Raw genomic sequence first — 115,343 nt, forward strand, 5'->3', positions numbered from 1 at the left:
TTTACGCAAATGCATTTGATTTGCATGGCTGTAACGCTGCAGCATAGACAGCTCTCTATGGCCAGATATTGATTGGATTTCAGGCAAAGTCAGACCCATTTCATGGAAACGTGAAATAGCTTCATGCCTTAGATCATGGAAGTGAAGATATGGAAGGCCAGCAAGCAGCCTTATCTTTTCAAAACAGCTCCTCAATGCATAAACACTAATCGGAAAAACACGCTCATTTGGCGGTGCAATGAGCTTCAAATCTTCAAGGATCAAGGCTATATCACTGTTAAAAGGTATATATCGACCGTAACCAGATTTCGTATTTTTTGCTTTAACTTCAATAAACATATTATTGATATTTATATCTTGCCAATGAAGATACAGCATCTCCCCTCGCCTCATTCCTGTTGCGAGAGCCAATTTGATCAATGGCAGGATATAAATATTCTGACTGCTGATCTTTTGAGCTGCCTCAAGAAGCCGGCTTTCATCTGATGGCAGCAATCTCTCAATTTCACGGTGAAATATCTTTGGCAAAATTAAGCTTTTAAAAAGCTTTACTGGCACATCAAAACCAAGTGCTTCTGCTGCATTTGCTGCAGCTTTTACGATTGCCCATTCACGCTTAAAGGTTGACGATTTAACAGATATCAGGCGCTGATCTCTAAAACCAGATAGCAGTTCTAAGTTTAGATTAGAAACCGGTATATCGACCCAAGCTTCTCGCAAAAGGCGATTTATAATAATTGCCTCATTTTCTGCGCCGCGCTTTGTTGGCGTTATAATGGCCTTATATTTCTTAAGGACGTCTGCAAAGCATGCATTGCTCGTCTCTGACGCATGCGAATCGCCTCTGATCATGGCTAATTCTTGCTGAGCTGCCCATATTTGCGCTTCTTGTTTGATGTTGAAGGTAGCAGATTTAAATTTTCCGGCGATTTTAACCTGAGCTACCCAACGTTGATTCCTCTGTTTAAAACTTGCCAAAACACCCTCCCTTTATGACAAATCGTATGACTTTTGACATAAAGCAGTTGTTTTTTGGTTAAGCTAAATCATCTTAAATAACTGTTATTTATAAGGAAAAATGGTCGGAGCGGCGGGATTCGAACCCACGACCCCTACACCCCCAGTATAGTGCGCTACCAGGCTGCGCTACGCTCCGGCCAAGGCTGGTTATAGCCGCGCCTACATATCTAGGCAATCAGCTTTTCACCAAAATAATATAAGCTTATGCGTTAAGCTGTTGTTTGAGGGTCATGAGGCGAGTTTTTACGTCGTCAAGCATCGCAATCGCGTCTTGCAGGGTTGGCGGCGCCGCACCTTCAGTGCTGGCAACGCTGACACTGGCAACGCTGACAGGAATGCTTGCTGATGCTTTGCTGCGCACCAGCTTTTGCGCGCCCTTGATGGTGAATCCGTCAACATAGAGAAGCTGCCTTATACGGCGCAAGACAGCGATATCATCGGGGCGGTAATAGCGCCGGCCGCCGCTCCGTTTTAACGGGCGAAGGCTGCTGAATTTACTCTCCCAAAACCGCAAAACATGCTGTGGCACATCAAGCAACGCAGAAACTTCTGAAATTGTTTTGAAAGCGTCGTTGGCTTTATCGTTCATTTCGCGCCGTCTACACGGTCCTTAAGGATATGTGAAGGGCGGAACGACAGCACGCGTCGCGGTGTGATAACCGCTTCGATCCCAGTTTTGGGATTACGGCCAACACGCTCGCTCTTAGATTGAACTGAAAATGTGCCGAATGAAGACAGTTTAACTTCTTCGCCAGCCTCTAAACAGGAACATATTTCCTCGAGTACCGCCTCGACCAGATCGGACGATTCGTTACGTGAGAGGCCTATGTTGCGATAGACTGATTCGGTTAAATCTGCGCGTGTAAGTGTTCCCATGGTCAAAACGCTAACCATTTTTTTGCGAATGGTCAATTCAGAAAACCCGCGGACACTATGCTTTACACCGATAAATAGGAAAAAAATGGGTTTTAGGATCAAAAAACCATGGTATCTCGCGCAATCCTTGGGTCAGCGACCTAAGGGCGGCCAAATTTTACCAATGCAGCACCCCAAACAAGGCCGCCACCAATCGCTTCCATCGCGACCACATCACCGTTCTTGATTCGTCCATCGCCAACCGCCGTAGCCAGCGCAAGTGGAATTGATGCGGCGGATGTGTTGGCGTGCTGTTCAACTGTCCGCACGACGCGATCCGAAGGCAGGCCCATTTTTTTCTGCATCGCATCAATGATCCGGATATTCGCCTGATGCGGCACCAGCCAGTCAATCTCATGCGCCTCCATATTGGCGGCGCCTAGCGCCTCGTCCATTACCGATGCCAATTTTTCAACAGCATGACGGAAAACTTCTTTGCCCTCCATCCGCACATGACCAACCGCGGCATTCACGGACGGCCCGCCATCAACATACAGAATATCGCGGTAGGCACCGTCGGAATGCAGAACCGACGAGCGGATGCCCCAATCATCGGCATTATCGGCCAGTTCAAGCACAACCGCCCCCGCACCATCACCGAACAAAACGCAAGTTGTCCGGTCTTTCCAATCTAGCAATTTTGAAAAGCTTTCCGCCCCAACGACAAGCGCGCGTCGGCCGCGCCCCGATTGCAGCATCGCATCGGCAATATCAAGCGCATAAACGAATCCGGCGCAAACCGCCTGAACATCAAACGCGATTGCCACCTTTGCCCCGATCATATTCTGTAATTTAGTCGCCGTTGACGGAAACGTATTATCGGGCGTTGTTGTGGCCACGATAATCAGATCAATATCAGCGCCCGTCAGGCCAGCATTTGCCAACGCTTTTGATGCGGCATTATTGGCAAGATCGGCCGTGGTTTCACCATCAGCAACAAGATGGCGCTGGGCAATACCGGTGCGACGCCGTATCCAAGCATCATCCGTGTCGACAAAGCTTGAGAGCGCCTCATTCGTCACTACATTTGCCGGCAGATAGGATCCGACAGCGGTCATCAAAACCCTTTGACTACTCATTGACAATCTTTCTTTGTTCACGAATTGACCCCGCCTTTTCGATGGCAGCGCTTACATCAGGAATAAACCCATGATCAACAAGGTTGGCCGCAACATCAATAGCGTTCGAAAAGCCTAGCGCGTCGGTACCGCCGTGTGATTTCACTGCAATCCCGTTCAAACCAAGGAAGACCGCCCCATTATAGCGTCGCGGATCCATCTTTGCGCGGAAAATCTTGAGCGCGCTCCGTGCAAATAGATACCCGATCCGTGAAAAGACCGACGCCCGAAAGCTCCGACGCAGCATTAGCGCGAACAGGCCCGCAACGCCCTCAGCGGTTTTCAGCGCGATATTCCCGGAAAATCCATCGGTGACAACAATGTCAACCGTCCCTTTTACCAAGTCAGAGCCTTCGACAAAGCCGTGGTAATTGACCGCCAGATCAGGGTTGGATAGTTCTTGTGCTGCGAGGCGCAAATATTCATGGCCCTTCTGTTCTTCTTCGCCGACATTCAACAACCCCACTGTTGGGTTGTCCTTGCCCATCAACGACAGATAGAACGCCTGCCCCATCAGCGCGAACTGAACAAGATTTTCCTCGTCACATTCAAGGTTTGCACCAAGGTCAAGCATGCACATCGGGCTGTGTTCGGTCGGAAAAAAGCCAGCAATAGCCGGGCGGGTAATGCCGGGCATTGTACGAAGCTGTAATTTTGCCATCGCCATCAGCGCACCGGTATTTCCAGCCGACACCACAGCATCAGCACGCTTTGCCGCAACCTCGGCAATCGCCAGCCACATTGAGCTATCACGCCCACGGCGCACCGCTTGCGATGCTGTATCAACGGATGAGACAGCATGTTCGGTATGCAGAACCTCAGCTTTCTTAACATGCTTTGATTTTGCCAGCATCGGACGGATCACCGTCTCGTCACCGACAAACAATATCTCAATATGGGGCGATTTTGCCTTGGCAATATCAGCCCCATGAATCACTGACGCCGGCGCGTTATCCCCGCCCATTGCATCAAGCGCAATCTTAATTACTCCAGACAGGGTAAGTCCTCCCAACCTGCTCTAACATTATTTGGGGGGCTGGCGTTTTAACGCGGCAAGCCCAGCAAATGGATGATCGGGCAATTCCTCGCCACTGGTGAACATGTCCGGCGCTTCGGGCGCACGCGGCCATGAGGTTACGGCAACCGCAAGCGATTGCGCCAACATTTCGCCAATTCTGATTGCACCATTTTCAAGAGGCTCTGCCTCATCTAAATGGACCTCAACTTCGTCAGGTTTGCCGGCGATGCGAACATAACGTTCTTCGACCAGAAAATCTACAGTCTCGCGCAGCGGGACACCGGTTGCACCGCAGGCCTGCACAACATCACCCTTCAGCGTGCCAGAAACATCCCAGCAATCACGTGCCGCCTTGCGAACACGCAGTTCGGCCGACAATGATGTGACCTCGATGAAATCAAACCGCGCAGCCAAAGACTGGCATTCCTCGGCACTGGCAACAAATTTGTAAAAATTACCCGTATCCGGCCGGATACGCTCAACATCGATTTCGGAGTCTAATGTTATCAGAGGCATAATATAACCATCACGAAACTTGGTTGTAGGCGGCAAAATCAGGTCTAATCCGAACGGGCTAAAGTCTATTGAACGTCACAACATACTCGAAAAAACGACAGCGCGCAGATTGTTTCATCAGATCTATTCAATCAGATCTATTTGATATCCAGCCGTCCTGAAAGAATTTCCTTTGGGGGGAGGTTATCTATTTTCTGAACCAGCGCAAACAGATAATCGACCAGGCCGTTTGCCAACGGATCAGCCGCTTCCTGACCGCGAAACAGGTTACGTTTCAATGCTGATGCAAGGTCATTTTTATCATTATTATCAATTGCGTGAACATAGGACTCAAGGCGCCCCATAAAGGCCTCGGCCATCACTCGAACGCGTTTAGAAACACCGATATCGCCGGCGCCCATTTCACGAAGTGACAAATCCATGTCGGCAAACATCGAATCAAACAATTGCTGGCTTAACGCTTTGCCCTCATCATCGAGCGATTTGAGCCGGCGCATCACCAAAATCACCACCAGACTCAGCGCGTCAAAACGGCCATCGACATCATCGGAAACGCCATATTGATCGAAAAACACAGGGTTACGCGCCAAACGCACGGCCTCAGCATACAGCGTTTCCGCATCACCAGCCTGACGCCGCTGCCCCCAACCAAGTAAATTACCCAGCCATGCTTGTGCTTTTCCGCTCATTGTTGCAACATCCCGCATTGTTGACCAAACTCGTTGACGCGACCAAAATGGCCGCGTGGCCCTTTCTATATCGCAGGAACCCAGTAATGACCAGTGTCTCATTAACCACGAACGTTATCATAAGCCTATTAAGGCACAGCTTTTGCGTGATTAGCATCAGCCTTCTTTCAATCGGGCTTTTGGCGGGATGCGGCGAGCGGATCAGCGAGCATGGCCAGTTCATTAATCAATCCGAGATGGATGTGATTAAAATTGGCCAGACCAATCGTAGCGATATCGTTGCTTTGCTGGGACGGCCAAGCTTTGAGGCAGCATTTGACAGCCGAAAAATCTACTATTCAAGCCAGATCATGGAACAACCCGTAGCCGGCATCAATGCAACCAAATCCCGCATGATTTACGTCTTTACTTTTGACTCAAGCAATACGCTTCAAGAAATTGATTTAATTGATGAAAAAACTGGATTTAACGTTGCTCATATTGATGAAAAAACACCAACACCCGGCGATACATTTGGGGTTGTTGAACAGATTTTTTCTAATTTAAAGCGCCGTCAGGCAACTGAATAGTCTCGCGACCCGCAGTGACTGTATGACCCACAGTGACTATGTGACCCGAAGTGACTGTATGACCTAAAAGCTGGTTTATTTACCCATTTCGGCAACACGTGCGCTGTGGGCAAGGCGGTCAAGAACTGCATTTACAAATCCAACATCACAGCCACATGCATCACTCAGCGCGGCATATTCACTCACCGCCGCGCGTGCCGGTATGTGCGGCATCGCCCGCAATTCATAGGCACCACATCGCAATACCGACAATTCAATACGTGCCAACCGGTCGAGCGACCAGCCATCAGCGAGCTGCGCCGCGATCGCCGCATCGATATCATTGGCGTCACGCTCAGCCCCGGCATAAAGAGCATTTAAATGCCCTTCATCCAGATCCTTCACCTTAAAGGATTTGGCGGCATCACCAGCGTAATGCGCCAGAAATTGCGGGGCAAAATTGATTGCAGACTGGCCGGTAATCAATGATTGATAGATAATCTGCACCGCCGCCAGACGCGCCGCTGATCTGCGGCGAACCGGAACCGCTTTTAATGTCTGTTTTTCATCACTCATCAGATCAACCACAAAAATCTTGTTTTAGCGCGGCCATTGCCATCGCGGCACGCGCCGCATCACCGCCCTTATCCTTGCGCGCCGCATCCGCACGCGCCCAAGCCTGATCCTCATTTTCAACCGTCAGGATGCCATTACCGATGGCCAAGCCATCAGCAAGCGACAAATCCATCAACCCACGCGCCGACTCATTGCAAACCGTGTCATAATGACTGGTCTCACCGCGGATAACACAGCCAAGCGCAACATAGCCATCAAAATGCCGTTTACCGATAGATGCCATCGCGATGGCCGCCGGTATTTCCAGTGCTCCGGGTACCGCAACACGCTCATAGCTGGCGCCAGCGGCCTCTAGGGCGGCGATTGCCCCTGCTGCCTGCGCATCGGCGATCTCGCCATAGAACCGCGCCTCAACGATCAAAAAATGCCCGGCCATTATGCTTGCTCCTGATGAATACGCTGCCAATCCGTAATTTCAAGGTCATATCCCTCAAGACTGACCACGTTTGGACGAGTGTCCGATAATAGGATCATCTTGCGAATACCAAGATCGGTGAGGATTTGCGCACCAACACCATAGTCCCGCAATTCACGATTATTGCTGGCCTCATTTGACAGATTTAGTTTCTGCGAAACCATCGACGACAGGCTTGCCGCGATTGATTCGCGCAGAACCACCACAACGCCGCATCCCGCCTCGGCAATTGCTGCCATTGCAGATGCCAGTTCATCGCCTGCCCGCTTTTCCGAGACCGCCCCAAGAAGGTCGGCCATCAGGTCAAGCGCGTGCATGCGCACCATTACCGGCTCACCCGCACTGATATCACCTTTAACCAGCGCAATATGCTCAATGTTGGAGACTGTATTTGCATAGATAATCATCCGCCAGTCACCGCCAATGCGGGTTGTTATCGCGCTTTCGACGGTGCGCTGCACAAGCGACTCGTTGCGCCGACGCCACGCAATCAAATCGGCAATAGAGGCAATTTTCAATCCATGCTCTTTGGCAAATCCTATCAAATCGGGAAGACGCGCCATCTCGCCATCGTCTTTCATAATCTCACAGATGACGCCAGATGGATTTTCCGAACCGCAGGCCCGCGCGATATCAACCACCGCCTCGGTATGGCCTGCACGGACCAATGTGCCACCGTCACGCGCGATTAGCGGGAAAATATGGCCCGGTGTGGTGATATCACGCTCACCGCAATTAGGATCAATCGCTGTTTTGATGGTAAGCGCACGATCCGCCGCCGAAATGCCGGTTGTCACCCCTTCGCGCGCCTCGATTGAGATGGTAAATGCAGTTTCATGGCGCGATTCATTGCGCCGTTCCATCATCGTCAAGCCCAGCTGTTCAGTACGCAAGCGCGTTAAGGCAAGACAAATCAGCCCGCGACCATATTTCGCCATGAAATTGATCGCATCAGCTTCGGCATATTCGCCGATAACACATAAATCGCCTTCATTTTCACGATCTTCATCATCAACAAGGATGAACAGCTTGCCGGCTTTTGCATCGGCGATCACCTCTTCAATTGTCGACAAACCATTGCGGCTTGGTGGCGTCATCGTTCTAATCCTTGTTAACTTCTATGGGCTCAAACCCTGTAAGACGGGCAACATAGCGCGCCAACATATCAATTTCCATATTCATCTTTTGCCCAACTGCAACACTGCCCCACGTGGTAACATCCCAGCTATGCTGAATAATATTCACGCTAAAGCTGGTGCCCTTTACCGCATTTACCGTTAACGACACGCCATCCAGCGCAACCGAGCCTTTCGCCGCAACAAAGCGCGCAAGAGATTGCGGCGCATCCAGCCAGATTACATGGCTGTCACCATGCGGCGTCATTGACGTAATAACAGCCAAACCGTCAACATGACCCGAAACAATGTGACCACCCAATTCATCGCCAACACAAAGCGCCCGTTCCAAATTAATTCTGTCACCGACCTGCCAGTCACCAAGCGTCGTCACAGCCATAGTTTCGGCCGATGCGGCGACTTTAAACCAGGCATCCTGACGGTCGATAACGGTTAGGCAAATCCCCGAACAAGCAATCGACGCACCAATATCAATGGCCGCACAATCCCACGCAGCACCGATCCGCAAAACGCGGTCTCCCTTGTCGGCAATCGCCTCAATGCGGCCAATCGCTGTAATGATACCAGTAAACATGATTTAAGCCTGTGCCTTGCCTCGATCGGCGGGTTGTTTTTGTAAAATGATCAGCCGGTCGCCACCGATCATCTGATGATGCGACTGGATATACTTGTTTTCGACAGAGATTGCCACCGTGTTGATCGCCGCTGTATCGGTCGTTGTGCGGTGAAGGGCGGGTGAGCAATGTGACAAGGTACCAGCAGGCGGCGTTAATCCGCCAATCGCGGGCAATGCGTCCGCGCCTAAAATATCGTCTGATTGCGTCCAGTAAATTTGATCGACTGCATCTGCTGATAAAAAACTGGTCACAAGACCGGTGCCAGCCTCAACAAACGCGTTGTTAACCCCTGTCTCGCCCAGATAGCGCAAGGCCGCCTCGACATCGGGCTTGCCATTTGCATCATTTGGCAACACCACAATCACACAACCGGCAGCGCCAAGCTCCTCACGGCGATGGGCCGGCGCGCCCTCACCGCAAAAAAGCGTCAACGGATGCTGACTTTGCAACAATGCCGCATCAGACGGTATTCGCAAAAGCCGATCAAAGACAAAGACTGGCGGACTCAAATCCTCTAGCCCCGCATTGCGGCAATTCATCTGCGGGTTATCGGCAAGAACCGTCCCAATGCCGGTAATGATTGCATCGGCCTGACTGCGCAAAAGATGCACATAACGGCGGATTCTTGGCCCCGTTAACCATCGTTTTTCACCATCAGCAAGCGCAATTTTGCCATCAATAGATGCTGCTATCTTTAGTGAACATAGAGGTTTATTATATTGAATTCTATTGATAAAGCCACGCATGACATCATGCGCTTCTTTTGCCTTAACCCCTAAACAGACCTCAATCCCAGCTGCCGCGATCCGTTGCATCCCAGCGCCGTTAACCCGCGTGTCAGGATCCTTTATGGCCACCACCAGACGCGCAATGCCAGTCGCAATCAAAGCGTCAGCACAAGGCGGGGTTTTACCATGATGCGCACAAGGTTCCAGCGTAACATAAGCAGTTCCGCCCCGAATGGCCGAACGGCCCATATCATCAAGAGTGGCAAGCACCGCGGCCTCGGCGTGCGGTACGCCGGCAACACCGGTATGGCCGCTTGCCAGTAGATGACCACCTGCCGTCACCAGAACACAGCCAACCGGCGGGTTAACCCCGCTATTGCCAACAGCGCGCCGCGACTCTGCAATCGCGGCACCCATCCACCTTGCATCATTCGGGAAAACCGGATTTGCCATAAAATCCTGCGTCTTGACCGCTTTACTCACCAAGCTCTTTTTCGACAAAGGCTTCAAAATCCTTAGCCTCTCGGAAATTGCGATATACCGACGCATAACGGACATAAGCGACCTGATCTAGCTTATGCAGCGCGGCCATCACCAGCTCGCCAACCCGCGCACTTGGCACATCACCATCCGCATGACTTTCAAGTTGGCGCACGATCTCGTTAATTGCCATGGCAATCTGTTCGGCATCAACATCGCGTTTGCGAAGGGCAATATCAAATGACCGTTCCAGCTTTTCACGGTCAAATAATGACTTGCGACCATCGCGTTTGACGAGGGTAATTTCACGGATCTGCACACGCTCAAACGTGGTAAATCGCGCATCGCAATTACCGCACAACCGGCGGCGCCTAATCGCTGCGCCATCTTCGGCCGGACGCGAATCCTTTACTTGCGTATCTTCATTCCCGCAAAACGGACAAATCATCGTATCACGCTAACCCAATCTGAAACCGGCTGGCTGGCCCTGACAAGCTAGCCCCGCCTTTTACGACCTATATCTTGTACCCGCCCCGAGTGTACACACTATTGATAGATTGGGAAAGCCCGACATAATTTGCGGACTTCTTCACGGACCCGCGCCTCGACCGCCTTATTATCCTCAGGATTCTGCGCAAGGCCATCAAGAACATCGCCGATCAAATGACCGATTTTGACAAATTCTTCATGACCAAAGCCCCGGGTTGTTCCAGCCGGCGTTCCCAAACGGACACCTGACGTGACTGTTGGCGGCTGCGGATCAAACGGAATGCCATTTTTGTTACAGGTGATGCCAGCCTCTTCAAGCGACAGTTCGGTAACATTACCGGTCAGCCCTTTTGGCCGCAAATCAACCAGCACAACATGGGTGTCAGTACCGCCCGAAACGATCGCAACACCACGTGAAATCAAGGTTTCTGCCAAAATTCTGGCGTTACTAACCACCATGTTTGTGTAGGCCTTGAATTCGGGGCGAAGCGCCTCGCCAAAGGCCACGGCTTTGCCCGCGATCGCATGCATTAATGGCCCACCCTGTAACCCAGGGAAAACAGCCGAATTAAACTTTTTCGCAAGCCCCTCATGGTTGGTCAGGATTAAGCCGCCACGCGAGGCACGCAAGGTCTTGTGCGTGGTGGATGTAACCACATGGGCGTGCTCAATCGGGCTTGGGTGCGCACCGGCAGCAACCAGACCTGAAATATGCGCCATATCCACCATGAAATAGGCCCCAACCGAATCTGCAATCTTGCGGAAAGCAGCAAAATCAAGCGTCCGCGGATAGGCCGATCCACCGGCCAGCAGCAGCTTGGGCTTATGTTCCAGTGCTAACCTCTGCAATTCGTCAAAATCAACCTCCGCCGTGGCTTCATCGACGCCGTACTGAACCGCATCAAACCATTTGCCCGATAGGTTTGGCGCCGCCCCATGGGTGAGGTGACCGCCAGCGGCAAGCGACATACCAAGGATGGTGTCGCCCGGCTTTAGCAGGCTGAGGAAAACCGCCTGATTGGCCTGTGCGCCCGAATGTGGCTGCACATTGACAAAGTTACAATTAAACAGTTTTTTGGCGCGCTCGATTGCCAATGTCTCGATGACGTCAACATGCTCGCAGCCCCCGTAATAACGACGCCCCGAATATCCTTCGGCATATTTATTTGTCAGGATTGATCCCTGCGCTTCCATGACTGCAGTGCTGACGATATTTTCCGAGGCGATCATCTCGATCTGGTCTTGCTGGCGCACCAGCTCATTCTTAATCGCGGCAGCAACTTCGGGGTCGCTCTGTGCCAATGGATTACTGAAAAACCCGTCAATCTTCATACCCGCTTTCGCGTTACCGAACTCATCCATCTTTTATCTCCTCACCTAATATGCCGCACCAAATAAGAAACGCGCGACACAAGCACTCTTCATCCTGTTAAAAATATTACCAAACCGGACACAACCGTGATTGGCTTATACCATTCAAGCGAGACCAATATTGATCGCGGTCAATTTATCCACCCGGCGCTGATGCCGGCCACCTTCAAATTCTGTCGCAAGAAACATATCCACACATGTAAGTGCTGTTGCTGGCTCAATCAACCGTTCACCCAATGCAAGAACATTAGCGTCATTATGCTGGCGGCAAAGGCTGGCCGCCTCGGCGCTCGTTACGAGTGCCGCACGCACCCATGAAAACCGATTCACCGCAATCGAAATACCGATACCGCTGCCACAAATAGCAATGCCCCGTGCGTCCGCGTTATCTTTTAGCGCCATTGCCAGCTTGGCACCAAAATCAGGATAATCAACGGCGTCACCATCTGCCGGACCAAGGTCTATAACATCATGGCCGGTAGCCTGCAAATGCGCGCGAATCGTCGCCCGCAGCACACAGCCCGCATGATCGGACGCTAGATATATCGTATTTGGATGCATTATCCTATTGTTCCTCGTGCCAAAAGGCCAGACAGCGGTCAGAATGTTACGGCTATACCCGTCTGATACCATGATTTTTTGACAGAATACAAAGATAAAGGCACAAAATGCACGCCTTCGGACAATCCTGAGCTTCAGTTATTGAATTTTTAACGAACACCAGACGATTTTGACAATTTTTTGACTATTTTTTCGTTTTTTTGTGACTTTACTGTCGACAAAGCCAGCGATCTTTCCTAACGTTTTTGACAACAGGTTGCGAAAACCGGGTTTAGGGAGAGCAAACGTCGGCGAAAAGATCGACGCTTGAAAAAGGCAAGGCGGAAGCCTTGCTTTTCTTTTGAGCGATATTTGCCCTTATTCTCTTAGCCGGTGTTATCCGATACCGCCCTCAGCAAACCATCCCAGCGCCATTCTGGCCTTACCGACTGGCGAATCGCACGCCAACGCTGTTTGTTTGCAAAAAAGGGGGGAGATGAAGTTATCTTTATAGCTGGTCTAGCGAGATCAGTTTCGAGTCAATAATCCAATAGACAATGCCGAACAAGATCGCGGCAATCCCTGTGGCAATCATCGCCTTTCGCCGCAACATCGGCTTTTCGGGTGCCGAGGTGGCATGGCCAACCTCGACCTGATCCGGTGTTTTCACACCAAATGGCAATGTCATAAAGAATACCCACCACCACAACAGGATAAACACTACAATTCCGGAAACAAGATCCATCTAATTCGCCCCGCCTGCGGCAATCTGTTCGAGTTCAATAAGCGTTCCGTTAAAGTCCTTGGGGTGCAAAAACAGAACTGGATTACCGTGGGCTCCGGTTTTCACCGTTCCATCACCAAGCACACGCGCCCCTTTTGCCTCAAGTTGCGCCCGCGCATCATTGATATTGGTGACTTCATAACAGATATGGTGCATCCCGCCATCCGGATTGCGCTTTAAAAAGCCAGCAACCGGCGACATCTCACCGTAAGGCTCCATCAATTCAACCTGACCATTGGCCGAACGCACAAAGACGATGCGAACCCCATGTTCGGGCAATGTCTGTGAGGCGCTGACCTCAGCCCCCAGCATGTCGCGCCAATGCGCGGCCGCCTCATCAAGATTGGGGACAACAATTGCAATATGATTAATTCTGCCGATCATGCGCGTAAATCCTCTTCACCTACACGCATGATATGAACCTGAGCAATCGGCCGCAAGCCAAACTTAGAGCGCGCAACCCGGCGAACTGCCTGCGATACGACTTCTTCAACCGAGGCGTCATTTCGCCGCGCCGTTTTACCTAAAACTTCGACCGCATCTTCAACCGCGATTGCAGCGGCGGCCACATAATCACTTGCCGCCTCACCATCACCAAGACCACTTTGGGCGATGCTTGGTACGGTACAAAGCGCGCCAGATTTATTCAGAATTACCGATGCGGTTACAACGCCGTTCCACAGCATCCGGCGACGCGCCCGCATCATATCGGCCTGCAATTCGATGATATTGCCCTTTTCCGCCGTCAACGCACCGGTATGGACATTATCAATGATTGCCGCCGTCTCGCCGTTTAAGCGGATCACCACACCATTATCAGGCAGAATTGTTTGCGGCACCTGACATGAGTCCGCTAGTGCCGCATGGGCCAGCAAATGGCGTGCAGTTCCATGCACGGGAACAGCAATTTTAGGCCGGATCAACCCATACATTTCAATCATTTCATCACGTGAGGGATGACCTGAAACATGAACCGGCGCATCCTGATCGGTGATCAGATTAATTTTACGGCGGATCAGCATATCCTGCACACGCGCAATCGCATTCTCATTACCCGGGATTTGCCGCGACGAATAAATCACAGTGTCGCCTGCCTCAAGGCTAATTGTTTCATGGTCTGCCGCCGCAATACGCGCCATCGCGGCGCGCGGTTCGCCTTGGGTGCCAGTACAAACAATCACAATTGCATTGCGGGGCAATAAATCAACATCCCCCTCGGGCACCAGATCGGGCAAATCGGCAAGATAACCAACCTCACGCGCTGCCGAAATAGCCCGGTTCAATGCGCGGCCCACAATCGCCACTGACCGGCCGTTGGCCTTGGCCGCTTTGCAGATTGAGTCAATCCGCGCAACATTGCTGGCAAAACAGGTAATGGCGACCCGCCCGCTTGCCGCGGCAATTGCGGCGGTTAGCCCGTCTTTGGCGTCACTCTCAGATCCGCTACGTCCCTCCACCATCGCATTTGTTGAATCGCCAACAAGCGCCAAAACCCCCTCATCACCAATGGCGGCAAGTCGCGTTACGTCAGTGTCAGTGCCAAGAACCGGTGTTTTATCGAACTTCCAGTCACCGGTATGAAGGATCGTGCCAGCACCGGTACGAATTGCAAGCGCCGCCGGATCAGGGATCGAATGGTTCAACGCAACCATTTCAATTTCAAAGCCACCCAGCTTAAAGGGAGCATTCATCCCAATTTCATGCAGCGGGATATCGAAATCACCGCGTGACTCGGCAAGTTTGCGCCGCAACAGCGCAAGGGTAAACGCGCTGCCATAAATCGGACATCCAAGCTGGCTCCACAGATAAGGGATAGCCCCAAGATGGTCTTCATGCCCGTGGGTTAGCACGAGGCCCGCCAGCTTGTCGCGCCGATCAGCAATAAATTTCAGATCAGGCAGAATGACGTCAACGCCGGGGGTGCTCTCATCAGGAAAGGAGATGCCAAGATCAATCATGATCCAGCTATCCTGATAATGGTAGAGATTGACGTTCATCCCAATCTCGCCCGACCCACCAAGAGGCGCAAATAGCAGGTCATCTTTTGAATAATTCATTTATTGTGCCTGACGTTTTCAGTAATCAGTCTTATTTCAATTTGGATTTATTTTGGGCATGAATTTGAACCAGCCCCTTTAATGTCAAATCTGGGTCAACGATAGATATTGCCGGGACATGTTCGGCAAATAATGGCGCCAGACCACCTGTCGCAATGGCAGGCAAATCGGCACCATGGTCGCGCCGCAAACGGGCAATTAACCCCTCAACCATGCTGACATAACCCCAGAAAATACCGGAATGCATCGCACTCACCGTATCCTTGCCAAGGACCGGCATATCCGCTGCCCATGGCTGAACCGCAAGGCGCGGCAGACGTGCAGCTGCCAGAAACAGCGCCTCAACTGACAAATTAACCCCGGGCGCGATAATGCCGCCCTCATAAGCGCCGTTTTTGCCAATCAAATCGAACGTTGTTGCCGTGCCAAAATCGAGAATGATTGCTGGCAAATCATGGAAGTCACGCGCTGCAACCGCATTGACCAACCGGTCAGCCCCTGCCTGATCAGGACGATCAATATGGATATCAATCCCAAGGTCTATGTTCGGATCACCAACAACTTGGGGAACAATGCCGAAACCACGCGCCGCCAGATTGACCAATTTTGGCTGAATTTCTGGCACAACGCTGGCGATAATCATGTCGGTGACATCGCCAACCTCAATTGATTTTAGCGCCATTAATTGGGTCAGCCAGACAAGATATTCATCCGCGCTACGCTTGGGGTATGTGCTAATCCGCCAGCTAGACCGCTGGATTTCACCATCATAAAGGGCGAATACGATATTGGTATTGCCGCAATCTACTGCCAATAGCATCGGTTAACTGCCTAAAAGTTTCACATCACCTGTAGTGATATGGTGTGTTTGGCCTGAATCATCAAGCAAAAGCATCGTGCCATCCATGCCAAGATCGCGAAAAACCCCTGAAATCGTGGTCTCGCCGCGCATCACGGCAACCGGCTTTTCTAAAAACAAAGCATTTTCTAACCACGCCGTCCGAATAGGGCCAAAGCCAAACCGACAGAAACGCTCATACCATACCGCAAGCCGGTCAATATATGCAGCGGCTAAATCATGCGGACTGGGCAACGTGGCGCGATCAATTGGCCAAATATCAGCCAAAGCAACTGGTGCTATCTTTTGCGCGCCAACCGCCCCCACCGGCGCAATATTGACCCCACTGCCAATAATCAGATTTCGACCATCAACCTCGAGCAGAATACCGGCAATTTTGCCGCCATCTAGCATCACATCATTCGGCCATTTCAATCCAGTTTGCGGCATATCATCGCCAGACAGATGTGTCTCAATCTGTCCGCGCAGCGTTTCCAGAACGGCCAGTGATGCGGCAAATGAAAGGGCAAACCACTGGCTAAGATCAACCGGTGGCCGCAGCAGCACCGATAAATACATTCCGCCCTTTTGGGATGACCAATGACGCCCATGCCGCCCGCGTCCGGCAGTTTGTTCAATGGCGAGAAACGCACTGCCAGCGGGCGCCCCGCTAGCAGCGGCCAGCTTGGCAAGATCAGATGTTGATGTTGCGCTTTGTTCAGTTGTTAGCGACCAGATTAGCGGTTCGATCATACGCGCCTAAAGCTGCGCCATCAGTGAGTCCGCGGCGACACCAGCTGTTTCCAGCAACGGGCTAAGCCCGACAAAGAACAGCAAAATCACCACAATCGAAACACCAAGGACAATTTTATTGGCAACCGGAATTTCAGTATCAAGCGGCTCATCAGTATCTTTAAAATACATGATCTTGATAATGCGCAGATAATAGAACGCGCCAACGACGCTCATCACAACACCGATCACGGCAAGCGGGATCAGGCCAGCATTCACCGCAGCCAAAAACACATACCACTTGCCAAAGAAGCCAGCCAGAGGCGGAATCCCGGCCATTGAGAACATCATGACCATCAGACCAAGTGCCAGCATTGGATGTGTCCGCGACAACCCTTGCAAATCAGCAATGCGGGTTGCCGACTGACCGTCACGGCGCATCAGCAGAATGATTGCAAATGCACCAGCACCCATAAAGATATAGCCAGTCATATAGATCATCACACCAAGCGCACCTTGCTGGGTGCCGGCGGCCAGACCTGCCAGCGCATAGCCCATATGCGCAATTGATGAATAGGCCATCATGCGTTTGATATCGGTTTGCATAATCGCGCCAAGCGCACCAACCAACATTGAGGCAATCGACAGGGCGACCAGCACTTGCGACCATTCGGCCTCGATTGAGCCAAAAGCCCCATAGGTCAGCCGCATCATCAGCGCCATTGCCGCCACTTTTGGGGCGATCGCAAATAATGCTGTTACCGGGCTTGGTGAGCCTTGATAGACATCGGGCGTCCACATATGAAACGGGGCTGCCGAAATCTTGAAGGCAATTGCTGACACCATAAACACCATGCCGACGATAAATACCGCTGGCAGCTGATCGGCTGATACAGCCGCCGCGATGCCGGAAAAGCTGGTCGTGCCAGCAAACCCGTAAACCAGCGACGCGCCATAAAGCAACATGCCCGATGATAATGCCCCAAGCAGAAAATATTTCAATCCAGCCTCGGACGAACGCAGCGAATTGGTTCGCATTGCCGCAACCACATAAAGCGGCAGTGACTGTAACTCGACCGCCATATAAAGCGACATAAGGTCATTAGCCGAAATCATCAGCATCATGCCAACAAGAGCCAGCATCACCAAAAGCGCAAATTCAGGCTTGTTAATATCGTCTTTGGCAAGCGGCGTAATCGACATATAAAGCGCGCCAAATGTGCCAAGCAGAACAAGAATTTTCATGTAATCGGCAAAGCTGTCAGCCCTGAACATCCCGCCAAAAGCGGTTTCGTCACCCGTAGTGCCAGACCATATCAATGCCAACGCAAGCACAATACCGCCAAGCGCAATCCGCGTTACGCGCCGCGCATTGCTAGCGCCCTCGCCGCCGTAGGCCGCAACAAGAACCAGAACAAGCGCCAATGTCGCCAAAAGCATTTCGGGCAAGGCAGGCAGGATATCGGTTAGATCAAATACCATTTTATTTCCTCAACAGACCCTTAATTTGCTGCCAAAATTGACAAGCCGCTTGCCGACAGGCCGTCCAGAACAGACTGGATGGACACCGCCATAACATCAAGAAGCGCCATCGGATAAACCCCAAACAGCAGAACCAAAAATGACAAAGGTAGGAAAATTGTGAATTCACGCATTTGCATTGGCTCCATGGTCTTGACCGCGTCATTAACAATCGCCCCAAACATCACGCGCCGATACAGCCACAGCATATAGGTGGCACCAAGCACCAAACCTGTCGCAGTGAAAAAGGCGACCCAGCTGCTGGCGTGCCACGCGCCCACCAGCACGAGCATTTCACCAACAAACCCGCTTGTTCCCGGCAAGCCAACCGATGCCAGCATCATAAACATGAAAAACACGGCATAGCGCGGCATTACCGTCGCAACGCCGCCATAGGCGCTGATATCGCGTGTATGCAGCCGGTCATAGACAACCCCGACGCAAAAGAATAATGCAGCCGAAACCAGACCGTGGCTGATCATCTGGAACATCGCACCGGCGATCCCCTGTTCGGTCAGGGTGAAGATGCCAACGGTCACAAACCCCATATGGGCGACCGATGAATAGGCAATCATCTTTTTCATGTCAGATTGTGCCAACGCCACCAACGAGGTATAGATCACCGCGATAATCGACAATGTAAAGATTAAGGGTGCAAAAGATTCAGACGCCATCGGAAACATTGGCAATGAAAAACGCAGAAAGCCGTACCCGCCCATTTTCAGCAATACGCCCGCCAAGATCATCGAGCCAGCAGTTGGTGCCTCAACATGGGCATCGGGCAGCCATGTATGGACCGGCCACATTGGCACCTTCACCGCAAATGACGCAAGGAAACCTAGGAACAGCCAAGTTTGCATCGTATCAGCAAACCGATGACCGGCAAGCGCCGGAATATCGGTTGTGCCAGCGTCGATATACATTGCCAGCATACAAACCAGCATAAGCACTGATCCTAGCAGCGTGTATAAAAAGAATTTAAAGGCTGCATAAACACGGCGCGGGCCACCCCATATACCGATGATTAGGAACATCGGGATCAGAACCGCCTCAAAAAACAGATAGAACATCAGCATATCAAGCGAGACAAACATGCCAACCATCATGGTTTCCAGCACCAGAAACGCGATCATATATTCGCGCACCCGAACGGTAATGGCCTGCCAGCTCGCCAAAATCGCGAGCGGGGTCAAAAACGTACTAAGCAGGACAAATGGCATCGAGATACCATCAACACCCATGTGATAGCCGATACCGGTACCAGCCAGCCAGACAGCTTTTTCTTCAAATTGATAGCCGGTTACAGTGCTGTCGAACCCGATTAAAACCGGCAGCGACACCAAAAACGTAAAGCCTGAAACCCACAACGCCACATTGCGTGAATTTTGCGCAATGCTCTGCTCATCGCCTCTAATCAGCAGCAAGAACAGCACACCAGCCAGCGGCAGGAAGGTGACAATAGATAAAATAGGCCAGTTATCAATCATCGCCTAAGCCCCTTTAAACCGAAGATAATACCAGCTGACCAGAACGACGACACCAATCAACATGGCAAAGGCGTAATGGAAGACAAAGCCGGTTTGCACCCGCGAGCAAAATCCCGACAGGCGGAAAACAAAGGCTGACATACCGTCAGGCCCAAAGCCGTCAATCGTATCCCGGTCAACGCGCTGCCAAAGATAAGCACCGATCCGCACCGCTGGGCGGACAAAAACAGCGTCATAAACCTCGTCGAAATACCATTTATTGTAAAACAGCTGATGAACGGGCCGAAACGCCGCCGCAATCCGCGCTGGCATCGATGTCCAATAGCCATAAAACAGCACCGCAAGCGCCACACCGCTTGTCGCCAGAACGATTGGCAACAGCTTGACCCAACTCGGCACATGATGCGCGTCAATCATTGCCGTATTGGTTGGCAAGATAAAGATTGATGCCCCCCAGAACTGTGTCATGCCCTTGCCGACAAACATCTCGTAACCGAGCCAGCCCGCAAATACGGCGCCAATCGCCAATACCAGCAGGGGCAGGGTCATAACGCGCGGCGATTCATGCACATGTGCCATAACCTCGGCACTGGCGCGGGGCGCACCATGGAACGCCATGATTAACAGACGCCAGCTATAAAACGCTGTTAGGAACGCCGCCAGACAGCCCAGCCAGAACGCCATACCGCCAACCCCGCTATTGGCGGCATAGGCAGCTTCAAGGATCATATCTTTTGAGTAATAACCGGCAAAAAATGGGAACCCGGCAAGTGCTAGCGAGCCGATCCACATCATCGCATAGGTAACGGGTACTTTTTTCCAAATCCCACCCATATTACGAAGATCCTGCTCATCCGACATTGCATGGATAACCGACCCTGCACCAAGGAACAGCAACGCCTTGAAAAAAGCGTGCGTGGTCAGGTGGAACATTGCCGCCGGATAGGCCGAAACGCCCACAGCAAAAAACATATAGCCAAGCTGTGAGCAGGTCGAATAGGCAATCACCCGCTTGATATCAAACTGTGTCATGCCAACTGTCGCAGCAAAAATTGCCGTCAACGCGCCAATGACAGTGATTACATCCAGAGCGAACGGGGCAAATTCCAGCATCGGTGACAGGCGGCAAATCATAAAGACCCCGGCGGTCACCATCGTTGCCGCATGGATAAGAGCAGATACAGGTGTCGGCCCCTCCATCGCATCGGGCAACCATGTGTGCAGGCCAAGCTGGGCAGATTTACCCATTGCGCCAATAAATAGCAGAATACCAGCAACTTCCAGCGCTGGCAGACGATAGCCAAGGAAATTCATTTCGGTCGCTGCAATCACACTCGATTGGGCAAAGATATCGTCAAACTGAACCGAACCGAACAACGCATAAACCGCCAAAATGCCCAGTGCAAAGCCAAAGTCACCAACCCGATTCACCACAAAAGCCTTCATCGCGGCGGTATGTGCAGAGTCTTTTTTGTACCAGAATCCGATCAGCAAATATGAGGCGACACCAACCCCTTCCCAGCCAAAGAACATCTGCACCAGATTATCGGCGGTGACAAGCATCAGCATGGCAAAGGTAAACAGGCTAAGATAGGCCATAAACCGTGCCCGCGCATTGTCGTGCGACATATAGCCAATCGAATAGATATGCACCATCGACGACACGCCCGTCACCACGATCAGCATCACCGCGGTCAATGTATCGAACCGCAGGCTCCAATCAGCAACAAAGGTGCCCGAGGTGATCCAGCGCGCGACAACGACCGTTTCAGGAACCCCGCCGATTGCCACATTCGCAAAGGCGATTATCGAGAACAGCAACGACAGCAAAAGGCCTGAAACCGTCACGATTTCAGCCGCGCGATCCCGATTATAAAGGCTCAGAAAGCCGGCGATCACAGCCCCTAGCAAGGGAAGGAAAACGATGAGCGAATACATGAACTGCCCTACCCCTTCAAAATATTCACATCTTCAACCGCGATCGAACCACGGTTGCGGAAAAACACCACGAGAATGGCAAGACCAATAGCCGCCTCAGCCGCCGCAACGGTCAGGATAAACAGCGAGAAAATCTGCCCCTCGAGGTTATTTCCATAAGCCGAAAAGGCGACCATGTTGATATTGACCGCAAGCAGCATTAACTCAATCGACATCAAAATCGTGATGACGTTTTTCCGGTTTAAAAAAATACCAAAAATACCAAGGGCAAATAACATTGCCGATACAACCAGATAATGATTAAGCGTTAGTTCCAACATGACGCCACCCCCCTATTGATCACTGGGACTGCAAGTGGCAGTCCGATCATGTGCCCGGCTGTTTTCCTGACCGTCTAGTTGATCCTTTGCCCTCGCCTCCGCCTTCGCTTTTGCCGACGGCATTTTAACAATCTCCATCACATCTTCGCGCCGGCGGCTATTTTGCGCAGCAATCGACTGTCGCCGCACTCCAGCCCGCTTGCGCATGGTCAGTGAAATCGCGCCAATCATCGCCACCAGCAGAATCAGCCCTGCAATCTGGAATAAAAAGGCATATTTCGTGTACAGCACGCCGCCAATCTGGGTGGTATTGGCAATATCCGACGCGGTTGGCAGGCTGGCGTTCGAAAACGCATCGCTATACATCGCTGCCACCAGTTCAAACACAAGTATGCCGCCAACAATCAGTCCAAGCGGCAGGTATTTCTGGAACCCAGCGCGCATTTCGGCAAAATTGATATCCAGCATCATCACAACGAACAGGAATAACACCGCCACCGCGCCGACATAAACCACAACCAGCAGCATCGCCAGAAATTCGGCACCGATGAGAACAAACATTCCCGCCGCATTGAAAAATGCCAAAATCAGAAACAGCACCGAATAGACAGGGTTGCGTGACACCACCACCATCAAGCCGCTGGCAAGCATGACGCCAGCAAACAGGTAAAAGAACAGGGCTTCAATCATTATATAGCTGTCTTTCTCTTAATCATCGCCATGCCGTACCATGCTGCCTAACGCCATTTCGCGTCGGCGGCTAGGTTACGGGCAATTTCGGTTTCCCAGCGGTCACCATTCGCCAACAGCTTGTCTTTATCGTAATACAGCTCTTCACGGGTTTCGGTGGCAAATTCAAAATTTGGACCCTCGACAATCGCATCAACCGGACAGGCCTCCTGACAAAAGCCGCAATAGATACATTTTGTCATGTCGATGTCATAGCGGGTCGTGCGGCGGCTGCCATCATCCCGCGGCTCGGCCTCGATCGTGATGGCCTGCGCCGGGCAAACTGCCTCGCATAATTTACAGGCAATACAGCGCTCTTCGCCATTCGGATACCGGCGCAAAGCGTGCTCGCCGCGAAACCTAGGGGACAGGCTGCCCTTTTCATAAGGATAGTTAATCGTGACTTTTGGCTTGAAGAAATACTTCAAGGTCAAAAACAGCCCCTTGCCAAGCTCAAGAAGCAGAAACGAGCGAACGGCATTTACCAAAGCGGACATCTGGTATCTCTCCCTAACCCAAGGTCACATCAGGCAAACGGTCGGTCACCAAAAGGAAACCGGCGGTCAGCACCACATATAGCAGCGAAAATGGCAAAAAGATTTTCCAACCAAGACGCATCAGCTGATCATAACGATATCGCGGCGTTGTTGCCCGCACCCATAAGAACACAAACAACACCAGCATGATCTTGATAATGAACCATAATGGCCCCGGAATGATATTCAGCGGCCAGATATCAAACGGTGGAAGCCACCCGCCCAAGAACAGCACAACGGTCATGCTGCTCATCAGGATCATATTTGCATATTCGCCAAGGAAGAACAGCGCAAACGACATTGATGAATATTCAACGAAATAGCCGGCAACCAATTCAGACTCGCCCTCGGGCAAATCAAAAGGCGCACGATTTGTTTCGGCAAGGGTTGAAATAAAGAAAACCACAAACATTGGCAACAACGGCAGCGCAAACCACATCCCGCGCTGAGCCTCGACAATCCCGCTCAAGTTCAGCGTTCCTGCACATAACAGGACATTGATGATAACAAGACCCATCGACACTTCGTAGGACACCATCTGCGCCGCCGAGCGCAATGCGCCCAAAAACGCATATTTCGAGTTACTGGCCCAGCCCGCCATGATCACGCCATAAACGCCAAGCGATGAAATGGCAAACAGGTACAAAATGCCAACATTGATATTCGCAATCACCAGATCTTCGCCAAACGGGATAACCGCCCATGCCACAAGCGACAGGATGAAGGTAAGCATTGGCGCGATCATAAAGACAATTTTATTTGCACCGGCTGGCATGATCGTTTCTTTTGCCATCAGCTTTAACGCGTCGGCAAATGGCTGGAAAAGGCCAAACGGGCCAACCACATTCGGCCCTTTACGAAGCTGCATAAAGCCGATGACCCGGCGCTCGGCAAGGGTTAGATAGGCGACCGCAATCAATAACGGCCCGATCACAACCATAATCTTGGCCACAACCCAGCCAAGCTCCAAAATCCAGTCCTGTGTCAGAAAATCCATCATCATCGTCACTCCGCTGCAACCGAGGCGCCGCTATCGGCCCCGCTGGCACGGACACAATCCGCCATCGTTTCAGACGCACGGCTAATCGCACAGGTCATATAGAAATTATCGAACGCCTGACCAACCGGCTCGGCAGACAGTTTTGCCCGCCCGCCAAATGCCGCCCATTTCGCCGGCGCAATGTCATCAGCATCGGCAAAATGCGGAAATTCAGCACATAAAGCCTCACGCAATTCTGCCAGCGTGTCAAAGCCGATTGACTTGCCGACGGCACCAGAAACGGCGCGAATAATTGACCAATCTTCGCGCGCATCACCGGGCGGGAATGCAGCCCGGCTTGCATATTGGACACGGCCTTCAGTGTTGACATAGATGCCATCTTTTTCGGTGTAGGCGGCACCTGGCAACACCAGATCCGCATGATGCGCCCCTGCATCACCATGATGCCCCTGATAAACCACAAAGCTAGCGGCAAACGGTTCGAGGTCCAGCTCGTCAGCCCCAAGCAACCAAACAAGGTCCAGCTCGCCAGCCTTGGCCGCCTTGGCCATCTCTGCAACATCCATACCGCCGCGGCCGGGCACAAACCCAAGATCAAGCCCGCCAACACGCGCCGCCGCATTATGAAGGACGTTAAAGCCGTTCCAGTCTTTTGTAACAACGCCATAAGTCTCGGCAATCTGGCGTGCCTTGCCCAGCATCGCCGCGCCATCTGCACGCGCTAAAGCGCCCATACCAATGATGATCATCGGCCGTTTGGCCTTTTTCAGCTTGGCCGCGAATTTATGGCTGCCATCGGCCAGCGATCCCAGAATTGCCGGATCTTCGCCAAGAAATTGAGCGTCATAGGTAAGGTCAATTTTTGGCCCCACCACCGCAATCGGTAACCGGCTAGACAGCCAGTTGCGCCGGATACGCGCATTCAGCACAGCCGCCTCGATGCGCGGATTACTGCCAATAATTAAAATCGCATCAGCATCATCGATGCCGGCAATGGTCGAATTAAACAGATAACCGGCGCGTTTACCGCCAATTTTTGCGCCATCCTGACGGCAATCAATATTCGGGCTGCCAAGGCGTGTCATCAGGCTTTTCAGCGCATACATCGCCTCGGCATCGACCTGATTACCGGCAATTGCTGCGATTTTATTAGGTTTGGCTTTGCGCAAGGCTGTTGCCAGAGTTTTCAGAGCCTCGTCCCAGCTTACCGGATGAAGCCGACCGTCTTGGCCTCGTGCATAGGGCTTGTCGAGGCGTTGCCGGCGCAGACCATCAATTGCATAACGGGTCTTATCGGAAATCCATTCTTCATTGATATCTTCATTAAGGCGCGGCAAAACACGCATGACTTGCGCCCCTCTGGCATCAACCCGGATATTGCTGCCAAGCGCATCCATTACGTCAATCGTCTCAACCTTGTTCAACTCCCACGGCCGCGCGGTAAAGGCATAAGGCCGCGAGGTCAAAGCCCCAACCGGACATAAGTCAATCACATTCGCCGACAATTCAGACGCAAGCGTCTTTTCAAGATAGGTCGTGATTTCCATCGTTTCACCGCGGCCAATCGCGCCCAAGTCAGGCACACCAGCAACCTCGGTAGCAAACCGAACACAGCGCGTACAATGAATACAGCGGGTCATAACCGTACTGATCAACGGCCCCATATGCTTGTTATCAACTGCGCGTTTATTCTCGGCAAAACGTGATCCGTCCAGACCAAACCCCATCGCCTGATCTTGCAAGTCGCATTCGCCGCCCTGATCACAGATCGGGCAATCAAGCGGATGGTTGATCAGCAGAAATTCCATCACGCCTTCGCGCGCTTTTTTCACCCGATCAGTATCGGTACGAATAACCATACCGTCACCAGCTGGCATCGCGCATGACGCAATTGGCTTTGGCGCGCGTTCCATATCAACAAGGCACATCCGGCAATTGCCAGCAATCGACAAGCGATCATGATAGCAAAAGCGCGGAATTTCTACACCAGCCGCCTCGCACGCATGAAGCACGGTTGAGCCGTCTTCAACTTCCACTTCAACATCATTTACCGTCATTTTTGGCATGGTGCTGTCCGTTTCCTATTCTGCCGCATTCACAGCGTCAACCGCATGGCGCGCCGCAATCCGTCGTTCGATTTCGGGCCGGAAATGTTTGATAAGCCCCTGAATTGGCCATGCCGCAGCATCACCAAGCGCACAGATTGTATGACCCTCAATCTGGCGTGTTACCTGCTCAAGCGTGTCAATCTCATGGCTTTCCGCCTCACCACGAACAAGCCGTTCCATCATCCGCCACATCCAGCCAGTACCTTCACGGCACGGCGTGCATTGTCCGCAGGATTCATGCTTGTAAAAATATGATAGCCGCGAGATCGCCTTGACGACATCAGTGCTTTTATCCATCACGATAATGCCGGCAGTGCCAAGGCCAGTTCCAGCATTGCGAAGGGCGTCAAAATCCATCGTCATGTCGGCACAGACATCTTTTGGCATCAGCGGCGTTGATGATCCGCCCGGAATAACCGCCAGCAAATTATCCCAGCCACCGCGAACCCCGCCAGCGTGCTTTTCGAGCAATTCACGAAGCGGAATGCCCATTTCTTCTTCAACATTGCAAGGGTTATTCACATGACCGGAAATACAGAAAAGCTTGGTGCCGGTGTTATTTTCCTTGCCAAGACCGGCGAACCAGTCGGCCCCCCGGCGCAAGATTGTCGGCGCAACAGCAATAGATTCGACGTTATTGACTGTGGTTGGGCAGCCGTAAAGACCAACACCAGCGGGAAATGGCGGCTTTAGGCGCGGCTGGCCTTTGCGACCTTCCAGCGACTCAAGCAATGCGGTTTCTTCACCGCAGATATAAGCCCCCGCCCCGCGATGCAGGTAAATATCAAAGGCCCAGCCTGATTTTGCTGCATCCTTGCCAAGCAGACCCGCATCATACGCCTCGTCAATCGCGGCCTGAAGACGGCGCGCTTCATTCACAAATTCGCCGCGTATGTAAATATAAGCCGCATGGGCGCGCATCGCGAAACCGGCAATAACACAGCCCTCAAGCAATTTATGAGGCTCATGACGGATAATATCGCGGTCTTTACACGTGCCAGGTTCGGACTCGTCGGCATTGACCACCAGATAATGTGGCCGATCCTTAACCTCTTTTGGCATAAATGACCATTTCAGGCCGGTTGGAAAGCCAGCACCACCACGTCCACGCAGGCCAGAAGCCTTCATCCGTTCGACAATTTCATCATGCCCAAGCGCCAATATTGCGGCGGTCTTGTCCCAGTCGCCGCGCGCCTTTGCGCCCTTAAGCCCGGCATCACCCCAGCCATAGATATTGGTGAAAATACGGTCTGCATCATTAAGCATTGGCTTGGCTCCGCTTTTTTGTTGCGCCCGACGCCGCTGATTTTGGCTTTGCTGCCGCCAGCGTTGTTGCGCCGGTTGTTGCCTCAGATCCAGACCGACCGAGAACCGACCCAACCGGTAATGGCGCATCAGCCTCAAGCGAGTCGAGAAGCGCACTGGTCGACTGATAGTCCAGATCTTCGTAAAAATCATCGTTCACTTGCAGAATAGGCGCATTTACACACGCGCCAAGACATTCAACCTCAAGCAACGAGAATTTTCCGCACCGAGATGTCTCGCCCGATGAAATTTGATAGCGATCCTTGATCGCGCGCATCATCTCATCCGAACCACGCAGCCAACAAGGGGTGGTGGTACAGGCTTGCAGGAAATATTTCCCAACAGGCTTTAGATTGAACATCGTGTAAAAGGTCGCAACCTCGAGAACACGAATTTCGGCCATATCCAGCTTTTTAGCGATTAGCTCAATCGCCTTCATCGGGATCCAGTTATCATGCTGGCGCTGCGCCAGATCAAGAAGCGGCATCACCGCACTCGCCTGACGCCCTTTTGGGTATTTTGCCACAATCCGCTTGATCTCTGCTTCATTTTCCTTGGAAAAGGCAAAGCTGTCAGGCTGATCACTGGCAATACGGGCTTCAATACTCATCGGTCAATCTCACCAAAAACAATATCAAGCGATCCAATAATCGCCACTGAGTCGGCCAGCATATGACCGCGCGACAAATGATCTACTGCCGCCATGAAATAGAATCCCGGGGCGCGAATTTTGCACCGGTAAGGCTTGTTCGTGCCATCCGACACCAAATAAACACCAAATTCACCCTTTGGCGCTTCGACAGCGGTATAGCTCTCTCCCTCGGGCACATGAAAACCCTCGGTATAAAGCTTGAAATGATGGATCAGCGCCTCCATCGAATTCTTCATCTCACCGCGATGCGGCGGAGTCACCTTATGATCTGGTGCCATAACCGGCCCATCAGGCATCCCTGCAATCGCCTGCTCGATAATTCGCAGCGACTGGCGCATTTCTTCAATCCTGACCAGATAACGCGCATAGCAATCACCGGTTTTGCCAACCGGGATATCAAAATCCATGTCATCATAGGCGTCATAAGGCTGGGTTTTACGTAAATCCCATGCAACCCCTGATCCACGCAGACACGGGCCGGTCATGCCAAGCGATAATGCGTCTTCCTCGGAAATCACCCCGATATCAACGGTACGCTGTTTAAAGATACGGTTCTCGCTTAGCAGGGTTTCCATATCCTGAATAAAGGCGGGAAATGTTTTCGCCCAATTATTGATGTCGCGCAGCAAATCATCAGGCAGATCCTGATGCACCCCACCGGGGCGGAAATAGGCAGCGTGAAGACGCGCCCCGCAAGCACGCTCATAAAATCCCATCAGATGTTCGCGCTCTTCAAAACCCCACAAAAGCGGCGTCATCGCCCCGACATCAATGGCAAAGGTTGTCAGGTTCAATAAATGGTTCAAGATACGGCCGATCTCGCAGTAGAGAACCCGGATATATTGAGCCCGGCGCGGCACCGTGATGCCAAGCGCCTTTTCAACCGACAACGCCCACGCGTGTTCTTGGTTCATCGGCGATACGTAATCAAGCCGGTCGAAATAAGGCAAAGCCTGCAGATAGGTTTTATGCTCAATCAGCTTTTCAGTGCCGCGATGCAGCAACCCGATATGCGGATCGGCGCGTTCAATCACCTCGCCATCCATCTCAAGGACAAGCCGTAAAACCCCGTGCGCCGCCGGATGCTGCGGGCCAAAATTCATCGTTATCGGTTTGATTTGCATCTCTGCCATGATGGTACCTCTAACCCCCTATTTCGCCGTTTTGTCAGGGTCAGATGCGGCTGGCTTGCCGCCAAGCTCGCTATGCATCCCTTCCCACGGGCTAAGGAAATCAAAATCGCGGAATTCCTGCACCAAATGAACCGGCTCGTTGATCACACGGCGCTGTGCATCATCATACCGCACCTCAACATGACCGGTTAGCGGGAAATCTTTGCGCAATGGATGGCCTTCAAAACCGTAATCGGTGAGTAACCGGCGCAGATCAGGATGGCCAGCAAAGAATATGCCGAACATATCCCAGACTTCACGCTCGGCCCAGTTTGCGGCCATAAACACGGCGGTAACCGACGGCACGGTTTGCCCTTCGGCGACCACCGCGACAACGCGCAACCGCATGTTATTTTCCATCGACAGCATCTGATAAACGACATCAAACCTGTCTTTACGCTCGGGGTAATCAACTGCAGTCAGGTCGATCAATTGGGTAAAGGCGGCCTGCCGATCATCGCGCAGCAGCATCAGCAATTGCGCCACATCCGCGGCGTTCACCTGCACTTCAATCTCACCATGGACGACCTCAGATGACAGCGGCAGCCCCTGCCCGATATCACGAAGGTGATCTGCCATAAGCTGAAGCGGCGGCTCGCTGGTATCGCCAACATTATCAATTAGGTCATTGTCATTCATTGCAGCGCCCTTTCAAGGCTAGCTAACATAAAACGTTACGGAAAACTGGCCTAACTGCGTGCAATTGTTGCGGTGCGACGAATCTTTTTCTGTAGTTGCAATAGGCCGTATATCAATGCTTCCGCAGTTGGCGGGCAACCAGGCACATAAACATCAACCGGAACAATCCGGTCACAGCCACGAACCACGGCATAGGAATAATGGTAATAACCGCCGCCATTGGCGCATGATCCCATCGACAGCACCCAACGCGGCTCTGGCATCTGATCATACACACGGCGCAATGCTGGTGCCATTTTATTGGTCAGCGTACCAGCCACAATCATCACATCCGACTGGCGCGGGCTTGGCCGGAACAACATCCCATACCGGTCCATATCGTACCGGCTTGCGGCTGAATGCATCATCTCAACGGCGCAGCAAGCAAGACCAAAAGTCATCGGCCATAATGAGCCAGACCGCGCCCAGTTGAACAGTTTGTCCGCCTTGGCAATCACAAAGCCACGGTTGGTGATTTCATCACCAACGGCGCGAAGGATAGCGTCTTGATCAGCGCCCGGCGGTATTGGCGATGCCAATGATGGATCCATCACTCCCATTCCAACGCTCCCTTTTTCCATTCATAGATAAACCCGATAGTCAGGACAGCCAGAAACAGCATCATTGACCAGAAACCAAACAATCCGATACCGCCAAGCGCGACCGCCCATGGGAACAGAAATGCCACCTCAAGGTCGAAGATAATAAACAGAATCGCAACAAGGTAAAACCGAACATCGAATTGACGCCGGGAATCATCAAAGGCATCAAAACCGCATTCATAGGCGGTCATTTTTTCGCTGTCAGGGCGCTGATTTCCGAACACAAAAGCAGTCAAAACAAAGGCAACGGATAGGCCGATTGCAATGGCAAAAAAGACTGCGATCGGCAGATATTCACCAAGAAACAAATCCAATAGGGGCTCCTAGGTTTAGGGCTTGGGACTTACCCCTTTGGGAATAATTCAGCGCCGCTCTAATTGCAAGTCGCAAAGCAGAAAAATATCGGATAAAAGCCAAATTTCTGGTAATTGCCCGACATCGCCATATCGGCCTACCGCAATGGCTGGTGTGGCGGCTGTTTTTAGGGGCGGTCACGACAGAAGGTTGCGTCCGGCATTGATCATTGCCTAAGCTGCAATAAAACCTCTAGCGCGACTACGAAATAAGGATTAACCCGATGCAAAGCCCATCCTCATCAAATCAGATTCCCGACATGGCAGCCCTGCTTGGCTGGGGGGGGCTCGTTCCGTTTGGGCTGGCGGCATTGGGCACGCATAGCGGCGTTGATGCGCTGGTGCTTTATGGCTTTATCGGCGGTACGGCGTATGGCGCGATAATTCTCAGCTTTCTTGGCGCGGTGCATTGGGGGCTGACAATGCAGGATAATCGCAGCCCCTATTGGTATGTCTGGTCGGTTACGCCGGCTTTATTGGGTTTTGCCAGCTTGCTGATCTTTGATGTAAATTACCGAATATTCGCGCTAATCCCGCTTTTTGGGCTGGCTTGGTCGGTTGATCATCAGGCCGCCATCCGCGGGTTAATCCCAGACTGGTATATGCGGCTTCGCACGCTATTAACAGCCGGTGCGGTGATCAGTCTTGCGGCAATGTTGCTGGCCTGAAAAACTGCCTAGCGTGCGCGGATCATGATCAGATTACCACTGACCACAAGCCCAAGCCCGATCACCCCAAGCACACCCCATTGATAATTCTCAAAAATTGTCGATAGAAGCAAAGCAAAAACTGGAAATATGACGGTGGCATAGCCAGCCCGGCTAGCGCCGATCCTGCCGATCAGAACGAGATAACAGCTAAAGGTCAGCACCGACGAGACAATCGTCAACCAGAGTAATGAGCCGATATAGAGCGGGGTTTGCTCGATCATGAATTCATTGCCTGTGATGAGTGATCCGAGCCCAAGATAACCGGCGCCATAAACCATGCCCCATGCGGCTGACGCAAAAACCGGAATGGCTTGGCGCTGGCTATCTGCCGAGACCATATTGCCACTGCAAAAAAATAACGTGCCAATCAGACATAAAACAAGGCTGGGCAACGCGGCGTCTGAAACCCTTAATTCCGGCCAATAAAGTAGCGCAACACCGCTAATGCCGACAACGGCTGCCAGCAAATGCAAAGCTGGCGGGCGCTGCCGGCCAAGAGCCGCCGTCATCAGTACATTTACCAGCGAAGCGGTCGAAAAAACCACTGCCAGCAAGCCCGACGCCACACCATTGGCCGCATGGTAGAACAGGGTGAAATTGCCGGAAAAGATAAACAGACCAAGCGCGGCAAACCGCCAGTGCAAACGCCAGTGAAACCATGTTGGCTGACCCGAAATATAGGCCAGCAGAAACATCATCGGCGCCGCCATCAAAAATCGCCAAAACAGTGATATTTCAGGCGCGACTACACCCAAATGCCATTTCAGCGGTAACCAGCTTGTCGACCAGCCAAACACCACGCCAGCATAGAGCAGCAGGTCAAATGGTGTCATAATGCCCCCTAACCAGCCGGCTTGAACTAGGCAGCCACCCAGTCATCTGGATTAATATCAAGACAGGCTTCAACCGCCGCTGTGGCGATAACGGATCGTGTATTATGCACATCGTCAACGACATCTAGCCCGCCTTTAACCACCGTGACAATGGCGTTGCCACGAGGCAGCTTACCCGCGACAATCGCCGCATCAACCTTGGATGGCTCCTGTACCGCAATGGTGACCCGCACTTCCATATCAGCATGGTCATAGCCCAGCGAGCGAAACAGAATCAGCGAGCTGTGATGCAGCGCATCATCAACGGCGCGGCACGCCGCCTTGGTATAATCCTCGCCATAAAGATCATTGCCAGTGCCCATTTCCAGAATAATTCGTTTCATGACGCAGCTCCTGCTGGCTCAAGATCAAGATAGACAACAACTGCCGCATTTGCGATTACCGTTGCCCCACCATCCGGCTTTGGCACATCAAGGCCGCCATGAACAGCACGAACCGATGCCTGCCCATAAGGCAGCAGCGCCGCAACCTTGTCGGTATCGACGGCATCAGGCTTTTGTACGCCAATTTCCACCTCGATAATCATCGCTGAACGATCAAGACCAAACGCATCGGCTATCGATAATGAATTATGCCATAACGCGTTTTCAAGCGCGCGGCAGGCGGCGCGTGTGTAATCCTGCTGTCGGAGCGAACTGCCCATGCCAAGCTCCATCACCATCCGTTTCTTTGCCATGAATGAAAACTTTCCTAATCTAAAAAACACCAGCCCGATAATTGGTATCCGGCACGATTTGCAGTCATTACCCGCATTACCATGCCGCCAAAAACCCTTGCGGGCCGCATCCCTCGTCACCCGTTAGGCCATTAATATGATGTATAATCGGTTGTTTTGGTAAAACCAACCAAAGAAGCATGGGGGCATGATCAATCAAGCCCTAACGCCGCCCTAACATCAGCTGTCCAGCCAATAAAACTGGCACTATCCGTTACGATAACCGGCCGCTTAATCAGGGTTGGATGAGCCTGTAACAAAGCCAGCGCAGGGTGCTGGCGCGCCGCGTCATCAAGGCCGCGCCATGTCGTTGATTTGCGGTTCACCACCACATCATCACCATGCTGATCAAGCCAGTTTCCAAGCTGAGCACTGGTAACTGGATTTGCCCGCAGATCAATAAATTCAACGCTTTTACCCGCAGCTTGCAACGCCTTTAGCGCCTTTTTGCAGCTATCACAATTCTTCAGCCCATATAGTTTCAAAAAACCCGCCTCCCTTAATTACAGCCAGCTTAACAATTGGCTTTGATGCTGCCAATCCGATTTCCAACCAGATTGCCAATCCGAACACTAGACCTTGCAACAGCAAACTGAAACGCGCAAATTAATCTGCCAAATTGATCTGCCAAATAAACCCGTTTGATTGCTGTCAGGAGACAAAGCTGCTTCGCCGATTTCTTTATACCAGTTATGAGCGCCAGATAAACCGCGCCTATCGCAACAGGCTGGCCGATCGCGGTGCGAGCGCTCAAGGCGTTTTCTGGCGGTCGGAAACCAGCCAAATTGCGCGGTTTGATGCGTTGTTATCGCTGGTACATCAACTTGCACCGCAAAAACCGGTCACAATCGCCGATATCGGCTGTGGCTATGGGGCAATGCTTGATTTCATCAAAACCAAACCGGCCTATGCGCAAACAATCTATTGCGGCGTCGATATCAATGCCGCGATGGTAAATGCATGCAAGCAAAAACACCCATCCGAGCAAGCCTTGTTCAAATGTGGAAATGCGCCGCAAACCACGGTTGATTTTGCAATATTTTCGGGCACGTTTAACCTGACCCATTGTGATGATCCAGCGCTATGGATGGATTACATCTTTGACAGCCTCGAACGCTGCATGAAGAAGGCTCGTTATGCGCTTGTGCTGAACTTACTCGTTGCGCCACAGACAAAAATTACCCAGCAAATATTTTATGCCAACCGCGCCGCCTTTATCCGCCGTGCCGAGCAACAGCTTGGCCCTACGCACGCCCAATCAACCAAATATGTGTCCGGTGATGTCAGCTTTGTGATCACGCGGGCTAGCTGACTCTTTGGAGGCCAAATCTTTAGGGCTAAAAATCAATTACCATGCCGTCACAACCGACCGAGCAGCGCCCGTCAAAACCGCGGCTAGTTTCGGCCTGCCAATCGGCATCGCTGCAAATGTCGCGCTCGGGCGGGATAAGATGATGCAGCACCAGATGCCCAACATTGGCTGCACGGGCGGTTCGTCCCGCATCCTCAGCTAGGCTATGCGCCGCAAAAAGATGCTGTTTCAGACGGTCATCCCCGGTTTTTGTTTTCGCTACAACATAGTCTATGCCTTTTGCCAGCATCGCCTCATGCACCAGAACATCGCTGTTTCTGGCAAAATTGGCCAACGCCGGTAGATAGCGCGTATCACCGGAAAATGTGACCGATTTTCCCGCCGCATCAAAGCGAAGCGCATAGGAATCATCAATCGGCGGATGGTCGTTCCGCATCGCCGAGACGCAAAACCCGCCATCGTCAACAATCTTTACCAGATCCGGCGTTTTCGCATCATAAATATTCACCTGAACCAGCGATTTAAGTGGCGGCCTGCCCTCGTCCTTGATACGGATCGCGATATCGAATTCCATCATTTCGCAAAACCGCTGCCAGATCAGCTCAAGACCAGGCGGCCCATGAACCGAGACCTGATGGTCAAGTCCGGCTGTCCACGCCGTATGAAGCAAGCCGCCAAATTCCAGAACATGATCAGAATGATAATGCGTGATAAAGACGTCAGTAAGGCCGGTCAGCGGATAGCCAGCCCTGACCATGCCGGCCGTGACGCCAAGGCCGCAGTCAATAATGATCGACCGGCCTGCGATCGAAAGATGTGATGATGTTGGCAAGAAAGATGCGCCCGGGGCGCGAAGCGATGGGCCGCCCTTTGTGCCAAGTAGAACCAGCCGTGCCATGATCTTTTATATCTGCCCCATAGTACCCGCGCCCATCACCATGATCTCTTCATTACGATCGGGCTCTCTATGACGATCGGGCATGCCCCCCATGAGAATGATGCCCAAGAACGATGTCCAAGAACGATGCCAGAAAATCACTAAAGAACAAACGCTAAAAAAACACCCAAGATGCCCAAAGATTTACCCGTTATTATCCAGCGGTTATAAAGTCGCGGCGGGCTGGGCCATCGGGGCATCATTGGCAAGCGTGCTTCACCCTACCTAGCACGGGCGCGCGCAAGTGCCATGCTTGCTTCAACCGCTGCCATCCCTGCCACAAGCAATAACAGGCTGATTGATCCAAAACCCACGATCATCCAACCTGCAACCAACGGAAACCCAAATATACCGGCAAAATAAGTAAAGGCGAAAAGCTGTAATGTTTGGGCGACTAGTTCGCGCGATGCGTCCCGCGCCGTCATAGCCACCAAAATCGGATAAGACACGCCATAGCCGATGCCAAAAAGCACAGCAAACAGCCAGTAAAGATACCGATCACCAGAAATCAGGCAGAATAAAACAACGCTTCCACACATCACATATTGCAGGAAGGCAATTGTGAAATACGGATTATTCCCGCCGTTAAAGCGCGCCAGTACCAGTCTGAATATCACCACCGTTGCCGTGTAAATGAGGAAATAATCGGCGTAATTAAGCCCACGTTCATCGGCGTAAACCGTCTGAAAATTGCTGACACCCGCAAAAACGCTAGCACCTATAAAAACCATTGTGACCGGCCGCCATGCGGGCGAACGCCAAATAGCCCTTATTGACGCTAGCGTAATCTTGGACTGTTCGGCTGAATTGGTGCTTATTGCGTGATTTTTGACCGGTTTCGCGAGGAAGAAAAACATGATCGCAGACAGCACACAAAGTGCCGACGTCACCAAGAAAGCCGCAGCCACCGTCTGCCCCGCCGCCTCTAACAGCGCGGCAAGGACTGGCGAAAGTCCAAAACCAGCCATAACAGCGATCGAGAGCAATGTGAAAAAACGCACCCTAAATTCATCCGCTACAAGTTCGGTTAGCACAATAGGGCAAAGCGCATAGGCCGTGCCCCAGCCGAACCCAAGCAGCAGACTGGCGGCTAAAATCAAACTGCCAACCGCTGTCGCATTGCCATAAAAAGCCAAAGCAAGCGCGATCGCCAGACACCCAATGGCGAGCATTTTCACCCTGCCGAAAGCATCTGAGAGATGTCCGCAATAATAAACGCTGAACAGCGTCGAAAGAACGGTAAACATCAGCATTGTGCCGACCGCCTTTTCATCCGAGCCCAGCCCTTCGAACAGCCGGGGCAGCATAAATGTCAACCCATATGCGCCGGCCTGTAAAAAAACGGCAAGGTAAAAGACCATTAATGTGATGTTACGGCTCACAATTAAGCCTCTCCAAATCGGTTGAAGGCAAGATGGATATCCATTTTACTGGCTTCAAAAGATTTATATTTACAGCCAAAAAACTGGCGCGCAGGTGATGCGACCGCGCCCCAGATCATCCCCGTGACGAAATATCCCATAACGGATCGTGCAGTAACAGCCTAGCTAAGACGGCTAGGCGGTGAATGTCTAATTATTTTGGAAGATAATGGCGGGAGTGACGGGACTCGAACCCGCGGCCTCCGGCGTGACAGGCCGGCGCTCTAACCAACTGAGCTACACCCCCTTGAAACAAGGGCTTGTTGTGGAGCGTTTGTAGCATGGATTTTTTATCGGACAACCCCAAAAATGCGTTTCAACAGGCAAGAAATAAAAAAAACAACGATGCCAGTGCGCCATAGCGCCGAGTTATATCTTTATCAGTAACGTGAAACACGGGAATCAAATAAAAGACACGCCAATGACGCAATCCATCACACGCCAATCGCGCAAGCCATCAGACCCCATCAAAAGGGCGTCTAGATCGTCATTATTTTTCATGGGGCACTAAAACGGGAATGGTGGGTGGTGAGGGGTTCGAACCCCCGACCTACTCGGTGTAAACGAGTTGCTCTCCCAGCTGAGCTAACCACCCTTAACATTCCGGTACCATTGGTCACGCCAATGGCATAGATAACGCCGACCCTTATATCGGGCCGGCGTTAAAAAGGAAAGTCTAAAATTTAGCTATTTACGGCGTCTTTCAGAGGAGCACCAGCTTTGAACTTAGGCTGCTTTGATGCTTTGATCTGAATGGTTTCGCCAGTTCTTGGGTTCCGGCCAGTTGTCGCTGCACGATGCGCAACTGAGAATGTGCCAAAGCCAACGATGCGGACATCGCCGCCTGCCTTTAATGCACCTGCGATGCTGTCAAAAACGCCATCGACGGCGCGGCCAGCGTCAGCTTTCGTGATGCCGGCTGCATCAGCCACCGCAGAAACGAGATCATTCTTATTCATGGGAACCCCCTGTATATAGGTTTCGTTTACAAACTAAATCTTAGTCAAAACCTACACTGAATTCAGACATCGGGCAAAGGATTTTCTCGGAAAAACGGCCAAAAAATGGCTGTTTAAGTTTCAGCATAATATAAAAGCATTAATGCGCGACAATATCAGTTTTACTTTCACTCTTTTCGCCAACTGCAACCGTAGCATCATCACCAACAGCGGTTTCAAGTGCTGCTGGAATCGGTTCACGCACCAGTGCAACCGATAATGCCTGATCAACCATGGCCACCGGCACGATCTTAAGCGCACCCTTGATATTATCTGGGATCTCGGCAAGGTCTTTTTCGTTTTCTTTCGGGATTAATACCGTTTTCAATCCGCCACGTTGTGCCGCTAATAGTTTTTCTTTCAGCCCGCCAATTGGCAAAACGCGACCACGAAGCGTGATCTCGCCAGTCATCGCCACATCACGGCGCACTGCAATGCCGGTAATGGCCGAGATAATTGATGTTGCCATCGCCACACCGGCAGACGGTCCGTCTTTTGGCGTTGCCCCCTCTGGCACATGGACATGGACGTCATGCTTGGCCAGATCAGCAAGATCAATCCCATAGGTTTGCGCGCGTGACTTGATAAAGAATTCAGCTGCCTGAATCGATTCCTTCATCACGTCGCCCAGCTTGCCTGTGGCACTGGCCTTGCCCTTGCCCGGCACCTTCACCGCCTCAATATTCAGCAATTCGCCGCCGACTTCAGTCCAGGCAAGCCCTGTCGTCACACCAATCTGGTCATGATCCTCCATTTCGCCAAAACGGAACCGGCTTACGCCAAGATAATCTTCCAGATTGTCTGGCGTCACCTCGACTGAGGTTTTTTCACCGGCAACAATCGCCGTTACCGTCTTGCGGGCAATTTTGGCAATTTCGCGCTCAAGATTACGCACCCCGGCTTCACGCGTATAGAGCCGGATAATCGCACGGACGGCATCATCAGTGATGGCAATCTCACCAGCTTTCAACCCATGATCATCAAATTGCTTTTTCATCAGGTGACGCTTGGCAATTTCCAGCTTTTCATCTTCGGTGTAGCCTGACAGGCGGATGATTTCCATCCGGTCCATCAGCGGCTGTGGCATATTTAGCGTGTTTGCTGTGGTCACAAACATCACGTTCGAAAGGTCAAAATCGACTTCCATATAATGATCTTGAAACGCATTGTTTTGCGCTGGATCAAGCACTTCAAGAAGGGCCGATGTCGGATCACCGCGCCAGTCAGCACCCAGCTTGTCAACCTCATCAAGCAGGAATAGCGGATTGTTCATGCCAGCTTTTTTCATGCCCTGCAAAACCTTGCCGGGCATTGATCCGATATAGGTACGACGATGCCCACGGATTTCCGCCTCATCGCGAACACCGCCAAGCGCCATGCGCACATATTGCCGGCCAGTTGCCTTGGCGATTGATTTTCCGAGCGAGGTTTTACCGACACCTGGCGGCCCAACAAGACATAAGATTGGCCCCCGCATTGCCTTGGTGCGCTGCTGCACAGCCAAGAATTCGACAATCCGGTCTTTTACCTTTTCCAAACCGTAATGATCTGCATCAAGCACGGCGCGCGCGGCAATAATATCTTTTTTCAGGCGGCTGGCTTTTTTCCACGGCAGCGCGACAATCCAGTCAAGATAGTTGCGAACAACGGTGGCCTCGGCACTCATCGGCCCCATGTTGCGCAATTTCTTCAGCTCGGCATTCGCCTTCTCACGAGCCGGCTTGGGCAATTTCAGCGCGGTAATTTGCGCCTCGATCTCGTCCAGCTCATTCATGCCATCCTCGCCCTCACCAAGCTCTTTCTGGATGGCCTTCATCTGTTCATTTAAGTAATATTCGCGCTGGGTCTTTTCCATCTGCCGCTTGACCCGGTTACGCACCCGCTTTTCAACCTGAAGCGCACCAATTTCGCCTTCCATGACGCCAAAAATCTTTTCCAGACGGTCATGCACGTCAAGTGTCTCAAGCAAATCCTGTTTTTCCGGGATTTTTACCGCCAGATGTGAGGCGATCATATCGGCAATTTTATCAGCGTCTTCAACCTGCTCTACCGCACTCAACACCTCGGTGGCGATTTTCTTGTTCAGCCTAATATATTGTTCAAACTGCTGGACTGTCGCACGGCCAAGCGCAGCCGTATCAGCGCCGCGATCACCAGTTTGCTCAACCAGTTCTGCCTCGACAAACAGATAGCCTTTATCATCGGTCAATGTGTCACGGCGCATGTGCAAACGCTCACCGCCTTCGACCAGCACCTTGACGGCCCCGTCCGGCAGTTTCAACAGCTGCAAGATTGTTCCAAGCGTGCCAGTTGTATAAAGACCATCAGCGTCAGGATCTTCAATACCGGCCTCAGTCTGGGTCGCCAGAATAATCTGCTTGTCCTCAGCCATAACAGCCTCAAGCGCCTTGATCGATTTTTCACGACCGACAAACAGAGGCACGATCATATGTGGAAATACCACAATGTCACGAAGCGGAAGAACGGGAAGCGCAGTTACAGACAATTCAGTCATTGGAACTTACCTTTAATTATATAAACTGGATAGGCCGCGCGATACGCTGCCACTAGCAGATATGGGGCTTGTGTGACCGGCTTTCAACCACCCGAACACACAAACAAACAGGGCAATTAGGCGCCCTGTTCTGCACCTTGCGGGCGTTTTGCATGAACAACCAATGGTGCGGCGCCGTTATCGACAACATCAGCATTGATCACCACCTCTTCAATATCCCCTGTTGTGGGGATATCAAACATAGGCTCCATAAGGATGTTTTCCATGATGGAGCGTAATCCGCGCGCACCCGTCTTGCGCTCAATCGCCTTAGTGGCGACGGCTTTTAGGGCATCTTCACGGAATTCAAGGCGGACATCATCCATTTCAAACAGCTTTTGATATTGTTTCAAAAGTGCATTTTTTGGCTCGGTCAAAATTTGAATCAGTGCGTCCTCATCAAGATCCTCCAGCGTTGCCACCACCGGCAGACGCCCGACAAATTCAGGGATCAGGCCAAATTTAATCAAATCTTCAGGCTCAAGATCGGCAAGAAGCTCACCGATTTTGCGGTCATCAGGATCGCGCACATCAGCACCAAAGCCAATGCCTGCGCCGGTATGGCGACCTGCAATCAACTTATCAAGACCGGCAAAGGCCCCCCCGCAAATAAACAGGATATTGGTCGTATCGACCTGCAAAAACTCTTGTTGCGGGTGCTTGCGCCCCCCTTGCGGCGGCACTGACGCGACAGTCCCTTCCATAATCTTCAACAAGGCCTGCTGCACACCTTCGCCCGACACGTCGCGGGTGATTGACGGGTTGTCTGATTTGCGCGAAATCTTGTCAACCTCGTCAATATAGACAATGCCGCGCTGCGCACGCTCGACATTATAATCGGCAGCCTGCAGCAGCTTTAGAATGATATTTTCCACGTCCTCGCCCACATAACCGGCCTCGGTCAATGTGGTGGCATCGGCCATAGTAAAGGGCACATCAAGCATCCGCGCCATGGTCTGAGCCAACAGCGTCTTGCCACAACCGGTTGGGCCGACAAGCAGGATATTTGATTTTGAAATCTCGACATCACCAGTGCGGCCATCATTTGCCAGACGCTTGTAATGGTTGTGAACGGCCACTGCCAGCACCCGCTTTGCGCGTGCCTGACCGATTACATATTCATCCAAAACATTTTTGATATCAGACGGGGTTGGCACGCCATCATGGCTTTTTGACAATTGTGTCTTGTGCTCTTCGCGGATGATGTCCATGCACAGCTCAACGCATTCATCGCAGATGAATACAGTCGGGCCAGCAATCAGTTTGCGCACCTCATGCTGGCTCTTTCCGCAAAAAGAACAGAACAAGGTTCCTTTTTCAGCATCATCTTTTTTTGCCATTTTACGGCTCCTGCGCTTGATCTTTTGGCCAGCATTACCGCCAGCCAGTGAAATGATTGCGGCCCCAGTCTAGAGCGCGACCATGATTAGTTACAAACAAATTCTGTGCCAAAGCCTAAAACAACGCCGCTGCAAGCATCAGCGTCGATGGCTTAGCTATCTGATTTCGGTGCTGGCCGCTTTTCGACTACCTGGTCAATAAGCCCAAAATTCTTTGCATCTTCGGCAGTCATGAAGGTGTCACGATCCATAATTTTTTCAATTTGCTTGATTGTCTTGCCGGAATGTTTTTCATAAATCCCGTTCAAACGTTGGCGCAAATCAAGGATTTCCTTGGCATGAATTTCGATATCTGTTGCCTGTCCCTGAAACCCGCCAGATGGCTGGTGAGTCATGATACGCGCATTGGGTAGGCTGAAGCGCTTGCCGGCCGCGCCAGCGGTCAGCAACAATGATCCCATGGATGCGGCCTGCCCCATACATACAGTCGACACCTCCGGCCGGATATATTCCATTGTGTCGTAAATCGCCAAACCAGACGTTACAATGCCGCCGGGCGAATTAATATACATCGAAATATCCTTGGTTGGATTTTCCGATTCCAAAAACAGCAATTGCGAGCAAACCAGTGAGGCGACACCATCGTCAATCGGGCCGTTCAGGAAAATAATCCGTTCTTTTAACAGGCGCGAGAAAATATCATAAGCACGCTCCCCGCGATTGGTTTGTTCAACCACCATCGGCACAAGATTGGCCTGCACCGGGTCGCTAATACGGTCTTGCACGCTGAAGGGAAAATTTCCGATACTTTGGCTCATTCACTGTCTCCTAGGACATCTTGCAAGACCGCAATTTGCAGCCCGTTTTTCTTTTTACAACGCAGTCACATCAACCCGGTGCCACCAAGCCCCCGCCACGGCGTTACGCCGCCGCAGATCGCCTTGCATCTAATATATGGGCATCGGCAAAAGCGGTTCAAGCAAAACCTCAATAAACCGCGGCCGATTTCAAGATTTTTAAGCGATAAAGCCAGCCTGCTTGCCGTCCGGCTAGCCTTCAGTGCTATCCAATTGCCCCGCAAATCATTAATCAATCGCGGCATAGCAGCATCAGACCAAAAAGGGCCGCCAAATCTGGCAGCCCTTATTTTTTAAGACCTGACGTTTTAAGACCTAACGTTTTGGTTGCTAACGTCTTCGGGTTTAACGTCTTTGGCGGTTACTTCTTTGCAGCGGCTTTCTTAGCTGCTGGCTTTTTCGCCGCGGCTTTTTTGGCTGCTGGCTTTTTCGTCGCTGCCGCCTCTTCCGGCTCTTTATAGAGCGTTTCAGCGTCGATTGTGACCTCGGTCACCTTGGCCATTTCCAAAACAAAATCAATGACTTTATCTTCAAAGATAGGGCCAGCGATTTGCTGCATTGCCTGTGGATTTTTTTGGAAATATTCCAAAACCATCTGTTCTTGCCCCGGGAAGCGGCGCGCTTCTTCAAAAACGGCGCGGCGTGTATCTTCTTCGGTGACTTCGATGTTGTTTTCACGGCCAATCTCGGTCACCAGCAGGCCAAGACGCACACGACGGATGGCAACGGTTTCAGCCTCTGCCTTGGCGTCGTCATCCATGCCTTCATCAGCGGCCGGATGATCATGCTCATGGTCGTGATCATGGTCGTGGTCGTGGTCGTGATCATGGTCGTGATCGGCAGCCTTCGGGTTCATCGCCCGCGCAACTGACTCATATTCCTGCTTAAACAGTGATGGCGGCACCTCAAAGGCTTCACCTTCAGCCAGCGCATCAAGAACGTTCTTCTTCACCAATTGACGGAGCGCCGTTTGGTGCTGGCCGTTTATCTGCTCGGCAATCGCGTTTTTCAAACCATCAAGGTTTTCAAAGCCAAGACGTGTCGCCAACGCATCGTCAATGCTGGCATCGGCTTTTTCCTGAAGTTCGTTGATCTTGACCTCAAAAACAGCCAATTTACCGGCCAGATGAGGTGCTTGATACTCCTCGGGGAATGTCACGGGAACATCAATTGTTGTACCCGGCTTCGCGCCAACCAACCCGTCTTCAAAGCCCGGGATAAAGCTGTTTGAGCCAAGTTCAAGCGAGTGACCCTCAGCCGAACCGCCCTCAAAGGCTTCGCCATCGATGCGGCCAATGAAATCGATAATCGCTACATCGCCCAATTTGGCGGCACGCGCCTTTGAAATCGGGGCAGTTGGACGATTTTCATCGGCGATCCGTGCCAATGTCTCTTCAACCTCTTTTGGGTCGCTGTCGATCTTGGGCTTGTCGATGCTCAATTTACCAAGGTCCGGCATCGCGATCGCTGGCATTACCTCACACGCAAGTGACGCCTCAAGGTCTTTGCCCTCATCATATAATTTGATGTCCAGCTGCGGCTGGCTGGCAAGACGAAGATCATTGCCTTCTACTGCCTGTCGTGCGGCCTCATCCAGCGCTGCCTTGATGGCATCGCCACGAACCTGGTCGCTAAACCGTGATTTGACAACTGACATCGGCACTTTACCCGGGCGGAACCCCGGCATTTTCACCGTTGTCGCGATCTCTTCCAGCTTTTTGGAAACTTCGGCGTCAATCTCGGCTGCAGTGATTATGATTTGATATTCACGCAACAGGCCTTCTGATTTGGTCTCAGAAACATTCATCGAACCATCTATCCTTTATCTTGCCATGACCGGGTTTCCGGCCGTTTCGTGATATGGCAGCACGGCCATATCGGTTTTTACAGACCAGCATTAACATCAGCAAACCAATTGCCGTGACCGATCTCACTAATTTTTTTCGGGGCTGCAGGTGATGCCGCCCAGCCCTTGACCGTTTACCGCACATGCGGCTGAACATTCGGTTCCGTCAGATGGTGCGGGCGGAGGGACTCGAACCCCCACGACTTTCGCCACTGGTACCTAAAACCAGCGCGTCTACCAATTCCGCCACGCCCGCACTTCGTCATCTGCTTCACTATGCTCGGCGTCCCTTTTTCCGCACCAAAGCGCGGCCAGAGACCCCAGTTTTCCCCATCAATTGTCAGGAGAAATGGGGCGAGTGACCGGTTTTGAACCGGCGACCTCCAGTGCCACAAACTGGCGCTCTAACCAACTGAGCTACACCCGCCATCAGCAACGCGGCCGAACTCCCGTCTAATGAGGAACTGCCGACCCGAAACTGGACGCGAACATAATCCAAGCCTTGTCAGCATGCAAGGGGGTTTTACAGCTCTTTTTTCGGCGAAAATAAACGGCTTTCGCGCGGTTTCGTCACGCGTGGCAAGCCAACCCGCATCACAGATCAGGCAGTTGGTGGCCGTCCGGGCTTGAACACACCGGTCGCACTCGCAACCAGCCGTTCATCCGGCGCGACAATCTCGCCCTCGGCGAAAAACAGCGATCGGCCAGCACCAGTACGCCGCGCCCTTGCCGTTGCAAACCCATCATCCAGCCGCAACGCCGACACATATTGCGTTGTCAAAGACAGCGTCAGCCCCGGATACAGACCATCTGGCTCGGGCCGAAAGCTGCCGCACATCGCCAATGCCACATCAAGCATACTGGCATAAAGCCCGCCATGCACCAGCCCAAGCGGGTTTAGATGATCGGCGCTAAGATCAACCCGTAACGACGCCATGCCATCTTGCCACTCTAGGATCATGATACCATTCACCCGGTTAAACCCGCCCGAACGGTTCAGCGCATTGATGCGCTGGTCTTTATGCATGCCTATCATTGTTTGGCTCATCTCGCTGGGGTTGGCGCATCGGTTTGCTCAGTTTTGGGTCATTTAGTAGTGCTTTTCCGGCAGTGGTGCTTTTCCGGTAATGGTGCTTATCCGGCATTTGGCTCTGCTATTGGGAAATCACGGCCAAGGGCAAAAAATTCGGCGTTAGGGCGCATCGAGGTCAGGCTAGCCATGCGGTTTGACAGGGCAAACAAGCCGGTAATCGCGGCAATATCCCAAATATCATCATCGCTGAACCCATGCTGGTAAAGCATGGTGAAATCATCTTCATCGATATCTTGTGACCGGTTGCACGTCTTAATGGCAAAATCCAGCATGGCCTTTTGCCGATCAGTGATATTGGCTTTTTTATAGTTCGTTGCAATTTCGTCGGCAATTACTGCCGATTTTTCATAGATTCGCAGAATTGCACCATGCGCCACCACACAATAAAGACAATTATTTTCTGCCGAGGTCGCCACGACAATCATCTCGCGTTCACCCTTAGTAAGGCCGGATGCACGCCGCATCAGCGCCTCATGATAGGCCCAAAACGCGCGCAATTCATCGGGCCGGTGCGCCAATACCCAAAACACGTTTGGAACAAATCCCGCCTTTTCCGAGACATCATGAAATAATTGTTGAAGATCGGCCGGTAAATCTGCCAGATCCGGCACTGGAAAACGGCTGATCGCATCTAATGTCATATTGTCCTCGTTTGATAAGGCGCCTACCGATAGGGCCGATCGCTCATTCATTTACGGTTACCATATCTTTGTCTTTTCCCGACGGCAACTATGCCTAATTTTTAGGCATTATGCTTACACGAAGTGCAGATTTGTCAAAATATGCGCCGGAGCCACAGGTGGGCCGCCAGCGCCACTTGCCACCTTGCGCGGCAAACCTCAATAAGGCGTCATCTTTCATGTAGCCGCAGGTCGGCCGGCTTGTCGTACCGCAAGCGAAGCAATTGAGCGCTTCGCCCTCCATTGATAAGCCCAAACAGAAAAGTGACAGGTTATGAAAAAGATTGAAGCGATTATCAAACCGTTCAAATTGGATGAAGTGAAAGAAGCACTCCACGAAGTTGGCATTCAGGGCATCACCGTTCTTGAAGCCAAGGGATTTGGCCGGCAAAAGGGCCATACCGAGCTTTACCGCGGTGCTGAATATGTTGTCGATTTCCTGCCAAAAGTAAAAATCGAAGTTGTGATTGATGATGCTATGACTGACAGAGTGGTTGAGGCAATCCAGAACGCGGCACAAACAGGTCGGATTGGCGACGGAAAAATCTTCATCTCGACGATTGATGAAGCAATTCGCATTCGCACTGGTGAAAGGGGTAAAGACGCAGTTTAACCAACCGTAGGCCCATGAATTGAGTGGCCAAACTCAACCAGACCATGACTTCTTTGATTACGTAACTGCATAGACAAAACGGAAGGATACTTAACCATGTCTGACGCAAAAAAAATCCTTGAAATGATTAAAGAGCACGATATCACGTATGTCGACTTGCGCTTCACTGACCCGCGCGGAAAAATGCAGCATGTCACGCAGCACATCGACACCATCGATGAAGATGCGTTGAACGAAGGCTTTATGTTTGACGGCTCATCTATCGCCGGCTGGAAAGCCATCAACGAGTCAGACATGACTTTGATGCCTGATCTATACCGCGCCTACGTGGACCCATTCTTCGCTCAACCGACATTGGCTCTTTTCTGTGACGTTTTGGAGCCATCAAGTGGTGAGGCTTATGACCGTGACCCCAGAGGAACTGCTAAAGCAGCTTTGACGTACCTGGAAACTACTGGTATTGGAGACACAGCATTCTTTGGCCCTGAAGCGGAGTTCTTCATTTTCGAAGATGTCAAAATCGACGTGTCAATGAATCGTGGCCTTTACTCGGTCGACAGCGTTGAGGGCCCATATAACAGTGCTCGTAAGTATGACGAAGGGAATCTTGGTCACCGCCCCGGCGTAAAAGGTGGTTATTTTCCTGTGCCACCAATTGACTCAGGACAGGACATCCGGTCTGAGATGCTATCAGTAATGGCCGACATGGGTGTGCCCGTTGAAAAGCATCACCATGAGGTTGCGCCATCTCAGCACGAGCTAGGCATGAAGTTTGGCACGCTTTTAGAAACCGCCGATAACATGCAACTTTACAAATATGCAGTGCAACAAGTAGCTCACGCGTACGGCGTCAGTGCGACATTTATGCCAAAGCCAATTTCCGGCGATAACGGATCAGGCATGCATGTCCATCAATCTATCTGGGCTGATGGTAAACCGCTATTTGCCGGCAATCAATACGCGGATCTGTCCGAGAATGCCCTTTTTTATATCGGTGGCATCATCAAGCATGCCAAGTCGCTGAATGCGTTCACCAACCCTTCAACCAATAGCTATAAGCGGTTAATCCCGGGTTATGAGGCCCCCGTTCTACTGGCCTACTCATCACGAAACCGGTCAGCATCATGCCGTATACCTCATGTGAATTCACCGAACGGCAAGCGTGTTGAAGTCCGTTTCCCAGATGCGACAGCGAACCCATATCTGGCATTCTCAGCCATGCTGATGGCTGGCCTTGACGGTATCCTAAACAAAATTCATCCTGGCGACGCAATGGACAAAGATCTTTATGACCTTCCACCAGAGGAACTGTCGCAAATCCCAACTGTTTGCGGCTCCCTTCGTGAGGCACTTGATGCGTTAAATGATGATCGATCGTATCTCACTCAAGGTAACGTCTTCACTGATGATCAGATTGATGCCTACATAGCCTTGAAAATGGAGGACGTCATTCGCCTAGAACATACACCAGCACCTGTGGAATTTGATATGTACTACTCATATTAAACGATTGGGCAATAGACTGAGGAAAAGGCGGGGCGTTGCCCCGCCTTTTTTAATGCCCGACGATTAACGGCAACGCCCATCGCCAGCCAATCGCAGCAGACCAATAACAATTTATTGGCATCAATCACAATATATTGGCGTTTACACACCAGATCATTGCTAGATACGGTAGACAGACGCTATCCTACGCCGATATAGTGACGGCGCGCCGCATCCTGCCAGGCGCCGCTTTTAAACCGATGAGTAACTGATGGCTGATCTTTTTGGCAATGCTGCAAAAACTGATGATTATGATGCATCCAACATTGAGGTGTTGGAGGGATTAGAGCCGGTTCGCCATCGTCCCGGAATGTATATTGGCGGCACCGATGATCGTGCGCTGCATCATCTTGCCGCAGAAATTCTGGACAATTCAATGGATGAAGCGGTTGCCGGTCATGCAAACCGTATTGATATTCATCTCGAAAGCGCTGACCGTCTGACCATCCGTGATAACGGCCGCGGTATGCCAACTGGAAAGCACCCAAAATTTCCTGATCAGTCGGCGGTGGAAGTCATTATGACAACGCTGCATGCCGGCGGTAAATTTTCTGGCAAAGCCTATGCCACATCGGGCGGGCTTCACGGTGTTGGCGCCTCGGTCGTGAACGCGCTGTCCAGTGATCTGGTGGTCGAGATTGCGCGTGATAAAATCTTGCATCAACAGCGATTTTCTCGGGGCAAGCCGCTTGGCCCGCTGGTTGAAATTGGCACCGCCCCAAACCGACGTGGTACCTCGGTCAGCTTTACCCCTGATCCTGAAATTTTTGGCGCTGGCGCAAAATTCCGGCCGGCGACATTATACCGTATGGCACGTTCCAAGGCCTATCTTTTTGCTGGCGTTGAAATCCGCTGGCGCTGTGATCCGGCCTTGCTTGGCAATGATGATGCTGTTCCCGGTGAGGCTAGCCTGCATTACCCGGGCGGGCTTGCTGATTATCTGAATGATGCAACAGCTGATAAAGCACTGATGATTTCGGCGCCTTTTGCCGAGGTGGCCGAACTTGACGGACAGAAATTTGAATGGGCGATCACATGGCTTGGTCCCGGTGAAGACGGATTTTTCCATAGCTATTGTAACACTGTGCCAACGCCATCTGGCGGCACGCATGAAACCGGCTTTCGTCAGGCGGTTGTCCGTGGTCTGCGCAATTTTGGCGATTTGACCGGCAATAAAAAAGCCGCTGATATTACCGCCGATGACGCGCTGGCAGGTGGTGCCATCATGCTGTCAGTGTTTTTGCGCGATCCACAGTTTCAGGGGCAAACAAAGGACCGGCTGGTCTCAAATGATGCAACACGGCAAACCGAACAGGCGGTTCGTGACAGGTTTGACCAATGGCTATCAGCAGATGCCGGGCGTGCCACATTCCTGCTTGAGGCGGCCATTGACCGCGCGGATGAACGCAAACGCCGCAAGAAAGAAAAGGAAGTCGCCCGTAAATCAGCGACCAGACGGTTACGGCTGCCCGGGAAACTGGCCGATTGTTCATCAAGCGACAGTGAATTAACCGAATTATTTCTGGTCGAGGGTGACTCGGCGGGTGGATCAGCAAAACAGGCGCGTGACCGGAAAATTCAGGCGGTCTTGCCTCTGCGGGGGAAAATCCTCAATGTCGCCAGTGCGTCAACTGAAAAGCTAAGCGGTAATCAGGAATTATCAGACCTGTCGCTTGCGCTTGGGGTAAAGCCGGGCAAGGATTTCAAGCTGGATGATTTGCGCTATGGCCGGATCATCATCATGACCGACGCCGATGTTGATGGGGCGCATATTGCCGCGCTGTTAATGACCTATTTCTACCGGGAAATGCCGCAGCTTGTTGAATCGGGACGTCTTTATCTGGCACAGCCGCCGCTATACAGGCTTACGCAAGGCGGCAAAACCGTTTACGCGCTTGATGAAGACCAGCGTGAAAAAAGCCTGAAAACCGCCTTTGACGGGCGCGGCAAGGTCGAAATCAGCCGCTTTAAGGGCCTAGGCGAGATGCCACCGGCGCAATTGAAAGAAACAACGATGAACCCTGCCAGCCGCCGCCTTTTGCAGGTATCACTGCCCCAGCGCGACTCTGTTGGCGCAGATTTGCGGCGTCACACCGATCAGCTGGTTAATACATTGATGGGCAAAAAGGCCGAATTACGCTTTGGTTACATTCGCGATCACGCCGAAGATGCGCTGGCCAATCTTGATGTTTAGCATTGTAGAAGGTTTAAGGCTTTGATCCGTCCGCAGACTGCAATCCGGATAATTGGCGGTGGCTTGGTGCTGCAGGGGCTGTTGTTTTATGGCTTTGCCACGCCATTGACGATCCAGATATTTCCGGGTGCAAGTGACGAGGCCGTTCATGTCGGCATGATTATGCGGCGCGGGCTTGCAGCAATGTCTTTTTTGGCCGGTCTGGTGATTTTTTTGGTTCGCGATGAAAGTGACCGCATCACCAAACGTGTTCTTTTTGGCTGCGGCATTGGGTTTGCCGCGATAACCCTGTCGATGGTCAAAATCATTGCCGATAAAGGTGCCTCTATCCCGCCACCAGCAATCACGCTTTACGGGTTGGTTGCGATCGTTGCGCTTTATCTGGCACTGCGCAAACAGCGTTAGACAACAGCCCTTTCAAACAAGGCCTCAAGCGCATTGCCCACCGCTTCGGGGGCTTCCATTGATGATAGATGCCCGACCCCGTCAAGCAGGCATAACTCGGCCTCGGCCGCTAGCCCGGCCATCTCAACCGACAATGCTGGCGGCGTCAGAATATCAAGCGTTCCGCATAACACCAAAAGCGGCGCGCTAAAGCTGGTTAGCGTGTCATGCTGCGCCCGCCGCCCCATAATGGCGGTTTGCTGCTGCACGAAACCTACCCGCCCGATATCGGCCGCCATCGCCAGAACATCGGCAACCAGCGCGTCATCCCTGATTGCAGCCGGTGATAACAGCCGCGGCATCAGATGGCGGGTAACGCCCTGAAAGCCTTTATGCTGGGCAAGGGCAATCGCGTGCTGGCGCTGTGCCTTACTGGCCTCGCTATCATCCTGACAATTGGTGCTTAGCAATGCCATGCCGGCCATGCGTTGCGGTGCAAGCCGTGCCATCTCCAACGCCACATACCCGCCCATTGAAAGGCCAACAGGCACAAGCGGCCCATCACATAGCCCAAGCGCAGCTCTGGCCATATCATGGATCGTATCATGGGACATAGTATCCGCAATCAGCCCGGGATCCGGCAGCATATTGCGCTGTTTGGCAAACAATAATTCGGTGCAAAGCAGGCCGGGAATAAAAATTGGCGTGAAAGGTAACATGTCAGGCTCGTTGCGGTAAGCGAATGAAAGATTGACCTATGCGGCAATCATCTGTATCACCAGCAACGTTGAAAGCCCATGAAAACCTATCAAATTGATTGGTAAAATCTCCGGATGTGGCGCCCAGACGTTTCTAGTCAATATCAATAAGGACATAATCCTTGAAATTTTCAGATCTTGGCCTCAGTGACGAGCTAAGCCGCGCCGTGGCAGATTTAGGCTACACCAGCCCAACACCAATTCAGGAAAAATCCATTCCCGTCGTTCTGATGGGGCGAGATATTCTTGGCTCTGCACAAACGGGTACTGGCAAAACCGCGTCATTCACCTTGCCGATGATTGATATTCTAGCGTCGGGCCGTGCCAAGGCGCGCCTGCCTCGGTCACTGATCCTCGCACCAACCCGCGAGCTAGCTGCGCAGGTAGCTGAATCATTCGAAAAATTTAGCTCATACCACAAATTAAGCATGGCCCTGCTCATCGGCGGCGTCAGCTTTACTGACCAGAACACCGCGTTAAGCAAAGGTGTGGACGTGTTGATTGCAACGCCGGGCCGACTGCTTGACCATTTTGAGCGTGGCAAAGTGCTGTTGAACGACGTCAAAATTCTCGTGATCGACGAAGCCGACCGGATGCTCGATATGGGCTTTATCCCTGACGTTGAGCGGATCGCCGGTCTATTACCGCGGATGCGCCAGACGCTGTTTTTCTCGGCAACATTGTCGGATGATATTCAAAAACTCGGCGCAAAATTCGTGATGAACCCAAAAATCATCGAAGTCGCCCCACCGGCGTCAACAGCCGATACCGTTGCCCAGCATTTGATCTGGACGGATGTGAAAAAGAAACGGCAGGTTCTGCGCGATATTCTGCGTCATGAATCAGTAAAAAATGCAGTGATCTTTTGCAATCGCAAACGCGATATCGCAGAGTTGATCAAATCGCTAACACGGCATGGATTTTCCGCCGTTGCCCTGCATGGCGACATGACCCAATCAGCCCGGCTTGAGGCCCTGCAACGGTTCAAAGATGGCGACGTGCCATTGATGATCGCCTCGGATGTGGCGGCGCGCGGTCTTGATATTGCCGGCCTTAGCCATGTTTTCAATTTTGACGTACCAAGCCATGCCGAGGATTATGTCCACCGGATTGGCCGCACCGGACGCGCCGGTAATTCTGGACGCGCCTTTACCATCGCCGCCAGCAAAGATGATGTGAAGTATATTGGCTTTATCGAGAAATTGATTGGCAAACCAGTCCCGAAAATTACCGTCGTCGACGGCAAAGTTGTTGAGGATGATGGGGCAATATCAGCCAAAACAGGCGATAACAAAGGCGATAACAAGGGCGATATTGCTAGCAACGATAGCTCTGACGCCCCCCAAACAGCAATTGATGGTGCCAAAGCCGCGCCAAAGCGCCGGTCGCGCAATGGACGGGCGGAAAAATCGACTGATAAATCGACTGAAAAAACAGCCGAAAAATCGACTGAAAAAACAGCTGAAAAATCGACCGAAAAAACAGCTGAAAAATCAATCAAAGGCGCCAAAGACGCGTCGAAATCAGCCAAATCTGCACAGGATAAAAAGCCGGTTACAGGTAAAAACCGCAATCGGGACGATGAATTACCATCACCGCCAGATTGTTCGGGAAACACGCTGGTTGAAACCGGCCATGTGCCGGCCTTTTTGCGGCGCTGAGTTTATCTCTCGTCTATGCGGGTGACGGCAGGTCGGCCAGCGCCTTGTCAACAACCTCACGAAGATCATTTGACTGCGCCTGTTTCTGCACCTTTTGCAGAACCGCACCCATTTTTGCCCGCCGTTCGGGCGCATAATGCGCCATCCGCGTTAACGGCAACGCCATCCGCGCCGCAAGCTGGGCATTGCGGGCGTCGATCTCGATAAGGCAATCACCGATAAAATCAAAACCAGACCCGTCCTCGGCATAGAAACGCAGCGGATTACCGGACATAAACGCCCCCAGAACCGCTCGTAATTTATTCGGATTATTCGGATCAAAGGCGGGATGCGTCATCAATTCGCCAAGCCGCTCAACCGTTCCTGATATGCTGGACATTGCCTCCATCATGAACCATTTTTCCATGACAAGTGGGCTGTCTTGCCAGCGATCATGAAACACCTGCAACGCGGCCGTGCGCGCCTTGTGATCACAATTGTTCAGTGCGGCAAGTGCGCCTTGTGACAAGGTCATGTTTTCGTCATGCACCTGTGCCGATGCCAGCTTGATCGCAGCCTCATCGCCAGCCGCAACACCAAACGCCAGCAGACGGTTCAACAAAGCCCGCCCCCCCGCAGTAGCGGCAAGATTTCTAGCGTTTTGAGCGCCAAGCCCAGCCGTGATCTGCGGCGCCAATAGCCGCCCCAGCCCAGCCTCAACCGCGCGGCGCGCAGTAAACAGAGCCACCGGATCAGCAGGCTGCATCCGGCTTTCCAGAACCGAGATAGCTGGCAAGGTTAACAGGCCGGATTTGAACATATCCAGCAAATCAGGATCAGCAAGGCTGTTTGCATAAGCCTTCGCCAGCGCCGTAATTGCCGCCTCATCAACAAGGTGGGCAGGGTCATTAGCCACCGCAAGAATAAGGTCGGCAAGCAGCGTTTGCGCCGCATCCCAGCGATTGAACATATCCGCATCAAAAGCCATCAGATGCAAGCGTTCAGCCGATGACAAATCATCATTTAGAATAACCGGCGCGGAAAAATTACGCAGCAGGCTTGGCACAACCGGCGAAGCGGTTGCCGGATAGAGCGGCTGTAGATGCGCCGCTTCGCTGATCAGGATAACCTGCTCGTCGCTTAAGGGGCCATCGGGGGCAAGGCGAAATGGAACGATCTCGCCAGCGTCACCAACCAGCCCGATACGCACCGGAATCGGCAATGGCAAGCGGGGCGTCTTTGCCATGGTGTCCGGGATCGTTTGGGTAAACTCAATCGCGAGTTCGGTATCATGGGCGCTAGCAACCCTGCGGGCCGTAAGTCCGGGGGTTCCGGCTTGTGAATACCAGCCAGAAAATACCGTCAGATCAACCGAATTTGCATCAGCAAGCGCAGCGATAAAATCATCACAAGTAACCGCGTCTCCGTCATGCCGTTCAAAATAAAGATCGGTTCCACGCCGGAATCCGTCCTTGCCAAGATAGCCTGCAAGCATCCGGATAACTTCAGCGCCCTTTTCATAGACGGTTGCAGTGTAGAAATTATTTATCTCACGGTAACTCTCTGGCCGGATCGGATGCGCGGTTGGGCTGCGATCCTCGGGGAATTGCGCTGCACGCAACATCGACACATCATCTGCGCGTTGCAGGCCAGCATCATGCATATCCGCCGAAAAACACTGGTCCCGGAATACCGTCAGCCCCTCTTTCAAGGTCAGCTGAAACCAATCGCGGCAGGTCACGCGATTACCGGTCCAATTATGAAAATATTCATGCGCTATAATCGATTCAACACGATGTAAATCGGTATCGGTTGCGGTTTCTGGGTCAGCAAGAACAAATTTGCTGTTAAAGATATTCAACCCCTTATTTTCCATCGCGCCCATATTGAAATGGCTAACAGCTACGATCTGGAACAGGTCAAGATCATATTCAAGACCATAAACCTCCTCATCCCAACGCATCGAGCGCTTGAGCGAATCCATCGCATGATGAGTAAGGTCAAGATTGCCCTTTTCAACATAGATATGAAGATCAACCCGCCGCCCCGACATGGTGACGAAATGATCAATTGCGCAATCCAGATCACCAGCCACGGCAGCAAACAGATAGCTGGGCTTTGGGTGCGGGTCATGCCAGATCGCAAAATGCCGACCATTGCCGCAATCGCCAGTTTCAACAAGATTGCCATTCGACAGCAATTGCGGATAGCGCTGCGCCGCCTCCAGCCGAACAGTAAAGATGCTCATAACGTCGGGGCGATCCGGATAAAACCCGATCCGGCGGAACCCCTCAGGCTCGCACTGGGTGCAATACATGCCGCCAGAAAGGTACAGTCCTTCCAATGCGGTATTGGTTTCGGGGTGGCACTCGGCAATCGTCTCAATGACGCAATTCCTGTCAATGCCATCAATGTAAAGGCCGGTTTGATCCAGCCGATACGCATCTTTGGCAAGCGGCTTGCCATCAATCGTCACAGTATGAAGCGTTAAATCGCGGCCATCAAGCTGCAACGTTTGCCCGCCAGTAACCGCAGGATTGGGCGTAATTTGCAATTTGGTCGTGACCATTGTTTCTTGGTCATGAATATCGATATTCAGATCAACATTTGTCACCAGAAAGGCTGGCGGCGTATAGTCTTCGCGGCGTTTCAGCATGGGCGTTAGTTTGAGTCGCGCGACGTTGTATAGGCTTCTTGGCAATGTGTCAGGCAATAGGGCTTGCCCGGAACAATCACATCACCGCAAAATACAAAACCGTTTTTCTTTGGATCGCCGGTCGGCCAACAGCATTTACTGCGCGACCATTCAAGCTGGCGTAACTCAAGGCGCAACGGCAGATTTTCAACCGGTTCAGGCACAACAACCTTTGGCTTTTCAACCTTTGGCCGGCTGATTGGTGATGGGCGCTTGGGCAGCCCCATCCGATGCGCCTTACCCGCAATCGCATTACGCGAAACGCCAAGAGCCTCGCCAATTTGCGAAATGGACAGGCCTTGTGACCACAGCTCTTTTAGCTTTTCAAGGCGGTCATCAGTCCAAACATTTGCGGTATCAGTCATTCACATCCTCGTTTTCAACAACCATGCCATCGTTGGTTGCCCAGTTATAGCTGTCTGATCCGGCGAACTCAATGACCGAATCGGTGATTGGCTATAGCGCGCCAATAAATTTCCCTATCAGGTCGATCTGGTAATCCAGCATATGCCGCCCATAGTGCACCTTATGTCCAGCCATTTTTGCCGCTGCCAGCCATCGTGTTTCGGCTGGCACCATGATAATATCGGCAATCACCGTTTCCGATCGCACCGCATCCAATGCCAACGGCAAATCATCATCAGGCTTCAGGCCAAGGCTGGTGCCATTAATGATCATATCAGCATCCACGCCGTTACAATCAGCAAGCGGCATCGCAACCACCGCGGTAAAGCCAGTTTTTTCACCTAGCAACCGCGCCAGATTTTCGGCCTTTTCAACACTCCGGTTTGCGATAATCAATTTGCCAATTTTTGCCTCGGTCAATGCCGCCGCAATCGCCCGTGCAGCCCCGCCAGCACCAATTAGTAGAATTGTTCGACCAGCCAGCTGATACCCATTGCCAATACAGCCGGCCACAAATCCGGCGCCATCAAAATTATCACCATGCATCAGGCCATCAGCATCAAAGCGAACCGCGTTGACCGCGCCGGTTAACTGCGCCGCCGTGCCCAGCGTATCGCATAAATCAGCCAGCGGCATTTTATGCGGAATTGTCACCGCCAGCCCGCCAAAATTAGGCATCGCACGCAACCCGTCAATCACCCTAGCTAGCCGATCTGGCGGCGCCTCAATCGGTACCATGATATGCGGCAAACCAGCCGCGGCAAAGCGCGGGTTAAACACCATTGGCGCCCGGACATGATCAACCGGATGCGCAATAACGCCAAAGATGCGCGTCGTGCCCTCAACCCATGGCATATCATCTGGCAATTTATGTTCCGGTGGCAAAGACATTAGCCCTGTTCCCATTGCATAAGCGCCGTGGCACGGCGCTTGTCTTGAACCCACGCTAAGGGCTCATCATCAACCGGCCAATCAACCGGCCACTAAATTGACGTCAAGCTATGCGCGCTATTGATGAAATGCAAGTCATGCCTGCCTTAATCCTAGCAAATCTTGGCCATATTTAGGCCAAGCTATGACCCCGAAATAAGCATTAGCACGCCTATTTTTGGCCTCTATTCACCATGATTATATGCTGGTGACACCGGCATTGGCTGGGGCATCACCCACAGTCTTGGCGGGTGCCGGTGTCAACATGGACATCTCCATCAATGACAATTCTATGACAAAACACGGCCAAAGGAACATCTTTATGAAACAGCGTTATTTTCCCTACATCATTGGCGCCAGCTTGCTTATCTCTGGCAGTATTATCACCGGACTTGCCAATGCCGATATCGAAACGTCTGCGCACAAACGCGCCAAGGTTATGGCAAAGAAACTCGATACGAATAATGATGGTCTGATCACGCTTGATGAGCTGACCAGCCGTCAGGACCGGCGCTTTCAGCATCTCGACCGCGACAGGAATGGCACCCTCGACAAGTCCGAGTTCAACGCCCGTATGATCGCGATGTTTAACCGCATGGATATGAATGGCGATGGCGCCTTGGATGACAATGAAATGTCACAGATAAAACAGCACCATCATGGCAAAATGAACGGCAAGACGGGCCAGCATAACAGCTAAGCCGGCACCCGGTCTTTACCATCTAACGGCCCATCTAACGGCCCAGCTACCGGCCTTGGCGTACCGCTAATCGCTAGTGTCATCAATAAAATCGAGTGACGCAGAATTAATGCAATAGCGAAGGCCGGTTGGTTGTGGGCCATCGGGGAACACATGGCCCAGATGCGCATCACAGCGATCACAATGCACCTCGGTGCGGCGCATAAAAAAGCTTTCATCTACGGTTTTGCCGATATTAGCCTCGTCAATTGGCGCGTAAAAACTAGGCCAGCCTGATCTTGAGTCAAATTTCGTATCGGATGAAAATAGCGGCGTTCCACAACAAATACAGTGATAGCTGCCCGCCTCATAATGCTTGTCAAGACGCCCGCTAAACGCTCTTTCGGTAGCATGATTACGGGTAACCTGATATTGCTCCTCGGTCAGCTGCGCGCGCCACTCATCATCTGTTTTGACGATTTTTTCACTCATATTCTAGACCCTTTCATCATTGTGCCCTCGGGCCTGTTTGGCTCTCATGGCATTGAAAATCGCCAATGGTGTCGCTGGCATATCAATATGGGTTATGCCAAGCGCATCACAAATGGCCGAAATCATCGCTTGCGGCGCCCCAATGGCACCGGCCTCACCCGCCCCCTTGATGCCAAGCGCATTATTTGCACAAGGCGTATTGCGCATACTGATCTTGAAACCGGGAAAGTGATCGGCACGTGGAAGCGCATAATCCATTAGTGAACCTGAGATAAGCTGACCCGACTCGTCATAGACAACATTTTCCAAAAGCGCCTGACCGACCCCTTGGGCAATGCCGCCATGTATCTGGCCAGCAAGCGTCATCGGGTTAATCACAAGCCCAAAATCATCAACCACATGATAGCTGACAATTTCAACCGCCGCGGTGGCCTGATCAATATCCACCTCGACAATATGGCATCCATAGGGATAGGTTGCCCCGTCGGTCTCATAAGGCTGCGCGCAATTCAGCCGGTGTAATGCGCCCGGCACTGCAAGATGCCGGACAAGTTCTTCAAGCGCGATTGACTGGTTCGTATCCGCTCGCAAGAACAGGCCATCATCAAACCGCAAATCATCCGGATCACAACTCAGATGTTCGGCTGCAAATGGCATCGCGAGATCAATGATTTTTGCCGCTGCCAGTGCCGTTGCCGAACCAAGCACCGCGGTCATACGCGCACCGCCGGTTGTGCCGCGTGGGCTGCGGTTGGAGTCACCTTGAATGACGGTAATAAGATCAGCATCATACCCAAGCCGGTCTGAGAGAATTTGCGTTACTGTGGTCTGATGCCCCTGCCCGTTACATTGCTGCGAGCCGTGTAGAATAATCCGCCCATCATCCTGAAATTCGATATCAACACCCTCATCAGCACCGCCGCCGCACTGTTCAAGATACATCCCAAAGCCGATACCGCGCAGCTTGCCCTGTTCCGCCGACGCTGCCTTGCGGCCGGCAAAACCGGCAACATCGGCGATGTCGATTGCCATTTCGAACAATTCCGTCATTTCACCGGAATCGATCACGCCCCCCGAAACCATTTCATAGGGGATTTGGCTTGACTTGATCATATTGACCCGGCGCACATCAATGCGGCTTTTGCCGGTTTTAGCGGCGATATGGTCCATCAGCCGTTCAATCAGATAATTGGCCTCTGGGCGACCGGCACCGCGATAGGCGTCAATGGCTGGTGTGTTTGTCATGACGCCAATCACCCGCAGGCTTGCCGCTTGGATATCATAATTGGTGGTTAGGGTTCGGCTTCCCGATAAAGTCGGAATATAGGTTGAGTAATTCGACAGCCACGCACCAAGATTAGCGTGCGCGGTAACCTGAAGCGCCAATACACGGCCATCCTTATCAAACGCCGCACGCGCCCGTGACCGGTTATCACGGCCATGCAAATCAGATACAAACCCGTCAGACCGTGCCTGCTGCCAGCGCACCATTTGCCCAAGACGCCGTGCCGCCCAAGCCACGCATACCTGTTCAGGATGCAGAAAAATCTTAAAGCCGAAACTGCCACCCACATCGCCAGTTTGAACCCTCACATCAGCGCGTTCCATTGATAGTGCTGTGGCAATCTGGTCGGCAATAACAACAGCGCCTTGTGTTCCGCACCAGATATCTAGCGTGCCATCACGCGCACCCGGCGCGGCAACAATCGGGCGGGTTTCCATCGAATTAATCACAATGCGGTTATTCACCACATCAATCTCAATGATCTGATGTCCGGCCTTGGCGGCGTCATCCATCGCAACTTGGGCCTCGTCAAGTTTACCAGCCCCCCATTCAAAGGCGATATTATTGGGATAACAGGCATAAAGCTGGGGTGCACCATCCTTCATCGCGGCGTAAATGTCGGTCACCGCGGGCATAGTTTCAAACTCTGCCTCGATCAACTCGACCGCAGAATTGGCAATCTCCTCAGTTTCGGCCACGACCATCGCAACGATATCACCAGCATGGCGATTGATATCACGCACCATGGCAGGCTTGCTGACAAGATGCATCTTGCCGCCACCGATCAATGGCGGTCGATATTGGCACTGAATGTCGCCGACCTTGTCAGCGTCAAGATCGGCTTGTGTCGCGACCAGATGAACCCCGCCCAGCTGCTGCGCTGGCGCTACGTCAAGCCGCACCAGCCGCGCATGCGCAAACGGGGCCCGCAAGAACGCAACACGCAAACCCTGCCCGGGGGCAACATCATCGCTATAGCAGCCAGCCCCGACCAGCAACCGGCGATCTTCGATACGTGCAGTTGATTGTCCAATTCCAAATTTCATTTATCTGGCGCTCCCACTTGATCTAGCGTCGTTCCGGCGGCCAACACGACCTGCCATAAGCCGAAGGCCCGTCGTTAGTCATTAAATTGGCGGTACGCCGCATAAATACGGGTGCCGGTTGTTACCCAGCATAGCAGCCCGAACAGCAACGCCATGATACTGAAATAGTCAGGCCAGATAAGCATTGCAAGAAGCAGCAGAACGGTTTCCGCGCCTTCGGTCAAGCCGCCAAGATAATAAAATGTTTTCTTGCCACGAATTTCAGTTGTGACCTGATGCTTTTCAGCAAGAATGGCAAAGCCGAGAAAGCTGCTGGCGGTGCCGATAAAGCTGAAAATCAGGAACGCTGCAGCGAGCGCATTTTCCGGCCGCGCCAGCGCAAAGGCAAATGGGATTGCACTGTAAAAAATAAAATCGCTGACAATATCAAGATAACCGCCAAAATCGCTGGACCGGCTAGCCCGCGCCACCGCCCCATCGATCCCATCAGCAATGCGGTTCAGCAACACCAGCCATAAGGCCGTTTGAAACATCTCAAATGTCACACAGCCTGCCGCAAGCAAACCAAAGCCAGCCCCAGCGAGTGTAACCTGATTAGCTGTAACCCCAAGCCTGACCAGAGCGCGCCCAACCGGATTTAACAGCTGGTCAATCATTGGCCGAATTTGGGCGTCAAACATGATCTTTAACCCTGTTTGGAGGCAGGTCTGCGGGCGAATTGCGCCACCACAGTCTCACCAGCAATCACATGCTGGCCTCGCTTTATTGTGATTTTGCAATCAGCGGGCACATAAAGATCGACCACCCCTGCGATGCGCGCCATCCCGATCGGACTGCCGGCCTGCACTAGCTTTCCTTCAGCCAAGCGGCAAACCAATTGACGCGCGGTCTTGCTGCCAAGCTGTACCAGCACAATATCGCGGTTAAACGCATCGCGAATATAGATTTCGCGCCGCTCATTCACCTGCCGTGCTGCCTGCCAGCTTGCCGGATTATCGCCCCACGAGGTGAACAGCCCGGGCAGCAGCAGATTTTCAACAATATGGCCGGTGATCGGGCTGGTCTGCAATTGCAAGTCGCTAAGGCGTGTTTGAATGGTGATGCACCGTGCCACGCCAGCCGTGTCACTCATCATGCCATCAGGGAAATTTGTTGTCGTAATATCCAGAATTAAGCCATCTGTAGGCGCATAGATCGACTGCTCGTCAGCTGCTGTTTGCCGGTTTGGCACCCGCAAACCATGCGCCAGCCACACCATGAGACCAAGCGCAAAACACCCTATCGGTAAAGAAATCAAACTGGTTACGATTGTTACAATCCCGGCCATAGCAAGCACCGGCCAGCCATCATCAGCGATTTTCCAGTCAGATCCAGATATCATCTTCTTGCCTCATTCACGACACGAGGTTCGTTTCCGGCCTCAATAATAGCTCCAATAATAGCTCCAGTAATCATCTGGTTATCGGCTGGCCAATCCAAAATGCCGTTTGACAATGCCGATCGGTTTAATTTTGATCGGCGATTGGGCTGGTCGATTTTGGAACCGCAAAAATCTGCTTTGGGTAAATCAGGTTTGGATCGCTAATATCCTGCCGGTTGCGCCGCACGATATCGACATATTTCACCCCGTCACCTAGCTGATGATAGGCAATGCGCCACAAAGCATCACCTTTGTTCACAACGATCAGAGGCGAGCCATCCTGACCTTTGGCAAGGTCGCGCGCACTAATCGGCAGATCATAATGCGCAATCACCTGATTGGCCTCATCATAAAGCTCAAAGCGAAGATGGTTCACCTTCACATTGACATCCAGACTACCGGCAATTTGCCAATCCCCATCGGCAAGCACCAACGCCTCGCCAAAGCTACGCTTTGGATCAGTTGCCGTTACCTTGATGCCGCCGCGCGATGAGCCTGATATCAGAATATTACTCGCATCGCGCCAGACAATGGCACTTGGCGCCAGAGCGGCAAGCGGGGTTGCACCGATAACCGGCTGAGGCTCAGCAGCCGAGGTTTCTACAGTCGCATTATCGGGGCTGGTTGCCGGTTGCGCCAGATCGGCATCATCCGGCGACTGAATTAACACAGGCACTTCGGTGGCGGTTTCTGGCAATAGCGCAACCAAGGGCTTGGTGTCGGCATCTTGATATATTTCTAACGCCAGACTGCGATCGGCAAGCTCGGTCAAGCCGTCCGGACGTTCCATTGCAACAGAAATGAGATGCTGGCCGGGTGCGAGCATTTTTTCCAGCACAATGACCCATTCACCACTGCCATCGGCAATCGTTTCGCCAAGCAGAATATCGCCTTCAAAAATACTGATTTTTGAATTCGGGGCAGCCGTACCGGCAAAGACTGCCGCACCATCAGGCTTGACCCGCGCCAGATCTATAATCAATGGCGGTGGCGAGGCCGCACCGGTGCGCAAATTTGATTGCGGCGAGACTGAAGGATCGCTGCCTGCCGGTTCCAAAACCGTAGGCGCCGGCTTTGATATATCAATTGATTGGCTTTGCGGCTCTATCTGCCGAGTTTCATCATCAAGAAACACCATCGAGAGCGCAATCGCAACCAGAACTCCACCAACCGCAAAAAGAATGTAGAGTATCCAGCGCACTTATGTGGTTTCCTGTCCCATCGAGATTGACTGTTAACAGAGTAATCCTAATTGCGTTAAGGTTCAATGTCAGTTAGGTGCAGGTCTGGTATTAAAAGGATTCCGAATGAAAAAAGTTTGTGTATTTACAGGTGCCGCAGCCGGCACCAACCCAACCTATAAGGATGGTGCCTATCAATTGGGCCAGATGATCGGATCGCGTGGTTTGGGGCTGGTCTATGGTGGCGGTAAACGAGGCCTGATGGGCGCTGTCGCTGATGGGGTGTTGGCCGTCGACGGCCGCGTTACCGGCATTATTCCCCAGTTTCTGGACAATGTAGAGGTTGGGCATAAAGGCGTTACCGACCTTCATATTATCGATTCAATGCATGAGCGCAAAGCCATGATGTATGATATGGCTGACGCCTTTATCATTCTTCCGGGCGGGCTTGGCACGTTGGATGAAACGATGGAGATCATCACATGGCGACAATTGGGACTGCATAAAAAACCGATTATCATCGTCAATCTAAACGGCTATTGGGATTCAATGCTGACCATGTTTCAAAACATTATTGATCAGGGCTTTATGCATCACGGTCACACTGGTCATTTCGATCATGTTGATGATCTGGACAGTTTAATGGACCAGCTTGATACCATTTTCCCGCCAGATCAAACGCGTATATGACGCCTGATATCCGGCAAAAGAACCCCCGATAATGACAGATGGACACTGACTCAATCCGACCAAATATCATTATCAGGGCAATATCAAGGGCGAAATCACCGTATGATTTGAAATCTTTAATGTAACCGCCACGTCGGCAAGAGGCTGCTGGCCTTTGCTCTCGCGGCAATTCCTTATCCGATGATGCTGTTAAATGTTGCGCTTGGCCGCATGACCTTATCAACTTTAACAGTATCGGCGTGGTAATAACCGCCAAGGTCGCACGGCTTGCCTTGGGTTGACGCTAATTCGGCGACGATTTTATCTTCATTTTGTGACAATGATGCAGCCAGCGCAGCAAAATCATCGCGCAAATCCTGATCGCCGGTTTGTGCGGCAAGCGCCTCAGCCCAGTAGCGTGCAAAATAATAATGGCTGTCACGCGTATCGGTCTGGCCAACACGGCGGGCTGGCGACTTGTCATTTTCCAACAGCCGCTGCGTTGCAATATCGACTGCCTTGCCAAGAACACCGGCCTTGCTGTTACCCGTTGACTCGGCGATGAAGTTCAGTGATTCCCCCAAGGCGCAAAACTCACCAAGCGAGTCCCAGCGCAGATGCCCCTGCTCAACCAATTGCTGGACATGCTTTGGTGCCGACCCACCGGCACCCGTTTCGAACAGGCCGCCGCCATTCATCAGCTTGACCACGGACAGCATCTTTGCCGAGGTACCAAGCTCTAGGATCGGGAACAGATCGGTTAGGTAATCGCGAAGCACATTCCCCGTGATCGAGATACAATCCTTGCCAGCGGTAATCACCTCAAGCGAGAATCTGGTGGCCTCACGCGGCGCCATGATTTTAACCGATGACAGCGCAACACCAAGCTGATCAAGCATTGATTTCACATAAGCAATGATTTCCGCATCATGTGGGCGCGCCTCATTCAGCCAGAATACCGCTTCGGCACCAGTCGCCTTCTGCCGGGCAAGGCCAAGCTTGACCCAATCTTCGATCGGCGCCTTATTGGTGCTTGATGAACGCCAGATATCGCCTTTTTGAACCTGATGTTCATGCAGTATCTCACCATTTTCCAACACATAGCGCATGACACCATCTTCGGTCATCTGAAAGGTTGTCGGATGTGATCCATATTCCTCGGCCTTTTGCGCCATTAGTCCGACATTGGATACCGAGCCAGCAGTCGCCGGATTCAGCGCGCCGTTCTTCTTGAAGAAATTGATCGCCTCTTCATACACCGGCGCATAGGAATTATCAGGAATGACGCATTTGCAATCCTGCTCGGTGCCATCTGGCCCCCAGCCCTTACCGCCAGCGCGGATCAGCGCTGGCATTGACGCGTCAATAATGACATCTGACGACACATGGAAATTACTCAGGCCCTTGTCCGAATTCACCATATAAAGCGGTGGGTTAGCCTCAAAACACGCCGCCAGATCAGCCTCTAGCGCGGCGCGCTTATCATCGCCAAGCGTTGCAATCCGCGCCTCAAGATCGCTAAGGCCAAGGTTGTAATCCATGCCCAGATCGCGCAAGACGTCACCATGTTTTGCAACAAAATCCTCAAGCAGAACGGCAACGGCCTGACCAAAAATGATTGGATCGGAAACCTTCATCATGGTTGCTTTTAGATGGACTGAGAACAACACGCCCTTTTTCTTTGCATCAACCAGCTCGTCACGCAGAAACGCCCGCAAGGTCGCAAGGCTCATGAATGACGCATCAACAACGGTTCCGGCCTGTAAATTCAGCCCCTCTTTCAGCACGGTAACAGCACCAGCGGCATTTTCGAATTCGATCCTTGCCTTGCCGGCCTGTGCGGCGGTTAGCGTTGCAGATTTTTCATTCGAGAAAAAATCACCTGATGGCATTGATGACACATGGGTTTTCGAGTCGGCCGACCAAACGCCCATCGAATGCGGGTTATTTTGCGCATAGATTTTAACTGCCTGCGCCGAACGCCGATCAGAATTGCCCTCGCGCAGAACCGGGTTGACCGCGCTACCCTTGACCGCATCATAACGTGCGGCAATCGCGCGCTCTTCATCATTTGCCGGTGCAACGGGGTAATCGGGCAGATTATAGCCTTGCGACTGCAATTCAGAGATCACGCCAACCAGCTGCGGGATTGATGCTGAAATATTCGGCAGTTTGATCACATTGGCGCCAGGTGTTTTCACCCACTCACCAAGCTCGGCCAGATCGTCCGACTGGCGCTGGGTTTCGGTCAGCATTTCAGGAAATGCGGCAATCACCCGCCCCGCAAGCGAGATATCACGACGCCCGACAGTTAATCCGGCGGGCCTTACAAACCGGTTGATAATCGGCAAGAGTGACGCGCTGGCAAGTTCTGGTGCCTCGTCGACCTTGGTGTAGATTAGATCAGGATTGGCGTTATCTGACATGATGATTGCCTTTTAAAATGATGTTCACAACACACCCCAACTGCGGGGCAAAGAGAATGAGGCCATTGCCAACACCCCATTTAGAGGGCGGCGGAAACGGCCTTTATTGCATCGGCTGCCTTATCTGCATCGGGGCCGCCGGCCTGTGCCATATCTGGCCGGCCACCACCACCGCCACCGCCAAGCGCCGCCGAGCCAATTTTCACAAGATCAACTGCATTTTTCCGGCCAGCAAGATCGGCCGTTACCGCAACAACGATCGACGCCTTGCCAGCATCGGTTGCCACCAGACAGATTACCGCATTTTCAACCGACGATTTGATTTCATCAGCCATTGATTTTAGCTCACGCGCGGGGGTGTCGTCGAGCAATCGCCCCACAAAATTAATCCCATTGATGACATCACTGTCCTTACCGCCAACGCCCCCACCGGCGGCCAGTTTACGACGCAACTGGCTTATATCACGCTCGGCTTTTTTGCGGTCATCAACCAGTTGAGCCACACGTTCGGCAAGCTGTTCCGGGGCAATTTTCAAGAGATCCGCCGTTTTAGTCAAAATTGCATCACGCCCCTCAATCCAAGCCAGCGCGCCCTCGTGCGTTACCGCCTCGATCCGGCGCACGCCGCCAGCAACAGCAGATTCTGAAATAATTTTAAGCAAGCTGATATCGCCTGTCCGGCCAACATGGGTTCCGCCGCATAATTCGACCGACCACGCCTTGTTCGGGTTATCGTCGGCAACGCCGCCCATCTGCACAACGCGCACTTCATCGCCGTATTTTTCGCCAAATAGCGCCAAAGCACCAAGCTCAATCGCGGCGTCGGGGGTCATGATACGGGTAGTAACGTCTGAATTCATCCGAATTCGCGCATTCACAATCTGCTGTACCTGCTTTAACTCGTCCGGCGAGACGGCTTTTTGATGGGAAAAGTCAAACCGCAGCCTGTCTGGACTGACAAGCGAGCCCTTCTGCGCAACGTGATCACCAAGCACAAGCCGCAGCGCCTCATGCAAAAGATGCGTTGCCGAATGATTGGAACGAAGCCGCAACCGCCGCGAGACGTCGATTTGCAACCGCACATCCTGCCCTTTGGCAAGCGTGCCTGCCTCGACCTCAATTTGATGGATAAACAGGCCAGACGGGGTTTTCTGGGTATCGGTTACGCGCGCAGACCCGCCATCCCAGCTGATCGTCCCAACATCGCCTATTTGGCCGCCAGACTCGCCATAAAACGGGGTTTGATTCACCACCATTCGCGCCTTGTCACCCTTGCCAACATTGTCAATCTCGGCATTTCCATCGACCAGGGCGGTAACAATCGCCTCGGCCGTGTCCGCGCTATAACCAAGAAATTCGGTGGCTTCCAAATTTTGCGCCAGATCAAGCCAAATGGTTTCGGTGGCGCTGTCACCAGACCCGCTCCATGCCCGACGCGCATTCGCCTTTTGCGCATCCATCGCGGCGTTAAATCCGTCAAGGTCAACCTGCCAGCCATAGCCACGCATGAAATCTTGGGTAAGATCAAGCGGGAACCCGAATGTGTCATAAAGTTTGAACGCCGTGGCCCCGTCCAGCGTGCCGCCTGATGCCTTGCCAGCGACCTCATCATTTAAGATCCGCAGCCCGCGACCAAGCGTTTCCTTAAAACGTGTTTCCTCAAGTTTTAATGTCTCGGTAATCAGCGATTGCGCCCGTCCAAGTTCGCCATATTGCGCGCCCATCTCGGCAACCAATGTTGGCACAAGCCGGTACATTGTCGGATCGGTGCACCCCATTTGATGAATGTGCCGCATCGCCCGCCGCATGATCCGGCGCAACACATAGCCCCGCCCCTCATTTGAAGGCAAAACACCATCAGCGATCAAAAAGGAGGATGCCCGCAGATGATCGGCGACCACCCGGTGCGATACATTATGGGCGCCGTCCGCATCCGTGCCGGACACATCAGCCGACGCCTCGATCAGTGATCGCATCAAATCAATATCGTAATTATCATGCTTGCCCTGCAGGACGGCGGCGATACGCTCTAGCCCCATGCCAGTATCAATAGACGGCTTTGGCAGATTGATACGTTGGTTCGGCATCTGCTCAAACTGCATGAAAACCAGATTCCAAATCTCGATAAACCGGTCACCATCTTCATCAGGAGACCCCGGCGGGCCACCCGGAATATGATCACCATGATCAAAGAAAATTTCGGAACACGGGCCGCAAGGACCGGTATCACCCATCGCCCAGAAATTATCAGAAGTGGCAATGCGGATAATGCGATCATCGCCAAGGCCGGCAATTTTTTTCCACAGATTGGCTGCCTCATCATCCTCGTGATAGACGGTCACCAGCAATTTTGACGCATCAAGACCATATTCCTTGGTGATTAAACGCCATGCAAGCTCGATCGCATTTTCCTTGAAATAATCGCCAAAGGAAAAATTACCGAGCATTTCAAAAAATGTATGATGACGCGCCGTATACCCAACATTTTCCAGATCATTATGCTTGCCACCGGCGCGCACACATTTCTGCGCAGTGGTGGCCCGAACATAATCACGCGTCTCGGCACCGGTAAACAGGTTTTTGAATTGCACCATTCCCGAATTGGCAAACATCAGGGTCGGATCATTTTGTGGTACAAGCGGACTAGAGGCGACAATTTCATGTCCGTTCTTGCCAAAATAATCCAAAAAAGTGGCGCGGATATCATTCACACTCGACATAAAAACTGCCCCCAGTACAGCATCTGGCTCGCGGCGGTTTATCCCTGCTGATAACCAACAAAAAAATACACCGCGCAAAACCCATTTAATTGCGGTTATTATCTACCCGCCGTAGGGGGTATCTGTCCAGATCAACTTGATTAAATTGATTGGAATTCATCCAAGAACCCCCTCGAAAGCCCCTCGGAATCCAATTGCGTTTTGGCGCTAGCCGCATAACTATGTTGCGGCGTCTCTCACCAATCCTCGCGGACAGAAAATGGCCAGCCCCGAAAACGAGACTGACCATTAACATGTTTTACATGACACCCGCGCCGGATACTGACACGACAATGCCAGTTTTTTATATCTGGTGCGCCGGGCTAAATTGCGCCGGGCTAGGGTGTGTTGGGTAAATCAGGCAAATCGGGCGAGTCCGGCAACTTTGCCTCCTCACTATCGGCGATAGAGTTATCCAGCATCTGATCGCCAACAAGTCCCGCATTCTGCCTGATCGCCCCTTCGATTTCGGCAGCAAGTTCCGCATTTTCACGCAGGAAATTCTTTGCGTTCTCGCGGCCTTGGCCAATACGCTGCCCCTTATAGGAAATCCATGCCCCCGATTTATCAACAATACCAGCAGCAACACCGAGGTCGAGCAATTCACCCATTTTCGAGATGCCCTCGCCATACATGATATCGAATTCAATCGTTCTAAATGGCGCCGCAACCTTATTTTTCACGACCTTAACACGGGTCTGGTTACCAACCACCTCATCACGGTCCTTAATCGCGCCAATCCGGCGAATATCCAGACGCACAGAGGCGTAAAATTTCAACGCGTTACCACCGGTTGTCGTCTCCGGATTGCCAAACATAACGCCGATCTTTAGGCGAATCTGGTTAATAAAAATCACCAGACAGTTTGAGCGTGCAATTGACGATGTTAGCTTGCGTAAGGCTTGACTCATCAAACGCGCATGAAGCCCAACATGATGGTCGCCCATTTCGCCTTCTAATTCGGCACGCGGCACCAACGCGGCAACCGAGTCAACAACAAGCACATCAACCGCTCCAGACCGAACCAGAGTATCGGCAATTTCAAGTGCCTGCTCACCGGCATCAGGCTGCGAAATCAACAGATCATCAATATTGACCCCAAGCTTGCGCGCATAAGCCGGATCGAGCGCATGTTCAGCGTCAACAAATGCACAAATGCCGCCGTCTTTTTGCGCTTCGGCAACAGCATGAAGCGCCAGCGTGGTTTTCCCTGATGATTCTGGGCCATAGATTTCAACAATCCGCCCTTTCGGGAAACCGCCAATACCAAGACCAATATCAAGGCCTAGCGATCCAGTCGAAATCGCCTGTACATCCACCGCAGATTCGCGTTGGCCAAGCTTCATGACCGAGCCCTTACCAAAGGCCTTTTCAATCTGCCCAATCGCCGCTTCAAGCGCCTTGTTTTTATCATCACTCTTCATTTTGAGATCCACTACAACTCCAGCCATTTATGCCTCCTTAGTTGCACAACCACCGACACCTGTCCATGCTTATATCAACGCCCCTACCCGTCTTTGCTGTCCCGATATCCATGAACAACGCGGCCCAGTATTTATGGCCCAGTATCTAAAGTCCCCAGTAAGCCATTTTGCGTAACGGCGTTTTGCGGGGCGCCGTTTTGAGCGTTAGTCGCCATGATGTACCTGTTTTGTTCTAATTGCAAGCATATTTTCACCTTTTGTTCCATTTTTATCGCTTGGCTGGGTTTTTGGCTCGGCTGTTTTTTGGCTTGGCTGGGTTTTTGGCTTCGCCGATTTTAGGGGGCAGCGGGGACGCAGGATGATGCCGTCTTATTCATGTGCAGACGACAAGACTGATACAAAGGCAAGGCCGAACAGCCACGTTTATGCCCAGTAGGTTGATACCCAACTTGATTGGCGCCCAAATCGGTTGGCGCCCAAATTGGCTGGGTGGCACGGTGGCTGTTTTTTATTGATCCCTATTTCAGGCAGGCTCTAATCGTCGCGGTGGACGCGCTCCATACGCTCGTGGCGTTCTTGTGCATGCAGGCTGAGCGAGGCAATGGGCCGCGCCTCGAGACGCCGCAGATTAATCGGCTCGTCAGTTTCGACGCAATAGCCATAGCTGCCATCTTCAATACGCCTCAATGCCGCCTCGATTTTTTGCAATAATTTGCGCTCACGATCCCGCGTTCTAAGGTCAAGCGCCGCATTGCTTTCGATTTGCGCACGATCCATTTGGTCTGGCTGGTGCAAGTTTTCCTGCGACAATCCAGTAATGGTACCGTTTGCATCATCCAACAATTCAGCTTTCCATGCTTCCAATTTCCGCTGGAAATACAGCAGCTGCATGGGGTTCATGAATTCTTCGTCTTCGCTGGGTCGATAATCTTCTGGCAACATGTTCTGCGCAATCGTACCCGCCTTAACTTTGGCTTGCTTTTCTACTTTGGCGCGCGCCGCACTCTTCGTCATGTCCGCATTATCCGGCAAGACAATCTGCGTTTCGTCGGAAATAGCCTTTTTGGTCTTCATTTCATCACCTTCGTAATCAAATTGAAGTTTGCCGTAAAGACGGCCGTAAAGAGTGGTGTCGGATACACTGAATCGAATTTTACCGCAAGTGCATTCTGGCCAAAAATGCCTATCCGTTTTCGTGCAACCATTAAAAAACATTATTAAAAATTAGTCACGCATATGTAATTTGTGACCACGCTGTTACCCGCTTAACCTTTTGAATATCAGAGATCAGCGCGAGATCCCTCAGTTTTTGAGATGTGACAATGGTTCTGTTAAGTTCGCGCAAAAAGCAAGAGTGATAAAATTGTAACCGGAATCGAGAGAGAGTTTTCAAAATGCATGTACTCATAGTTGAAGATGATCCAATTGTCGCAGATGTTCTTGGCATGACAATAGAGGAAGCTGGCCACTTCAAGACAACGGCAAACACTATCGAAACAACGCTATTAGAATTAAAGCACAGTCGAATCGACGCTATCCTGCTTGACCTTAACCTTCCCGATGGTGACGGAACCCGACTTGCTCGATTGGTGCGGAAAAACCATATGCTTGTTCTCATATTGGTAATTTCCGGCAATAGCGGCATTGATGAAAAGATTACTGCGCTTGGCGCGGGTGCTGACGGATATCTGACCAAGCCATTTGACCGCTATGAATTAATGGCGAATCTGGATGCCATTATGCGGCGCACGCATGGTCATGGATCAGCGACAATTTCGGTCGGTAATCTGATTTTCGATCTTAGTCGAAATTACGCGAAAGTCGGTGAAAAACGGCTTGATCTGACCGCGAAGGAATTCCGTATCATTGAGTTTCTGGCGCTTCGCAAGGGTGCCGTCCTCAGTAAAGACGCACTCTTGAGCCATCTTTATGGCGGCATTGATGAGCCAGAGCCAAAAATCATCGATGTGTTCATTTGCAAGCTTCGTCGCAAGCTGGTCGATAATGGCACCGAAGGCCTCAACATCGATACAATCTGGGGACAAGGCTACACATTAAGAGAAATCCGCGATTATCAGGCGCTGGAGAAAACTGGTTAAATTTTAAAAACCAGGTTTTGCACCTTAATTTTGACCAGTGCCTGTTGAGGCTGCGCCTGCTCCTCCAATCCATCTCCCTTTTGGGGGTGGTAATGGCGCAGCCTCCCCCCTTGTCAACGCCGCCCCGCCTTTTCGCGCTGGCGGGCACTCTTTTTCTTACCATTGAGTCTCGGATTATCTTGTGCCGGATTATCCGGTACCGGATTACCTATTAAGCAGCGCCCAACTTTAGATTTGGCGCGAAACAGGCTTGCCAGCAGCCAGCCATTCATGGCAGGACATAAACTGGCCCTTTTGGTGCCTTTTCGTAATCCCTAACGCCATGGATTTAAGCCTTTGCTTTATTTCAGTCTCGGTGAATTTGTGATCCATCCAGATCAACCCAATTGGGGAATTGGTCAGGTCCAGTCGATCGTTGGGATGAACGTAACAGTTAACTTTGAGCATGCCGGCAAACAAATGATCAATTGCAATGTCATCAACCTTGCTCGCGCGCCGCGTCCGGGCAAATCATCGTCTCATTAATTGGCAAATGACTCGCCGCACGACTAGCTAGTTGCTATATTTTTTCTGGCTAGAGTAATTCACATCACCGGCATGACCCTATGTCGCATGGCAAGCGAGACAATATTAGTCTATCCCTAGCGATCGTTTTTTATAGATTTTTTTAGCCATTGACTTTAGCAGTCGTAGCGTGAAGCGCCGCCGCGCCGTAGGAGAGCTGTCCGTGAACTATCGCGAGATCCTGAAAAGCAAGCTGAATCAGCTGAAAAGCGAAAGTCGCTACCGCACCTTTGTCGAATTGGAGCGCCAGACCGGCTTGCACCCCCACGCCGTTTGGAACAGCCCTGACGGCCCCAAGGACGTCGTTATCTGGTGTTCGAATGATTATCTCGGTATGGGGCAGAATCCGGACGCGGTAAAAGCGTTGACCAACGCGATTGATACGCATGGCACCGGTGCAGGTGGAACACGCAACATTTCAGGAACCAGTGCGGCCATCGTTGCATTGGAAGCCGAGCTTGCGGAATTGCATGGCAAAGAGCGTGCGCTTGTTCTAACCAGCGGCTATGTTGCGAATGAGGCTAGTATCAGTGCGATTGCCGGCCTGTTTGATGATATATTGATCCTGTCGGACGAAATGAACCATGCCTCGATCATTTCCGGCATCCGTTATGCGCGCTGTGACAAAGTGATTTTTCGGCATAATGATTTTGCGCATCTTGAAGAATTGCTGGCCGCCCAGCCACTTGACCGGCCCAAGCTCATTATTTTTGAATCCGTTTATTCAATGGATGGCGACACCAGCCCGATTGCCGAGATTGTTGCCCTTGCCGAGACATATAACGCGCTTACCTATCTTGATGAGGTGCATGCGGTCGGTATGTATGGCGACGAAGGCGGCGGCATCGCCCAGATGCGCGGTCTGCAGGATCGGGTTGACATGATCCAAGGCACGCTTGGCAAGGCATATGGCGTTATTGGCGGCTACATTGCGGCTGATGATGTGATCTGTGATGCTGTCCGCAGCTTTGGTTCGGGCTTTATTTTCACCACAGCCTTGCCGCCAGCATTAGCGCATGGTGCCTTGGCCTCGGTTCGGCATTTGCGCCGCAGCACCAACGAGCGCCAAGCTCAGCAACGGCAGGCCACAAGGTTAAAGACGAAATTACGTGATGCCGGCCTGCCACTTCTTGAAGGCGACACGCATATTATTCCAGTCATGGTTAGAGACGCCGCAAAATGCAGCCGGATCTGCCAGATTCTGTTGCAGGAATTTAGCATTTACGTCCAGCCGATTAATTATCCGACAGTGCCAGTTGGCACAGAAAGACTGCGCCTTACCCCCGGCCCGCTGCATAGCGATGCGATGATTGATGATCTGGTGGCATCTCTGTTGAAAGCCTTTGCCATCGCCAGCGACGAACAGGCCAAACAAACGGGGTAAACCGGGGTGGGCTGGCGCGGCATTGCTGGAAAAATGACCCGGCTTTACCCCGCAAGGCTGGATTTTACCCCGTACAACCCTTACATAGGCAGTGGGCGCGTATGGATATATGCCTCAGTGATGTTACGGCCGCTATTCGGTGAATTGCGGCTCGGTCTATTATCTTGCCTCAACGGCTATTGATGGAATGTGATTATGCCAATTACCCCTATCCCGTCCGATCATCCCAAATTCCCTGGCCGCGGTAAAACCGGCTTGCTATTGGTAAATCTTGGCACGCCCGATGGTACCGACACAAAATCCATGCGTCGCTATCTAAAACAATTTCTATCTGATCGTCGGGTGATTGAAGTACCGCGCCTTCTTTGGTGGATAATCCTCAATGGCATCATCTTGAATGTCCGGCCGCGAAAATCGGGCGATGCTTATGCGCGTATCTGGCTTAAAGATGATCCCGACGGATCGCCGCTGCGCCGCATTACACGGTTGCAGGCCGAACATGTGGCCAAAAGCTTTCAGCGCGATGATTTGATCACCGATTACGCGATGCGTTATGGCAACCCGTCAATCCAGTCGCAAATGCAAAAGCTGCAGGATGCCGGATGTAGCCAGATTTTGGTGATGCCGCTTTACCCGCAATATGCCGCCTCGACAACCGCGACAGTAAATGACGAAGTGTTCAAATGGGCGCTTGATCTGCGCTGGCAACCGGCGATCCGGACCGCACCACCATGGCATGACCATCCGGTTTATATTAAAGCGCTGGCAGACTCGGTGCGCAAATCGGTGAAGAAAAACGGTATGCCCGATGATTTGGTGATCTCGTTTCACGGCATTCCAAAAAGCTATTTTGTCGGCGGTGATCCTTATCATTGCCAATGTATGAAAACAGCGCGCCTGCTTCGTGAAGAGCTTAAGTGGGACGAGGCGCATTTTCATGCAACCTTTCAGTCGCGTTTCGGCTCGGAACCATGGCTTCAGCCCTATACCGACAAAAGCGTTGTCGCACTTGCCGAAAATGGCTCAAAGCACGTTGCGATTATGGCGCCCGGATTTGTCGCAGATTGTCTGGAAACGCTTGATGAGCTTGATATCGAGCTGCATGAGGAATTTATCGAACATGGCGGCGAGACCTTTACCTATATCCCGTGTCTGAACGACAGTTCGGCGGGGATGAAAGTGATTGAGCAAATTGCCACGGAAAATCTTGCTGGCTGGGTAGACTCGCCAAAAACAGCACCAGCCAAGAAAGCGGCTCCTAAAAAGGCACTGGCCAAAAAAACTGGGTCAAAGGCTCGGAAATAGGGTAACCGCTTACCAACCATCACCTGCAGAAACCAGATTTTGCGACCATACGGCGTTACCCGCAAACCAAGGCCTTTTATTTTTTTATCAAGGGTGTTATATCCTTGGATACGAGCGGGAACCGCCACTATACGGTTCCGGGTGTCGGATGTAACAGGCATATTTGAGATCCTCAAACTGGCTGTCATCTGGTGGTAAAATGGTTAGTTAAAAATATTATAATACCCACCAAATGGCGTTTTATTTGAGAAATATTTCGTTACTATTCAAACACCTAAGAACGCTCGCGTGCGGCGTTTGTGTAGTGGTAAGACCTTAGCCTTCCAAGCTAAAGACGCGGGTTCGATTCCCGCACGCCGCTCCAACTACACTCACAAAGGGTCTTAGGACCGAGATACAAGTTACTGTTTCTAAACGATTAGCGTTCTAGAACAGGAGTTTGTTGTCCTATGGTGTGGGTAAGGTTGCCGGTATACTTTTACAAAAGAAACGAAACTTTTTACTTCTCTCGGTCAATTCCATCTGACCTTCAGCATCGCTTTAAAAAACGTAAAATTGAAGTATCACTCCGAACAAAATCGGAATCAAAAGCAGCCAAATCTGCTGCGGCGCTGTCTGATCGGCTCGAGCGATATTGGGACAGTCTCCGGATGGAGATGATCTATTCACGGGAACTTGGCCTGAGGGTAGCGCCAGACGCTAAGACCACTATCAGTGCCAAAAGCTTTCCTATGACAGAGGCGCTGGCGCTCTATCATCGTTTGAAAGGTGGTGGAAAGACAAAGCTGTTCTTCGAGTCCTCAGAGCGAAGCATGCGCTGCCTGATAGATTGTCTGGGGCATGATGATTTGGCGGCAATTGAAGTTTCAGATGCTGGTCGGTTTAGGGATTATTTGTTTGATCGGGGCATGTCTTCATCATCATTAAAGCGAGTGTTTTCATCTGTGCGAGCGGTGATCAATCTCGCCATTCGAGAAGAGGGCCTATCCATCAATAACGTGTTCAGTGGCACATTCATTCCAGACGATGACGCCAAAACACAACGCTTACCCATCCCAACTGATGTACTACTAACCATTCAGGATGAATGTATGCAGATGGATGATGAACCACGATGGTTGATTGCCCTTATTAGCGATACCGGCATGCGTCTTTCAGAAGCCTGTGGGTTGCTGATATCAGATATATGTTTGGATGCTGAATTGCCACACATCAACCTTGTTGCGCATCCTTGGCGGCGGTTGAAGACAGGGCCTAGCTCGAGGTCAATTCCACTGGTCGGCACTTCGCTCTGGGCAGCAAAACAAGTCATAAAGCAGGGCCATCAATTTGCCTTCCCAAAGTACTGCAACGAGTCCAAGTGCAATGCCAATTCTGCAAGTGCAGCGCTTAACAAATGGCTTAAGCCTCGTGTTCCCAACGGATGCGTTATCCACTCGTTCCGACATAGCCTGAGAGACAGGCTGAGGGCTGTCGAATGTCCTGCAGATATTATTGACACCATTGGCGGTTGGACCACAGAGGGAGTTGGCCATCAATATGGTACGGGACACAGCCTTTCTACTAAATATAAGTGGGTTTTAAAATTTTAAGTTATGTCTCCAGATTTGAGCGCGATTCTAGTTTAGAAAAGCGCTGGTCAAAACTGGGAAGCTTGAAAAGCCAAAACGGCCTTGCTGCTCCGCTTTTTCAAGTTGAGACTTCCAATCTGAAACTTCTTCTTCAGACACGCCCTGAGTTAAGGCAAAATTTGCCATTATCGCTTCAGTATATCTTGCAGGTGAGTTTCCGTCTCTTCTTGTTATCACAAAAGCTAAAGATTTATCTTTTATGTTTCTAAAGCCCCTACGCTCAAGCTTTCCGGGAAGTTCCATTGGGAGCATTTGATGGCTACAATGCGCTTTAAACGCATCATGAACTTTTTCATTTAACTTTTCATCAGCACCGTAAAATTTAAAGTGATCCCATAAAATAGAGACGTTCACGAACGCACCACCAGGCTTCAAAACACGAGTAATTTCGTCTAAAGCTGGGTCAACATCGGGGATATATTCTAGAGCCTGCGTTGATGTTGCTGAGTCGCAACAATCACTCTGCAGTTCACTGTCATCTGCACTTCGTTCAATCAACTTGATTATGGCAAGCTCTGAGCAGCGCTGACTAGCTTGTTCTAGCTGGGCTTTACTTGGGTCTAATCCATAAATAGTGCCGGAGCTGCCGACAGCTTTAGCTAAATGCGGCAGAAGATAACCAGCACCACAACCAATATCTATGATGACATCACCAGCTTGGATTTGCATTTCATTTAGTATTTCATTTCGTCGAGTAGTTCCTGCAATACTCTCTGCCATGAGACGTGAAAGTTTGCCTAAGTCACTATCAAAATCAATACCCATACAAACCCCTGTCCCAGAATGTTAATCGTTTGGAAACAGTCACTTGAGTCGCGGTCCACGGACCTTGGAACTTGGAGAATGGTGCGCTCGGGAAGAAGTTCGATGCCTACCCACAGCGCCAATCCGTGACTGAATCCATCAATATCAATAGCTTAACAAATCATCACATATGGTCAACTATCAAAACCTTACCTGCAACCTTACCTGAACCAAGTTCCGTGGTTCGAGGGCCACGTTTCGACGCCCAAGGCCCGAGTTTCACGGACCACTGCCCAGCAGCCGCCGATCAAGCGTCAGGGTTACTGAGGACGTTTTTCTGTTAGACTTGGCCTTGGTTATAGGGGTGGGGTCTAGATTGGCCAGGGCTTGCGTCTCAGAGGGCCGGTTTACTTGATTGGTTGGTGAAGGCAGTGAAGGCTAATTTTGTTTGGAATAACGGAATCATAATCCGCGTGTTGGGGGTTCGAGTCCCTCCTCCGCTACCATTTCTCTTAATACAATCAATATTTTACAGCGTCTCAGAAATATTTTTGAGGTGTTTTTTGCATTACACACCTCTTACACACTTTTCTGTTGGCTTCCAGTCGCGCAAGACTATATCGTTTTTATAGTGATTGGATGTGTTAGATGCCTGTTTTGTGTGAAGATTCTGTGTTGATTATGGATGGAGCGGTAAAGCTCTACAGGCGTCAGAGAAGCCGTAAATGGCAGGCGGCCTCCCAAATAGACGGCCAATATATTCGCATCTCAACAGGTAAGAGCGATTTGGACGAAGCCAAGCAGGCCGCGATTAGCCGTCTTGTTCCGGTGGATCCACCAATTTTGTTTTAAAATTGGCAGGGGCAACGATTTCAAGAACTTCAAAATCATCTGAACAGGCGATCTCGCGATGTTTGATCATTGGCGTTTGCAACACCGTATCGCCTTTGCGAATGGTATGCTGACCTTGGCCCTCATATTCAAAAGTCGCCCAGCCATTCAAAACATAGACCATTTGAAAGCTACATTCATGGATATGCCATGACTGGATACCCTCATCATTATCATGTTCGTTGCGCCGAATAACATGCGCCACAAAGTCACCATTGGTAGCGGCTTTGATGCCCAGATCACGATATTCAAAAATATCACGCAAGCCAGGCGTCCAAGCCGCCCCATCGGCGACATGATGCACAAAATTCCAGCTTTTGTTCTTGGTCATGATCTTTGCTCTTTCTCTGGTGTGGCTCGAGGCCTGTTAGACATAAAATCAAGCCTTAGCTTGCCAGCGGTGCCGCGGCTCTGTCAAACAGGCTATAATCGCGGGTTGTGGTAAATAACGCCGCCGCCCCTGCCCCTGATTTGGCAATCGCATCAGCTAGCCCAGCGGTTTGATTTGTGCATCTAGCGATCAGTAAATAGCTGTCAGGATCAGTTAATGATTTAAAATGACAGGTGATATCAAAATTTGCCATTGCCCCGGCAATATTGGCCGACGACGCAAAGGCCAGTGTTAGAATAAAATTCTCGGTGTTTTCTGCGTCGGCTGGTGGCGCATTGGTGACCGTACCGCTTGTCCAGTTCCAGATATTTTGTCCAACACGAATACGGTAATCTGCAAAAATATTTTTGATACCGTCCATTTGCGCATGGCGATGCTGTTGATTGCGCCGCCACGCCGCCAGATGCGCCTCACTTTGCCAAAGCTGATGCGACAAAATAACGTCCGGGTCGTCAACCGAGGCATAGCGTTGCAGCCATACAAGCCCATCATGCTCTGCTAAGACTGGCTTTAGCTGGTCAACATGGGCAAAATAGGCCTGCCGGCATCCAGGCTTTGGCCGCATTTCAAAAAACAATCCGGTGGCTGAGGATAGCTGATCCGCCATAAAACCTCGTATAATATAGCCGTTGTTAAACTCGTTTAAATCCTGCGCCTCTCGCCAGACCCGAATATGGCGGCGACGTCAGTTCATGATCCAGACTATCAGTCTTGCATATCATAGGCTGGCTATCTAAGAAAATGCACAAAATCATTTGCAAAAATGGTCTAAACATCAGATTAAGATAGTACATGCGCGAACGCTTTTTTTACATCTTGCTTATAAATAGGCTCGCTAGTCTGTAAAAAAGTGATTGAAGCAAACAAAACTGACGAAAAGACATCCGATGCGTTTAAATGTTGTTTTTGCATAATGGCGAGGTCTCAGCCGATAAAAGCCGCATTCTGGATGGTTGGGGCGATGGTGTCGTTCAGCCTGATGGCAATTTCCGGGCGTGAATTGGCGCCTGAACTCAACACTTTTGAGATTATGTTTTTCCGTTCGCTCATCGGGCTGGTCATTGTTGTTTCGCTTGGGGCGATAACGGGCAGTTTGACACAGATTAAAACAAATCGGCTTGGCCTGCATTTTTTGCGAAATACGGCGCATTTTACTGGCCAGAATCTATGGTTTTTAGCGGTCGCTTTTATCCCCTTCTCACAGCTTTTCGCGCTGGAATTTTCAACACCCATTTGGGTGGCCTTACTCGCCCCATTATTTTTAGGAGAGGCGCTGACTCAGCGCCGGTTAATTGCTGTCGGTTTAGGGTTTGCTGGCGTTTTAATCGTGGCGCGCCCAGATATGCAACAGCTTAACCCAGCCATTTTGGCGGCAATCGCCTGTGCTATATGTTTTGCCTGTTCCTTAATGGCGACCAAAAAACTGACATCGGATCAGTCAATTACCTGTATTTTATTCTGGCTCACATTTATGCAACTTGGCATGGGCCTTATGGCGGTCATGGTCACTGGTGGCGTGCGGTTAACAACTGGCATTGACACGATGTGGGTACTCATTGTGGGGATTGGTGGTCTCACCGCCCATTTTTGTATTACAAAAGCCCTGTCATTGGCACCGGCAATCGTCGTGATACCGCTTGATTTCATGCGTTTGCCGCTTATTACGGCAATTGGCTTTGTGACCTATGCCGAGCCATTTGAATGGCCGGTTGTATTTGGCGCCCTGCTTATTTTCACGGCGATTTTAATCAATTTGCAAACCGAGCGTCAAAAAAATAGGGCAGAGAGCCACTAAAATTGCTGTTACGGGTGCATTTTAGCCAACCAAATTTTCAATCTTTTTGCGACTGTTTGATCGCCTTTAAAATGGCCGAAAAATCCGCATTAGCGGCATTACCTTGCCCCGCGAAATTTTGATATAATGCCAGCGCCGCCTTGCCAAGGGTGGTATTGGTTCCAGTCATAGTGGCGGCGTCGGCGGCAAGCGCCAGATCCTTGACCATCATGGCGGTTGAAAATCCCGGCTTATAGTCGTTATCAGCCGGGCTTTTAGGCCCGACACCAGGCACCGGACAATAGCTGTTCACCGACCAAGAGCTTCCTGATGAGGTGCTGACAACATCGAATAATTTTTGACGATCAAGCCCCAAATTATCGGCAAGGGCAAAGGCTTCGCATGTTACAATCATGGTGGCGCCAAGAATCATGTTATTACATATTTTCACCGCCTGACCGGCACCAGCATCACCGCAATGAATTGTGCGCTGACCCATAATATCAAATAACGGGCTGGCCATCGCCAGCGCCTGTGGCGTACCGCCAACCATAAAGGTCAAAGTGCCGGCGCCAGCGCCGCCCACTCCGCCTGATACCGGCGCATCAAGCCCATACAGACCCGCCGCTTCAATAATTGTCGCAACTTTCCTGGCGGTGTCTATGTCGACCGTCGAACAATCGATGAAACAGGCCGATTCTTGCATTTCTGGGATGATCTTTTTTGCCACATCAAGCAACGCCGCCCCATTGGGAAGCATGGTGACAACAATATCGCGACCCCGCGCCGCGCTGGCCGCATCATCGGCAATAGCCAGTTGATCGGCAACGGCGTGGCATAGATCCGGGTTTAAGTCAAAGCCGGTAACGTCATGCCCGGCATGCACCAGATTCCGGGCCATCGGCGCGCCCATATTGCCAAGCCCGATAAAGCCAATTTTCATAACATGTCTCCTGATTTTATCTGTCAGCATCTGTCATCGTAACGCATTGCCGCACTGGTCTGCTGTAATCTTCCAGGAGAGGCGCGAAATGCGCTATGCCTATTCATCTAAAATGGTAATTTATGTTTTTGCAAAGGAAACATCATGCGCAGTCTTCAACGCCCTGGGCGCTCGCCCGTTCTTGCGCCAGAGGGGATGGCAAGCACATCCAGCCCACTTTCAACACAAGCCGCCGTGTCGGTTCTGCAAAATGGTGGTAATGCTATGGATGCGGCAATTGCCGCCTGTGCGGTTCAAGGCGTTGTTGAGCCGCAATCGACAAGTATTGGTGGCGATTGTTTTTGCCTTTATGCCAAGGTTGGTAGCGATAAAGTCATCGCCATAAATGGATCTGGGCGGGCCCCGCTTGGACTTAGCGCTGAATGGCTTTTGGAACAGGGCATTAACGAAATTCCGCAACAATCGCCGCATGCGGTTACTGTGCCAACGGCCGTTGACGCCTGGGTTCAGTTAAACCGTGATTATGGATCAAAACCACTTGGTGATTTGTTACAGCCGGCAATTGGTTACGCGCGCCATGGCTTTCCAATCGGCCGGCGTGTTGCCGCCGATTTTGCCGAATGCCATGCACTTTTGACGGGTGATGCGGATATTGGCGCGGTCTATTTTAATGATGGCAAGGATTACAAATTTGGTGACCGGTGCAGCAATCCAAATCTTGCCAAAACCCTCGAAGCGATTGCCGCGCATGGCCGTGACGGTTTTTACAAAGGCTGGGTCGCAGAAGATATTTTGGCAAAGCTACAATCTTTGGGTGGGCAGCATGTGCAGGCTGATTTAGATGCCGCTGTCGCCAATTATGTGACTCCGATTAAAACCAATTATAGGGGCTATGATATTTGGGAATGCCCACCAAATGGGCAAGGCCTGATTGCACTTATGTTGCTTAATATCATGGGAGGCGTTGATAAATTCGGCGACCACCCAATTTCGGTGCAACGTATGCACCATGAAATTGAGGCTGGCCGTCTGGCTTACCGCGACCGTAATCTCTATCTGGCCGATCCAGATTTCAGTGATGTGCCGGTGGAAACGATTCTCAGCGCCGATTACGCCACGGCGGTTCGCGGCCAGATTGACCCTGACAAAGCACATGCTGATTTACCACCCTCGCTGTTGCCAGCCCATAAACATACTGTCTATATCTCGGTCATTGATAAAGACCGTAATGTGTGTAGCTTTATCAATACCGTATTTCACAGCTTTGGCGCTGGTTTGATGGCTCCAGAATCAGGGGTTGTCTTGCAAAATCGGGGGCAGGGCTTTGTTGTTGAACCGGGTCATCCTAACTGTATTGCGCCCGGCAAACGGCCCCTGCATACCATTATTCCCGGCATGGCAACCAAAGATGGCAAGGCTGCCATGTCTTTCGGCGTAATGGGGGGTGAATATCAGGCCTTTGGCCATATGCAATTCCTCACACGGCTTTTGGATTATGGTATGGATGTTCAAGAGGCGCAGGATATGCCGCGCTTTTTCCCAGATCCCTCTAGCGATGTTGTCGAGGTGGAAGAACCAATCAGCGAAGATGTTCGCGCAGCATTGCGGGCGCTTGGACACAATATTCAACCGGCTGTTAGACCCATTGGTGGATCCCAGGCCATCCTCATTGATTGGGATAAGGGCTTGCTGATCGCCGGATCCGATCCTCGTAAAGATGGGTGTGCAATGGGCTATTAGCCCTTTATACGGTTTTTTCAATATCCAGCACAATATGGACGTAATCCATAGCGTGACCGGTTGGTTCGGCGGCGACTGTATCGCGGTAGGCATTGTAAAACCCGTCGACGATCTGATCAGCCTCATCGGTTGAGCGATCTTGCAGGGCTGTTCTAAAGACTGTTTCTGACCAGGAACGCATCGTCGGGATCAGGCTGTCGGCATAATCATCATTCGACATAGTGCCGCCAACCCCGCCAGCATCCAGAAAGGCCGCTTCATAGGGGCATTTGGTCAATTTGCTATGACAGGATTTCAGCGAGAGACCGGCACGCCGAACGGCACTATCAGGGTCGTTAAATGGTGCGCAGAATTCATCCATGGTGCGATAATATTGCGCAAAACTGGCGCGCTGATATTCATCAGCGGTAATTGTTCCATCGTTATAAAGCGCCTGCCAGAATTGATGAAAATGGTCGAACATATGTTCGCCACCGGTATTACCAAGATAGCGGCCCTGTTCGTCAATGCCAAAATTAAGACAGATAAACCGGCCGCCCGGCATCAATTCAGCCGCCCTTGCCAGCAAAATATTTTCCCAGTCTTTTGCGGCCTGGCTGGCAAAGGCGGCCTGACTTTCGGCATCGGCGCATGCGGCATGAACATGCGTCGGGATCTCCATTGGCTTGACAGATACATAATGCATGGCGGTGGCGCTAAATCCCAGATTTAGCGAATTGTCGGCCATCAATTGCTGGTGAAAGCCGGTACCGCACCCATGCACAAACACATTGTCATAATGGCTTTGATAGGCGTGCGCCGGATTACCTTGCATACCCTGCATCATGCGGAATAGCGTTGAAAAATCATTGCTGGCAAGGTCGGTATACAACATTTCGATTTGCCGGTTGTCACCAGCGCCGCGGCAATGGCCGATAACCATATCCCACATTTCGCGGCTGGTTCCCCCATCGGCGGCACCAAAATCGGCTATGCGCAATTTTTGGGTTTGCGGACAATGCGTCAATGCGTCAATTACCATAGTGGCGGCATCATTGATGACATTACGGGCCCCAGCGGTGCGTTCCGAATAATAGCCTGAACCGCGCATGGCAAGAACGGCTTGTGTGTTAATTCCCTTTGCCATTTCTGCCTCCTTAAAATCAGACCCTAAATACTCACTTAAAATTGCAAGGAAATATTCTGATGCTGGGCAAGACAAGGTATGATGACCTCAACCTGATCAGACGTTAGACGGTCTTGCTCGCGAAGGCCAAGATTATATCTTGCAAAGCTTTCAAATGACGCCAGTTCAGCCCGCAAAGAAGCACTGGCCGCGGCCCGCCACGCTACCTCTGATGCAATGTTGGCGCGGGTTTCATCAATCAATTTCATTGCTTTTTCTAAATCAGGCGACTTGCTGTCAATGGCGCGTCTGGCGTCCGACAAAGTCTTTGCCGCATCCCGTGCTTCGGGAATTTGGTTAAGCGCGCTGTAATTCTCTTTCACCCTATCCAAGATCTCCTCAATGGGTGAGGTCGCCGCGTCTGATTTGATCTTTTGCAACTGGTCACCAATTGCCGCCAAGTCTGCTTTGGCATCAATCGCCGCGACCACCAGCCTTATATCAGCATAGGCCTGATCTGATTGACGGCGGAACTGCATCCGCGCCCGGTTCAACTGGGCGGTGAGCTTTTTAAATTCTTTATTGGTATCTTGCCAGTCGGCGGGGATAAGCCCACGCTTTTCGGCAATTTCATTTTCAAGCTCGGCAATCCGGTCTTTGATACTGGCTTGTTTGCCGACGTCATCGGTTCCCCGCACAGCGCGGTTCAGGTTTTTAATTTCAGCCTCGTCCTGGCGGATAATGCGTTCAATCGCCCTGACCTCTGCATGAATAGGCGCATAGGCAACAGCCGCCTGATCCATGGCCGCCTTGGCGTTTTCAATCTCGGCCACCCGGTCAAAAATGCTCGCGGCGTTAGTGATATTTTTGGCCATAGCACTTTGCCTTTTTTGTGGGAGGGCTGACAAATCAGCGGCTTTGAGCTGATCCAGCTGCGCCATATAAGCAGTCTGGTTATTGTCATAGAAATCGAACAAATAATCCTCAAGGCAGAGTTGCAAACGCGGGTTTTTCGGTGGTGGGGCTGTCTCACTCGACAAGAATGTGCGTGTTGGCAGATAATTCACTAAGCTGGGGTTAAAACCAACAATCGCCAGACCAGCAATTTGCAGGGCGATAAAGGGAATAACGCCTTTATACATATCCAACGTTTTGACCGCCTTGCTGGCGACCCCGCGCAGATAGAACAAGGCAAAGCCGAAAGGCGGCGTCAAAAATGAGGTCTGAATATTGAGGCCAATCATCACCCCTAGCCAAACAGCCGTAACATTAGCCGATGGGTCAGCCAACAAAATAGGCGCGACAATCGGCACAACAACAACAGCGATTTCGATAAAATCAAGGAAGAAGCCAAGTAAGAAAATCACCAGCATGACGACGATAAACTGCGCCCAAAACCCGCCTGGCAGGCTTGACAGAAAATGTTTGACGATTTCTTCACCGCCAAACCCACGGAATGCCGCCGTCAGCATCGCCGCACCAAGCAAGATGATAAACACCAGCGAGGTTGTCTTGGCGGTTTCGGCCATAACATCGCGCAAGGTATCTTCGATGGTATAGGCGCGCCAGCCACTCCAGAAAATACCAGCCAGCAAGCCCAAGACCGCGATGGTAACAAAGCCAAGCGCGATCCAGTCAGAGGTTTCGGTAATGGTTTTGATGCTGAGGTTAAAATTACTCGAAATCAGCCAAATGAGGAGCAAGGACGCGATTGTCAAAATAGCCGGGTAAAAAGCTGTTTTTGTGCCCTCACGCAATTTATAGCCAGACATCAGCAAGGCGCCAATCGCCCCAATTGCGCCAGCCTGATTGACCGTTGCAACACCTGCAATGATTGATCCCAGCACCAAAAAGATCAGCAAAAGAGGCGGCAACAATGCCAGCGCCACCTTGATCAAAAACGAACGTTCCAACAATTTGCCATCATAAGGCACCGCCGGCGCCAATTTCGGGCGAATCAATGCGGCAACCAAAATATAGGCCATATATAGCCCAACAAGAATGATACCGGGCAAAAACGCGCCTAGAAACATATCGCCCGCACTTGTTGAGATGATATTGAATTCAGATGGCATGCTGAACTGGCCAGTCGCCTGTTTATAAAGGTCCTTGCGCATGGTGGCCGCCTGATCAGCCGCGCTTGCCAGCTGGTCGGCCAGAATAATCAGCACGATTGAAGGCGGAATAATCTGCCCCAATGTGCCAGAGGCGCAAATCGCCCCTGTCGCCAATGGCTTTGAATAATTATTGCGCAACATCGCCGGCAGCGAAATCAACCCCATGGCCACCACGGTCGCACCAACGATACCGGTAGTCGCGGCCAATAAGCCCCCAACAAATACCACCGAAATGCCAAGACCGCCGGGAATAGGCCCAAATAGCTGGGCCATTGTGACCAAAAGATCCTCGGCAATTTTTGATCGCTGTAACATAATCCCCATAAAGATAAAGAGGGGGATGGCAATTAAGGTATCGCGTTCAACTTCCCAATAAATACCGCGGAAATTGGTAACCCCAGCCGTCAGCCATTCAATCGGGCCGTCCTGCACAAAATAGGCACTGCTATCACCCTGGAATATTAGCCCCGTCAAACCAGCCAGCAGGATTGTTACAATAGCTGACCCCGGTAATGCAAAGGCAACCGGATAGCCCGAGCCAAGGGCATACATCATCAGCAAAAACAAAATTGTGAGGAAAACAAGTTCCATTACCCAACAACCTCTTCGCTTGTCTCTTCATCAGACAGATTTTCCTTGATGTCAGCCATTGAGGTGAACAGGTAAGCGGTAAATTGAAAAATCATACTGAGCGCAAAAACCACTAAAAACGCCGCCATAAGATATTTGACATACATGCCAAAACCGCTCATTGAGGTTTCAAAATTCATCATCGGACTGTTGATAAGGCTGGATTTGCCCCACAAGCCGCGCACCAGAATCAACCAGCAAAGCGGAATACCAAAAAACACTGTGCCAATGATGTTCAGCACAGATTTCGTGCGGCGGGTCAGCCCGGCATAAAGCACATCAACGCGAACATGGCCATCTTCTTTTAAGGTATAGGCCGAGGCGAACAAAAACAGGGCGGCATACCAAAATCGCACTAAGTCACCCATAAAGGTCTGTTCGTAACCATAAATGAATCGCGCCAGTACAATCAAAAATTCGGCAACAACAACCAGCAAAGTCAGCCAGATTAAGGACACTGACTTTTCTTTCAACGCGATCAACCCGGCCACAATTATCAGCGGAATATGAACATAAAAGCCGCGATCACTTGGCAGGGCAATAGCGGCGCCACCGGCCTCGCCAAGAATAATTTTATGAAAGCCTTCAACCCGTAAAAAAGACAAAAACGCATCAGCCACGCCGACCAATAGCACGCTCCAAAATGCCAAACGAACGATGTAGGCAGAGGTGCGATCCATCCAATCGGCATCAGCACGCAAATCAGCCGATTTTAATGTATGGTAAATTGCAAAGCCAACAGCACCCAAAACAATCGCCGTTTGCCCAAACCCAAGCGCCGTCAAGCCGCCACTGTAGCCTTGTTTCGGCTGGCTGACACCAAAGGCGTCGCCAAGTCCGAGTGTGTTGATGACCCCGGGCGCATCAATGCCAAAAATCAGAAAATTATTGATCACATAAATAAGCGCTAGCAACGCACTGGCCAGACCGGCCAACCGTAGCGCAGAAAATACCGTAATTTGAGATAAAGGCGCCATAAGATTGCTTTAAAATAAATCAAAGAAAAAGGGGCCTGCCGATGTTCTGGCAGACCCCCGATAAGTCCTAACGCAACGCAGCGTTACGCTTCATTGTGTAGGCAACGTCGTTCAACTGAACATAGTCACCAACGGTTTTGCGTGCCGCCATGCATGAGTCATGAATTTTCTTGGCCAGTGGCGAATGCACCTCGACCTCGGCATAGACTTCGTCTGAGCCACGCTTAAAGGCAGCATAAACGTCATCGTTAAATTCACGAACCTCAACGCCTTGCTGCTGCACCAGACGTTCCAGCGCGGCACCATTTTTGGCGTTATATTCGGCCATGATATTGTCATTTTCAGCCTGCGTTACCGCGGTAATTAGGGCCTGATCTGACTTGCTGAGGCTTCCCCAGAATGAGGCATTAAAGCCCATCGCTAGCTGCGATGCTGGCTCATGCATGCCTGGGAAATAGTAATATTTTGCCGCTTCATAGAACTTCATGGCTTCATCGTTCCATGGGCCCACCCATTCGGTGGCTTCAATGGCACCAGATACAAGGTTTTCATAAATCTGGCCACCTGGCAATGATACCGGCGACGCGCCAAGTTTGGCCATAACGTCACCACCAAGGCCCGGAATACGCATTTTTAGGCCTTTGAGGTCTTCGGCTGAATTGATTTCCTTGTTAAACCAGCCGCCCCACTGAACGCCGGTGTTACCGCAAGGTAAACATTTAAGGCCAAATTCACCGGCCAGCTCGTCCCACAATTCTTGACCGCCCATCCAGTTGATCCATGAGTTCATTTCAACATAGCTGAGGCCGAATGGCACGGCGGTGAAATACGCCCAGCCAGGGTGCTTGCCTTTCCAATAATAATCGGCGGCGTGATAGGCTTGGGCATTTCCTGATGCCACTTCGTCAAACGAATCAAAGGCACCAACACGTTCACCAGCTGCATAGTATGTGACTTGAATTCTGCCATCACTAACATCAGACAGGCGTTGTGCCGCGCGCTGGGCACCGGTGCCAAGGCCCGGAAAATCGCGTGGCCAGGTCGATACCATAGCGATTTCAATACGGTCAGCTGCAATCGCTGGCGCAGACAGTGTTGATGCGGCGACGGCGCCAACCCCTGCCAGACTGCCTTTAGCAATAAAGTCTCTGCGTTTCATCATCATATTTCCTCCAAATGCGATACGTTCCAGTGTTTATCACTGTGTAGATCTTTAAAGTAAAGCTAGCATAGTTTTGGCAGATAGCAATTTAAACTGTGGTGGGGTCTCGGAAAATTCGACATAGGCAGCTGACTTGGTTTGCCTTTGCGCCATCAAAAAACTGCGTCGCTTGTCATCACCCTCATGGATGGGCGCGTTAAGCGACCGAAAATATCGGGCAAATTTACCGTTATAAAGCTACCAAGCGCGTGGATCGAAAATGGATAAAAAATGTGATCCCCAATCCATCATAGAGCCAAGCCGGAAAACATTTTCTTGGAATGCCTCATTCTTTACCTGAAGCAACGGCGCCAATAAGTTGGTAAGCAGACTGCGCTGGCCAATCACAATAACACAATCCAATAACATACCCGGGTAAAGATAGAAGCGCTCACGATCAGAGGTAAATTCATTAGCAAGCGTTTCGATCCGTACAGGGTAAAAAATGGGGAGGCTCAGGATGATGTTGAATGGAACTGTTGTGCCTGAAGAACCAATCAAATTTGAGTGTGTGTCTGCACTGAATAAACCAGAGTTGTGGTAACCGTTCACAAATGTACATTACACACTTTTTAACACACCTAATTTGTGAGCCTATAAAACACTGAAATTAAATAGAAAAATTTGAAGCAGTTTTATCATAATCCGCGTCTCGAGGGTTCGGTTCCATTATTTATCATAGTTACATAACCCAATAATATTGGTAGGAGCTTGAGTAAATCCTGCCCCCGCAATCCGGCACTAACCAAGTGATCAAACTCTTCTGAATGCAATACATATACGATATAATAACACCCCATAAGCGGGGTAAAATACATGCTGACAAAAGACAATGTGAACATCGGTATCGAGTGGCGGTTCGGACCGGACTGGCCGGGTCAGCGATGCGGTGCGAAGACCCGCCGGGGCACCGCGTGTCAGCGTCCTGCAAATAAGAAGAATGGCCGCTGCCGCCTCCATGGTGGGGCCAGCACTGGTGCAAAGACCGAAGACGGTCGAGCGCGGATCTCGGCGGCGAACCTTCGTCATGGGAAGTTCATCAAGGACAAGCTTGAGAAGCGTCGCGAGAACGCTGCCAAGGGACGGCAGATCCGCAAGGAGCTTCGCCAGGTGGAGCGTGAGTTGATCGCCGGTGGCCTGCTCGACAAGCACTGGCGGGATAGCTTCCCGTCATAGACGCTTGAACTCGATGTAGGTGCATCGGCCTTGTTTGGCATCCAGAACGATACCGGGGCACTCACGCCTGATTTTGGCTATTACGCGTGACCGAGTGTCCTTATCGGTGATGCCAGCACACTCCCAATGCTTTATCGTGAGCTTAATCCTGGGGCTATCTTCGATGTCAACAAACGCTCTTGCAATAAGTATCAGTCGCGACGTGGCATCGGGAATATGGCTGCGCATCCATAAGAAGGTGATTGGCCCTTTCAGGAATAGCTGGTCCTGCGCTTTCTGTCGGGCAACTTGTCTCCGCTGCGAGGCTTAACTGAGGCGCCCTTTGATTTCCTTCGCCCTCAGGCACCCTCGCCTCCCGCTAGCTGAACACTCGCGGAACCAGCATAACTCCATTCGCACAATCGGCGAAACCGTACCTGTCTAATTATTCTTATTAATAAATATATGTATATATATACCTATGGGTATGTCAGAAGGGACGTGTGGTCCCAGATGGCAGCGGTGGCAGAATTAAACCTGTACGTGAGGTATGAAATTCTATCTCATTCCCTACGCCAACCAATCAAGTAAACCGGCCCTCTGAGACGCAAGCCCCGGCCAATCTAGACCCCACCCCTATAACCAAGGCCAAATCTAACAGAAAAACGTCCTCAGTAACCCTGACGCTTGATCGGCGGCTGCTGGGCAGTGGTCCGTGAAACTCGGGCCTTGGGCGTCGAAACGTGGCCCTCGAACCACGGAACTTGGTTCAGGTAAGGTTGCAGGTAAGGTTTTGATAGTTGACCATATGTGATGATCTGTTAAGCCATTGATATTGATGGATTCAGTCACGGATTGGCGCTGTGGATAGGCATCGAACCTCCGCACGCCGCTCCAACTACACTTTATCAATGGCCCTGAGGCCTGTTTAAAAGGCTGTTTCTGAAAGATAAACGTTCTAGGATTAGCACTTATTATGCGCCGGTTATTCTTCGTCGGGAATCATGGCTGTGACAAGGTTACGAATAGCCATGCCGATCAAGATGGCACCGAAACCATAAACCGCCCTTTCCGCAATCGAAAACTGATCAGCAACCAACAATGTAAGGCAAATGACCACAGCCGCGGCATAGTTTAAAAATAGGAAAGCGGCTTTAAATTTCAGTTTCATCTGCACCTCGTTTCACCAACCGCAAACAGTAACCATACGACAGCCCATGTCAATAACTGGCTGGTGCATAATCCTGCCTTGCCTTTAGACGCGGCAATTTATCTTTTCGCGCGTGCGATATGATTATTAATTAGGCAATGATGTCAAAATTTGCCTTAAATTTCAACAAATTTTAAATGATTGATTAAATTTGTGGCATTTTCGTTGATTTGAAAGGTCCGATGACGAGACTGCGGCATCGGTCATGCGCCAGTCTTTGCGCATGAAGCTTTTGACGGAGTTTGCAGGATGACATTTTTTGTTTCGGCCCCCAAACAGCTGGGCCTTGCCCTGCTTGCGGCGTGCCTTTTTACTGCCCCTGCCTTTGCGGCGGATAGCACCATTAATAGTGGTGATACAGCATGGATTTTGACAGCTACAGCATTGGTTCTTTTGATGACCTTACCCGGCCTTGCGCTATTTTACGCTGGCCTTGTGCAGTCCAAGAACATTGTTTCGGTGCTGATGCATCATTTCGCCATCGCGGCGTTGATATCGGTTTTGTGGGTAATTGCAGGCTATTCTTTGGCCTTTTCCGGTGATGGAGCGTGGTTTGGCGATCTTGCAAACAGCTTTATGAGCGCACTTAGTGTTGACTCAGCAAGCGGCACAATTCCGGAGTCAGTTTTTGCCGCATTCCAGATGACCTTTGCGATCATTACGCCAGCACTGGTTATCGGTGCCTATGTCGAGCGGATGAAGTTTTCGGCAATCTTGCTATTTTCGGCGGTTTGGCTTTTGGTTGTCTATGCGCCAGTTACCCATTGGGTGTGGGGCGGCGGCATCATGGCTAGCTGGGGCGTTCTTGATTTTGCTGGCGGTATTGTTGTCCATGCAACGGCTGGTACCGCGGCGTTGGTTTGTGCGCTGGTCGTTGGCAAACGGCGCGGCTTTCCAAGCGCAATTCAGCCGCCGCATAGCCCCGTGCTGACGATGATTGGTGCCAGCATGCTGTGGATCGGCTGGTTTGGCTTTAACGGTGGTTCGGCGCTTGGCGCTGGTAACAGCGCTGGCATGGCGTTACTTGTTACCCACATCGCTGCGGCAACTGCCTCGCTGGTATGGATGGTTATCGAATGGGCACGGTTTGGACGGCCATCGCTTGTGGGTATTGTAACTGGTATGGTTGCAGGCCTCGCAACAGTCACACCTGCATCGGGCTTTATTGGGGTTCCGGGCGGCCTGATCCTTGGTCTTGCGGGCGGTGTTGCCTGTTATGTCGGTGTTGACCTAATCCGGGTTAAATTAAAGATTGATGACTCGCTGGACGTCTTTGCTGTCCACGGGGTTGGCGGAATTCTTGGCAGCTTGCTTGTTGCCTATCTCGCCCTGCCAGCCTTTGGCGGCCTTGGCCTTGGTGACGGCGTAACCGTTGGCGGCCAGTTTATGGTCCAGCTATCCTCGGTCGCCATTACCGTTCTTTGGACGGGTGTTGCCAGCTATGTGATCCTTAAAGTTATCGGCATGCTTGTTGGGTTGCGGGTTGACCAGCAGGATGAAATCGAGGGTCTTGACCTTAGCCAGCATGGTGAGCGTGGCTATCACAACGGCTAAACGCCTTTTTACATCCGGGTATGAAGACAGCGGCTTTTTTGATCAAAGTTCGCTGTTTTTTTGCCAGAAACTCAATGCTTGATAATCGGATAATGCGCCGGGGTTTGGCTTAACCCAATTGGCCGTCCTGCCATTCGGTGCGAACCGCCTCATCGGCCTCATACGGCGCATAACGGTGGTGCAGTGACGCCCAGACATCATCATCAACAAGCTGGCGTAACGCCCATACCGCCATCGCCCGAAGCAGGCTAGCAGGATGCTGCAAAAACGTCTCAACCGGCGGAACCAAGGCCTTGTCGCCGCTATTGCCAGCAGCGATCAAGACGTTCCGAAGAAACCGCTCATGGCCAGCGCGGCGCACCGGTGTACCGGCGAAATGGCGGCGAAAACCGGCATCATCAAGCTGAAGCAGATCCGCCAGAGGCGGCAGCTCACCGCCAGCTTTTACCATCAGCTTTTGCTCACTGGCAAGGCTGGCAAATTTGTTCCATGGGCAGATGGCCAGACAATCATCACAGCCAAAAATCCGATTGCCGATCGCCGCGCGAAATTCCCGATCAATGACGCCCTTATGTTCGATTGTCAGATAAGAGATACACCGCCTCGCATCCAGCCGGTACGGCGCGGGAAACGCATTCGTTGGACAAATATCAAGACATTGACGGCAACCACCGCAATGATCGGTCTCCGGCTCATCATAACGCATTACGGCATCGGTAAGGATCACCCCTAAAAACAGCCATGAGCCAGCCTTGCGTGACACTAGATTTGTGTGTTTTCCCTGCCAGCCTAGCCCTGCGATTTGCGCCAATGGCTTTTCCATCAGCGGCGCGGTATCAACAAACACCTTGACCGCAGAACCGGTTTTTGCAGCAAACTGACCGGCAAGCTGTTTCAATTTGCCCTTTACCACATCGTGATAATCCCGCCCGCGTGCGTAGACCGATATGTTGCCGGCCGATACCGCTGCTAAATTATCCATCGGATTATGGTCAGGCCCGTAATTCATCCCAAGCACAATGGCGCTTTTTGCCTCTGGCCACATGGCCTGCGGTTGTCGGCGTTTTGCTGCCGTCTCGCGAAGCCAGCCCATATCGCCCTCAAAACCATCATCAAGAAACGCCGCCAACCCATCACGATTGCGCTGGCCAATTTCCGCTGGACCAACTCCAAACAGCAAAAACCCCTCATCAGCCGCAGCCACTTCCAACCAGCCGCGCGGGTTTTTTCTTGCGTTTAAAATGGGATTTTTGGGCGGGTTGCTCAGAATGGCTCGATATCTCCCAGTGCCTGTTCACGGTGAAAATCTGCCTCAAACTGGGCAAATTGACCGGCCTCGATGGCGCGCCGCATTCCGGCCATCAGATCCTGATAATATTGAATATTATGCCAGCTTAGCAGCATTAAAGACAAAACCTCTTCGGCCTTAAATAAATGGTGCAGATAGGCTCGGCTATAGCGTGAACAGGCCGGACAGCTACAGCCCTCATCCAGCGGCCGCGGATCGTCAGCATGGCGGGCATTTTTCAAATTCACCGGCCCACGGCGGGTAAACCCCTGACCAGTCCGGCCTGACCGGGTTGGCAGAACGCAGTCGAACATATCAATGCCGCGCGCCACCCCCCCAACAAGATCGGCCGGTTTACCAACACCCATCAAATAACGCGGCTTGTCTTGGCGCATCAGCGGCGTTGTTACCTCCAGCGTTTCAAACATCGCCTGCTGCCCCTCACCAACGGCAAGGCCGCCGACTGCATAGCCTTCAAAATCAATTTCTTCCAGCGCAGCAACCGATTCCGCACGCAGATCAGCAAACACCGACCCCTGTACAATACCAAACTGGCCATGGCCGGGCCTTGGCACAAAGGCCGCGCGTGATCGTTTGGCCCAGCGCATCGACAAGGCCATCGAACTGGCCGCAACCGGTTTCGTTGCTGGAAACGGCGTACATTCATCAAAGGCCATAGTGATCGTGGCATCAAGAAGATGCTGAATTTCGGTCGAGCGCTCAGGCGTTAACCGGTGCTTACTGCCATCAAGGTGTGATTTAAATGTCACCCCATTTTCATCAAGTTTGCGAAGCGGGCCAAGTGACATCACCTGAAATCCGCCCGAATCTGTCAATAAAGGGCCGTCCCATCCCATCATTTTGCGCACACCCCCAAGCCCTGCAACACGTTCTGCCCCCGGACGAAGCATCAAATGATAGGTGTTTGCAAGAATGATGCTGGCACCCGTTGAGGCAACCGCATCAGTCATCATGCCCTTAACCGTAGCGGCGGTACCAACAGGCATGAAAACCGGTGTTTCAACCGCGCCCCATGCAGTCTCAAGCCGGCCCCGTCGGGCCATGCCATCACTGGCCTTCAGGGTAAACCCAAATTTCGTCGTTTGTTCAGACATGACGGTATCCGTTCGGTAAGCAGCCAGCAGATGGCGGCACTATTTAGTCGGTGATGCTTTTGATGCTATCAATGATATCAGGAGATGGGTTGCGTGTCATGAAACAGGCATCCCCATAAGAGAAAAAGCGGTAATCATGCCGGATCGCATGGCGATAGGCGGCGGCAATTTTACCCATGCCAGCAAAGGCGCTCACCAGCATAAGCAACGTCGATTTCGGCAGGTGAAAATTTGTCAACAACACATCAACAACATTAAACTTATAACCCGGCGTGATAAAAATATCGGTCTCACCGGCGAATTCCATGACCGCACCCTGCTGTTGATAACAGGCCTCGAGAATCCGCATACTGGTGGTGCCAACAGCAATCACCCGCCCGCCTTGGCTGCGCGCCTTGGCAATTGCGGCGGCGGTTTCAGCGCTGATATGCCCCCATTCACTGTGCATCTTGTGATCTTTGATATCATCGACCGTTACCGGCAGAAACGTTCCGGCCCCAACATGCAATGTAACCGGCATGATCTTGGCCCCACTGGCGAGAATCGCTGCTGCTAGCCGGTCGGTGAAATGCAGTCCGGCGGTTGGCGCCGCCACCGCACCAGGTTGCAGCGCGAACATGGTTTGATAATCCTGCCTGTCGGTCGGATTTTCGCCGTCTGGACGGGCAATATAGGGCGGCAAGGGCATACTGCCATCGCGGTCAAGGCAGGCATCAAGCTGTGCGCCAGTTAAGGGCGTCATACGTGCCGGATGAATAAAATCAAGCTCGACATCACCGCCATCGCCGCGGCCACGCACAACAGCCGCAAAATCCTCGGCGAAAATAATCACATCATCAATCCGGCATTTCTTGGCTGGCTTGGCAAAAACCCGCCAGCTATATTCGGATAGTCGTTTATGCAGTGTAACGCTGATTTTGGCCTCGCCGCGGCGTCCCTCAAGACGGGCCGGGATCACTTGGGTATTGTTAACAATCAACACATCACCCGCGCCCAATAGTTGGGGCAGATCAGCCACTAATCGATCGGTTAACCCCTCGCCGGAAAGATCAAGCAGGCGTGCCGATTCCCGCGGATTAGCTGGCTTTGTGGCAATTTTTTCAGCCGCAAGGCTATAGTCGAATGCGTCAAGTTTCATAATATTACGTCCGGCCACTGGCCCATAAAATTAAAGGCCCATAAAATCAAAAAATAAACAAGGCTGGCAATGTTAGTCAGGCAAACGCGCACCAAGCTCAAACGCGCCTATTCATAAATCTGGATCACACCCTCGACATGGCCGGCCTCGCCAACAACGACAAGACATTGTACACGCGCCTCCAGCATTCTCGCCTCGGCGGTTCCCATCATTTCATCAGGGCTGATCGTCAAGGGCAACGGGCTGGCCACATCACAGACTTTGGTTGTCGCAAGATCGGCACCGCCAACAAGCAACCGGCGCAAATCACCATCGGTGATCACGCCGGCCAGTTTTTGCGCGCTGCCAACCAATGCTAGCCCCAGCCTGCCTTCAGTCATCACCAAAAGTGCGTCCTGAACCGACGCCTCTGCATCAACAAAAGGCAAGTTTTGCGCGCGCATCTTGTCACGGACACGGGTCAGCAGCCGCCGACCAAGTGCCCCGCCCGGATGAGTGTTTGCAAAATCACTTTCCTGAAAGCCCCGCGCCTCCATCAATGCAACCGCTATCGCATCCCCCAAAACAAGTGAATTCAGGCTCGACGTCGTTGGCGCCAAATTCAGGGGGCAGGCCTCGCGGTTAACCGAAATATCTAACGAGATTTCAGCACTGGTCGCAATAATGCTGTCAGTATTGCCAGTCATGGCGATTAGCCGCGCCTCAAGCCGCTGAAAAGCAGGCAAAAGCCGGACAATTTCTTCGGTGGTGCCAGAATAGGATATAAGCAGAACGATATCACCGCGCCGCACCATCCCAAGATCGCCATGGATCGCTTCGGCGGGGTGTAAAAACAGCGACGGTGTTCCGGTCGATGCCAAAGTTGCCGAAATTTTACGGCCAATGATGCCCGATTTACCCATCCCGCACACAACAACATGGCCCGTGCTCGCCTGCATCAGATCAACAGTTTTCGAAAACGCATCGCCAAGCCCTGCCTCAAGACCGGTCAGTGCCTCACGATAGGCTGAAAACAACGTCTTTGCCGATGCAATTACCTTATTGGTCATGCCGATGCGGCTCCTCTGATTCTAACAAAGTAAACAGCAGTCTAATAACCGGTTTCGTGCGGAAAAGCCAGATCAGCGTCAGATTTATCCGCAATCAGCGATTTGATATTTACTGACCCAGAATCTGCGTTGCCAGATCAAAATCATCCGGCCGGTTTAAATTCATAAACGGATCAGGCGTTCCGCAAAACTCAACAGTGACGCAATGATAACGCGCGGTAAAATCGTCGATTTTTCGCACCCCTTCGTCAATAATGGCATCGCGTAACGCCCCCGCAATCGCCACCGGCCAGATCGCAAATACCGGATGCCGCCGGTGAAGGGACATGGCTTGTGCAATTTCAGCGCCATCGCCAATTGCAGATTCCAGCACAGCAATCAGATTGACCGGCAGAAACGGCGCATCGGTCGCAAGGCTGACCATATGGCTGCAATCACTGTGGTTTGCCGCCACCCATTCAAGGCCGGTTAAAATTCCGGCCAATGGCCCAGCATGGCCGTCAATCACATCGGCGCAAACCGGCAGGCCGAACGCAGCATAGCGCGCCGGATCACCGTTCGCATTTATCATCAACGGACGGTCGGCAAAATCAACCCGATCAAGCACGTGGCGCAGAACCGGCTTTCCTGCCAGCATCATCAGGTTTTTATCCCCGCCACCCATTCGGCGCGCCTGACCACCGGCCAGCAGGGTTGCAGCTGATCTGATCGCCATTATCGTTCATCCTGTTGGGCAGCGCGCTGGTGCGATGGGCTGTCGACAACATCAGCCGCATCAGCACTATCAAAAACAATTCGTTCAATACCGGAAAGCGCGATAAATCTTTTCCCCTTGGCGCGGCCAATCAGCGTTAACCCGGCCTGACGCGCCAGACCAACCGCCGCTGCGGTAAAGCCAGACCGTGACACCAAAACCGGTATCTGCATCTGCACGGTTTTGATGACCATCTCGGTGGTAAGCCGCCCAGTTGTATAAAACACCTTGTCATGCGGCGAAGCATCATTCAGAAACATCCAGCCGGCAATCTTATCAACCGCATTATGCCGTCCGATATCTTCCATATACACCAGCGGCCGGTTTTGCTGGCACAACACACAGCCATGGATCGCACCGGCACTTAAATAAAGGCTTGGCGCGGTATTAATCGCCTTGGACAGCTCAATCAGCCAGCTGGCGTGAAAGCGCGCCTGCCGATCAAGCTGGATATCATCAAACCGTTCCATCATATCACCATAAGCGGTGCCCTCGGCACAGCCGCTGGTGCGGATCTTACGTTTCATTTTGGCTTCAAAATCGGTTTCGCGCGCAGTCCGCACAATCACCACGCCAAGATCATCATCAACATCAATGCCCGTGATCTCATCGTCACGTTGCAGCATATTCTGGTTCAAGAAATAGCCAACAGCCAGTTCAGGAATCCAATCGCCAAGCGTCATGGACGTCACAATTTCCTGTCGGTTCAAAAAAAGCGTGATCGGCTTTTCCGTCACCACAGGCAATGTTATCGGCTGACCGGACTCATTAACCCCATCGACCGGTTGCGACAGGCCGGGAGTATCTGGATTTGGCTGAATTAGAAAAGGTGAATTGCTCATGTCGTGAAGATGGCCGATATCAGGGCCATATGGCAAGCGGTTTTGCCTTTGTTCAGCAAAAACTCTATGATAAGCCAAAGGAAAGAATTGGTCTTCCCATTGATAGCGTATTAGCAGGTTGCAATGAAACTCCATTTTAGTGCGTCCGACCATGACGAGGCGAAAGCCCGCCTTGCCCACCTGACCGGCCTTTATGGTCAGGCAAAAATTGACGATGCCACGCATATCATTGCGCTTGGCGGCGATGGTCATATGCTGCACGTATTGCAGGACACATTATCCTATGGCTTGCCAGTTTTCGGGATGAATTGCGGACGGCTTGGGTTTTTGATGAATGAATATGCTGACAGCGATTTGCACGACCGTGTCGCCGCCGCTGAAATAGCGCCGATACATCCGTTGCGGATGGAGGCAACCGCGCGTGATGGCAGCACACATAAAGCATTGGCAATCAACGAAGTCTCGCTGTTGCGCCAAACCCATAATGCGGCGCATATCGCAATTTCGGTGAATGATACGCAGCAAATGGAATGCCTTGTCTGTGACGGTATTCTGGTCGCAACGCCGGCTGGCTCTACCGCCTATAATCTGTCAGCACAAGGCCCGGTAATCCCGCTTGGCAGCGGTTTGATGGCGCTAACACCCATTTCGGCGTTTCGGCCACGTCGGTGGCGCGGCGCATTGTTACGCGACCATTTCAAAGTTGCACTGGATATTCTAGAGCATGATTTCCGGCCAGTTAGCGCAAGCGCCGACGGCGCCGAGACACGCCACGTCACCCGCGTTTCGGTTGAACAGGCGGACGATATCACGTTGAATTTACTTTATGATCCGGGATTCTCACTGTCCGAGCGTGCGACAAGAGAACAATTCCTGACCTGATCTAAACGCCAAAATTGGTGTTAATCCATTATTAATCCCATTATTTTATGATCATCCTAGGCAATCCTGTTCCAGCAATGAGGCCGACGATGACCAAGGGAAAGCATCTTGATGTTGTTCAGGCACAGCAGGCAGTCGGTCTAAAACAGGCCAACAGCGACAAAAACAGCGCGCCTTTCAGTATCCTTTTTACCCATGGCAGCCTTGTTGTTGAGGTTTATGAGCCGGTGATCACCGATCATCAACGCCCGCATGACCGCGACGAATTTTACATTATCATTGGCGGGACAGGAAAATTTGAAATGGGCGATTAGATTGTTAATTTTGCGCCTGGGGATTTTTTGTTCGTGCCGGCGGGCTTGCCACATCGTTTTATTGATTTTGGCGAAAAAATATCCACTTGGGTGATCTTTTATGGCCCCGCTGGCGGCGAGTCCGCGACGACCACATAAATTGCAGCCTAAAGCCCCTCAATCTCATAGCCAGCATCCAATCTGGCCAGAAACCGGTCAACCCTATTCCATAAGGCGTCGGTCACCTCTGGCAACTCGCGGGTTAATTCATGTCGCGCCCCGTCAAAAACAACAGTGTCGATGTTTTTGATCTGCGCCAGGCTGCTATGCGTTGACGGCGCAAAAACGACCCGCTCGTCCCCTGCAATGAAGGCCAGAACCGGAACATCGAGCGCAGCCAACCAATCAGGATTGAGCGTATAGAGCGCACAAGACCGGTAGGCAGCACTCACCCAGCCAATTGTCGGCCCGCTACGGCGCAGTTCAGGCGCGTCATCAAACCAGACAAATTGATCTTCATATCCCTTTGGATTGCGGGTCAAAACATTCTCGGGCCGGTAATGACGCACCCAGTCCAGCGACAGAGCCCGGTGAAACGGCGGATGCGACCTTGCGAGACCAACACCGCCAAGAATAAAGCTGGCAAGCCGCACCAGCCAGACCGGCATAACCGGCGGTGCCATCATCGGTGCCGACAGAATAACGCCGGTAACCCAAGGCCCGCGCGATGCCGCATAACGAAGCGCAAGGTGCCCCCCCATCGAATGGCCAAACAGCACCAATTCATGCCCATCAAGCCCAGCCGCCGCGATCACCGCGTCAAGCGCACCAAGATGATGATCGAAATCATCGCAATGCACCGCCAACGGATGCCGGCCAAAATGGCCCGACTGCCCCTGCCCGGGCCAATCAATGATCAGGACATTATAGCCCTTGTCATGAAAGCGAAGAACCTCGGCGCTATATTTTTCGCAAAATTCGGTAAAGCCGGGCAAGATGACAATGGTTTTCGTGGCCGAATTTGGCTGGGGCGCCGCATTGCCGATGATATATCTATCATCAGGGTCAAGCGCCGCTTGCCCAGCCGCCCAGAAATTCGCCCGCACTGAAGCGCCTCGGTGATAGGCATAAATATCAACCCCACCAAGCATATCGAGACCCGCCGATCGCGCCCAGTCAAACATCACCCCTCAACCACGGTTACACTGTCTTTAGCGTAATCAATTTTTGCGGGTAAGTCAGCATCATCGTGAAATCCGGATGATTGACGATCCCACATTTGCGCGTATAGCCCCTTTTGCGACAGCAAATGGCGGTGGCTTCCGCGCTCGACGATCACACCGTCCGACAGAACAATAATCTCATCCGCACTGACAATGGTGGAGAGGCGATGCGCAATAACCAACGTCGTCTGGCTTTTTGAAACAGTATCAAGCGCGCGCTGAATTTCCTTTTCGGTTCGGCTATCGAGCGCCGACGTCGCCTCGTCAAACAAAAAGATCGACGGTTTTTTCAAAATCGCACGGGCAATGGCAACACGCTGTTTTTCACCGCCCGATAGCTTAAGCCCCCGTTCGCCAACCATGGTATCGTACCCATCTGGCAAATTAGCGATAAAGCCATCAATCGACGCCAGTTTTGCCGCGGCAGCAATCTCGTCCAGGCTAGCACCGTCACGGCCATAGCCGATATTATAGCCGATGGTCGAATTGAACATCACCGTATCCTGCGGCACGACGCCAATCGCAGCACGAACACTGGCTTGGGTTACATCGCGCACATCCTGTCCATCAAGACGAACGGCACCTGCAACCGGATCATAGAAACGGAACAATAGGCGCGAGATTGTAGTCTTGCCAGACCCGCTGGGGCCAACAATTGCCACACGCTTTCCGGGCTGCACGGTAAAGCTAATTCCCTTTAAGATCGGACGTTCACCATAGGCAAAATGGACGTTATCAAACACCAGTTCGCCGCCATTAATGACCAGCGGCTTGGCGTCGGGCTTGTCCGCAATATCTGGTCTTTCATCCAGCAGGCCGAACATTCGCTCCATATCAACCAGCGCTTGGCGCAATTCGCGATACACCCAGCCTAGAAAATTTAGCGGCAGATAAAGCTGCAAGAGATATGTGTTAACCGCGACAAAATCACCAACCGTCAAATTGCCCTTTTGGATATCTGCACCCGCCATCGCCATCACGGCCATTAACCCAAAAGCGATGATTGTCCCCTGCCCGATATTAACCACCGACAGCGACGTGCGCGAACGAACTGCCATCACCTCATAATCGGCCATCGCCTTGTCATATCGCGCCGCCTCAACATCTTCGGCATTGAAATATTTGACCGTTTCATAATTGAGCAGCGAGTCAACCGCACGCGTTGCGGCAGTTTCATCGGCCGTATTCATCTCACGGCGAAATTTGATCCGCCATTCGGTTACACGCACGGTGAAATAAACATAAGCAGCAACCGTGGCAAAGGTGACACCGGCATAAAAGCCACCAAATAAATGCCACATGATGATGCTGACAAAAGCCACTTCGACGAACAGCGGCAGAACCTCAAAAAAGGCAATCGTCAACAAAAACTCAATGCCTTTTGCGCCGCGGTCAATCGCGCGCGTCATGCCGCCTGTCTGGCGATCCATATGAAATTGCAGCGATAATCTATGCAAATACCGAAAGGCGTGTAGGGCTGCCCCGCGCACCGCGCGCTGGGCCACCTTGGCAAAAAGATATTGCTTGGCCTCGCTGAAAATCTGTTGGCCCAACCGTGCCAGCGCATAACCGCCAACAAGATACATCAAGGCTGACATGGCAAAGCCAGACTCGCCATTGACCAGATCAACCGCTGCACCATACAGCAACGGCGTAATCATGTTTGAGCCTTTAGCAGCAACAAGACAGCCAAAAGCAGCCGTAATCCGCACGCGAATCTTATTGTCACCACGCGGGGCAGTATAGTGCATCAGCGAACGAAGCAACGTCGCTGTTTTGCGCAAATTTGACCGGGCCATTTCTGCCTTATGATTTATCGTCGTCGTTGGGATTTATGATGGCGTCGCGACAGAAAAGCTCTCGCCGCAACCGCAGCGGGCAATCTCATTCGGGTTACTGAACACAAATTTGGCGGAAAACTTGTCTTCCTGCCAATCCATTTGCGCGCCAATCAGAAACATCACCGCTGCCGGATCAATGAATAATGTGACGCCGTTCTGTTCAATCTTATCTTCAAAGGGCTTTTGGTCGGTGGCAAATTGCACGTCATATTGCATCCCAGAACAGCCAGCCGTTTTGACCCCGACGCGAAGGCCAATGACATCATTGTCAGCCCGCGCCATTAAACGGCGCACATGTTCGGCCGCAGTGTCCGTCAAGGTCAGAATAGGTTTTGTTGGATCAAACATCTCAATCAAGCTCCAAATGACGGCTCTTGCGAACCGCGAATTTTAAAATTCCAAAGCCAAACGTGCGTCATCACTCATCCGTTCGGGCGACCAAGGCGGGCTCCAGACGAGTTCAACCGACACTTCGCCAACACCCTCAACCGCCGCAAGCGCTCGCGCCACCTGCCCCGGCATTTCGCCGGCCACCGGACATCCGGGCGCCGTCAGAGACATTGTAACATAAACATCACCATTATGCCGACGCTCAACATCATAAATCAGGCCGAGGTCAAAAATATTGACGGGAATTTCCGGATCATGCACGGACTTCAAAGCATCTTCAACCGCAATCGGATCTGCCTGACCTACCGGGTTTTCGAGCGCCGCACCCGCTTTGGCAATATAGCCATTGCTGGTATCGGGCAGAAAATCGGCAAGTCCGGGCCCATCATTTTCTGGCATCGATGTTTTGCTGTCTTGATCTTGTGCCATTGAACCGTCCTTAAGCAAAAATTCGGTTTACTTTTTCCAGCGCAATCGCCAGTCGGTCAAATTCTTCACGGGTTGTATAAACCCCAACAGATGCACGCGCCGTTGACGGGATGTCATAGAAATCCATCAAAGGTTGCGCGCAATGATGCCCGGCACGAATCGCCACACCGTCATTATCGATGATTGTCGAGATATCATGCGAATGCGCACACGCCATGGTAAAGGACACAACCCCCGACTTACCCGCTGCCGTCCCCACAAGACGCAATCCATCAACCGCTGACAGCCGCTGATGCGCATAGGCAAGGATATCCTGTTCATGCTGGCGGATCGCCTCCATCCCAATTGCCTGAACATAATCAACCGCCGCACCAAGCGCGATAGTTTCAGCAATCGCCGGTGTGCCTGCCTCAAAACGCTGCGGCGGCAAGGCATAGGTTGATTTCTCGATAGTAACCCGGTCAATCATATCACCGCCGCCCAAAAATGGCGGCAGTTCGGCCAGAATCTCAGCCTTACCCCATAGGATACCAACCCCGTTTGGCCCATAGAGTTTATGCGCTGAAAAGACATAGAAATCAGCCCCTAAAGCCTGCACGTCAACCGGCATATGCACCGCGCCCTGACAGCCATCAACCACCATTAGCGCGTTGGCGTCATGCGCAATTTTGGCAATTTCGGCAATCGGAAACACCGTGCCCAGCACGTTCGATACATGCGGTACAGATACAATCCTTGTGCGCGATGACATCATCTCGCTAAAGGCTGTCATGTTAAAGCTGCCATCCTCATCAACCGGAAAGGCACGAAGCACCGCACCGGTCTTTTCAGCAACCATCTGCCACGGCACGATATTAGCGTGATGTTCGGCGATGCTGATCAGGATTTCGTCACCCGCCTGCAATCTTGGCAGCGCCCAGCATTGCGCAATCAGGTTTAACGACATCGTCGCCCCTGCGGTCAGGACAATCTCATCACCCGATTTTGCCCCAAGAAACGCCGCCACCTTGCCGCGCACCGCCTCATAGGCATCGGTTGAGGCTTCGGAGAGGAAATGCAGCCCACGATGAACGTTTGAATAGGTGTCACAGTAAGCTGATACCAACGCATCCATCACTTGTTTTGGCTTTTGTGCCGAAGCCGCCGAGTCGAGATACACCAAAGGTTTGCCATGAACCTCACGGGACAGGATCGGAAAATCAGCGCGGATTTTCTCTACATCTAGCCCCTTGATACGGCTGTTATCGGCGGCGTTCATAACCATCACAGGTCTCCGGCGTTTGGCGTCGCATTCATCCATGCGGTGGTAACTGGCCGCAACATATCGGCCAAGGACGGATGCGTAATGCTGTCAATCGCATCATCCAAAAACGCGGTGATCAACATTGACCGGGCAGTCTTGCGATCAATGCCACGGCTTGTGAGATAAAACAGCTGGGTGTCGTCAAGCTCGCCAACAGTCGCCCCATGCGCGCATAAAACGTCATCCGCATAGATTTCCAATTCCGGCTTGGCATCGGCTTCGGCTTTCCGTGACAGCAACAGCGCCCGGCTCATTTGCTGGCCGTCAGTTTTTTGCGCATCAGGTGCGACATGCACCTTGCCCTGAAAAACGCCGCGTGCCGAATCATCAAGAACGCCGCGAATAATCTGGTTCGACAGGCAATGCCCCTTGGCGTGGTTCATGTTCGTGGTGATGTCATGGTGCTGCTTATCGCGGCCAAGGTAAATCGCCGACAAGGTGCAGTCAGCATTTTCACCTGATAAAACAATGTGCGTCTCAAGCCGTGCCAACTGCCCACCAGCAGAAATCTGAAACCCCTCAAAAACCGAGCCCTCACCAAGTCTCAAACCGGTCGCTGCAAGATGCGCACTTGCGGATGATTCCTGCTGCACCTTGGCGTAATCAAGCCGGGCCTTGTCGCCGACAATAATCCCCATCAATGGTGCCGAAAGCCCAACGCTCGATTGATGCCATTCTGCCATAACGGCACTGGCACCATCTGCAAGCCGAACCGATATAACCGGATGCGCTGACACACCGTTATCATCCCCGGTAAAGACCAGAATAATCGGCACCTCAACCGTGCCAGCAATGTCAAGATGCAGACCAGTGGTCATCGCCGCCAATGATAGATTACTAATCGGATGCGCGGCCGGCACCAGTTCTGCCAATGCAGCCAGTGCGGCATCATTGTCGCTCAACAAGCTGGCAGTTACGCCGCCCGGCAAAGCCGCAAGGCCAGCCATATCCAGCACCCCATTGCTAAACGACAGGATAACCGCGTTATCCGGTAGGCTCGCCGCAACGGCCGCTGGCTGCATTGCCGCCATTTCGGCAGGCCGCAGATCCATCTTTTCGACGCTAGAAAGACGCGTAAAACGCCATTGTTCGGCGCGGCGATCCGGCCAACCAGTTGCCTGCCAGCGCAGTAACGCACCAGCCCGAACGCCGGTCAATCCGGCCAATTGATCAAGATTAGGCTGCATCGTCGATGCCGGCATAGCCCGACTCCTCTACTTCAAATGCGAGTTCCTTACCGCCCGAACGACGGATTTTACCGCCAGCAAGAATATGCACATAATCCGGCACAATATGGTTCAACAACCGCTGGTAATGAGTGATGACAAGCATGCTTCGCTGCGGATCACGCAACAGATTCACCCCGTCTGACACAATTTTCAACGCATCAACGTCAAGACCAGAATCGGTTTCATCCAGAACCGATAGAACCGGCTCTAAAAGTGCCATCTGCAAAATTTCATAACGCTTTTTCTCACCGCCGGAAAACCCAACATTCACCGCACGTTTCAGCATATCGTCATTGATGCCAAGATGCGTTGCCTTGGCCCGGACAAGCTTTACAAATTCCAGCTGGTCAACCTCGTCTTCGCCTGCCTCAATCCGGCGCGCATTCACCGCCGCACGCAAAAAGCTCATCCCGCCAACGCCCGGCAATTCCACCGGATATTGGAACGCCAAAAACATGCCGGCGCGCGCCCGCTCATCAGCTTCCATTTCCAGCATGGAAACGCCATTCATTAGAATATCGCCGCCAGTGACCTCATAGCCCTCACGGCCAGCAAGCACATAAGACATGGTGCTTTTGCCCGAGCCGTTTGGCCCCATGATGGCGTGAATTTCACCAGCATTAATCGTTAGGTTGATGCCCTTGAGGATTGGTGTATCACCAACCGAGGCGTGAAGGTCTCTAATTTCAAGTAAAGGTGCCATTCGTTTTTCCAATTATCTATGCCAATTATCTTTGTTTATATTCTGCTGTTTATATTTCACTGCTTGCCGTTAGGCCTGGCCTTAACCGACCGACCCTTCAAGGCTGATCCCAATCAGTTTTTGTGCTTCAACCGCAAATTCCATTGGCAGTTCTTTCATCACTTCCTTGCAGAAACCATTGACGATCAGCGACACTGAATCTTCGGTTGAAATGCCGCGCTGCTGGCAATAGAAAAGCTGATCTTCGGAAATGCGCGAGGTCGTAGCCTCATGTTCGATTTTGGCGCTTGGGTTGCGCGAAACGATATAGGGCACTGTGTGCGCACCACATTTATCGCCAACAAGAAGCGAGTCACACTGGGTGAAATTACGCGCATTTTCCGCACCGGGCTGGATGCGAACCAAACCCCGATAGCAATTTTGCGAACGCCCTGCCGATATGCCCTTTGAGATGATTGTCGACCGGCTGCCTTCGCCAATATGGATCATCTTGGTGCCGGTATCGGCCTGCTGGTAATTATTGGTCAGGGCAACTGAATAAAACTCACCGACCGAGTCTTTGCCTTGCAGAATACAGGATGGATATTTCCAAGTGATTGCCGATCCGGTTTCCACCTGTGTCCATGAGATTTTTGATCGGTCGCCAAGACAGGCACCGCGCTTGGTAACAAAATTATAAATGCCGCCACGGCCGTTTTCATCCCCCGGATACCAGTTCTGCACGGTTGAATATTTGATCTCGGCATCATCCAGCGCAACCAGCTCAACAACCGCCGCATGAAGCTGATTTTCATCACGCTGCGGCGCCGTACATCCCTCTAAATAGCTGACATAAGATGCGTCCTCAGCAATAATCAGGGTGCGTTCAAACTGGCCGGTATTGGCCTCATTGATGCGGAAATAGGTGGATAGTTCCATCGGGCACCGAACGCCCTTTGGAATAAACACGAATGACCCATCGGTAAAGACCGCCGAATTCAGCGCCGAGAAATAATTATCGGCAACCGGCACAACCGACCCAAGATATTTTTGCACCAACTCGGGATAGTCGCGAATAGCCTCTGAAATCGGGCAGAAGATCACCCCAGACTTGGCAAGCTCACCGCGGAATGTGGTCGCAACTGACACAGAATCAAATACCGCATCAACCGCCACAACACCGGCAAGAATCTTTTGCTCATCCAGCGGGATTCCCAATTTTGCATAAGTCTTTAGCAATTCCGGATCGACCTCATCCAATGAGGCCGGCCCCTCGCCGGTTTTCGGCGCGGCGTAATAATGGATATCCTGATAATCAATTGGCGGGATATCCAGCTTCGCCCAATCGGGCGATTCCATCTGCTGCCACATTGCAAAGGCCTTCAGCCGCCAATCAAGCATCCATTGCGGCTCTTCCTTCTTGGCCGAGATAAAGCGGATAATATCCTCGTTCAGCCCCTTGGGCGCCTTATCGGATTCAATATCGGTCACAAAACCGTATTTATATTTACCGGTGGCTTCCTGAAGCGTGTCGATGGTCTCTTGGGTTGCAGCCATGAGGCAGTTTCCTTCTTTATAGTTGCGTTTCGCCGACTATTGCCGGCGCATTTGCAGGTCATCTTTTGCAAGGGATGGGGTTTCCGGCAGCGGAAATAATTGCGCCGGATCGGTTAAATCTTCGAGGCTGACATCATTCAACGCGTTGCGGATAGCAAGATTAACATGGTTCCAGTGACTGCTCATAAAACAGCAATTGCTAACCGCGCACGGGTCTTGTGCTCCGGTGACGCAATCGGTAACCGCAATCGGGCCTTCCATTGCCTCGACAATATCAACCAGTGAAATATCTGCCGGTGCCATGGCAAGCCGGTACCCGCCGCGCGCACCGCGCTGGGTCTCGACCAGATTTGCCGCCAGCAGAATTTTCGATACTTTTGCGACAGTCGGTTGGGCCAGTCCGGTTAACGCGGCCAGCTGTGCCGTCGCCAATAGATCGCCGTGCCGGTGGGCAAGCGCCCCAAGCACAACAATGGCATAATCGGTCATCCGGTTTAGTCGCAGCATATCAGCCTATCTGTTCGGTTTTTCCAGCGATATCAAAAAGCCAAAAGACCCTTTAAGTCCGCCAGTTTTGCGAATGATTATCATAATCAAGACCAATTTAGTCCTGATTTAGGATAGATAGACGTGCCGAACTGTTTTTTCAAGTCAATGTGGCGAAATTTTCGGGAAAAAGATTGATAAGTCATGGGCGCCGTTTTGGCACTGTGTTACGCCGGTCGGGACACCCCTGAAAACGGATGCTTTGTCGGCGTGCAGGCCTAGTTAAACGCCTCTGGGTGCAGCACATAGCGTTCGCCATCCAGACCATCGAACATATCATCGACGTCAGGATGGCTGACCGGACCGTTTTCCGCGTCGGGCAGCAGGTTCTGCTGACTTACATAAGCTGTGTAGTAGCTGTCAGAATTTTCCGCCAGCAAATGATAGAAGGGCTGATCCTTGGCCGGGCGCACCTCGGCCGGAATGGCCTCATACCATTCGTCGGTATTATCGAATTCCGGATCAACATCAACGACAACCCCGCGGAATGGGTAAACGCGATGACGCACGATCGCTCCAATTCCAAATTTTGCGCTTTTGTTGTTCATTGAGTGATGATGCCTGTTACCACAGCGGCGATTATACATTAAGCCCGCCTTGCCGGGCAAGACGCGCGCTTGATGATGCTCTGCTGACTAGATGCGTTCTTTAACTTTTAGAACCTGCTTGCCGCGATACATACCCGTTTTAAGGTCGATATGATGAGGGCGATGCAATTCACCAGTTACCTTGTCTTCAACATAGGCATCCGAAGACAATGCGTCATGGGCGCGACGCATGTTACGCTTGGACTTGGTAATCTTACTCTTTGGAACAGCCATTTTCTTGCTCTTTCTAATGCCCCGACGTTGCTGTGTCGCCAGCAATCCGCCAGATTTCGCGATCCGCCGATCCGGTGATCGTAACAATCGCAGATAATTGATGCCTGATGCGCAGGGGCCATCTCAAAAAGGGCCACCGTCAAACCGGACTGTGGTTTATGCGAAACCCCACAGATTGTCAAGAGATGGAACAGCAAAAGCACGCCGGCAAATCTTGTCAAAAATACGCTGGTGAAACCTGCTGGCAAAACCTGTTGGCAAAAAACATCCTTACATTAACAATTTCTAAATTATTTATCGCTACCATTGAAAACTATTGAGGGATTCAATTGGCTGGTTGCCGCCATAAATATCATTGTCACCATGCAACCGGCCCAGTTATGGAGGCAGTAAACATGACGAATATTATCAGCATGCTTGGCCAGTTCACCACCCATTACAAGTTCGCAGACCGCTATAAACGGGTTTTGATTCTGACGTTTGGGGTTATCCTCATTGTACTGGCAACAGCCGGCAAGCTTCATGCCGAGCCGCAAAGCAAGGCACAGGCTCACTATCTGACCGGGATCAAATTACTGCAGCAAAAAGGCGATGCTGCCAGCAGCCATGCCAAGGCGAACATCTGGTTTACCATGGCCGCCGCTGACGGGCATAGCGGCGCGTTGTTTCATCTTGGGGTATCGTATGAAACCGGACGTGGCATCCAGCAAAACCTCCAGCTTGCTGCACATTTTTATCGGTTAGCAGCAGCACGATATCACGTTGCCGCACAATATAATTGTGCCGTGATGCACGCCAATGGCAATGGGGCAGAACGCGATCTGGAAAAGGCACTTGGCTTGATCTTGATTGCCAAGCAGCGATCTGGCGCGCATCCAAAAATAAAGCAGCGGCTAGATGCGTTCCAAGCCAGCATCGAAGACATTTTGAGCGACAGCCAAATTCACCGTGCCAGATGGCAAGTTGAACAATTATTTGGCACCGGCCTCTAAACGGGTCTTGAAATCAGATTTGCAGTTCTTAAATCAGTTTTGTGACGCCAGAACGGGTCACAATGTAAACCTAAACCTGCCGGCTTGCTTTCGAGGAGACGGCAGACAACTCGCTTTATAAAAGGAGATGACGACGATGACTTTTTTTACCACACCTATGGCGCGCCAGTTTGTTGGCTTTGATACTCTGTTTGATGAGTTAAACGCACTGGCCGAGCGCAAGGAATCAAATTATCCGGCCTATAATATCGCCAAGGATGATGACGAGCATTACCGGATTGAACTGGCGCTTGCAGGATTTTCCAGTGACGAGATCAGCATCCAGACCGAGAAAGGCATTTTGACAATTGAGGCCAACAAGGCTGAAGAGCGCGGCAACTACATCCATCAGGGCATTGCCAAGCGCGGGTTTTCAAAAATGTTCAGGCTGGCCGAATATATGAAGATTGACGATGCCCAGTTTGTCGACGGTATCTTGACGATATTCCTGTATCGCGAAGTACCCGAGGCGGACCGGCCAAAGCAGATCAGCATAAACGCCAACCCGAAAAAGCTGGTAAAGGCTGCATAAAGGGCGCCTCACGACCGATCACAACATCGAACAAAGCGGGCCGCAAACCGGCCCGCCCTTTTTTATCAGGGATTTGCCGCCGTTTTATATAGAGCCTGATCCCGCTTTATTTAGACCTTGATCCCGCTTTATTTAGACCTTGATGATGTCATCAGGCTACGGAATGCGCTCTGGAACCGGTCTTTATCAACATGATGCGCGGTTTTCACAGTCGCTAGCTTGTCATCAAGCGAGCCGTCAGCGTTAGCCAACAAGCTTTTGATCGCGGTTTGACGCTGATTGGGCTTGTATCTATCGGGCGCATCAGGCTGCGTGGTCTTCGATCCATCATGCCTATTTTCAGGCGCGGCGTCCGTTAAATCATTGTGCGGATCATCATGGATATTGCCGCCGGTCACCACTGGTTAATCGTCGGTTTCATCAATTTTAGGCATGACCATTTCCGCGGCAGCATCCTTATAAACACGATCATTAATCCGTTTATACAGCGCCTCTTCATCTGGCCCCTCAAAAGTTAACCCGCCGCCGATCAATTGTTTGCGCCTGATCAGCCCCAAAACACCAGCATGGGTTGATGCCTGAATAATTAATTGGTCAAGCTGCAACGTCGATTTTTTGGCATCGGCTGGCTCGATATATTCGGCCTTGATTGCGGCCTGAACCCGCTGCAGTGCATCTGATTTTATAGCTGCCAGCTTTGCCAGCGTTGATTTGGTGACCCGTTTCACCTCGGTTTCCAAATCATCTTCCTGCTGCACCGTCAGGCGCGGTTTGACCACTTTCAATTCACGCTTCGAACTCATATCGATATTGATGAATTGGTTTTCCTTCAAAATGGCCACGGCACCGGCAATGGCAACCGGATTGTGAATAATCACCTTAAATGTGCCTGCCATCGGATCAGGGCCGAGATCAATTTCGGCAAAATCACGCAATCGGCGTTTTTTGCCTTCAACCTCAATATCAGCGCGCCGAAACAGATTCAGGATCGCAAGCGCTGAACCAACTTCATTAAGACGCCCAATTAACGCTTCAATCTCGATGACCATGCGTTCCCGCGCTGCCATCGAATAGGAATCGTCAGACAATTTCATATCCAGTTGCATGGCTTTCCCTAGTCTCTATTCCAAACCGCCCAGATGAGTTGAGCATAATATCACTAAATTAGCCAAATAAAAGCCTTAACCAGCTGAAATTGAAACGACTCAAGCACTAGTTTTTTGGCAAAACCGGCAACCTGCCCTCAGCCGAGCCGCCGCCTGATTCGCGCCTGCACCGCATCAGCGACGTTTGACGAGGCATGGCCAGCCGGTCAATCCGGCACAAGGAAATTTTCACGACAAATCACGGCCACGGCTATTGTCTCGCCGCTATACGTGATTTTTGAGACATGCTGGAATTTTTGAGAATTGGTGGAGCCAGACGGGATCGAACCGACGACCTCCTGCTTGCAAAGCAGGCGCTCTCCCAGCTGAGCTATGGCCCCTTTTGATGCACGGGATTTGTGCAGGCACGCTCTGGCGACGCACCAGAACAGGGCGCTTTATCTGCCAATGTTCGGCGCTGGTCAACCCCTTTTTGGTGATATTGGATGTTTTTTATGCGTGGCATTCATTGCCTGCCGAGATTAGCGCGGACAATGGCCGGCCAGAGCAGGTTTCAACCGCAAAATCTGCTAAAAAATGGGCATTGCTTATCACAAGTCCCCAACCGTCAAAAACCTGCACTCAAAAGCCCAAACTCAAAAGCCCGACTTAAAAACTGATACCGGCTATCATTTTTGCGGCAAATGCAAAAAAGAGGCAGAAAATTACCGCCTCTTTTGCAAATTATGATACTCTTTGGCCTGCAATGACAGCAAATCAAAGCACGAAAGCCAAACGCCGTTAGGCCGCGACGGTGTCACCAATCGCGTCCAGAACTGCCTGATAGACAATCTTGCCGCCAGCAACATTCAAACCATTGGCCAAATGCGGGTTATCATCAAGCGCGGCAACCCCCTTATCGGCAAGGGCCAAAACATGTGGCAATGTC

General features: G+C 51.7%; 114 protein-coding genes and 7 tRNA genes (2 of these 121 cut by a window edge). 25 read left to right on the forward strand and 96 right to left on the reverse strand.

What is annotated here, in order from left to right; genetic code table 11:
- The 8 genes from AB8881_01695 to AB8881_01730 all read right to left on the reverse strand — a co-directional run.
- A protein-coding gene (locus AB8881_01695; GenBank protein XDZ63630.1) for a site-specific integrase crosses the window boundary here: on the reverse strand, positions 1-978 show its 5' portion. It extends 24 nt beyond the left edge of the window; 978 of the gene's 1,002 nt are visible here — the first part of the coding sequence; the start codon lies at positions 976-978; its stop codon lies beyond the left edge, outside the window.
- 101 nt (positions 979-1,079) lie between these two features.
- Positions 1,080-1,156 (reverse strand) — tRNA-Pro (locus AB8881_01700).
- A 66-nt stretch (positions 1,157-1,222) separates the two neighbouring features.
- The gene (locus AB8881_01705; protein ID XDZ63631.1) at positions 1,223-1,609 is read right to left on the reverse strand and encodes a MerR family transcriptional regulator; all 387 of its coding nucleotides are present in this window, start codon (positions 1,607-1,609) and stop codon (positions 1,223-1,225) included.
- Complete coding sequence (locus tag AB8881_01710; protein XDZ64485.1) at positions 1,606-1,914, reverse strand: integration host factor subunit alpha; 309 nt, start codon at positions 1,912-1,914, stop codon at positions 1,606-1,608. Before AB8881_01710 ends, AB8881_01705 begins: the two co-directional genes overlap by 4 nt.
- Before the next feature lie 122 nt (positions 1,915-2,036).
- On the reverse strand, positions 2,037-3,014 hold the full coding sequence (locus AB8881_01715) for a beta-ketoacyl-ACP synthase III (protein XDZ63632.1): 978 nt from the start codon (positions 3,012-3,014) through the stop codon (positions 2,037-2,039).
- Entirely contained in the window at positions 3,007-4,065 is a 1,059-nt protein-coding gene (gene plsX / locus AB8881_01720; protein ID XDZ63633.1) for a phosphate acyltransferase PlsX, read from the reverse strand. The genes AB8881_01715 and plsX overlap by 8 nt, the downstream gene beginning before the upstream one ends.
- A 12-nt stretch (positions 4,066-4,077) precedes the next feature.
- Entirely contained in the window at positions 4,078-4,587 is a 510-nt protein-coding gene (locus AB8881_01725) for a hypothetical protein (GenBank protein XDZ63634.1), read from the reverse strand.
- Between the two features lie 137 nt (positions 4,588-4,724).
- Complete coding sequence (locus AB8881_01730; protein ID XDZ63635.1) at positions 4,725-5,276, reverse strand: ubiquinol-cytochrome C chaperone family protein; 552 nt, start codon at positions 5,274-5,276, stop codon at positions 4,725-4,727.
- Positions 5,277-5,362: 86 nt separating this feature from the next.
- On the opposite strand from AB8881_01730, the gene AB8881_01735 reads away from it, so the two are divergent.
- Entirely contained in the window at positions 5,363-5,845 is a 483-nt protein-coding gene (locus AB8881_01735; protein ID XDZ63636.1) for an outer membrane protein assembly factor BamE, read from the forward strand.
- Positions 5,846-5,920: 75 nt separating this feature from the next.
- On the opposite strand, the gene AB8881_01740 is transcribed toward AB8881_01735, so the two are convergent.
- From AB8881_01740 to AB8881_01870, 27 genes are all read right to left on the reverse strand, one after another.
- Positions 5,921-6,400, reverse strand: a complete 480-nt coding sequence (locus tag AB8881_01740) for a transcription antitermination protein NusB (protein ID XDZ63637.1) — start codon at positions 6,398-6,400, stop codon at positions 5,921-5,923.
- 4 nt (positions 6,401-6,404) lie between these two features.
- Complete coding sequence (locus AB8881_01745) at positions 6,405-6,836, reverse strand: 6,7-dimethyl-8-ribityllumazine synthase (protein XDZ63638.1); 432 nt, start codon at positions 6,834-6,836, stop codon at positions 6,405-6,407.
- Positions 6,836-7,972, reverse strand: a complete 1,137-nt coding sequence (gene ribB, locus AB8881_01750) for a 3,4-dihydroxy-2-butanone-4-phosphate synthase (GenBank protein ID XDZ63639.1) — start codon at positions 7,970-7,972, stop codon at positions 6,836-6,838. The genes AB8881_01745 and ribB overlap by 1 nt, the downstream gene beginning before the upstream one ends.
- Before the next feature lie 4 nt (positions 7,973-7,976).
- Entirely contained in the window at positions 7,977-8,585 is a 609-nt protein-coding gene (locus AB8881_01755; protein ID XDZ63640.1) for a riboflavin synthase, read from the reverse strand.
- Positions 8,586-8,588: 3 nt separating this feature from the next.
- Positions 8,589-9,809, reverse strand: a complete 1,221-nt coding sequence (ribD, locus tag AB8881_01760) for a bifunctional diaminohydroxyphosphoribosylaminopyrimidine deaminase/5-amino-6-(5-phosphoribosylamino)uracil reductase RibD (GenBank protein ID XDZ63641.1) — start codon at positions 9,807-9,809, stop codon at positions 8,589-8,591.
- A 22-nt stretch (positions 9,810-9,831) separates the two neighbouring features.
- On the reverse strand, positions 9,832-10,284 hold the full coding sequence (nrdR, locus tag AB8881_01765) for a transcriptional regulator NrdR (GenBank protein ID XDZ63642.1): 453 nt from the start codon (positions 10,282-10,284) through the stop codon (positions 9,832-9,834).
- Positions 10,285-10,382: 98 nt separating this feature from the next.
- On the reverse strand, positions 10,383-11,657 hold the full coding sequence (glyA, locus tag AB8881_01770; protein XDZ64486.1) for a serine hydroxymethyltransferase: 1,275 nt from the start codon (positions 11,655-11,657) through the stop codon (positions 10,383-10,385).
- Between the two features lie 144 nt (positions 11,658-11,801).
- Positions 11,802-12,257, reverse strand: coding sequence for a ribose 5-phosphate isomerase B (gene rpiB / locus AB8881_01775; GenBank protein ID XDZ63643.1), 456 nt, complete (start codon positions 12,255-12,257; stop codon positions 11,802-11,804).
- 487 nt (positions 12,258-12,744) lie between these two features.
- Positions 12,745-12,981 (reverse strand): DUF1467 family protein, encoded by a 237-nt coding sequence (locus AB8881_01780; GenBank protein ID XDZ63644.1) that lies wholly within the window; start codon positions 12,979-12,981, stop codon positions 12,745-12,747.
- Positions 12,982-13,404, reverse strand: coding sequence for a methylmalonyl-CoA epimerase (mce, locus tag AB8881_01785; protein ID XDZ63645.1), 423 nt, complete (start codon positions 13,402-13,404; stop codon positions 12,982-12,984).
- Positions 13,401-15,077: a ribonuclease J gene (locus AB8881_01790; GenBank protein ID XDZ63646.1), complete on the reverse strand. Its 1,677-nt coding sequence runs from the start codon at positions 15,075-15,077 to the stop codon at positions 13,401-13,403. Before AB8881_01790 ends, mce begins: the two co-directional genes overlap by 4 nt.
- 31 nt (positions 15,078-15,108) lie before the next feature.
- Positions 15,109-15,897, reverse strand: coding sequence for a type III pantothenate kinase (locus tag AB8881_01795; GenBank protein XDZ63647.1), 789 nt, complete (start codon positions 15,895-15,897; stop codon positions 15,109-15,111).
- 3 nt (positions 15,898-15,900) lie between these two features.
- Complete coding sequence (locus AB8881_01800) at positions 15,901-16,668, reverse strand: biotin--[acetyl-CoA-carboxylase] ligase (GenBank protein XDZ63648.1); 768 nt, start codon at positions 16,666-16,668, stop codon at positions 15,901-15,903.
- 6 nt (positions 16,669-16,674) lie between these two features.
- The gene (gene nuoN / locus AB8881_01805) at positions 16,675-18,129 is read right to left on the reverse strand and encodes an NADH-quinone oxidoreductase subunit NuoN (GenBank protein ID XDZ63649.1); all 1,455 of its coding nucleotides are present in this window, start codon (positions 18,127-18,129) and stop codon (positions 16,675-16,677) included.
- Positions 18,130-18,149: 20 nt separating this feature from the next.
- The gene (locus AB8881_01810) at positions 18,150-19,652 is read right to left on the reverse strand and encodes an NADH-quinone oxidoreductase subunit M (GenBank protein XDZ64487.1); all 1,503 of its coding nucleotides are present in this window, start codon (positions 19,650-19,652) and stop codon (positions 18,150-18,152) included.
- Between the two features lie 6 nt (positions 19,653-19,658).
- Positions 19,659-21,593 carry an NADH-quinone oxidoreductase subunit L gene (gene nuoL, locus AB8881_01815; GenBank protein XDZ63650.1) on the reverse strand — a complete coding sequence of 645 codons (1,935 nt, stop codon included), beginning with the start codon at positions 21,591-21,593 and terminating at the stop codon, positions 19,659-19,661.
- Positions 21,594-21,601: 8 nt separating this feature from the next.
- On the reverse strand, positions 21,602-21,910 hold the full coding sequence (gene nuoK / locus AB8881_01820; protein ID XDZ64488.1) for an NADH-quinone oxidoreductase subunit NuoK: 309 nt from the start codon (positions 21,908-21,910) through the stop codon (positions 21,602-21,604).
- Between the two features lie 15 nt (positions 21,911-21,925).
- Positions 21,926-22,606, reverse strand: coding sequence for an NADH-quinone oxidoreductase subunit J (locus AB8881_01825; GenBank protein XDZ64489.1), 681 nt, complete (start codon positions 22,604-22,606; stop codon positions 21,926-21,928).
- 44 nt (positions 22,607-22,650) lie between these two features.
- Positions 22,651-23,139, reverse strand: a complete 489-nt coding sequence (gene nuoI, locus AB8881_01830) for an NADH-quinone oxidoreductase subunit NuoI (GenBank protein XDZ63651.1) — start codon at positions 23,137-23,139, stop codon at positions 22,651-22,653.
- A 13-nt stretch (positions 23,140-23,152) separates the two neighbouring features.
- The gene (gene nuoH / locus AB8881_01835; GenBank protein XDZ64490.1) at positions 23,153-24,178 is read right to left on the reverse strand and encodes an NADH-quinone oxidoreductase subunit NuoH; all 1,026 of its coding nucleotides are present in this window, start codon (positions 24,176-24,178) and stop codon (positions 23,153-23,155) included.
- A gap of 5 nt (positions 24,179-24,183) precedes the next feature.
- Positions 24,184-26,244 (reverse strand): NADH-quinone oxidoreductase subunit NuoG, encoded by a 2,061-nt coding sequence (nuoG, locus tag AB8881_01840; protein ID XDZ63652.1) that lies wholly within the window; start codon positions 26,242-26,244, stop codon positions 24,184-24,186.
- Positions 26,245-26,259: 15 nt separating this feature from the next.
- Positions 26,260-27,552, reverse strand: coding sequence for an NADH-quinone oxidoreductase subunit NuoF (gene nuoF / locus AB8881_01845; GenBank protein ID XDZ63653.1), 1,293 nt, complete (start codon positions 27,550-27,552; stop codon positions 26,260-26,262).
- On the reverse strand, positions 27,545-28,201 hold the full coding sequence (gene nuoE, locus AB8881_01850; protein ID XDZ63654.1) for an NADH-quinone oxidoreductase subunit NuoE: 657 nt from the start codon (positions 28,199-28,201) through the stop codon (positions 27,545-27,547). The genes nuoF and nuoE overlap by 8 nt, the downstream gene beginning before the upstream one ends.
- Positions 28,198-29,376 (reverse strand): NADH-quinone oxidoreductase subunit D, encoded by a 1,179-nt coding sequence (locus AB8881_01855; protein XDZ63655.1) that lies wholly within the window; start codon positions 29,374-29,376, stop codon positions 28,198-28,200. The genes nuoE and AB8881_01855 overlap by 4 nt, the downstream gene beginning before the upstream one ends.
- Positions 29,377-29,394: 18 nt before the next feature.
- Positions 29,395-30,054 carry an NADH-quinone oxidoreductase subunit C gene (locus AB8881_01860; protein XDZ63656.1) on the reverse strand — a complete coding sequence of 220 codons (660 nt, stop codon included), beginning with the start codon at positions 30,052-30,054 and terminating at the stop codon, positions 29,395-29,397.
- A gap of 50 nt (positions 30,055-30,104) precedes the next feature.
- Positions 30,105-30,653, reverse strand: a complete 549-nt coding sequence (locus AB8881_01865; protein ID XDZ63657.1) for an NADH-quinone oxidoreductase subunit B family protein — start codon at positions 30,651-30,653, stop codon at positions 30,105-30,107.
- The gene (locus tag AB8881_01870) at positions 30,644-31,009 is read right to left on the reverse strand and encodes an NADH-quinone oxidoreductase subunit A (GenBank protein XDZ63658.1); all 366 of its coding nucleotides are present in this window, start codon (positions 31,007-31,009) and stop codon (positions 30,644-30,646) included. Before AB8881_01870 ends, AB8881_01865 begins: the two co-directional genes overlap by 10 nt.
- A gap of 263 nt (positions 31,010-31,272) precedes the next feature.
- Between AB8881_01870 and AB8881_01875 the strand changes: the two genes are divergently transcribed.
- Entirely contained in the window at positions 31,273-31,716 is a 444-nt protein-coding gene (locus tag AB8881_01875) for a DUF3429 domain-containing protein (GenBank protein XDZ63659.1), read from the forward strand.
- An 8-nt stretch (positions 31,717-31,724) separates the two neighbouring features.
- On the opposite strand, the gene AB8881_01880 is transcribed toward AB8881_01875, so the two are convergent.
- The 4 genes from AB8881_01880 to AB8881_01895 all read right to left on the reverse strand — a co-directional run bounded on the left by AB8881_01880 (position 31,725) and on the right by AB8881_01895 (position 33,851).
- Positions 31,725-32,591, reverse strand: coding sequence for a DMT family transporter (locus AB8881_01880; GenBank protein XDZ63660.1), 867 nt, complete (start codon positions 32,589-32,591; stop codon positions 31,725-31,727).
- 26 nt (positions 32,592-32,617) lie between these two features.
- Complete coding sequence (locus AB8881_01885; protein XDZ63661.1) at positions 32,618-32,974, reverse strand: Lin0512 family protein; 357 nt, start codon at positions 32,972-32,974, stop codon at positions 32,618-32,620.
- Entirely contained in the window at positions 32,971-33,327 is a 357-nt protein-coding gene (locus AB8881_01890) for a Lin0512 family protein (protein ID XDZ63662.1), read from the reverse strand. Before AB8881_01890 ends, AB8881_01885 begins: the two co-directional genes overlap by 4 nt.
- Positions 33,328-33,518: 191 nt before the next feature.
- Positions 33,519-33,851: an arsenate reductase family protein gene (locus AB8881_01895; GenBank protein XDZ63663.1), complete on the reverse strand. Its 333-nt coding sequence runs from the start codon at positions 33,849-33,851 to the stop codon at positions 33,519-33,521.
- 134 nt (positions 33,852-33,985) lie between these two features.
- On the opposite strand from AB8881_01895, the gene AB8881_01900 reads away from it, so the two are divergent.
- A complete protein-coding gene (locus AB8881_01900; GenBank protein ID XDZ63664.1) occupies positions 33,986-34,678 on the forward strand; it encodes a class I SAM-dependent methyltransferase in 693 nt (230 codons plus the stop codon).
- A gap of 25 nt (positions 34,679-34,703) precedes the next feature.
- Here the strand turns inward: AB8881_01900 and AB8881_01905 are convergent, their stop codons facing one another.
- The 13 genes from AB8881_01905 to AB8881_01965 form a co-directional block, all read right to left on the reverse strand.
- Complete coding sequence (locus AB8881_01905) at positions 34,704-35,576, reverse strand: MBL fold metallo-hydrolase (protein XDZ63665.1); 873 nt, start codon at positions 35,574-35,576, stop codon at positions 34,704-34,706.
- 260 nt (positions 35,577-35,836) lie between these two features.
- The gene (locus AB8881_01910; GenBank protein XDZ63666.1) at positions 35,837-36,997 is read right to left on the reverse strand and encodes an MFS transporter; all 1,161 of its coding nucleotides are present in this window, start codon (positions 36,995-36,997) and stop codon (positions 35,837-35,839) included.
- Positions 36,998-37,206: 209 nt separating this feature from the next.
- Positions 37,207-37,283: transfer RNA gene (locus AB8881_01915), tRNA-Asp, on the reverse strand.
- 272 nt (positions 37,284-37,555) lie between these two features.
- A tRNA-Val gene (locus tag AB8881_01920) sits at positions 37,556-37,631 on the reverse strand.
- An 88-nt stretch (positions 37,632-37,719) separates the two neighbouring features.
- A complete protein-coding gene (locus tag AB8881_01925; GenBank protein ID XDZ63667.1) occupies positions 37,720-37,995 on the reverse strand; it encodes an HU family DNA-binding protein in 276 nt (91 codons plus the stop codon).
- A gap of 139 nt (positions 37,996-38,134) precedes the next feature.
- The gene (lon, locus tag AB8881_01930) at positions 38,135-40,549 is read right to left on the reverse strand and encodes an endopeptidase La (GenBank protein ID XDZ63668.1); all 2,415 of its coding nucleotides are present in this window, start codon (positions 40,547-40,549) and stop codon (positions 38,135-38,137) included.
- Between the two features lie 116 nt (positions 40,550-40,665).
- The gene (gene clpX / locus AB8881_01935) at positions 40,666-41,928 is read right to left on the reverse strand and encodes an ATP-dependent Clp protease ATP-binding subunit ClpX (protein XDZ63669.1); all 1,263 of its coding nucleotides are present in this window, start codon (positions 41,926-41,928) and stop codon (positions 40,666-40,668) included.
- 152 nt (positions 41,929-42,080) lie between these two features.
- Entirely contained in the window at positions 42,081-42,746 is a 666-nt protein-coding gene (gene clpP / locus AB8881_01940; protein ID XDZ63670.1) for an ATP-dependent Clp endopeptidase proteolytic subunit ClpP, read from the reverse strand.
- Between the two features lie 400 nt (positions 42,747-43,146).
- Complete coding sequence (tig, locus tag AB8881_01945; protein XDZ63671.1) at positions 43,147-44,592, reverse strand: trigger factor; 1,446 nt, start codon at positions 44,590-44,592, stop codon at positions 43,147-43,149.
- A 210-nt stretch (positions 44,593-44,802) separates the two neighbouring features.
- Positions 44,803-44,887 (reverse strand) — tRNA-Leu (locus AB8881_01950).
- Between the two features lie 94 nt (positions 44,888-44,981).
- Positions 44,982-45,058: transfer RNA gene (locus AB8881_01955), tRNA-His, on the reverse strand.
- A gap of 174 nt (positions 45,059-45,232) precedes the next feature.
- The gene (locus tag AB8881_01960) at positions 45,233-45,667 is read right to left on the reverse strand and encodes a PaaI family thioesterase (GenBank protein ID XDZ63672.1); all 435 of its coding nucleotides are present in this window, start codon (positions 45,665-45,667) and stop codon (positions 45,233-45,235) included.
- A gap of 98 nt (positions 45,668-45,765) precedes the next feature.
- Positions 45,766-46,365 (reverse strand): peroxidase-related enzyme, encoded by a 600-nt coding sequence (locus AB8881_01965; GenBank protein ID XDZ64491.1) that lies wholly within the window; start codon positions 46,363-46,365, stop codon positions 45,766-45,768.
- A 313-nt stretch (positions 46,366-46,678) separates the two neighbouring features.
- On the opposite strand from AB8881_01965, the gene AB8881_01970 reads away from it, so the two are divergent.
- From AB8881_01970 to AB8881_01985, 4 genes are all read left to right on the forward strand, one after another.
- The gene (locus AB8881_01970) at positions 46,679-47,017 is read left to right on the forward strand and encodes a P-II family nitrogen regulator (GenBank protein ID XDZ63673.1); all 339 of its coding nucleotides are present in this window, start codon (positions 46,679-46,681) and stop codon (positions 47,015-47,017) included.
- A gap of 96 nt (positions 47,018-47,113) precedes the next feature.
- Positions 47,114-48,523, forward strand: coding sequence for a type I glutamate--ammonia ligase (gene glnA / locus AB8881_01975; GenBank protein ID XDZ63674.1), 1,410 nt, complete (start codon positions 47,114-47,116; stop codon positions 48,521-48,523).
- Between the two features lie 250 nt (positions 48,524-48,773).
- The gene (gene parE, locus AB8881_01980; GenBank protein ID XDZ63675.1) at positions 48,774-50,756 is read left to right on the forward strand and encodes a DNA topoisomerase IV subunit B; all 1,983 of its coding nucleotides are present in this window, start codon (positions 48,774-48,776) and stop codon (positions 50,754-50,756) included.
- Between the two features lie 21 nt (positions 50,757-50,777).
- Complete coding sequence (locus tag AB8881_01985) at positions 50,778-51,161, forward strand: hypothetical protein (protein XDZ63676.1); 384 nt, start codon at positions 50,778-50,780, stop codon at positions 51,159-51,161.
- Here the strand turns inward: AB8881_01985 and AB8881_01990 are convergent.
- A complete protein-coding gene (locus tag AB8881_01990; GenBank protein XDZ63677.1) occupies positions 51,158-51,859 on the reverse strand; it encodes an alpha/beta fold hydrolase in 702 nt (233 codons plus the stop codon). The two genes, AB8881_01985 and AB8881_01990, sit on opposite strands and share 4 nt — an antisense overlap.
- A gap of 161 nt (positions 51,860-52,020) precedes the next feature.
- Between AB8881_01990 and AB8881_01995 the strand changes: the two genes are divergently transcribed.
- Positions 52,021-53,559: a DEAD/DEAH box helicase gene (locus AB8881_01995; GenBank protein ID XDZ63678.1), complete on the forward strand. Its 1,539-nt coding sequence runs from the start codon at positions 52,021-52,023 to the stop codon at positions 53,557-53,559.
- Between the two features lie 13 nt (positions 53,560-53,572).
- Here AB8881_01995 and pepN read toward each other — a convergent pair whose 3' ends face one another.
- From pepN to AB8881_02010, 3 genes are all read right to left on the reverse strand, one after another.
- Positions 53,573-56,194 carry an aminopeptidase N gene (pepN, locus tag AB8881_02000; protein XDZ63679.1) on the reverse strand — a complete coding sequence of 874 codons (2,622 nt, stop codon included), beginning with the start codon at positions 56,192-56,194 and terminating at the stop codon, positions 53,573-53,575.
- A 5-nt stretch (positions 56,195-56,199) separates the two neighbouring features.
- On the reverse strand, positions 56,200-56,598 hold the full coding sequence (locus AB8881_02005; GenBank protein ID XDZ63680.1) for a GcrA family cell cycle regulator: 399 nt from the start codon (positions 56,596-56,598) through the stop codon (positions 56,200-56,202).
- 91 nt (positions 56,599-56,689) lie between these two features.
- Complete coding sequence (locus tag AB8881_02010) at positions 56,690-57,544, reverse strand: shikimate dehydrogenase (protein ID XDZ63681.1); 855 nt, start codon at positions 57,542-57,544, stop codon at positions 56,690-56,692.
- Positions 57,545-57,890: 346 nt separating this feature from the next.
- Between AB8881_02010 and AB8881_02015 the strand changes: the two genes are divergently transcribed.
- Positions 57,891-58,268 (forward strand): EF-hand domain-containing protein, encoded by a 378-nt coding sequence (locus tag AB8881_02015; GenBank protein ID XDZ63682.1) that lies wholly within the window; start codon positions 57,891-57,893, stop codon positions 58,266-58,268.
- Positions 58,269-58,334: 66 nt separating this feature from the next.
- On the opposite strand, the gene msrB is transcribed toward AB8881_02015, so the two are convergent.
- The 5 genes from msrB to AB8881_02040 all read right to left on the reverse strand — a co-directional run bounded on the left by msrB (position 58,335) and on the right by AB8881_02040 (position 63,691).
- Positions 58,335-58,739: a peptide-methionine (R)-S-oxide reductase MsrB gene (gene msrB / locus AB8881_02020; protein ID XDZ63683.1), complete on the reverse strand. Its 405-nt coding sequence runs from the start codon at positions 58,737-58,739 to the stop codon at positions 58,335-58,337.
- Between the two features lie 3 nt (positions 58,740-58,742).
- Positions 58,743-61,070, reverse strand: a complete 2,328-nt coding sequence (locus AB8881_02025) for a xanthine dehydrogenase family protein molybdopterin-binding subunit (protein XDZ63684.1) — start codon at positions 61,068-61,070, stop codon at positions 58,743-58,745.
- Positions 61,071-61,144: 74 nt separating this feature from the next.
- Complete coding sequence (locus AB8881_02030) at positions 61,145-61,750, reverse strand: CDP-alcohol phosphatidyltransferase family protein (GenBank protein XDZ63685.1); 606 nt, start codon at positions 61,748-61,750, stop codon at positions 61,145-61,147.
- A 5-nt stretch (positions 61,751-61,755) separates the two neighbouring features.
- The gene (locus AB8881_02035; protein XDZ63686.1) at positions 61,756-62,451 is read right to left on the reverse strand and encodes a phosphatidylserine decarboxylase; all 696 of its coding nucleotides are present in this window, start codon (positions 62,449-62,451) and stop codon (positions 61,756-61,758) included.
- Positions 62,452-62,575: 124 nt separating this feature from the next.
- On the reverse strand, positions 62,576-63,691 hold the full coding sequence (locus tag AB8881_02040; GenBank protein XDZ63687.1) for a LysM peptidoglycan-binding domain-containing protein: 1,116 nt from the start codon (positions 63,689-63,691) through the stop codon (positions 62,576-62,578).
- 106 nt (positions 63,692-63,797) lie between these two features.
- Here AB8881_02040 and AB8881_02045 point away from each other — a divergent pair, with 106 nt between their 5' ends.
- Entirely contained in the window at positions 63,798-64,361 is a 564-nt protein-coding gene (locus AB8881_02045; GenBank protein ID XDZ63688.1) for a TIGR00730 family Rossman fold protein, read from the forward strand.
- A 173-nt stretch (positions 64,362-64,534) separates the two neighbouring features.
- Here the strand turns inward: AB8881_02045 and AB8881_02050 are convergent, their stop codons facing one another.
- The 4 genes from AB8881_02050 to dksA all read right to left on the reverse strand — a co-directional run bounded on the left by AB8881_02050 (position 64,535) and on the right by dksA (position 71,891).
- Positions 64,535-66,766 (reverse strand): NADP-dependent isocitrate dehydrogenase, encoded by a 2,232-nt coding sequence (locus AB8881_02050; GenBank protein ID XDZ63689.1) that lies wholly within the window; start codon positions 66,764-66,766, stop codon positions 64,535-64,537.
- Between the two features lie 80 nt (positions 66,767-66,846).
- On the reverse strand, positions 66,847-69,486 hold the full coding sequence (alaS, locus tag AB8881_02055) for an alanine--tRNA ligase (protein XDZ63690.1): 2,640 nt from the start codon (positions 69,484-69,486) through the stop codon (positions 66,847-66,849).
- Between the two features lie 377 nt (positions 69,487-69,863).
- Positions 69,864-70,976, reverse strand: a complete 1,113-nt coding sequence (gene recA, locus AB8881_02060; protein XDZ63691.1) for a recombinase RecA — start codon at positions 70,974-70,976, stop codon at positions 69,864-69,866.
- A 507-nt stretch (positions 70,977-71,483) separates the two neighbouring features.
- The gene (dksA, locus tag AB8881_02065) at positions 71,484-71,891 is read right to left on the reverse strand and encodes an RNA polymerase-binding protein DksA (GenBank protein ID XDZ64492.1); all 408 of its coding nucleotides are present in this window, start codon (positions 71,889-71,891) and stop codon (positions 71,484-71,486) included.
- A gap of 452 nt (positions 71,892-72,343) precedes the next feature.
- On the opposite strand from dksA, the gene AB8881_02070 reads away from it, so the two are divergent.
- The 6 genes from AB8881_02070 (at position 72,344) to AB8881_02095 (ending at position 77,893) form a co-directional block, all read left to right on the forward strand.
- Positions 72,344-73,048 carry a response regulator transcription factor gene (locus tag AB8881_02070; protein ID XDZ63692.1) on the forward strand — a complete coding sequence of 235 codons (705 nt, stop codon included), beginning with the start codon at positions 72,344-72,346 and terminating at the stop codon, positions 73,046-73,048.
- Between the two features lie 336 nt (positions 73,049-73,384).
- Positions 73,385-73,573: a DUF3553 domain-containing protein gene (locus AB8881_02075; GenBank protein XDZ63693.1), complete on the forward strand. Its 189-nt coding sequence runs from the start codon at positions 73,385-73,387 to the stop codon at positions 73,571-73,573.
- A 202-nt stretch (positions 73,574-73,775) separates the two neighbouring features.
- Positions 73,776-74,996 carry a 5-aminolevulinate synthase gene (gene hemA, locus AB8881_02080; protein XDZ63694.1) on the forward strand — a complete coding sequence of 407 codons (1,221 nt, stop codon included), beginning with the start codon at positions 73,776-73,778 and terminating at the stop codon, positions 74,994-74,996.
- Between the two features lie 195 nt (positions 74,997-75,191).
- Positions 75,192-76,301: a ferrochelatase gene (gene hemH, locus AB8881_02085; GenBank protein ID XDZ63695.1), complete on the forward strand. Its 1,110-nt coding sequence runs from the start codon at positions 75,192-75,194 to the stop codon at positions 76,299-76,301.
- 290 nt (positions 76,302-76,591) lie between these two features.
- Positions 76,592-76,665: transfer RNA gene (locus AB8881_02090), tRNA-Gly, on the forward strand.
- An 85-nt stretch (positions 76,666-76,750) separates the two neighbouring features.
- Positions 76,751-77,893, forward strand: a complete 1,143-nt coding sequence (locus AB8881_02095; GenBank protein XDZ63696.1) for a DUF6538 domain-containing protein — start codon at positions 76,751-76,753, stop codon at positions 77,891-77,893.
- 27 nt (positions 77,894-77,920) lie between these two features.
- Here the strand turns inward: AB8881_02095 and AB8881_02100 are convergent, their stop codons facing one another.
- The 3 genes from AB8881_02100 to AB8881_02110 all read right to left on the reverse strand — a co-directional run bounded on the left by AB8881_02100 (position 77,921) and on the right by AB8881_02110 (position 80,565).
- On the reverse strand, positions 77,921-78,697 hold the full coding sequence (locus tag AB8881_02100) for a methyltransferase domain-containing protein (GenBank protein XDZ63697.1): 777 nt from the start codon (positions 78,695-78,697) through the stop codon (positions 77,921-77,923).
- Between the two features lie 790 nt (positions 78,698-79,487).
- A complete protein-coding gene (locus AB8881_02105; protein ID XDZ63698.1) occupies positions 79,488-79,898 on the reverse strand; it encodes a cupin domain-containing protein in 411 nt (136 codons plus the stop codon).
- Between the two features lie 55 nt (positions 79,899-79,953).
- Positions 79,954-80,565, reverse strand: coding sequence for an antibiotic biosynthesis monooxygenase (locus AB8881_02110; GenBank protein XDZ63699.1), 612 nt, complete (start codon positions 80,563-80,565; stop codon positions 79,954-79,956).
- A 306-nt stretch (positions 80,566-80,871) separates the two neighbouring features.
- On the opposite strand from AB8881_02110, the gene AB8881_02115 reads away from it, so the two are divergent.
- Positions 80,872-81,753 carry a DMT family transporter gene (locus AB8881_02115; GenBank protein ID XDZ63700.1) on the forward strand — a complete coding sequence of 294 codons (882 nt, stop codon included), beginning with the start codon at positions 80,872-80,874 and terminating at the stop codon, positions 81,751-81,753.
- Positions 81,754-81,790: 37 nt separating this feature from the next.
- Here the strand turns inward: AB8881_02115 and mmsB are convergent, their stop codons facing one another.
- Positions 81,791-82,675: a 3-hydroxyisobutyrate dehydrogenase gene (gene mmsB, locus AB8881_02120; protein XDZ63701.1), complete on the reverse strand. Its 885-nt coding sequence runs from the start codon at positions 82,673-82,675 to the stop codon at positions 81,791-81,793.
- A 144-nt stretch (positions 82,676-82,819) separates the two neighbouring features.
- Here mmsB and ggt point away from each other — a divergent pair, with 144 nt between their 5' ends.
- The gene (gene ggt, locus AB8881_02125; GenBank protein ID XDZ63702.1) at positions 82,820-84,415 is read left to right on the forward strand and encodes a gamma-glutamyltransferase; all 1,596 of its coding nucleotides are present in this window, start codon (positions 82,820-82,822) and stop codon (positions 84,413-84,415) included.
- Between the two features lie 4 nt (positions 84,416-84,419).
- Here the strand turns inward: ggt and AB8881_02130 are convergent, their stop codons facing one another.
- The 5 genes from AB8881_02130 to AB8881_02150 form a co-directional block, all read right to left on the reverse strand.
- Positions 84,420-85,541 carry an SAM-dependent methyltransferase gene (locus AB8881_02130; protein ID XDZ63703.1) on the reverse strand — a complete coding sequence of 374 codons (1,122 nt, stop codon included), beginning with the start codon at positions 85,539-85,541 and terminating at the stop codon, positions 84,420-84,422.
- Positions 85,542-85,576: 35 nt separating this feature from the next.
- Positions 85,577-88,228, reverse strand: coding sequence for a TRAP transporter large permease subunit (locus AB8881_02135; protein XDZ63704.1), 2,652 nt, complete (start codon positions 88,226-88,228; stop codon positions 85,577-85,579).
- The gene (locus tag AB8881_02140; GenBank protein XDZ63705.1) at positions 88,228-89,244 is read right to left on the reverse strand and encodes a TRAP transporter small permease subunit; all 1,017 of its coding nucleotides are present in this window, start codon (positions 89,242-89,244) and stop codon (positions 88,228-88,230) included. Before AB8881_02140 ends, AB8881_02135 begins: the two co-directional genes overlap by 1 nt.
- Before the next feature lie 67 nt (positions 89,245-89,311).
- The gene (locus AB8881_02145; GenBank protein XDZ64493.1) at positions 89,312-90,403 is read right to left on the reverse strand and encodes a TRAP transporter substrate-binding protein; all 1,092 of its coding nucleotides are present in this window, start codon (positions 90,401-90,403) and stop codon (positions 89,312-89,314) included.
- A gap of 240 nt (positions 90,404-90,643) precedes the next feature.
- The gene (locus AB8881_02150; protein ID XDZ63706.1) at positions 90,644-90,997 is read right to left on the reverse strand and encodes a hypothetical protein; all 354 of its coding nucleotides are present in this window, start codon (positions 90,995-90,997) and stop codon (positions 90,644-90,646) included.
- 264 nt (positions 90,998-91,261) lie between these two features.
- Here AB8881_02150 and AB8881_02155 point away from each other — a divergent pair, with 264 nt between their 5' ends.
- Entirely contained in the window at positions 91,262-91,621 is a 360-nt protein-coding gene (locus AB8881_02155; protein ID XDZ63707.1) for an HGGxSTG domain-containing protein, read from the forward strand.
- 964 nt (positions 91,622-92,585) lie between these two features.
- Here AB8881_02155 and AB8881_02160 read toward each other — a convergent pair.
- A complete protein-coding gene (locus AB8881_02160; GenBank protein XDZ63708.1) occupies positions 92,586-92,771 on the reverse strand; it encodes a hypothetical protein in 186 nt (61 codons plus the stop codon).
- Positions 92,772-93,059: 288 nt separating this feature from the next.
- On the opposite strand from AB8881_02160, the gene AB8881_02165 reads away from it, so the two are divergent.
- Positions 93,060-94,364, forward strand: a complete 1,305-nt coding sequence (locus AB8881_02165) for an ammonium transporter (protein XDZ63709.1) — start codon at positions 93,060-93,062, stop codon at positions 94,362-94,364.
- A gap of 109 nt (positions 94,365-94,473) precedes the next feature.
- On the opposite strand, the gene queG is transcribed toward AB8881_02165, so the two are convergent.
- The 6 genes from queG to AB8881_02195 all read right to left on the reverse strand — a co-directional run bounded on the left by queG (position 94,474) and on the right by AB8881_02195 (position 100,550).
- A complete protein-coding gene (queG, locus tag AB8881_02170) occupies positions 94,474-95,568 on the reverse strand; it encodes a tRNA epoxyqueuosine(34) reductase QueG (GenBank protein ID XDZ63710.1) in 1,095 nt (364 codons plus the stop codon).
- Between the two features lie 59 nt (positions 95,569-95,627).
- Positions 95,628-96,767: a tRNA guanosine(34) transglycosylase Tgt gene (gene tgt / locus AB8881_02175; protein ID XDZ63711.1), complete on the reverse strand. Its 1,140-nt coding sequence runs from the start codon at positions 96,765-96,767 to the stop codon at positions 95,628-95,630.
- A gap of 43 nt (positions 96,768-96,810) precedes the next feature.
- The gene (gene queA / locus AB8881_02180; protein ID XDZ63712.1) at positions 96,811-97,905 is read right to left on the reverse strand and encodes a tRNA preQ1(34) S-adenosylmethionine ribosyltransferase-isomerase QueA; all 1,095 of its coding nucleotides are present in this window, start codon (positions 97,903-97,905) and stop codon (positions 96,811-96,813) included.
- Positions 97,906-98,012: 107 nt separating this feature from the next.
- Positions 98,013-98,954, reverse strand: a complete 942-nt coding sequence (locus tag AB8881_02185; GenBank protein XDZ63713.1) for an SIS domain-containing protein — start codon at positions 98,952-98,954, stop codon at positions 98,013-98,015.
- 109 nt (positions 98,955-99,063) lie between these two features.
- Positions 99,064-99,669, reverse strand: coding sequence for a molybdenum cofactor guanylyltransferase MobA (mobA, locus tag AB8881_02190; GenBank protein XDZ63714.1), 606 nt, complete (start codon positions 99,667-99,669; stop codon positions 99,064-99,066).
- Complete coding sequence (locus tag AB8881_02195) at positions 99,669-100,550, reverse strand: formate dehydrogenase accessory sulfurtransferase FdhD (protein XDZ64494.1); 882 nt, start codon at positions 100,548-100,550, stop codon at positions 99,669-99,671. The genes mobA and AB8881_02195 overlap by 1 nt, the downstream gene beginning before the upstream one ends.
- A gap of 123 nt (positions 100,551-100,673) precedes the next feature.
- Here AB8881_02195 and AB8881_02200 point away from each other — a divergent pair, with 123 nt between their 5' ends.
- On the forward strand, positions 100,674-101,432 hold the full coding sequence (locus AB8881_02200; protein ID XDZ63715.1) for an NAD kinase: 759 nt from the start codon (positions 100,674-100,676) through the stop codon (positions 101,430-101,432).
- Between the two features lie 89 nt (positions 101,433-101,521).
- Positions 101,522-101,746, forward strand: coding sequence for a hypothetical protein (locus AB8881_02205; protein XDZ63716.1), 225 nt, complete (start codon positions 101,522-101,524; stop codon positions 101,744-101,746).
- Positions 101,747-101,892: 146 nt separating this feature from the next.
- On the opposite strand, the gene AB8881_02210 is transcribed toward AB8881_02205, so the two are convergent.
- The 11 genes from AB8881_02210 to rpmF all read right to left on the reverse strand — a co-directional run bounded on the left by AB8881_02210 (position 101,893) and on the right by rpmF (position 111,746).
- Positions 101,893-102,909, reverse strand: coding sequence for an alpha/beta fold hydrolase (locus tag AB8881_02210; protein ID XDZ63717.1), 1,017 nt, complete (start codon positions 102,907-102,909; stop codon positions 101,893-101,895).
- Positions 102,909-104,747 carry an ABC transporter ATP-binding protein/permease gene (locus tag AB8881_02215; GenBank protein XDZ63718.1) on the reverse strand — a complete coding sequence of 613 codons (1,839 nt, stop codon included), beginning with the start codon at positions 104,745-104,747 and terminating at the stop codon, positions 102,909-102,911. Before AB8881_02215 ends, AB8881_02210 begins: the two co-directional genes overlap by 1 nt.
- A 33-nt stretch (positions 104,748-104,780) precedes the next feature.
- Positions 104,781-105,137 (reverse strand): HesB/IscA family protein, encoded by a 357-nt coding sequence (locus AB8881_02220; protein XDZ63719.1) that lies wholly within the window; start codon positions 105,135-105,137, stop codon positions 104,781-104,783.
- A gap of 42 nt (positions 105,138-105,179) precedes the next feature.
- Complete coding sequence (locus AB8881_02225; protein XDZ63720.1) at positions 105,180-105,608, reverse strand: DUF59 domain-containing protein; 429 nt, start codon at positions 105,606-105,608, stop codon at positions 105,180-105,182.
- Positions 105,609-105,618: 10 nt separating this feature from the next.
- Positions 105,619-106,872 carry a cysteine desulfurase gene (locus AB8881_02230; protein XDZ63721.1) on the reverse strand — a complete coding sequence of 418 codons (1,254 nt, stop codon included), beginning with the start codon at positions 106,870-106,872 and terminating at the stop codon, positions 105,619-105,621.
- Complete coding sequence (sufD, locus tag AB8881_02235) at positions 106,872-108,113, reverse strand: Fe-S cluster assembly protein SufD (GenBank protein XDZ63722.1); 1,242 nt, start codon at positions 108,111-108,113, stop codon at positions 106,872-106,874. Before sufD ends, AB8881_02230 begins: the two co-directional genes overlap by 1 nt.
- Positions 108,088-108,843 (reverse strand): Fe-S cluster assembly ATPase SufC, encoded by a 756-nt coding sequence (gene sufC / locus AB8881_02240; GenBank protein XDZ63723.1) that lies wholly within the window; start codon positions 108,841-108,843, stop codon positions 108,088-108,090. The genes sufD and sufC overlap by 26 nt, the downstream gene beginning before the upstream one ends.
- A gap of 81 nt (positions 108,844-108,924) precedes the next feature.
- Entirely contained in the window at positions 108,925-110,379 is a 1,455-nt protein-coding gene (gene sufB, locus AB8881_02245; protein ID XDZ63724.1) for a Fe-S cluster assembly protein SufB, read from the reverse strand.
- A gap of 36 nt (positions 110,380-110,415) precedes the next feature.
- A complete protein-coding gene (locus tag AB8881_02250) occupies positions 110,416-110,886 on the reverse strand; it encodes an SUF system Fe-S cluster assembly regulator (GenBank protein XDZ63725.1) in 471 nt (156 codons plus the stop codon).
- Positions 110,887-111,143: 257 nt separating this feature from the next.
- The gene (gene hspQ, locus AB8881_02255) at positions 111,144-111,473 is read right to left on the reverse strand and encodes a heat shock protein HspQ (GenBank protein XDZ63726.1); all 330 of its coding nucleotides are present in this window, start codon (positions 111,471-111,473) and stop codon (positions 111,144-111,146) included.
- 87 nt (positions 111,474-111,560) lie between these two features.
- Positions 111,561-111,746: a 50S ribosomal protein L32 gene (rpmF, locus tag AB8881_02260; protein ID XDZ63727.1), complete on the reverse strand. Its 186-nt coding sequence runs from the start codon at positions 111,744-111,746 to the stop codon at positions 111,561-111,563.
- A 185-nt stretch (positions 111,747-111,931) separates the two neighbouring features.
- On the opposite strand from rpmF, the gene AB8881_02265 reads away from it, so the two are divergent.
- The 3 genes from AB8881_02265 to AB8881_02275 all read left to right on the forward strand — a co-directional run bounded on the left by AB8881_02265 (position 111,932) and on the right by AB8881_02275 (position 113,309).
- Positions 111,932-112,066 (forward strand): hypothetical protein, encoded by a 135-nt coding sequence (locus AB8881_02265; GenBank protein ID XDZ63728.1) that lies wholly within the window; start codon positions 111,932-111,934, stop codon positions 112,064-112,066.
- A 75-nt stretch (positions 112,067-112,141) separates the two neighbouring features.
- A complete protein-coding gene (locus AB8881_02270; protein ID XDZ63729.1) occupies positions 112,142-112,738 on the forward strand; it encodes a tetratricopeptide repeat protein in 597 nt (198 codons plus the stop codon).
- Between the two features lie 136 nt (positions 112,739-112,874).
- Positions 112,875-113,309, forward strand: a complete 435-nt coding sequence (locus AB8881_02275) for an Hsp20 family protein (protein XDZ63730.1) — start codon at positions 112,875-112,877, stop codon at positions 113,307-113,309.
- A 128-nt stretch (positions 113,310-113,437) separates the two neighbouring features.
- Here AB8881_02275 and AB8881_02280 read toward each other — a convergent pair whose 3' ends face one another.
- The 4 genes from AB8881_02280 to ald form a co-directional block, all read right to left on the reverse strand.
- Positions 113,438-113,707 (reverse strand): hypothetical protein, encoded by a 270-nt coding sequence (locus tag AB8881_02280; protein ID XDZ63731.1) that lies wholly within the window; start codon positions 113,705-113,707, stop codon positions 113,438-113,440.
- 6 nt (positions 113,708-113,713) lie between these two features.
- A complete protein-coding gene (locus tag AB8881_02285; GenBank protein XDZ63732.1) occupies positions 113,714-114,397 on the reverse strand; it encodes a hypothetical protein in 684 nt (227 codons plus the stop codon).
- Positions 114,398-114,719: 322 nt separating this feature from the next.
- Positions 114,720-114,795 (reverse strand) — tRNA-Ala (locus AB8881_02290).
- A 400-nt stretch (positions 114,796-115,195) separates the two neighbouring features.
- Positions 115,196-115,343 carry the 3' portion of an alanine dehydrogenase gene (ald, locus tag AB8881_02295; GenBank protein ID XDZ64495.1) on the reverse strand. Its footprint extends 947 nt past the window's final position, so the window shows 148 of its 1,095 coding nt (coding positions 948-1,095); the start codon falls outside the window, past its right edge; the stop codon is at positions 115,196-115,198.

The organism is Alphaproteobacteria bacterium LSUCC0396, from assembly GCA_041228345.1.
Lineage (GTDB): Bacteria > Pseudomonadota > Alphaproteobacteria > Puniceispirillales > Puniceispirillaceae > UBA3439.

Excerpts from the sequence above, each read along its gene's own strand:
- AB8881_02135 (XDZ63704.1), bottom strand. The coding sequence starts at position 88,228 with ATGGAACTTGTTTTCCTCACAATTTTGTTTTTGCTGATGATGTATGCC.
- mobA (XDZ63714.1), bottom strand. The coding sequence starts at position 99,669 with ATGGCGATCAGATCAGCTGCAACCCTGCTGGCCGGTGGTCAGGCGCGC.
- lon (XDZ63668.1), bottom strand. The coding sequence starts at position 40,549 with ATGACTGAATTGTCTGTAACTGCGCTTCCCGTTCTTCCGCTTCGTGAC.
- AB8881_02050 (XDZ63689.1), bottom strand. The coding sequence starts at position 66,766 with ATGTCAGATAACGCCAATCCTGATCTAATCTACACCAAGGTCGACGAG.
- AB8881_01795 (XDZ63647.1), bottom strand. The coding sequence starts at position 15,897 with ATGCTATTGGCAGTAGATTGCGGCAATACCAATATCGTATTCGCCCTT.
- AB8881_01925 (XDZ63667.1), bottom strand. The coding sequence starts at position 37,995 with ATGAATAAGAATGATCTCGTTTCTGCGGTGGCTGATGCAGCCGGCATC.
- AB8881_02160 (XDZ63708.1), bottom strand. The coding sequence starts at position 92,771 with ATGAAACTGAAATTTAAAGCCGCTTTCCTATTTTTAAACTATGCCGCG.
- AB8881_02010 (XDZ63681.1), bottom strand. The coding sequence starts at position 57,544 with ATGGGAACAGGGCTAATGTCTTTGCCACCGGAACATAAATTGCCAGAT.
- recA (XDZ63691.1), bottom strand. The coding sequence starts at position 70,976 with ATGGCTGGAGTTGTAGTGGATCTCAAAATGAAGAGTGATGATAAAAAC.
- AB8881_02095 (XDZ63696.1), top strand. The coding sequence starts at position 76,751 with ATGGTGTGGGTAAGGTTGCCGGTATACTTTTACAAAAGAAACGAAACT.
- AB8881_01965 (XDZ64491.1), bottom strand. The coding sequence starts at position 46,365 with ATGACATTAGATGCGATCAGCCGTTTTCCAGTGCCGGATCTGGCAGAT.
- clpP (XDZ63670.1), bottom strand. The coding sequence starts at position 42,746 with ATGAGCCAAAGTATCGGAAATTTTCCCTTCAGCGTGCAAGACCGTATT.
- ribD (XDZ63641.1), bottom strand. The coding sequence starts at position 9,809 with ATGGCAAATCCGGTTTTCCCGAATGATGCAAGGTGGATGGGTGCCGCG.
- alaS (XDZ63690.1), bottom strand. The coding sequence starts at position 69,486 with ATGTCGAGTGTGAATGATATCCGCGCCACTTTTTTGGATTATTTTGGC.
- dksA (XDZ64492.1), bottom strand. The coding sequence starts at position 71,891 with ATGTTGCCAGAAGATTATCGACCCAGCGAAGACGAAGAATTCATGAAC.
- AB8881_01880 (XDZ63660.1), bottom strand. The coding sequence starts at position 32,591 with ATGACACCATTTGACCTGCTGCTCTATGCTGGCGTGGTGTTTGGCTGG.
- AB8881_02015 (XDZ63682.1), top strand. The coding sequence starts at position 57,891 with ATGAAACAGCGTTATTTTCCCTACATCATTGGCGCCAGCTTGCTTATC.
- AB8881_02110 (XDZ63699.1), bottom strand. The coding sequence starts at position 80,565 with ATGGCGGATCAGCTATCCTCAGCCACCGGATTGTTTTTTGAAATGCGG.
- AB8881_02185 (XDZ63713.1), bottom strand. The coding sequence starts at position 98,954 with ATGACCAATAAGGTAATTGCATCGGCAAAGACGTTGTTTTCAGCCTAT.
- AB8881_01725 (XDZ63634.1), bottom strand. The coding sequence starts at position 4,587 with ATGCCTCTGATAACATTAGACTCCGAAATCGATGTTGAGCGTATCCGG.
- hspQ (XDZ63726.1), bottom strand. The coding sequence starts at position 111,473 with ATGAACAACAAAAGCGCAAAATTTGGAATTGGAGCGATCGTGCGTCAT.
- AB8881_02205 (XDZ63716.1), top strand. The coding sequence starts at position 101,522 with ATGACCAAGGGAAAGCATCTTGATGTTGTTCAGGCACAGCAGGCAGTC.
- AB8881_02275 (XDZ63730.1), top strand. The coding sequence starts at position 112,875 with ATGACTTTTTTTACCACACCTATGGCGCGCCAGTTTGTTGGCTTTGAT.
- AB8881_01905 (XDZ63665.1), bottom strand. The coding sequence starts at position 35,576 with ATGGCACGGCTGGTTCTACTTGGCACAAAGGGCGGCCCATCGCTTCGC.
- AB8881_01715 (XDZ63632.1), bottom strand. The coding sequence starts at position 3,014 with ATGAGTAGTCAAAGGGTTTTGATGACCGCTGTCGGATCCTATCTGCCG.
- AB8881_02030 (XDZ63685.1), bottom strand. The coding sequence starts at position 61,750 with ATGTTTGACGCCCAAATTCGGCCAATGATTGACCAGCTGTTAAATCCG.
- AB8881_01860 (XDZ63656.1), bottom strand. The coding sequence starts at position 30,054 with ATGAATGACAATGACCTAATTGATAATGTTGGCGATACCAGCGAGCCG.
- parE (XDZ63675.1), top strand. The coding sequence starts at position 48,774 with ATGGCTGATCTTTTTGGCAATGCTGCAAAAACTGATGATTATGATGCA.
- AB8881_01970 (XDZ63673.1), top strand. The coding sequence starts at position 46,679 with ATGAAAAAGATTGAAGCGATTATCAAACCGTTCAAATTGGATGAAGTG.
- AB8881_02130 (XDZ63703.1), bottom strand. The coding sequence starts at position 85,541 with ATGGCAAAGGGAATTAACACACAAGCCGTTCTTGCCATGCGCGGTTCA.
- AB8881_01800 (XDZ63648.1), bottom strand. The coding sequence starts at position 16,668 with ATGATCGAACCGCTAATCTGGTCGCTAACAACTGAACAAAGCGCAACA.
- tig (XDZ63671.1), bottom strand. The coding sequence starts at position 44,592 with ATGAATGTTTCTGAGACCAAATCAGAAGGCCTGTTGCGTGAATATCAA.
- clpX (XDZ63669.1), bottom strand. The coding sequence starts at position 41,928 with ATGGCAAAAAAAGATGATGCTGAAAAAGGAACCTTGTTCTGTTCTTTT.
- AB8881_02005 (XDZ63680.1), bottom strand. The coding sequence starts at position 56,598 with ATGACTGATACCGCAAATGTTTGGACTGATGACCGCCTTGAAAAGCTA.
- sufB (XDZ63724.1), bottom strand. The coding sequence starts at position 110,379 with ATGGCTGCAACCCAAGAGACCATCGACACGCTTCAGGAAGCCACCGGT.
- hemH (XDZ63695.1), top strand. The coding sequence starts at position 75,192 with ATGCCAATTACCCCTATCCCGTCCGATCATCCCAAATTCCCTGGCCGC.
- AB8881_02140 (XDZ63705.1), bottom strand. The coding sequence starts at position 89,244 with ATGGCGCCTTTATCTCAAATTACGGTATTTTCTGCGCTACGGTTGGCC.
- AB8881_02270 (XDZ63729.1), top strand. The coding sequence starts at position 112,142 with ATGACGAATATTATCAGCATGCTTGGCCAGTTCACCACCCATTACAAG.
- AB8881_01735 (XDZ63636.1), top strand. The coding sequence starts at position 5,363 with ATGACCAGTGTCTCATTAACCACGAACGTTATCATAAGCCTATTAAGG.
- AB8881_02105 (XDZ63698.1), bottom strand. The coding sequence starts at position 79,898 with ATGACCAAGAACAAAAGCTGGAATTTTGTGCATCATGTCGCCGATGGG.
- nuoE (XDZ63654.1), bottom strand. The coding sequence starts at position 28,201 with ATGAGTATTGAAGCCCGTATTGCCAGTGATCAGCCTGACAGCTTTGCC.
- sufD (XDZ63722.1), bottom strand. The coding sequence starts at position 108,113 with ATGCCGGCATCGACGATGCAGCCTAATCTTGATCAATTGGCCGGATTG.
- pepN (XDZ63679.1), bottom strand. The coding sequence starts at position 56,194 with ATGCTGAAACGCCGCGAAGACTATACGCCGCCAGCCTTTCTGGTGACA.
- AB8881_02045 (XDZ63688.1), top strand. The coding sequence starts at position 63,798 with ATGAAAAAAGTTTGTGTATTTACAGGTGCCGCAGCCGGCACCAACCCA.
- AB8881_01960 (XDZ63672.1), bottom strand. The coding sequence starts at position 45,667 with ATGATAGGCATGCATAAAGACCAGCGCATCAATGCGCTGAACCGTTCG.
- mmsB (XDZ63701.1), bottom strand. The coding sequence starts at position 82,675 with ATGAAAATTGGCTTTATCGGGCTTGGCAATATGGGCGCGCCGATGGCC.
- AB8881_01705 (XDZ63631.1), bottom strand. The coding sequence starts at position 1,609 with ATGAACGATAAAGCCAACGACGCTTTCAAAACAATTTCAGAAGTTTCT.
- AB8881_01755 (XDZ63640.1), bottom strand. The coding sequence starts at position 8,585 with ATGTTTACTGGTATCATTACAGCGATTGGCCGCATTGAGGCGATTGCC.
- AB8881_01710 (XDZ64485.1), bottom strand. The coding sequence starts at position 1,914 with ATGGTTAGCGTTTTGACCATGGGAACACTTACACGCGCAGATTTAACC.
- tgt (XDZ63711.1), bottom strand. The coding sequence starts at position 96,767 with ATGTCTGAACAAACGACGAAATTTGGGTTTACCCTGAAGGCCAGTGAT.
- nuoH (XDZ64490.1), bottom strand. The coding sequence starts at position 24,178 with ATGATGGATTTTCTGACACAGGACTGGATTTTGGAGCTTGGCTGGGTT.
- ggt (XDZ63702.1), top strand. The coding sequence starts at position 82,820 with ATGCGCAGTCTTCAACGCCCTGGGCGCTCGCCCGTTCTTGCGCCAGAG.
- nuoN (XDZ63649.1), bottom strand. The coding sequence starts at position 18,129 with ATGGTATTTGATCTAACCGATATCCTGCCTGCCTTGCCCGAAATGCTT.
- ribB (XDZ63639.1), bottom strand. The coding sequence starts at position 7,972 with ATGACGCCACCAAGCCGCAATGGTTTGTCGACAATTGAAGAGGTGATC.
- AB8881_01745 (XDZ63638.1), bottom strand. The coding sequence starts at position 6,836 with ATGGCCGGGCATTTTTTGATCGTTGAGGCGCGGTTCTATGGCGAGATC.
- AB8881_01730 (XDZ63635.1), bottom strand. The coding sequence starts at position 5,276 with ATGAGCGGAAAAGCACAAGCATGGCTGGGTAATTTACTTGGTTGGGGG.
- AB8881_01875 (XDZ63659.1), top strand. The coding sequence starts at position 31,273 with ATGCAAAGCCCATCCTCATCAAATCAGATTCCCGACATGGCAGCCCTG.
- AB8881_01885 (XDZ63661.1), bottom strand. The coding sequence starts at position 32,974 with ATGAAACGAATTATTCTGGAAATGGGCACTGGCAATGATCTTTATGGC.
- AB8881_01990 (XDZ63677.1), bottom strand. The coding sequence starts at position 51,859 with ATGTTACCTTTCACGCCAATTTTTATTCCCGGCCTGCTTTGCACCGAA.
- AB8881_02100 (XDZ63697.1), bottom strand. The coding sequence starts at position 78,697 with ATGGGTATTGATTTTGATAGTGACTTAGGCAAACTTTCACGTCTCATG.
- AB8881_01790 (XDZ63646.1), bottom strand. The coding sequence starts at position 15,077 with ATGAATTATTCAAAAGATGACCTGCTATTTGCGCCTCTTGGTGGGTCG.
- nuoL (XDZ63650.1), bottom strand. The coding sequence starts at position 21,593 with ATGTATTCGCTCATCGTTTTCCTTCCCTTGCTAGGGGCTGTGATCGCC.
- nuoI (XDZ63651.1), bottom strand. The coding sequence starts at position 23,139 with ATGTCCGCTTTGGTAAATGCCGTTCGCTCGTTTCTGCTTCTTGAGCTT.
- AB8881_01740 (XDZ63637.1), bottom strand. The coding sequence starts at position 6,400 with ATGAGTGATGAAAAACAGACATTAAAAGCGGTTCCGGTTCGCCGCAGA.
- AB8881_02155 (XDZ63707.1), top strand. The coding sequence starts at position 91,262 with ATGCTGACAAAAGACAATGTGAACATCGGTATCGAGTGGCGGTTCGGA.
- AB8881_02210 (XDZ63717.1), bottom strand. The coding sequence starts at position 102,909 with ATGTTTGACTGGGCGCGATCGGCGGGTCTCGATATGCTTGGTGGGGTT.
- AB8881_02225 (XDZ63720.1), bottom strand. The coding sequence starts at position 105,608 with ATGGCACAAGATCAAGACAGCAAAACATCGATGCCAGAAAATGATGGG.
- AB8881_02215 (XDZ63718.1), bottom strand. The coding sequence starts at position 104,747 with ATGGCCCGGTCAAATTTGCGCAAAACAGCGACGTTGCTTCGTTCGCTG.
- AB8881_02250 (XDZ63725.1), bottom strand. The coding sequence starts at position 110,886 with ATGCTGCGACTAAACCGGATGACCGATTATGCCATTGTTGTGCTTGGG.
- AB8881_02200 (XDZ63715.1), top strand. The coding sequence starts at position 100,674 with ATGAAACTCCATTTTAGTGCGTCCGACCATGACGAGGCGAAAGCCCGC.
- AB8881_02220 (XDZ63719.1), bottom strand. The coding sequence starts at position 105,137 with ATGTTTGATCCAACAAAACCTATTCTGACCTTGACGGACACTGCGGCC.
- queA (XDZ63712.1), bottom strand. The coding sequence starts at position 97,905 with ATGAAACTTGACGCATTCGACTATAGCCTTGCGGCTGAAAAAATTGCC.
- nuoF (XDZ63653.1), bottom strand. The coding sequence starts at position 27,552 with ATGCTTAATGATGCAGACCGTATTTTCACCAATATCTATGGCTGGGGT.
- AB8881_02145 (XDZ64493.1), bottom strand. The coding sequence starts at position 90,403 with ATGAAACGCAGAGACTTTATTGCTAAAGGCAGTCTGGCAGGGGTTGGC.
- AB8881_02195 (XDZ64494.1), bottom strand. The coding sequence starts at position 100,550 with ATGAGCAATTCACCTTTTCTAATTCAGCCAAATCCAGATACTCCCGGC.
- AB8881_01865 (XDZ63657.1), bottom strand. The coding sequence starts at position 30,653 with ATGGGAGTGATGGATCCATCATTGGCATCGCCAATACCGCCGGGCGCT.
- AB8881_02035 (XDZ63686.1), bottom strand. The coding sequence starts at position 62,451 with ATGATATCTGGATCTGACTGGAAAATCGCTGATGATGGCTGGCCGGTG.
- AB8881_02230 (XDZ63721.1), bottom strand. The coding sequence starts at position 106,872 with ATGGTTATGAACGCCGCCGATAACAGCCGTATCAAGGGGCTAGATGTA.
- AB8881_02115 (XDZ63700.1), top strand. The coding sequence starts at position 80,872 with ATGGCGAGGTCTCAGCCGATAAAAGCCGCATTCTGGATGGTTGGGGCG.
- rpmF (XDZ63727.1), bottom strand. The coding sequence starts at position 111,746 with ATGGCTGTTCCAAAGAGTAAGATTACCAAGTCCAAGCGTAACATGCGT.
- nrdR (XDZ63642.1), bottom strand. The coding sequence starts at position 10,284 with ATGATTTGTCCGTTTTGCGGGAATGAAGATACGCAAGTAAAGGATTCG.
- AB8881_02070 (XDZ63692.1), top strand. The coding sequence starts at position 72,344 with ATGCATGTACTCATAGTTGAAGATGATCCAATTGTCGCAGATGTTCTT.
- glyA (XDZ64486.1), bottom strand. The coding sequence starts at position 11,657 with ATGAAGATTGACGGGTTTTTCAGTAATCCATTGGCACAGAGCGACCCC.
- sufC (XDZ63723.1), bottom strand. The coding sequence starts at position 108,843 with ATGGCACCTTTACTTGAAATTAGAGACCTTCACGCCTCGGTTGGTGAT.
- glnA (XDZ63674.1), top strand. The coding sequence starts at position 47,114 with ATGTCTGACGCAAAAAAAATCCTTGAAATGATTAAAGAGCACGATATC.
- AB8881_02165 (XDZ63709.1), top strand. The coding sequence starts at position 93,060 with ATGACATTTTTTGTTTCGGCCCCCAAACAGCTGGGCCTTGCCCTGCTT.
- msrB (XDZ63683.1), bottom strand. The coding sequence starts at position 58,739 with ATGAGTGAAAAAATCGTCAAAACAGATGATGAGTGGCGCGCGCAGCTG.
- nuoG (XDZ63652.1), bottom strand. The coding sequence starts at position 26,244 with ATGCCAAAAATGACGGTAAATGATGTTGAAGTGGAAGTTGAAGACGGC.
- AB8881_02025 (XDZ63684.1), bottom strand. The coding sequence starts at position 61,070 with ATGAAATTTGGAATTGGACAATCAACTGCACGTATCGAAGATCGCCGG.
- AB8881_01780 (XDZ63644.1), bottom strand. The coding sequence starts at position 12,981 with ATGGATCTTGTTTCCGGAATTGTAGTGTTTATCCTGTTGTGGTGGTGG.
- mce (XDZ63645.1), bottom strand. The coding sequence starts at position 13,404 with ATGATCGGCAGAATTAATCATATTGCAATTGTTGTCCCCAATCTTGAT.
- rpiB (XDZ63643.1), bottom strand. The coding sequence starts at position 12,257 with ATGCATCCAAATACGATATATCTAGCGTCCGATCATGCGGGCTGTGTG.
- AB8881_01855 (XDZ63655.1), bottom strand. The coding sequence starts at position 29,376 with ATGGCAGAGATGCAAATCAAACCGATAACGATGAATTTTGGCCCGCAG.
- AB8881_01890 (XDZ63662.1), bottom strand. The coding sequence starts at position 33,327 with ATGGCAAAGAAACGGATGGTGATGGAGCTTGGCATGGGCAGTTCGCTC.
- AB8881_02265 (XDZ63728.1), top strand. The coding sequence starts at position 111,932 with ATGGAACAGCAAAAGCACGCCGGCAAATCTTGTCAAAAATACGCTGGT.